Annotated in this window: 114 protein-coding genes, 1 tRNA gene, 1 pseudogene and 1 riboswitch (1 of these 117 cut by a window edge); of the genes and pseudogenes, 65 read left to right on the plus strand and 51 right to left on the minus strand. The window is 65.3% G+C overall.

Annotated features, from left to right (window positions below):
- Positions 1-748: alcohol dehydrogenase catalytic domain-containing protein (locus tag RFA01S_RS00005; protein WP_139278351.1), on the minus strand; the 748-nt coding region annotated here is incomplete at its 3' end.
- 37 nt (positions 749-785) lie between these two features.
- Positions 786-1,046, minus strand: a complete 261-nt coding sequence (locus RFA01S_RS00010) for a DUF3263 domain-containing protein (RefSeq protein WP_230074136.1) — start codon at positions 1,044-1,046, stop codon at positions 786-788.
- Positions 1,047-1,179: 133 nt separating this feature from the next.
- Here RFA01S_RS00010 and RFA01S_RS00020 point away from each other — a divergent pair, with 133 nt between their 5' ends.
- From RFA01S_RS00020 to RFA01S_RS00030, 3 genes are all read left to right on the plus strand, one after another.
- Positions 1,180-2,472: a helix-turn-helix transcriptional regulator gene (locus RFA01S_RS00020; RefSeq protein WP_032407853.1), complete on the plus strand. Its 1,293-nt coding sequence runs from the start codon at positions 1,180-1,182 to the stop codon at positions 2,470-2,472.
- Positions 2,469-3,482: a GlxA family transcriptional regulator gene (locus RFA01S_RS00025; RefSeq protein ID WP_255283962.1), complete on the plus strand. Its 1,014-nt coding sequence runs from the start codon at positions 2,469-2,471 to the stop codon at positions 3,480-3,482. Before RFA01S_RS00020 ends, RFA01S_RS00025 begins: the two co-directional genes overlap by 4 nt.
- A 109-nt stretch (positions 3,483-3,591) precedes the next feature.
- On the plus strand, positions 3,592-4,137 hold the full coding sequence (locus RFA01S_RS00030; protein WP_032407854.1) for an MmyB family transcriptional regulator: 546 nt from the start codon (positions 3,592-3,594) through the stop codon (positions 4,135-4,137).
- Here the strand turns inward: RFA01S_RS00030 and RFA01S_RS00035 are convergent.
- The 3 genes from RFA01S_RS00035 to RFA01S_RS00045 all read right to left on the minus strand — a co-directional run bounded on the left by RFA01S_RS00035 (position 4,083) and on the right by RFA01S_RS00045 (position 8,817).
- Positions 4,083-4,958: a helix-turn-helix transcriptional regulator gene (locus RFA01S_RS00035; protein ID WP_052060801.1), complete on the minus strand. Its 876-nt coding sequence runs from the start codon at positions 4,956-4,958 to the stop codon at positions 4,083-4,085. The genes RFA01S_RS00030 and RFA01S_RS00035 overlap by 55 nt on opposite strands.
- 81 nt (positions 4,959-5,039) lie before the next feature.
- On the minus strand, positions 5,040-6,230 hold the full coding sequence (locus RFA01S_RS00040) for an MFS transporter (RefSeq protein WP_052060802.1): 1,191 nt from the start codon (positions 6,228-6,230) through the stop codon (positions 5,040-5,042).
- A 115-nt stretch (positions 6,231-6,345) separates the two neighbouring features.
- Positions 6,346-8,817 (minus strand): LuxR C-terminal-related transcriptional regulator, encoded by a 2,472-nt coding sequence (locus RFA01S_RS00045; RefSeq protein WP_081371232.1) that lies wholly within the window; start codon positions 8,815-8,817, stop codon positions 6,346-6,348.
- A gap of 106 nt (positions 8,818-8,923) precedes the next feature.
- Between RFA01S_RS00045 and RFA01S_RS00050 the strand changes: the two genes are divergently transcribed.
- The 5 genes from RFA01S_RS00050 to RFA01S_RS00070 are packed head-to-tail and all read left to right on the plus strand — an operon-like array spanning position 8,924 to position 13,516.
- On the plus strand, positions 8,924-9,868 hold the full coding sequence (locus tag RFA01S_RS00050; RefSeq protein WP_032407857.1) for a DNA-3-methyladenine glycosylase family protein: 945 nt from the start codon (positions 8,924-8,926) through the stop codon (positions 9,866-9,868).
- A 50-nt stretch (positions 9,869-9,918) separates the two neighbouring features.
- Positions 9,919-10,863, plus strand: coding sequence for an aldo/keto reductase (locus RFA01S_RS00055; protein ID WP_032407858.1), 945 nt, complete (start codon positions 9,919-9,921; stop codon positions 10,861-10,863).
- Between the two features lie 33 nt (positions 10,864-10,896).
- A complete protein-coding gene (locus RFA01S_RS00060) occupies positions 10,897-12,195 on the plus strand; it encodes a multidrug effflux MFS transporter (RefSeq protein ID WP_081371233.1) in 1,299 nt (432 codons plus the stop codon).
- 54 nt (positions 12,196-12,249) lie between these two features.
- The gene (locus RFA01S_RS00065) at positions 12,250-12,774 is read left to right on the plus strand and encodes a DUF309 domain-containing protein (RefSeq protein ID WP_045841731.1); all 525 of its coding nucleotides are present in this window, start codon (positions 12,250-12,252) and stop codon (positions 12,772-12,774) included.
- A gap of 55 nt (positions 12,775-12,829) precedes the next feature.
- The gene (locus RFA01S_RS00070; RefSeq protein WP_139278352.1) at positions 12,830-13,516 is read left to right on the plus strand and encodes a condensation domain-containing protein; all 687 of its coding nucleotides are present in this window, start codon (positions 12,830-12,832) and stop codon (positions 13,514-13,516) included.
- Between the two features lie 12 nt (positions 13,517-13,528).
- Here the strand turns inward: RFA01S_RS00070 and RFA01S_RS00075 are convergent, their stop codons facing one another.
- Positions 13,529-14,293: a deoxyribonuclease IV gene (locus RFA01S_RS00075; RefSeq protein ID WP_027495204.1), complete on the minus strand. Its 765-nt coding sequence runs from the start codon at positions 14,291-14,293 to the stop codon at positions 13,529-13,531.
- A gap of 75 nt (positions 14,294-14,368) precedes the next feature.
- On the opposite strand from RFA01S_RS00075, the gene RFA01S_RS00080 reads away from it, so the two are divergent.
- The 5 genes from RFA01S_RS00080 (at position 14,369) to RFA01S_RS00100 (ending at position 22,124) form a co-directional block, all read left to right on the plus strand.
- Complete coding sequence (locus RFA01S_RS00080; RefSeq protein WP_032367760.1) at positions 14,369-15,103, plus strand: ABC transporter ATP-binding protein; 735 nt, start codon at positions 14,369-14,371, stop codon at positions 15,101-15,103.
- 68 nt (positions 15,104-15,171) lie between these two features.
- Complete coding sequence (locus tag RFA01S_RS00085) at positions 15,172-17,694, plus strand: ABC transporter permease (protein WP_027495202.1); 2,523 nt, start codon at positions 15,172-15,174, stop codon at positions 17,692-17,694.
- 182 nt (positions 17,695-17,876) lie between these two features.
- Positions 17,877-20,447: an alpha/beta fold hydrolase gene (locus tag RFA01S_RS00090; RefSeq protein ID WP_081371234.1), complete on the plus strand. Its 2,571-nt coding sequence runs from the start codon at positions 17,877-17,879 to the stop codon at positions 20,445-20,447.
- Between the two features lie 112 nt (positions 20,448-20,559).
- Positions 20,560-21,489, plus strand: coding sequence for an alpha/beta fold hydrolase (locus RFA01S_RS00095; RefSeq protein WP_032401005.1), 930 nt, complete (start codon positions 20,560-20,562; stop codon positions 21,487-21,489).
- A complete protein-coding gene (locus tag RFA01S_RS00100; RefSeq protein WP_032407859.1) occupies positions 21,486-22,124 on the plus strand; it encodes an LON peptidase substrate-binding domain-containing protein in 639 nt (212 codons plus the stop codon). Before RFA01S_RS00095 ends, RFA01S_RS00100 begins: the two co-directional genes overlap by 4 nt.
- A 72-nt stretch (positions 22,125-22,196) precedes the next feature.
- Here the strand turns inward: RFA01S_RS00100 and RFA01S_RS00105 are convergent.
- Positions 22,197-22,270 (minus strand) — tRNA-Met (locus RFA01S_RS00105).
- A 72-nt stretch (positions 22,271-22,342) separates the two neighbouring features.
- Between RFA01S_RS00105 and RFA01S_RS00110 the strand changes: the two genes are divergently transcribed.
- Positions 22,343-23,122 carry an enoyl-CoA hydratase/isomerase family protein gene (locus RFA01S_RS00110; protein ID WP_052060804.1) on the plus strand — a complete coding sequence of 260 codons (780 nt, stop codon included), beginning with the start codon at positions 22,343-22,345 and terminating at the stop codon, positions 23,120-23,122.
- On the opposite strand, the gene RFA01S_RS00115 is transcribed toward RFA01S_RS00110, so the two are convergent.
- Positions 23,105-23,722 carry a DUF998 domain-containing protein gene (locus RFA01S_RS00115; RefSeq protein ID WP_162182899.1) on the minus strand — a complete coding sequence of 206 codons (618 nt, stop codon included), beginning with the start codon at positions 23,720-23,722 and terminating at the stop codon, positions 23,105-23,107. The two genes, RFA01S_RS00110 and RFA01S_RS00115, sit on opposite strands and share 18 nt — an antisense overlap.
- Before the next feature lie 135 nt (positions 23,723-23,857).
- On the opposite strand from RFA01S_RS00115, the gene RFA01S_RS00120 reads away from it, so the two are divergent.
- Both RFA01S_RS00120 and RFA01S_RS00125 read left to right on the plus strand, forming a co-directional pair.
- Positions 23,858-24,421: a TetR/AcrR family transcriptional regulator gene (locus RFA01S_RS00120; RefSeq protein ID WP_045841613.1), complete on the plus strand. Its 564-nt coding sequence runs from the start codon at positions 23,858-23,860 to the stop codon at positions 24,419-24,421.
- Positions 24,418-25,773 carry an ABC1 kinase family protein gene (locus RFA01S_RS00125; protein ID WP_032407861.1) on the plus strand — a complete coding sequence of 452 codons (1,356 nt, stop codon included), beginning with the start codon at positions 24,418-24,420 and terminating at the stop codon, positions 25,771-25,773. The genes RFA01S_RS00120 and RFA01S_RS00125 overlap by 4 nt, the downstream gene beginning before the upstream one ends.
- Before the next feature lie 21 nt (positions 25,774-25,794).
- Here RFA01S_RS00125 and RFA01S_RS00130 read toward each other — a convergent pair whose 3' ends face one another.
- A complete protein-coding gene (locus tag RFA01S_RS00130; protein ID WP_032407862.1) occupies positions 25,795-26,772 on the minus strand; it encodes an NADPH:quinone oxidoreductase family protein in 978 nt (325 codons plus the stop codon).
- Positions 26,773-26,878: 106 nt separating this feature from the next.
- On the opposite strand from RFA01S_RS00130, the gene RFA01S_RS00135 reads away from it, so the two are divergent.
- A complete protein-coding gene (locus RFA01S_RS00135; RefSeq protein ID WP_048318810.1) occupies positions 26,879-27,565 on the plus strand; it encodes a dienelactone hydrolase family protein in 687 nt (228 codons plus the stop codon).
- Positions 27,552-28,460: an amidohydrolase family protein gene (locus RFA01S_RS00140; protein ID WP_081371235.1), complete on the plus strand. Its 909-nt coding sequence runs from the start codon at positions 27,552-27,554 to the stop codon at positions 28,458-28,460. The genes RFA01S_RS00135 and RFA01S_RS00140 overlap by 14 nt, the downstream gene beginning before the upstream one ends.
- A 16-nt stretch (positions 28,461-28,476) precedes the next feature.
- Here the strand turns inward: RFA01S_RS00140 and RFA01S_RS00145 are convergent, their stop codons facing one another.
- On the minus strand, positions 28,477-29,325 hold the full coding sequence (locus RFA01S_RS00145) for a patatin-like phospholipase family protein (RefSeq protein WP_032407863.1): 849 nt from the start codon (positions 29,323-29,325) through the stop codon (positions 28,477-28,479).
- A gap of 30 nt (positions 29,326-29,355) precedes the next feature.
- Positions 29,356-30,222, minus strand: a complete 867-nt coding sequence (locus tag RFA01S_RS00150) for an alpha/beta hydrolase (RefSeq protein WP_032407864.1) — start codon at positions 30,220-30,222, stop codon at positions 29,356-29,358.
- Between the two features lie 167 nt (positions 30,223-30,389).
- Here RFA01S_RS00150 and RFA01S_RS00155 point away from each other — a divergent pair, with 167 nt between their 5' ends.
- Positions 30,390-31,571: an alkane 1-monooxygenase gene (locus RFA01S_RS00155; RefSeq protein ID WP_052060806.1), complete on the plus strand. Its 1,182-nt coding sequence runs from the start codon at positions 30,390-30,392 to the stop codon at positions 31,569-31,571.
- A gap of 10 nt (positions 31,572-31,581) precedes the next feature.
- Here RFA01S_RS00155 and RFA01S_RS00160 read toward each other — a convergent pair whose 3' ends face one another.
- Entirely contained in the window at positions 31,582-32,784 is a 1,203-nt protein-coding gene (locus RFA01S_RS00160) for an ATP-binding protein (protein ID WP_032407865.1), read from the minus strand.
- Positions 32,785-33,013: 229 nt separating this feature from the next.
- On the opposite strand from RFA01S_RS00160, the gene RFA01S_RS00165 reads away from it, so the two are divergent.
- Positions 33,014-33,481, plus strand: a complete 468-nt coding sequence (locus RFA01S_RS00165; RefSeq protein WP_032407866.1) for a 2-isopropylmalate synthase — start codon at positions 33,014-33,016, stop codon at positions 33,479-33,481.
- 135 nt (positions 33,482-33,616) lie between these two features.
- On the opposite strand, the gene RFA01S_RS00170 is transcribed toward RFA01S_RS00165, so the two are convergent.
- Positions 33,617-34,132 (minus strand): hypothetical protein, encoded by a 516-nt coding sequence (locus RFA01S_RS00170; protein WP_052060807.1) that lies wholly within the window; start codon positions 34,130-34,132, stop codon positions 33,617-33,619.
- 114 nt (positions 34,133-34,246) lie between these two features.
- Between RFA01S_RS00170 and RFA01S_RS00175 the strand changes: the two genes are divergently transcribed.
- The 3 genes from RFA01S_RS00175 to RFA01S_RS00185 are packed head-to-tail and all read left to right on the plus strand — an operon-like array spanning position 34,247 to position 37,152.
- Positions 34,247-35,146, plus strand: coding sequence for a metal-dependent hydrolase (locus RFA01S_RS00175; RefSeq protein ID WP_027495186.1), 900 nt, complete (start codon positions 34,247-34,249; stop codon positions 35,144-35,146).
- Entirely contained in the window at positions 35,143-36,249 is a 1,107-nt protein-coding gene (locus RFA01S_RS00180; protein ID WP_032407868.1) for a PDR/VanB family oxidoreductase, read from the plus strand. The genes RFA01S_RS00175 and RFA01S_RS00180 overlap by 4 nt, the downstream gene beginning before the upstream one ends.
- A 12-nt stretch (positions 36,250-36,261) precedes the next feature.
- Positions 36,262-37,152 (plus strand): alpha/beta fold hydrolase, encoded by an 891-nt coding sequence (locus tag RFA01S_RS00185; RefSeq protein ID WP_032389356.1) that lies wholly within the window; start codon positions 36,262-36,264, stop codon positions 37,150-37,152.
- Positions 37,153-37,161: 9 nt separating this feature from the next.
- Here the strand turns inward: RFA01S_RS00185 and RFA01S_RS00190 are convergent, their stop codons facing one another.
- The 5 genes from RFA01S_RS00190 to RFA01S_RS00210 form a co-directional block, all read right to left on the minus strand.
- Positions 37,162-38,430 carry an LLM class flavin-dependent oxidoreductase gene (locus RFA01S_RS00190; protein ID WP_032407869.1) on the minus strand — a complete coding sequence of 423 codons (1,269 nt, stop codon included), beginning with the start codon at positions 38,428-38,430 and terminating at the stop codon, positions 37,162-37,164.
- A gap of 1 nt (position 38,431) precedes the next feature.
- Positions 38,432-39,199, minus strand: coding sequence for a 3-oxoacyl-ACP reductase (locus RFA01S_RS00195; RefSeq protein ID WP_032407870.1), 768 nt, complete (start codon positions 39,197-39,199; stop codon positions 38,432-38,434).
- Positions 39,200-39,242: 43 nt separating this feature from the next.
- Positions 39,243-39,335, minus strand: a riboswitch (TPP riboswitch).
- A gap of 73 nt (positions 39,336-39,408) precedes the next feature.
- Positions 39,409-40,704, minus strand: coding sequence for an alpha-amylase family glycosyl hydrolase (locus RFA01S_RS00200; RefSeq protein WP_032407871.1), 1,296 nt, complete (start codon positions 40,702-40,704; stop codon positions 39,409-39,411).
- A complete protein-coding gene (locus RFA01S_RS00205) occupies positions 40,704-41,882 on the minus strand; it encodes an alpha-hydroxy-acid oxidizing protein (RefSeq protein WP_032367745.1) in 1,179 nt (392 codons plus the stop codon). Before RFA01S_RS00205 ends, RFA01S_RS00200 begins: the two co-directional genes overlap by 1 nt.
- 9 nt (positions 41,883-41,891) lie before the next feature.
- Entirely contained in the window at positions 41,892-42,605 is a 714-nt protein-coding gene (locus tag RFA01S_RS00210; protein WP_032407872.1) for a type 1 glutamine amidotransferase, read from the minus strand.
- Between the two features lie 48 nt (positions 42,606-42,653).
- Between RFA01S_RS00210 and RFA01S_RS00215 the strand changes: the two genes are divergently transcribed.
- From RFA01S_RS00215 to RFA01S_RS00225, 3 genes are all read left to right on the plus strand, one after another.
- Complete coding sequence (locus RFA01S_RS00215) at positions 42,654-44,603, plus strand: helicase-related protein (RefSeq protein ID WP_032407873.1); 1,950 nt, start codon at positions 42,654-42,656, stop codon at positions 44,601-44,603.
- Between the two features lie 93 nt (positions 44,604-44,696).
- Positions 44,697-44,852, plus strand: a complete 156-nt coding sequence (locus RFA01S_RS27605; RefSeq protein ID WP_094611554.1) for a DUF6131 family protein — start codon at positions 44,697-44,699, stop codon at positions 44,850-44,852.
- A 422-nt stretch (positions 44,853-45,274) separates the two neighbouring features.
- Positions 45,275-46,021 (plus strand): GTP pyrophosphokinase, encoded by a 747-nt coding sequence (locus tag RFA01S_RS00225; protein ID WP_027495176.1) that lies wholly within the window; start codon positions 45,275-45,277, stop codon positions 46,019-46,021.
- 69 nt (positions 46,022-46,090) lie between these two features.
- On the opposite strand, the gene RFA01S_RS00230 is transcribed toward RFA01S_RS00225, so the two are convergent.
- The gene (locus RFA01S_RS00230) at positions 46,091-47,710 is read right to left on the minus strand and encodes an MFS transporter (protein ID WP_230591034.1); all 1,620 of its coding nucleotides are present in this window, start codon (positions 47,708-47,710) and stop codon (positions 46,091-46,093) included.
- An 81-nt stretch (positions 47,711-47,791) separates the two neighbouring features.
- Between RFA01S_RS00230 and RFA01S_RS00235 the strand changes: the two genes are divergently transcribed.
- Complete coding sequence (locus RFA01S_RS00235) at positions 47,792-48,358, plus strand: TetR family transcriptional regulator (protein ID WP_032407958.1); 567 nt, start codon at positions 47,792-47,794, stop codon at positions 48,356-48,358.
- A gap of 261 nt (positions 48,359-48,619) precedes the next feature.
- Here RFA01S_RS00235 and RFA01S_RS00240 read toward each other — a convergent pair whose 3' ends face one another.
- The 4 genes from RFA01S_RS00240 to RFA01S_RS00255 are packed head-to-tail and all read right to left on the minus strand — an operon-like array spanning position 48,620 to position 52,606.
- Positions 48,620-49,939 (minus strand): MFS transporter, encoded by a 1,320-nt coding sequence (locus tag RFA01S_RS00240; protein ID WP_032407875.1) that lies wholly within the window; start codon positions 49,937-49,939, stop codon positions 48,620-48,622.
- Positions 49,936-50,487 (minus strand): 3-isopropylmalate dehydratase small subunit, encoded by a 552-nt coding sequence (locus RFA01S_RS00245; RefSeq protein ID WP_032373495.1) that lies wholly within the window; start codon positions 50,485-50,487, stop codon positions 49,936-49,938. Before RFA01S_RS00245 ends, RFA01S_RS00240 begins: the two co-directional genes overlap by 4 nt.
- A complete protein-coding gene (locus RFA01S_RS00250; protein ID WP_371828224.1) occupies positions 50,484-51,749 on the minus strand; it encodes a 3-isopropylmalate dehydratase large subunit in 1,266 nt (421 codons plus the stop codon). The genes RFA01S_RS00245 and RFA01S_RS00250 overlap by 4 nt, the downstream gene beginning before the upstream one ends.
- Entirely contained in the window at positions 51,746-52,606 is an 861-nt protein-coding gene (locus RFA01S_RS00255) for an isocitrate lyase/PEP mutase family protein (RefSeq protein WP_027495170.1), read from the minus strand. Before RFA01S_RS00255 ends, RFA01S_RS00250 begins: the two co-directional genes overlap by 4 nt.
- Positions 52,607-52,755: 149 nt before the next feature.
- Here RFA01S_RS00255 and RFA01S_RS00260 point away from each other — a divergent pair, with 149 nt between their 5' ends.
- Positions 52,756-53,556, plus strand: coding sequence for an IclR family transcriptional regulator (locus RFA01S_RS00260; RefSeq protein WP_027495169.1), 801 nt, complete (start codon positions 52,756-52,758; stop codon positions 53,554-53,556).
- Positions 53,557-53,604: 48 nt separating this feature from the next.
- On the opposite strand, the gene RFA01S_RS00265 is transcribed toward RFA01S_RS00260, so the two are convergent.
- The gene (locus RFA01S_RS00265) at positions 53,605-54,438 is read right to left on the minus strand and encodes a DUF72 domain-containing protein (RefSeq protein ID WP_032367739.1); all 834 of its coding nucleotides are present in this window, start codon (positions 54,436-54,438) and stop codon (positions 53,605-53,607) included.
- A gap of 69 nt (positions 54,439-54,507) precedes the next feature.
- Here RFA01S_RS00265 and RFA01S_RS00270 point away from each other — a divergent pair, with 69 nt between their 5' ends.
- Complete coding sequence (locus tag RFA01S_RS00270; RefSeq protein WP_032407876.1) at positions 54,508-56,052, plus strand: metallophosphoesterase; 1,545 nt, start codon at positions 54,508-54,510, stop codon at positions 56,050-56,052.
- A gap of 38 nt (positions 56,053-56,090) precedes the next feature.
- Positions 56,091-57,215, plus strand: a complete 1,125-nt coding sequence (locus RFA01S_RS00275; protein ID WP_032407877.1) for a S1C family serine protease — start codon at positions 56,091-56,093, stop codon at positions 57,213-57,215.
- 10 nt (positions 57,216-57,225) lie between these two features.
- Here the strand turns inward: RFA01S_RS00275 and RFA01S_RS00280 are convergent, their stop codons facing one another.
- Positions 57,226-57,603, minus strand: a complete 378-nt coding sequence (locus RFA01S_RS00280) for a VOC family protein (RefSeq protein WP_032367736.1) — start codon at positions 57,601-57,603, stop codon at positions 57,226-57,228.
- Positions 57,604-57,662: 59 nt separating this feature from the next.
- On the opposite strand from RFA01S_RS00280, the gene RFA01S_RS00285 reads away from it, so the two are divergent.
- The 6 genes from RFA01S_RS00285 (at position 57,663) to RFA01S_RS00310 (ending at position 61,605) form a co-directional block, all read left to right on the plus strand.
- Positions 57,663-58,640, plus strand: a complete 978-nt coding sequence (locus RFA01S_RS00285; RefSeq protein WP_032368006.1) for an LLM class F420-dependent oxidoreductase — start codon at positions 57,663-57,665, stop codon at positions 58,638-58,640.
- Positions 58,641-58,705: 65 nt separating this feature from the next.
- Entirely contained in the window at positions 58,706-59,314 is a 609-nt protein-coding gene (locus RFA01S_RS00290) for an AIM24 family protein (protein ID WP_027495163.1), read from the plus strand.
- 1 nt (position 59,315) lies between these two features.
- Positions 59,316-59,993 (plus strand): AIM24 family protein, encoded by a 678-nt coding sequence (locus tag RFA01S_RS00295; protein WP_027495162.1) that lies wholly within the window; start codon positions 59,316-59,318, stop codon positions 59,991-59,993.
- Between the two features lie 9 nt (positions 59,994-60,002).
- Positions 60,003-60,746: an AIM24 family protein gene (locus RFA01S_RS00300; RefSeq protein WP_032407878.1), complete on the plus strand. Its 744-nt coding sequence runs from the start codon at positions 60,003-60,005 to the stop codon at positions 60,744-60,746.
- Between the two features lie 57 nt (positions 60,747-60,803).
- Positions 60,804-61,127, plus strand: a complete 324-nt coding sequence (locus tag RFA01S_RS00305) for an Rv0313 family protein (protein ID WP_027495160.1) — start codon at positions 60,804-60,806, stop codon at positions 61,125-61,127.
- Between the two features lie 19 nt (positions 61,128-61,146).
- Complete coding sequence (locus RFA01S_RS00310; protein ID WP_032407879.1) at positions 61,147-61,605, plus strand: hypothetical protein; 459 nt, start codon at positions 61,147-61,149, stop codon at positions 61,603-61,605.
- Here the strand turns inward: RFA01S_RS00310 and RFA01S_RS00315 are convergent.
- Positions 61,598-62,767: a macrolide family glycosyltransferase gene (locus RFA01S_RS00315; protein WP_032368005.1), complete on the minus strand. Its 1,170-nt coding sequence runs from the start codon at positions 62,765-62,767 to the stop codon at positions 61,598-61,600. The genes RFA01S_RS00310 and RFA01S_RS00315 overlap by 8 nt on opposite strands.
- A 34-nt stretch (positions 62,768-62,801) precedes the next feature.
- Positions 62,802-63,116 (minus strand): ArsR/SmtB family transcription factor, encoded by a 315-nt coding sequence (locus RFA01S_RS00320; RefSeq protein WP_027495157.1) that lies wholly within the window; start codon positions 63,114-63,116, stop codon positions 62,802-62,804.
- An 87-nt stretch (positions 63,117-63,203) separates the two neighbouring features.
- Here RFA01S_RS00320 and RFA01S_RS00325 point away from each other — a divergent pair, with 87 nt between their 5' ends.
- The 4 genes from RFA01S_RS00325 to RFA01S_RS00340 are packed head-to-tail and all read left to right on the plus strand — an operon-like array spanning position 63,204 to position 69,298.
- Positions 63,204-64,487, plus strand: a complete 1,284-nt coding sequence (locus tag RFA01S_RS00325) for an MFS transporter (protein ID WP_032407880.1) — start codon at positions 63,204-63,206, stop codon at positions 64,485-64,487.
- Positions 64,456-65,043 carry a GNAT family N-acetyltransferase gene (locus RFA01S_RS00330; protein ID WP_032367733.1) on the plus strand — a complete coding sequence of 196 codons (588 nt, stop codon included), beginning with the start codon at positions 64,456-64,458 and terminating at the stop codon, positions 65,041-65,043. Before RFA01S_RS00325 ends, RFA01S_RS00330 begins: the two co-directional genes overlap by 32 nt.
- Positions 65,044-65,052: 9 nt before the next feature.
- Positions 65,053-67,422, plus strand: coding sequence for a lysylphosphatidylglycerol synthase transmembrane domain-containing protein (locus RFA01S_RS00335; RefSeq protein ID WP_032407881.1), 2,370 nt, complete (start codon positions 65,053-65,055; stop codon positions 67,420-67,422).
- 55 nt (positions 67,423-67,477) lie between these two features.
- Positions 67,478-69,298: a bifunctional diguanylate cyclase/phosphodiesterase gene (locus RFA01S_RS00340; protein ID WP_238325146.1), complete on the plus strand. Its 1,821-nt coding sequence runs from the start codon at positions 67,478-67,480 to the stop codon at positions 69,296-69,298.
- Here the strand turns inward: RFA01S_RS00340 and RFA01S_RS00345 are convergent.
- Complete coding sequence (locus tag RFA01S_RS00345) at positions 69,276-69,572, minus strand: putative quinol monooxygenase (protein WP_032407882.1); 297 nt, start codon at positions 69,570-69,572, stop codon at positions 69,276-69,278. The genes RFA01S_RS00340 and RFA01S_RS00345 overlap by 23 nt on opposite strands.
- Positions 69,573-69,653: 81 nt before the next feature.
- Here RFA01S_RS00345 and RFA01S_RS00350 point away from each other — a divergent pair, with 81 nt between their 5' ends.
- Positions 69,654-71,006 (plus strand): 8-oxoguanine deaminase, encoded by a 1,353-nt coding sequence (locus RFA01S_RS00350; protein ID WP_174557184.1) that lies wholly within the window; start codon positions 69,654-69,656, stop codon positions 71,004-71,006.
- Positions 71,007-71,028: 22 nt separating this feature from the next.
- Here RFA01S_RS00350 and RFA01S_RS00355 read toward each other — a convergent pair whose 3' ends face one another.
- The 4 genes from RFA01S_RS00355 to RFA01S_RS00370 are packed head-to-tail and all read right to left on the minus strand — an operon-like array spanning position 71,029 to position 73,658.
- Positions 71,029-71,847 carry a spermidine synthase gene (locus RFA01S_RS00355; RefSeq protein WP_032407883.1) on the minus strand — a complete coding sequence of 273 codons (819 nt, stop codon included), beginning with the start codon at positions 71,845-71,847 and terminating at the stop codon, positions 71,029-71,031.
- Positions 71,840-72,280: a cupin domain-containing protein gene (locus tag RFA01S_RS00360; RefSeq protein ID WP_032407884.1), complete on the minus strand. Its 441-nt coding sequence runs from the start codon at positions 72,278-72,280 to the stop codon at positions 71,840-71,842. Before RFA01S_RS00360 ends, RFA01S_RS00355 begins: the two co-directional genes overlap by 8 nt.
- A gap of 14 nt (positions 72,281-72,294) precedes the next feature.
- Entirely contained in the window at positions 72,295-72,960 is a 666-nt protein-coding gene (locus RFA01S_RS00365; protein ID WP_032407885.1) for an SDR family NAD(P)-dependent oxidoreductase, read from the minus strand.
- On the minus strand, positions 72,957-73,658 hold the full coding sequence (locus RFA01S_RS00370; RefSeq protein ID WP_032369984.1) for a TetR/AcrR family transcriptional regulator: 702 nt from the start codon (positions 73,656-73,658) through the stop codon (positions 72,957-72,959). Before RFA01S_RS00370 ends, RFA01S_RS00365 begins: the two co-directional genes overlap by 4 nt.
- A 187-nt stretch (positions 73,659-73,845) precedes the next feature.
- Between RFA01S_RS00370 and RFA01S_RS00375 the strand changes: the two genes are divergently transcribed.
- The 7 genes from RFA01S_RS00375 to RFA01S_RS00405 are packed head-to-tail and all read left to right on the plus strand — an operon-like array spanning position 73,846 to position 81,614.
- On the plus strand, positions 73,846-75,393 hold the full coding sequence (locus RFA01S_RS00375; RefSeq protein ID WP_032407886.1) for an amino acid permease: 1,548 nt from the start codon (positions 73,846-73,848) through the stop codon (positions 75,391-75,393).
- A 6-nt stretch (positions 75,394-75,399) separates the two neighbouring features.
- The gene (locus RFA01S_RS00380) at positions 75,400-76,182 is read left to right on the plus strand and encodes an urea amidolyase associated protein UAAP1 (RefSeq protein ID WP_032407887.1); all 783 of its coding nucleotides are present in this window, start codon (positions 75,400-75,402) and stop codon (positions 76,180-76,182) included.
- A complete protein-coding gene (locus tag RFA01S_RS00385) occupies positions 76,179-76,805 on the plus strand; it encodes an urea amidolyase associated protein UAAP2 (RefSeq protein WP_032407888.1) in 627 nt (208 codons plus the stop codon). The genes RFA01S_RS00380 and RFA01S_RS00385 overlap by 4 nt, the downstream gene beginning before the upstream one ends.
- Positions 76,802-78,826, plus strand: a complete 2,025-nt coding sequence (locus RFA01S_RS00390) for a 5-oxoprolinase/urea amidolyase family protein (RefSeq protein ID WP_032407889.1) — start codon at positions 76,802-76,804, stop codon at positions 78,824-78,826. The genes RFA01S_RS00385 and RFA01S_RS00390 overlap by 4 nt, the downstream gene beginning before the upstream one ends.
- The gene (atzF, locus tag RFA01S_RS00395) at positions 78,816-80,519 is read left to right on the plus strand and encodes an allophanate hydrolase (RefSeq protein ID WP_032407890.1); all 1,704 of its coding nucleotides are present in this window, start codon (positions 78,816-78,818) and stop codon (positions 80,517-80,519) included. The genes RFA01S_RS00390 and atzF overlap by 11 nt, the downstream gene beginning before the upstream one ends.
- Before the next feature lie 46 nt (positions 80,520-80,565).
- The gene (locus RFA01S_RS00400) at positions 80,566-81,069 is read left to right on the plus strand and encodes a PaaI family thioesterase (protein WP_027495142.1); all 504 of its coding nucleotides are present in this window, start codon (positions 80,566-80,568) and stop codon (positions 81,067-81,069) included.
- 2 nt (positions 81,070-81,071) lie between these two features.
- A complete protein-coding gene (locus RFA01S_RS00405; RefSeq protein ID WP_072691965.1) occupies positions 81,072-81,614 on the plus strand; it encodes a winged helix-turn-helix transcriptional regulator in 543 nt (180 codons plus the stop codon).
- On the opposite strand, the gene RFA01S_RS00410 is transcribed toward RFA01S_RS00405, so the two are convergent.
- Together RFA01S_RS00410 and RFA01S_RS00415 are read right to left on the minus strand one after the other, a co-directional pair.
- The gene (locus RFA01S_RS00410) at positions 81,564-82,205 is read right to left on the minus strand and encodes a LysE family translocator (protein WP_032407891.1); all 642 of its coding nucleotides are present in this window, start codon (positions 82,203-82,205) and stop codon (positions 81,564-81,566) included. The two genes, RFA01S_RS00405 and RFA01S_RS00410, sit on opposite strands and share 51 nt — an antisense overlap.
- Positions 82,206-82,266: 61 nt before the next feature.
- Positions 82,267-83,154, minus strand: coding sequence for an SGNH/GDSL hydrolase family protein (locus RFA01S_RS00415; RefSeq protein ID WP_202902220.1), 888 nt, complete (start codon positions 83,152-83,154; stop codon positions 82,267-82,269).
- 252 nt (positions 83,155-83,406) lie between these two features.
- Here RFA01S_RS00415 and RFA01S_RS27610 point away from each other — a divergent pair, with 252 nt between their 5' ends.
- A complete protein-coding gene (locus tag RFA01S_RS27610) occupies positions 83,407-83,565 on the plus strand; it encodes a hypothetical protein (protein ID WP_169879401.1) in 159 nt (52 codons plus the stop codon).
- Here RFA01S_RS27610 and RFA01S_RS00425 read toward each other — a convergent pair.
- The gene (locus RFA01S_RS00425; protein ID WP_230595184.1) at positions 83,562-83,750 is read right to left on the minus strand and encodes a hypothetical protein; all 189 of its coding nucleotides are present in this window, start codon (positions 83,748-83,750) and stop codon (positions 83,562-83,564) included. The genes RFA01S_RS27610 and RFA01S_RS00425 overlap by 4 nt on opposite strands.
- A 291-nt stretch (positions 83,751-84,041) precedes the next feature.
- Between RFA01S_RS00425 and RFA01S_RS00430 the strand changes: the two genes are divergently transcribed.
- Entirely contained in the window at positions 84,042-85,031 is a 990-nt protein-coding gene (locus RFA01S_RS00430) for an NAD(P)/FAD-dependent oxidoreductase (RefSeq protein ID WP_052060824.1), read from the plus strand.
- A 9-nt stretch (positions 85,032-85,040) separates the two neighbouring features.
- Here RFA01S_RS00430 and RFA01S_RS00435 read toward each other — a convergent pair whose 3' ends face one another.
- Positions 85,041-85,751, minus strand: a complete 711-nt coding sequence (locus RFA01S_RS00435; protein WP_174557185.1) for a Clp protease N-terminal domain-containing protein — start codon at positions 85,749-85,751, stop codon at positions 85,041-85,043.
- Between the two features lie 199 nt (positions 85,752-85,950).
- Here RFA01S_RS00435 and RFA01S_RS00440 point away from each other — a divergent pair, with 199 nt between their 5' ends.
- Together RFA01S_RS00440 and RFA01S_RS00445 are read left to right on the plus strand one after the other, a co-directional pair.
- Complete coding sequence (locus RFA01S_RS00440) at positions 85,951-88,173, plus strand: putative bifunctional diguanylate cyclase/phosphodiesterase (RefSeq protein ID WP_032407894.1); 2,223 nt, start codon at positions 85,951-85,953, stop codon at positions 88,171-88,173.
- A gap of 36 nt (positions 88,174-88,209) precedes the next feature.
- A complete protein-coding gene (locus tag RFA01S_RS00445) occupies positions 88,210-90,132 on the plus strand; it encodes a gamma-glutamyltransferase family protein (RefSeq protein ID WP_032407895.1) in 1,923 nt (640 codons plus the stop codon).
- Between the two features lie 19 nt (positions 90,133-90,151).
- Here the strand turns inward: RFA01S_RS00445 and RFA01S_RS00450 are convergent, their stop codons facing one another.
- From RFA01S_RS00450 to RFA01S_RS00485, 8 genes are all read right to left on the minus strand, one after another.
- Positions 90,152-90,829 (minus strand): response regulator, encoded by a 678-nt coding sequence (locus tag RFA01S_RS00450; protein WP_032407896.1) that lies wholly within the window; start codon positions 90,827-90,829, stop codon positions 90,152-90,154.
- Entirely contained in the window at positions 90,826-93,279 is a 2,454-nt protein-coding gene (locus RFA01S_RS00455) for a sensor histidine kinase (RefSeq protein WP_052060808.1), read from the minus strand. Before RFA01S_RS00455 ends, RFA01S_RS00450 begins: the two co-directional genes overlap by 4 nt.
- Positions 93,263-93,919, minus strand: a complete 657-nt coding sequence (locus tag RFA01S_RS00460; protein ID WP_032407898.1) for a potassium-transporting ATPase subunit C — start codon at positions 93,917-93,919, stop codon at positions 93,263-93,265. Before RFA01S_RS00460 ends, RFA01S_RS00455 begins: the two co-directional genes overlap by 17 nt.
- A 2-nt stretch (positions 93,920-93,921) precedes the next feature.
- Positions 93,922-95,934: a potassium-transporting ATPase subunit KdpB gene (kdpB, locus tag RFA01S_RS00465; RefSeq protein ID WP_032407899.1), complete on the minus strand. Its 2,013-nt coding sequence runs from the start codon at positions 95,932-95,934 to the stop codon at positions 93,922-93,924.
- Positions 95,931-97,595 carry a potassium-transporting ATPase subunit KdpA gene (kdpA, locus tag RFA01S_RS00470; protein WP_032407900.1) on the minus strand — a complete coding sequence of 555 codons (1,665 nt, stop codon included), beginning with the start codon at positions 97,593-97,595 and terminating at the stop codon, positions 95,931-95,933. The genes kdpB and kdpA overlap by 4 nt, the downstream gene beginning before the upstream one ends.
- A 7-nt stretch (positions 97,596-97,602) precedes the next feature.
- Positions 97,603-97,686 (minus strand): potassium-transporting ATPase subunit F, encoded by an 84-nt coding sequence (locus tag RFA01S_RS28460; RefSeq protein WP_072691966.1) that lies wholly within the window; start codon positions 97,684-97,686, stop codon positions 97,603-97,605.
- A 98-nt stretch (positions 97,687-97,784) separates the two neighbouring features.
- Positions 97,785-98,243 (minus strand): hypothetical protein, encoded by a 459-nt coding sequence (locus RFA01S_RS00480; RefSeq protein ID WP_032407901.1) that lies wholly within the window; start codon positions 98,241-98,243, stop codon positions 97,785-97,787.
- On the minus strand, positions 98,228-98,785 hold the full coding sequence (locus tag RFA01S_RS00485) for an RNA polymerase sigma factor (protein WP_052060809.1): 558 nt from the start codon (positions 98,783-98,785) through the stop codon (positions 98,228-98,230). The genes RFA01S_RS00480 and RFA01S_RS00485 overlap by 16 nt, the downstream gene beginning before the upstream one ends.
- Before the next feature lie 120 nt (positions 98,786-98,905).
- On the opposite strand from RFA01S_RS00485, the gene RFA01S_RS00490 reads away from it, so the two are divergent.
- Genes RFA01S_RS00490 through RFA01S_RS00520 form a run of 7 tightly spaced genes read left to right on the plus strand, consistent with a single transcriptional unit; the run spans position 98,906 to position 101,762 of the window.
- The gene (locus RFA01S_RS00490; RefSeq protein WP_027495128.1) at positions 98,906-99,394 is read left to right on the plus strand and encodes an Asp23/Gls24 family envelope stress response protein; all 489 of its coding nucleotides are present in this window, start codon (positions 98,906-98,908) and stop codon (positions 99,392-99,394) included.
- Positions 99,391-99,681: an Asp23/Gls24 family envelope stress response protein gene (locus RFA01S_RS00495; protein ID WP_027495127.1), complete on the plus strand. Its 291-nt coding sequence runs from the start codon at positions 99,391-99,393 to the stop codon at positions 99,679-99,681. Before RFA01S_RS00490 ends, RFA01S_RS00495 begins: the two co-directional genes overlap by 4 nt.
- A gap of 19 nt (positions 99,682-99,700) precedes the next feature.
- Complete coding sequence (locus tag RFA01S_RS00500) at positions 99,701-99,985, plus strand: hypothetical protein (RefSeq protein ID WP_162182897.1); 285 nt, start codon at positions 99,701-99,703, stop codon at positions 99,983-99,985.
- 39 nt (positions 99,986-100,024) lie between these two features.
- Positions 100,025-100,204: a hypothetical protein gene (locus RFA01S_RS00505; RefSeq protein WP_027495126.1), complete on the plus strand. Its 180-nt coding sequence runs from the start codon at positions 100,025-100,027 to the stop codon at positions 100,202-100,204.
- Complete coding sequence (locus tag RFA01S_RS00510; RefSeq protein ID WP_032370065.1) at positions 100,197-100,610, plus strand: Asp23/Gls24 family envelope stress response protein; 414 nt, start codon at positions 100,197-100,199, stop codon at positions 100,608-100,610. Before RFA01S_RS00505 ends, RFA01S_RS00510 begins: the two co-directional genes overlap by 8 nt.
- Positions 100,607-101,149: a DUF6286 domain-containing protein gene (locus tag RFA01S_RS00515; RefSeq protein ID WP_052053617.1), complete on the plus strand. Its 543-nt coding sequence runs from the start codon at positions 100,607-100,609 to the stop codon at positions 101,147-101,149. Before RFA01S_RS00510 ends, RFA01S_RS00515 begins: the two co-directional genes overlap by 4 nt.
- Positions 101,150-101,162: 13 nt before the next feature.
- Positions 101,163-101,762 carry a hypothetical protein gene (locus tag RFA01S_RS00520; RefSeq protein WP_052060810.1) on the plus strand — a complete coding sequence of 200 codons (600 nt, stop codon included), beginning with the start codon at positions 101,163-101,165 and terminating at the stop codon, positions 101,760-101,762.
- On the opposite strand, the gene RFA01S_RS00525 is transcribed toward RFA01S_RS00520, so the two are convergent.
- Genes RFA01S_RS00525 through RFA01S_RS00535 form a run of 3 tightly spaced genes read right to left on the minus strand, consistent with a single transcriptional unit; the run spans position 101,755 to position 105,530 of the window.
- Positions 101,755-102,735 (minus strand): endonuclease/exonuclease/phosphatase family protein, encoded by a 981-nt coding sequence (locus RFA01S_RS00525; RefSeq protein WP_052060811.1) that lies wholly within the window; start codon positions 102,733-102,735, stop codon positions 101,755-101,757. The genes RFA01S_RS00520 and RFA01S_RS00525 overlap by 8 nt on opposite strands.
- Positions 102,736-102,749: 14 nt before the next feature.
- Positions 102,750-104,048, minus strand: coding sequence for a lipase family protein (locus RFA01S_RS00530; protein WP_032407903.1), 1,299 nt, complete (start codon positions 104,046-104,048; stop codon positions 102,750-102,752).
- Positions 104,049-104,108: 60 nt separating this feature from the next.
- Positions 104,109-105,530 carry an HNH endonuclease signature motif containing protein gene (locus RFA01S_RS00535; protein WP_162182901.1) on the minus strand — a complete coding sequence of 474 codons (1,422 nt, stop codon included), beginning with the start codon at positions 105,528-105,530 and terminating at the stop codon, positions 104,109-104,111.
- Between RFA01S_RS00535 and RFA01S_RS00540 the strand changes: the two genes are divergently transcribed.
- From RFA01S_RS00540 to lppU, 5 genes and pseudogenes are all read left to right on the plus strand, one after another.
- A complete protein-coding gene (locus RFA01S_RS00540; RefSeq protein WP_032407905.1) occupies positions 105,529-106,431 on the plus strand; it encodes a TIGR04222 domain-containing membrane protein in 903 nt (300 codons plus the stop codon). The genes RFA01S_RS00535 and RFA01S_RS00540 overlap by 2 nt on opposite strands.
- A 30-nt stretch (positions 106,432-106,461) precedes the next feature.
- The gene (locus RFA01S_RS00545) at positions 106,462-107,268 is read left to right on the plus strand and encodes an MbnB/TglH/ChrH family RiPP precursor modification enzyme (protein ID WP_032407906.1); all 807 of its coding nucleotides are present in this window, start codon (positions 106,462-106,464) and stop codon (positions 107,266-107,268) included.
- A pseudogene (locus RFA01S_RS28665) lies at positions 107,265-107,519 on the plus strand (SCO6045 C-terminal-like domain-containing protein); the annotation flags it as partial. The gene RFA01S_RS00545 and the pseudogene RFA01S_RS28665, both read left to right, overlap by 4 nt.
- Before the next feature lie 60 nt (positions 107,520-107,579).
- Positions 107,580-108,809 (plus strand): molybdopterin-dependent oxidoreductase, encoded by a 1,230-nt coding sequence (locus tag RFA01S_RS00550; RefSeq protein ID WP_052060825.1) that lies wholly within the window; start codon positions 107,580-107,582, stop codon positions 108,807-108,809.
- A 106-nt stretch (positions 108,810-108,915) separates the two neighbouring features.
- Positions 108,916-109,515, plus strand: coding sequence for an LppU family putative lipoprotein (lppU, locus tag RFA01S_RS00555; RefSeq protein WP_032367706.1), 600 nt, complete (start codon positions 108,916-108,918; stop codon positions 109,513-109,515).
- Here the strand turns inward: lppU and RFA01S_RS00560 are convergent.
- The 3 genes from RFA01S_RS00560 to RFA01S_RS00570 are packed head-to-tail and all read right to left on the minus strand — an operon-like array spanning position 109,512 to position 111,758.
- The gene (locus tag RFA01S_RS00560; protein ID WP_052060812.1) at positions 109,512-110,273 is read right to left on the minus strand and encodes a class I SAM-dependent methyltransferase; all 762 of its coding nucleotides are present in this window, start codon (positions 110,271-110,273) and stop codon (positions 109,512-109,514) included. The two genes, lppU and RFA01S_RS00560, sit on opposite strands and share 4 nt — an antisense overlap.
- Before the next feature lie 27 nt (positions 110,274-110,300).
- The gene (locus tag RFA01S_RS00565; RefSeq protein WP_032407907.1) at positions 110,301-110,750 is read right to left on the minus strand and encodes an SRPBCC family protein; all 450 of its coding nucleotides are present in this window, start codon (positions 110,748-110,750) and stop codon (positions 110,301-110,303) included.
- A gap of 54 nt (positions 110,751-110,804) precedes the next feature.
- Positions 110,805-111,758 carry a D-2-hydroxyacid dehydrogenase gene (locus tag RFA01S_RS00570; protein WP_052060813.1) on the minus strand — a complete coding sequence of 318 codons (954 nt, stop codon included), beginning with the start codon at positions 111,756-111,758 and terminating at the stop codon, positions 110,805-110,807.
- A 23-nt stretch (positions 111,759-111,781) separates the two neighbouring features.
- Here RFA01S_RS00570 and RFA01S_RS00575 point away from each other — a divergent pair, with 23 nt between their 5' ends.
- Positions 111,782-112,342 carry a sugar O-acetyltransferase gene (locus tag RFA01S_RS00575; RefSeq protein ID WP_032367702.1) on the plus strand — a complete coding sequence of 187 codons (561 nt, stop codon included), beginning with the start codon at positions 111,782-111,784 and terminating at the stop codon, positions 112,340-112,342.
- Here RFA01S_RS00575 and RFA01S_RS00580 read toward each other — a convergent pair.
- Positions 112,334-113,050 carry the 3' portion of a hypothetical protein gene (locus RFA01S_RS00580; protein WP_032407908.1) on the minus strand. The gene runs 867 nt beyond the window's last position, so only the last 717 of its 1,584 coding nucleotides appear in the window; its start codon lies beyond the right edge, outside the window; it ends in the stop codon at positions 112,334-112,336. The two genes, RFA01S_RS00575 and RFA01S_RS00580, sit on opposite strands and share 9 nt — an antisense overlap.

Below are 113,050 nucleotides of genomic sequence, written 5' to 3' on the forward strand. Positions count from 1 at the left end.
CGGCCCCGAACCCACCGGTGAGCTCCTGGATGGCCTCGACGGCATCGACCTGCGAGGCATCGACGGTGTGGGTGGCCCCGAGTTCGAGAGCCCAGTCGAGTTTTTTCTTGTCGCGGTCGACGGCGATGATCGTCGACGCCCCCGCCAGGCGGGCGCCGGCGATCGCAGCATCCCCGACACCGCCGCACCCGATCACGGCGACGGAATCCCCGCGGGAGACGTGGCCGGTGTTCATCGCCGCACCCAACCCGGCCATCACCCCGCACCCGAGCAACCCGACGACCGCCGGATCGGACTCCGGATCGACCTTGGTGCACTGTCCTTCGTGGACGAGGGTCTTGTCGGCGAACGCCCCGATCCCCAACGCCGGGGACAGTTCGGTGCCGTCGGCGAGAGTCATCTTCTTCGACGCATTGTGGGTGTCGAAGCAATACCAGGGGGTGCCCTTCTTGCAGGCTCGGCATTCCCCGCACACCGCCCGCCAGTTCAACACCACGAAATCGCCGACCTCGACATGAGTGACCGCGTCGCCGATGGTTTCGACGGTGCCTGCGGCTTCGTGGCCGAGCAGGAACGGGAACTCGTCGTTGATGCCGCCCTCGCGGTAATGCAGATCGGTATGACACACCCCGCACGCGGCGATGGTGACCACGACATCGTTCGGGCCGGGATCGGGAATGGTGATCGTCTCGATCGAGACGGGCTCACCCTTCGCCTTCGCGACGACGGCATGAACGGTTTGTGACACAAGCACTCCTGGGGTCAGGTGATGTACGGAGGACGATTCACTCGCCGAGCCAGAGCCTGCGGCGGCACACCTCGAGCAACGCGGACATCGTGTCGCGGTCGAGGGTCGATTCTGTGTCGGGTTCGCGAAGCACTGCGGCGAGTCTGGTGAAGTATTCGGTCGGGCTGATTCCGAACCCGACCAGAATGTCCTCGGCCGGCCCGCCGCCGTAGGGCATCCACCGGGTCGCGAAGTCGATCATGCGCTTCGTTTCCGGGCAGCCGAGAGTCGACGCGAGGGTTTCGGTGGTCGTCCTCAACGGTGTTCCCTTCGTCGATGAATCCGATGTCCAGGTTGTCGTCCTACCGCGAGAAAAGAACCACGCACAACGGCTAGCAATCACTGGCCGAACGGACATCACACGACGCCGCTCCGAGTACTAGGATGCGCACGTGAGCAGCCCTGCCCCGTCGACCCCCGCCAGGTCCGAACCGACCGACTCGCTCGCCGCGCTTCGGGAGGTCCTGACCGGTCCGCTGGTCGAGATAGCTGCTCGTTTTTCGTGGTGGTCGTCGCAGCGGTATCCGCACTCGGCGATGATCATTTTCACCAGGGAATGCACCGGCCGTCCGAGAAAAGTCAGTGGCGACGAGTCGATGACGAGCCGCGTGACGATCAAGGAGCTCGACGACCTCAAGCAGTCGGTGCAGCAGAGTGGGCGCCGAGCTCTGGACGGCCCGGGGCGCCTGGCCGGTGCACAGCGACGTCTCGCGACGCAACTCGACGACACCACCGACACCCTGCTGGTTCTGGTGCCCAAATCGACTGCGCCGCAGTTCGATCCGGATTCCGACGTCGGCGTTGCGTTCGGAATCGTAGCCACCTCCATACGCCATCAGGTGGTCCAGGCGAGTCCTGCGTATCTCGCCGAATCCCTGGCGGCCTCGAGCGAGCGTGCTCGGGTGATCTCCGAGATGGCCGACGCCCACGTCGATACCCTCACGTCCGTGCTGTCCACGCTGCGCTCGAAGGACCTCGATGACGCGCGAGCACGCGCAACCGCCAGCGATACCGCGTCGGCGGCACTGATCGAGCTTCGCTCCATCGAAGAAGCCAACCGTGAGCTGGGGCAGGAAGCAGTGACCACCGCCTTCGCCAGGCTGCAGGGGGAGCTCGCCACTGTGTTGGACCAGTCCTCGATCGACGTCGAATATGCCGCTCCCCCAGTCGACGGAAGACCGGTCCCCGGCGAAATCGCACGCGCGGCGCGAGCCGTGGTTCGGACCGTCGTACTCGCCTACGTGGCTCAGCCGGATGTTCGACGGGTACGTATCGCGTGGGATTGCGATGGAACCAACCTGCTGCTCGAAGTCCGCAACGACGGCCTGCACGCCTGCGACACCGAGACTCTGACCCAACAGCTCTCTGGACGCGTGCACACCCTCCGGGGATCGATCTCATTCGAATCCACCGCTGGGTGGGGATCACGCGTGAGCATCGCGATTCCTCTCGACCCGCCTCCCGCACGAGCCGACGAACAACTTCTCGCCGGCCTCAACCGTCGCGAGAGAGAAGTTCTCGGCTACCTCGCATACGGCAAGCGCAACAAGGACATTGCCGCGAGCCTCAACATCGGCGAGAGCACGGTGAAGTTCCACGTCGCAAGCATCCTGAAGAAACTCGAGGTCAAGACCCGCGGTGAAGCGGGTGCCGTGGGTATGAAGGCCGGAATCCGAGCATCGTGACGCGTTCGACCACTCGGGTGAACGACGACCCGTCTCGGCGTGGTCCGACCCAGCGTCGGCGCATCGGCATTCTGCTCTTCGACCAGGTCAAGATGCTCGACTTCGTCGGCCCGGCCGAGGTCTTCCTCGAAGCGAACCAACGAGTCGACGGCTACGACATCGTCTTCCTCTCGATCGACGGCGGTGACGTGGTGACCTCGATGGGAATGACGGTGTCGGTGAACGCCGCCGTCGCCGACAGCGGCGACTTCGACACCCTCATCGTTCCCGGTAGCGAATCGGCTCCGGCCGTCTTCGAGGACCCGGCGTTGCTCGACGCGGTGGCGCTGCTCGCGCCCCGAGCGCGGCGGGTGGCGTCGATCTGCAGTGGGGCGTTCGCGCTGGCGGGATCCGGTCTGCTCGACGGCAGGAGTGCGACCACTCACTGGAAGTTCACGTCGGCTCTGGCGGAATGCTTTCCCGACACGCGTGTCCAACCGGATTCGATCTTCGTTCGCGACGGCGACATCTACACCTCGGCCGGGGTCGCTGCCGGAATCGATCTGGCGTTGGCGTTGGTCGAAAGTGATCACGGTGCCCCGATAGCCAGAACGGTCGCGCAACTACTGCTGGTGTACATGCAGCGCTCCGGCGGCCAGTCGCAGTATTCGGTGTCGCTGAAGGGTCCGCCGCCGCGGACCCAGGTCTCTCGCGCTATCACCGACTACATCCATGCCGACCCGACACGACCCGCGAACCTGAGCGCTCTCGCGGCACACGCCAATGTCAGTGTGCGGCATCTCAATCGCATCGTGCGCGAGGAACTGGGCACGACGCCTCTCGATTACGTGACCGCGATGCGTCTCGATATCGCGGTGGCCGCACTCGAGTCCGGCTACTCGGTGGCCCGGGCCGCTGCCGACGCAGGATTCGGCACGCCCGCTGCTTTTCGGCGTGCGTTCGTCACCAAGTTCGGTGTGACACCGTCGGATTACCAGAGAAAGTTCCGCACGACCGATCCAGCCCAGTGATAGTCGGCCCCAACGCTTTCGTTCACCTCGGGAGGATCGAACACCGCCGGTCGAAGGTGGCCCTGGCAGGGTTACCGGACCGGCAACCGCCTGGATCTATGGTCGAATCATGCACAACGTGGAGGCGCTCGAGTCCTGGGCGTATTCGCCTGCAGTACTGCTGGATCGGCATCTGACCGTCGAATCGTCCACGATGCTCGCTCGCGCGGTGTCGCCGAGCTTCGCCGAGGGGGTCAATCTGGCCGTGTTCACATTCGTCGACGCCGGTTCGCTCTGCGGCGATCGAGACGATCCCGCCGACGACCCGCCTGCCGGGTGGGAATCGTCGGCGGATCAGGTGGTCGCCATGCTTCGTGAGTCGTTGGATCGGCACGAGCCCGACGACTCCTTTCGCCGCATCGTCGGCGAACTGTCCACCCGTAGTTCGGCATTCGTGCAGAAGTGGGCCGGTGAGACCAGCGCGAGAAGAACCGGAACCGTGACGATCGAACATGCCGTCGTCGGTCCGTTGATGCTCGACTACCTGTTGATGCCTGCCGCCGAGGACCACGTACTGATGGTGCTGCGGCCCCGAACAGCACAGTCGAGGGCAGCTCTACGTCAACTGGCCGACGCGGTCCGATCGTCCGAATCGGACCGTGGAACAACGAACTGAGTGTCGCGGCTGGGAACTCCGGCAACCAGATGCTGGATCGCCGATGCCGACCGACTACCGGGATCGGCGAAGTAGGTGGTGATGAACTGCCCACCCTCGCCGACGATCTCCAAAGTCTGCGAACGGAATTCGACCAGACCGAACGGCTCCACCGGGACGACGGAGATGCTCGACGACAACGGCCGTACGTCGTGTTTGGCCCACATCCTGCGAAAAGCGCGGCTCTCCACCGACAATCGGCCCACCAACTCCGTCAGTCGCGGGTGACCCGGTGCCGCGTGGAATCGCAGCGCCGACACCATTCGTTGCGCCGTGACGGCCCAGTCCTCCGGCGAGGCGGCACTGTGCTCGTGCGCGAACACATCGAGCATCAGGTTGGTACCCACTTTCAGGCCCGGCGTCATCAGCGCGGCCGGACCGTTGAGCGCAAGCAGATCGTGATGGCGGTCGGTGATGTACGCCGGCGTGTGGACCCACTGCTCCAGCACCCGGGCCGACGCCTCGGTCACTCGCGGCGGAAGCGCCTCGACCACGGCCGGGCCGGACTGCGCGCGCGCCACCCGGTGGAAGTACGCCCGCTCGTCCTCGTCCAAACGCAGAGCCCGACTCAGTGCAGCCAGAACCTGTTCGGAGGGTTGATGATTGCGCCCCTGCTCGAGCCTCAGGTAGTAGTCGGCGCTGATATCGGCGAGCCGGGCGATCTCTTCTCGTCGCAGTCCGCGCACTCGGCGGTTGCCGTCGCGCACCAGACCCACCTGCTCGGGTTGCAGCGATTCCCGGCGCACCCGAAGGAAGTCCGCAAGCAACGAGCGTTCGGCCATCGTCAGGACCTCCTGTCGACAACCATCATCTCCTACCCGCCGTCCCGAATCGAGTACGAATCCGGCCCACTGTCGACCGTTTCAGGACACGACAGCCCGAGACTTGCGCAGATCGATGGTCAACAGCGCGAACGCCACCGCCGCGAGCACCGCAATCACGACGGCGAACACCACTCCCGCCGTCACCAGGCCCCATCTGTTCGCCACGGCTCCGGCCCCGATCACCGGTACCGAGATCGCGATGTACAACACGACGAAGAAGGTCGAGGTGACCTCTGCCCGACGGTGCGGAGGTAGCTCGGCACCGATCGTGGACATGCCGTTGGCGAATGTCATGCCCTGACCGACGCCGCAGAGCAGCGCCGCTACCACCAGAACGGCCAACGAGGTCAGCAGCAGCGACGCGGCCAGGAACACCAGACCGAGCAGCAGCAGCGCGCATCCCCACCGCTGCGCCGACGCGGGATCGGCTGCGCGCAAAGCAATCTGGGCTGTCGCCGACGCAGCGAAGACCGTGAACACCACTACCCCGGTGACGGCGTGATTGTCGACTCCCAACACACTGCCGACGAATCCCGGCGAGACGGCAGTGAACAGGCCAAGTACGGCGAAGCCGGCGAAACCTCCGATCGAGGCGCGCACGAAGGTGCCGCGCACCTCCAGTGGAACGGACAGCCGCTGCATGTGCGGGCGTGCTCCGCCGTCCACCCGCACCGTCTCGGGTGCGAGGAACACCGCCACTGCTGCCGCAGCGAGCAGAACCATGTCGACGACGAACGTCAGGCGCAACGGTTGCGGTAGATACTCCGCGAGCACTCCGGCCACCAACGGTCCGAGGCCGAGGCCCCCGATGTTCGCTGCGGTAGCGATCGCGGATGCACGGTCACGCCATCGGTCGGGTACCAACTCGATCAACGTCACCGTCGCGGTACCGACGAAGATGCCGGCCGAGATTCCCGACAACACGCGGCCGATCACCAGGGCCGTCAGCGAGCCTGCGGTGACGAACACCACGGCGCTGATCAATCCGAATGCTATGGCCGCCAACAGCATCGGGCGTCGTCCCAATGAGTCGGACCAGCGGCCGAACGCCAACAGAGCTGCGAGCACACCGACGGCATACGCCGCGAACACGAGGGTGACGACGAAGACGGAGAAGTGGAACTCGACCTCGTAGAGCGCATAGAGCGGCGTCGGCATGGTGGTACCCATCATCGCCACCACGAACGCGAACGCAACTCCGACGAATGCCGTCGCACTCGACACCGACATGCGGGGCGACGACTTTTCGTCCGATCGGGTCACGCTGATCTCCTGTTCTGCAAGGGCCGTCCGTCCTGTGCCGTCGACAAGGAGATCGAACCAGAGCCGGCGAGTACGTGCTCACTCACCGTCCGCCGCCCTCGTAACGAAGGAGTGCGTCCCGCAGCGCGGACCGCGTGGTGATCTGCAATTTGGGAAACACTCGGTACAGATGACCGCCGACAGTACGAGCCGAGAGATACAGCTGTTCGCCGATCTCCTTGTTGGTCAGACCGGCGGCAGCAAGCGACGCGATGCGCAGTTCCTGCCCGGTCAACCCCGAGCCCGCATCACCCTCACGTGGGTGCGGACCGGCTCCTGCAGCCCGTAGTTCGTCCTCGGCTCGGCGCAGCCACGTGCGTGCACCCAGTTCTGCGAACAGATCCGCGGCGTACCTCAACCGGCCGCGGCTTTCGACCACCCGGTGGTGGCGGCGCAGCCACTCGCCGTAGACCAGCGCAACCCGCGGCGCATCGAAACACCATCCAGCGGTGCGTAGTTCATGCAGACTCGCCTCGAAGAGCGCCTCGGCTCCGGCCTCTGCCAGCATCGCTTCGGCTGCAGTCAGCAGCGCACTGTGGCGGGCTCCCCAGAAATCGGGCCGGGTTCGGCGCAGTCGGTCGAGATACGTGCGCGCCTCGTCCGACCGCCGCAGCCGTACACAGGATTCGACGTAATCCAGTATTTCGAGTGGTCCGTACGGAGTGATCGAACAGTGCTCCGCCGAGAGATCGCGGCGGCGCATCCGCTCGTAGGCGACGTCGAAGCGGCCCAGTGCCACCGATTCGGCTGCGGTACAGCTCTTCTCGCCACCAGCGACAGCTGCCACCGAGGATCTCAGCAGGCACTCCTGCTCGTCGAAAAGGCCATCCGGCAGTCCCGAGGAGACGGCCTCGGCGAACGCAGAGAACTGTCCGCGAGCGGCGAGTGCGGCGAGGTGCCGCAGCCGGGTCAGAGACTCGGCGGCCGGAAACCCACCTGCGACAGGGTCCACCACGTCCGACAGCCGACAACTGTCGTTCGGATCCCACAGCAAGGTGGGCAACGCCAGCTGCAGCAGTACCGGTTTCCACGGGTCTCCGGTGCGCAGCGAGGCTCGAACCGCGTTCAGCAGCGCCGGGCTGTCGAGTGCCCGCACGTGCACTCTCGAACCCGAGACGCCGAGAGACCGCGCGACGAGCACGTTGACCGGATCGAGATGCTGTTCGTATTTGACCGCCCATTGCAGGGCCTGGGCAACGAGTTCACTGTCACCGCTCAGTGCGCTGTACGCCAGAGCCGAACCGATCAACTGGTCGACGACGTCCGGGGCGACCGCATTCGGCAATCGATCGAGAGCCTGCACGACGACGCCGAACGCAGCACGGGGGTCGCCTCCCCGGGCCACGGCGGCAAAGGCCCGGGCCGGAACGGTCTCGGACAGGGCCGCATCGGGATGTCCCGACCGCATACGGTCCAAGATTGCTACCGCGAGATCGACGAAGCCGGCGAATGCCGCCATGGACGCCGCCCGCACCTCGAGGGCCTGGGCGCGTCCACGATCGGATTCGAGCGCTACTGCACGGCAGAGCAACGCCACCGCCCGGCGGTAGCGATGCTGCGACGCCAGGTCGTGCGCCCGCTCGTCGAGCGCAGCGACGAGGCGCGCGTCGGGCGCTCGGGCTGCGAGTGCTCGATGCACCAGACGCTCGTCGGGCGTCAGCCGTGTGTCGACAGCCGATTCGAGGTGAACGGAGATGCGCTCCTCGGCGGTCGAGGAGGCAAGAATCCACAGTTGTGCGACAGTGTCGCCATGTGGGTGGGCGGCCACGGAGTCGCCACCGTGCTCGCGAGAGACGATGTGTCGCAACGCATCGCCGAGAATTTGACGCCTGGACTCCTCGTCGAGCCCGGCGACCTCGAACGCGCCGATGTCGGCGAGCGTATCGGTGAGATGGGCGCGGTCGAGCATCGCGCCGCCGACGGATGGATCCCGGCCCCAGATCGGCGCAGCGCGAGCGAGTTCGGTCGCGACGAGAGGGTTTCCCTGCGACAGCTCGATGATCGATTGCCTTTGCGCCACTGACGTTTCCGTTCCGTTCAACAGATCGCGCACCGCGTCGTCGGGCAGGGGTCGCACACGATGGAAGGCAAACTCCCGCCACAACGGCGGCGGGACGGTGTCGACGGTCGTGGCGACACACCGGACATGCGGGCTACGTACCGCCGTCTTCACCGCACGAGCGAGTCGGTCACGCGAGCCCGCGGGCAACAGATGCAGGTCCTCGATTACCAGCAGCGTCGGCTTCACATCTACGTCGGCCGCCACCAGATCACTGAACAGCCCCTCGTCGAGTAGTCCCTCGCCACGCGCCCCCGCGGGTGAGTACGCGAGGCACGGCAGATCCACCACCCGGAAACCCAGCGCTGTCGCCTCGTCCGCGATGGTGTTGGCAACCGTGGACTTGCCGATGCCTCGTGCACCCGAGATCACCAGGATCCGCCGGTTCTCCGGCGAAGCGGACAAACATGAGCGGCCCTCACGCAGCACTGCGTCGCGATCCGGTGATGTGGGCATTCGTCCAATATATTTTCACCCGTGTCTGCGCAAGGGTGTTGAATATGGCCCTGGCAGGGACACACTGAACCGGCCGACCACGACTGCGACGGAGGTGACCCGAGCGATGACCGAGAACGCCTCCTCCGGCCCTACCGATCACGGCGTCACCCGCCTCGTCGACTTCGAGCAGCGCGTCGACATCCGAATGTCCCTGTCACCGCTGCGTCGGGGCCGCGGCGATCCCACCTACGAGTCCACGCCGGACGGTGCCGTGTGGCGGACGTCGCGCATGATTTCCGGCCCGGTCACGTACCGATTGGTGCAGGCCTCACCGAGCAGCGTCATGGTGCGCGCCTGGGGGCCCGGTGCCGACGAACTGCTCGACGCTGTCCCGGCTCTCCTCGGCCGGGACGACGACCCCTCGAGCTTCGCTCCCGACCATCCGATTCTGCGCGAGGCACACAGACAACTTCCGCACCTACGCCTCGGCCGGACCGGTCTGGTGCTCGAGGCGCTGATACCGGCGATCATCGAGCAACGCGTACACGGCATTTCGGCGTTCGGCTCGTGGCGGTACCTGGTGAGCAAGTTCGGCGACCCCGCACCGGGCCCGACCCCGAAGACGATGTTCGTGTTTCCCACGGCCGACGTGTGGCGACGCATCCCGTCGTGGGACTACCACCGCGCCAACGTCGACCCGGCCCGGTCGAAGACCATCGTCCGTGCCGCGCGCGCAGCCGGACGTCTGGAGGAGGCGTCGAACATGACGCCCGAGGATGCGCAACGCAGGCTGCGCGCGATCCCGGGCGTCGGCATCTGGACCGCGGCCGAGACCGCTCAGCGCGCCCTGGGGGATCCCGACGCGTTGTCGGTGGGCGATTACCACCTGGCCGCGGTGGTGGGGTGGTCGCTGTTGGGTAGACCGATCGACGACGCGGAGATGGTCGAGTATCTGCAGCCCTTGGCACCGCATCGTCATCGCGCGATTCGGCTCCTGTATCTCAGCGGCAAGGCGACCAAGCCGAAATTCGGGCCACGGACCGCGCTGGTGGACCACACCTGGCACTGATCCCGGCCTACTCGTACAGTCGAGTTGTTCGCCGACCTAAGGAGTAGTTCGTGGTTGCTATCGGCACGTCCGATCTGGACATCTTTCCGCTTGCCCTCGGCGGGAACACCTTCGGCTGGACCAGCGACGAGGACACGTCCTTCGACATCCTGGACGCGTTCACCGCAGGAGGTGGCAATTTCGTCGACACGGCCGATTCGTACTCTGCCTTCGCCGACGGCAACTCCGGCGGCGAATCCGAAACGATCATCGGCAAGTGGATGACGGCCCGCGGCAACCGCGACGACGTCGTTCTCGCGACCAAGGTGAGCCAGCATCCCGAGTTCCGAGGTCTGGCACCCGACAACATTCGGGCCGCAGCCGACGCCTCCCTGGCCAGGCTGCAGACCGATCACATCGACGTCTACTACGCGCACTACGACGACGACAAGACGCCGTTGGTCGAGTCCCTGGCCGCGTTCGACGACTTGGTCCGGGCAGGCAAAGTTCGGCACGTCGCCATCTCGAACTACTCCCCCGCGCGGGTCCGCGAGTGGCTGGGCCTGGCGAAAGAGAACGGTTTCGCGGCACCGATCGCACTGCAACCGCACTACAACCTCGTTGCCCGTCGCGACTACGAGGGTGAACTGCAAGCCCTCGCCGTCGACAACGGCCTCGGGGTGTTTCCGTACTTCTCTCTCGCCGCCGGCTTCCTGACGGGTAAGTACCGCACTCGGGAGGATCTGGCCGGTACCCAGCGCGAGCGACTGACGACGGGCTACTTCTCCGATGCAGGCCTGGCTGTGGTGCAGGGCCTGCAAGAGATCGCCGACTCCCGCTCGGCCGAGCTGTCGAGTGTGGCTCTCGCCTGGTTGCTCGCTCGACCGGGCATCACCGCACCGATCGCGAGCGCGAGCTCACTCGCTCAGGTACCGGCTCTGCTCGACGCGCCGACACTGCGTCTGACCAGCCACGAGGTGGACACACTCACCGGACTGTCCGACGCGGTGGCATAGGACACGAAAGTTGTAGTCAGCAACGGGAACAGAATCCGCTCCTGCGCTGCTGACCTTCGGGTGGCCCCAGCATCGAACACATCCGTAACCAGCGCGCAGGTGACCGATACGCGCGAGAGCAGCACGTCGGCTCCCACAACCGAGCCGACGTCACGCGAGCGCCTCCGGGTGATCCTCGTACTCGGCGCGCTCATCGCCCTCGGTCCACTGACCATCGACATGTACCTGCCGGCACTTCCTGCCATCGCCGAGGATCTGAACACCCCGTCGTCTGCAGTGCAGCTCACGCTCGCGGGTACGTTGGTCGGCCTCGCGCTCGGCCAGCTGGTCATCGGGCCGCTGTCGGACATCGTCGGCCGACGACTGCCCCTCATCGTGGGCACCGGAGTGCACATTCTGGCGTCGCTCGCCTGCATCGTTGCTCCCAACATCGCCGTACTCGGCGGCCTGCGTGTGATTCAGGGTCTCGGTGCCGCAGCTGCTGCCGTGGTCGCCATGGCCATCGTCCGAGATCTGTTCAGCGGACGCGCCGCCGCGACCGTTCTGTCTCGCCTGATGCTCGTCATGGGCGTCGCTCCGGTTCTGGCACCGTCGCTCGGCGGTGCGGTACTTCTCGTCGGTTCCTGGCGGCTCGTGTTCGCCGCGTTGGCGATCATGGGCGTGGCGTTGATGACGCTGGCAATCGTGTCGCTGCGCGAGTCCCTGCCGCCCGAGCGTCGTCGGGCCAGTGGCGTCATGCCCGTTCTACGGACCTACCGATCGCTGCTGCGGGACACGCAGTTCGTCGTCCTCGTCATGGTCGCTGCCCTGGCCATGTCGGCACTCTTCGCGTACGTCGCCGGTTCGTCGTTCGTCCTGCAGGAGGAGTTCGGCCTCGACGAGCAACAATTCGCCATCGTCTTCGCGGCCGGTGCGATATCTCTGATCGGCGCATCCCAGCTCAACGTCCTGCTGTTGGGACGCTTCGCACCGGTGCAGATCGTCCTGTCGGCGCTGTCCTTCGGCGTCGTCGCCGGCGCGATCATGGTCGTCCTGGCGGTCACCGAGGTCGGCGGCATGGCTGGGTTCGTCGTCCCGCTGTGGTTCGTACTCGGGGCCGTCGGGTTCGTCATGCCCAACGCGCCCGCGCTGGCGCTGTCCCGCCACGGTGAAGCGGCAGGCGGCGCAGCTGCACTACTCGGTGCCGCACAGTTCGGACTCGGGGCGATCGTCGCACCGATCGTCGGTGCACTGGGCAACGACGCGATCGCCGTCTCGACGACGATGGTCGCCACCTCGGCGGCAGCGCTGATCGCACTCGGGTCGGTGACCGTCCTGTCCGCACGTCGGTGACCTCACTCGCGTCATCGTGTGGGCCATGGCGGTCACCCCACTAGGGTGACCGCCATGGCCGAACGCGAGCGCGACCCGCAGGGCAAGCCCCTCAACGCCCGGCCGCGCGACGGCCTCGGCCGCCCGCTGGCCCGCGGCGGCACCGGAACACCCCGGGTTCCCGACGATCTCCGTCTTCCACCGGACGCCGCGCTCACCGAAGCGCAACGATTCTTGGACGCACGTATGCCGTTTCACGCCCACGAGGTACTCGAGGGCACGTGGAAGAGCTGCGTCCCGGACGAACGCGAGCTGTGGCAGGGCCTTGCACAACTGGCCGTCGGATTGACGCACCTGATGCGAGGAAACCGCGTAGGTGCCGCTTCGTTGCTTCGCCAAGGACACGACCGCCTGATCGGTTACGAGGTCGAGCCCCCACACCGGATCGACGTGACGGGTCTGCTCGGCTGGTCCGAGGACCTGCTCGAGGACCTGGAGACGGGAACGCTACCGACCTCACCAGGCGTTCCCGCACTGCGCCGGGCGGTGGAATCGGGATCGGACGGGGGCGTCCTGGCACACCGGCCGGACTCGAGCTAGCCTGAGGGAATTAGGTAGGCTAGGACAATCTTCACCGGAAGTGGGGTTCCTCGGCGTGACCGTGTTCGCACCGCTGAAACTCGCCCATCGCGAGACGATCAGCCCAGCTCAGCTCGGACGTACCTTCTGCACCGAGGTCGCCGAACAGGTTCCCTATTGGGTCGCTGTCCTGACCCCGGCCGAACGTCCGCTGCAGGTTACGCCGTCTCCGCTCCGTGAGCGCACCACGGTCACGCTGCCCGTTCCCGCGAACACCCACCGGCTCGACGCTCGGCTGCTCGCCGCGCTCGGATCTGCGGTGTCCACGTGGCAACGAGACAACCGCCGCGGCTCGTCGTCGGGCGTCCTGGTCGATATCGACGTCGACGACACCGGATTCGTCCATCCCGTCCGGCTCCCCGCCGTTCCGGTCGACGCCCTCACCGAATCCGCCCGCGCCTCGTACCTCGTCGACGACGTCTGCAGACGGCTGGACTCGGCACCTCACGGTGGCCGCGACTACCCGCTGACCCGGAACTACCCGGCGCTGGCCTGCCGCCCGGGAGCGCAGATTCTGTTCCGCCACGATATATCCGAAGCCGACGCCGGCCATGACGAGTACGCCATCGACATCGCGATCGGCGAGACGGAATCAGGGCTGGTGTCGGCCCGAATCACCTGGTCCACCGGCATCGAGGGAATGGACGAACTGGTCCGCCTGTGGGCCGCAGCGACCACCGAGCTGACGGCAGCGCCCTCGTAACCGCCGGATTCGCTACAGGCTTTTCAGCAGCCTCACGTCGTCGTCGATTCCCTCTGCCGGGGTTTCGAGGATCACCGGTGCATCGGCGGCGAGCGCGACGGCCGTCAGAATGTCCGCGTCGATGGTTCCGGTGCCCAGGTTCGCGTGCCGGTCGCGGGCAGAGTCGAACTCGTCGCGCGAATTGTTCAGATGCACCAGGTCGATTCGTCCGGTGATCGCCTTGATGCGATCGACCACGTCGATCAGGTCTTCGCCGCCGGCCCACGCATGACAGGTGTCGAGACAGAAACCGGCACCGAACTCCCCGATGGCGTCCCACAACCGCGCGATGTCGTCGAAGCGCCTCGCCATCGCCGAGTCACCGCCGGCAGTGTTCTCGACGAAGATCGGTACGCCGAAACCACCCTGCTCGGCCTGACGCTCGAACAGCTTGCGCCAGTTGTCGATTCCCTTGGCGGTGTCCTCGCCCTCTCGGACGTGACCGCCGTGCACCACCAAACCGATCGCACCGATCTCGGCAGCTGCTGCGGCCTGTTCGACGACCGCTTTGCGGGACGGGATTCGGATGCGATTGTTCAGGCTCGCCACGTTCAGAACATAGGACGAGTGCACCACCACATCGACGTCTCCGGTCAACAGAGCCTCACCTTGGGGGTGCGGGGTGAGCTTGTTCCACTTCTGCGGATCCGTCAGAAACATCTGGACCAGGTCGACGCCGAGCGTCTCGGCCGTGCCCAGAGGGTCGCTGCTGTCGCGGACATGTGCTCCGATGCGCATGACGCCCATCATAGGGGTCGAGTTCAGGGTCTCCCCTGATAGCGACCGGGCCCGAACACTGAAACACTGGCACCCATGAGCGACATTGCCGCACGTGCGGTCGACGTATCGAAGGTCTACGGTTCTGGCGACACCCAGGTGCACGCACTGTCCGGGGTGAACGTCGAGTTCGCCCGCGGAGAATTCACCGCCATCATGGGCCCGTCCGGCTCGGGCAAATCCACACTGATGCATTGCCTGGCCGGGTTGGACACCGCGTCCTCGGGCACGGTCACGATCGGTGACACCGAGCTGACGGCGCTGTCCGACAAGGAGATGACCGGGTTACGAAGGGACCGAATTGGTTTCGTGTTCCAGGCCTTCAATCTGGTGCCCACCCTGACCGCACTCGAGAACATCACTCTGCCGCTCGACATCGCCGGACGCACCCCGGATCAGGGCTGGCTCGATACCGTCGTCGACCGACTGGGCCTGCGCGACCGCCTGGGCCATCGCCCGAGCGAACTCTCGGGTGGGCAGCAACAGCGCGTGGCGTGCGCCCGCGCACTGGCCGGTCGACCCGACATCGTGTTCGGCGACGAGCCGACGGGCAACCTGGACTCTCGTTCGTCCGGTGAGGTGCTGTCGATTCTGCGCACGGCCGCAGACGAATTCGACCAGACCGTCGTCATCGTCACCCACGACCCACGAGCGGCCAGTTACGCCGATCGCGTCGTGTTCCTGGCCGACGGAGCTGTCATCGATCAACTGGCGTCGCCCACCGCCGACGCCGTCCTCGAGCGCATGAAGAAGCTGGAAACGGTCCACTGATGTCGCACTCGGTCGCCAAGAAATCGAATCCCGACAAGGCCCCGACGCGGGCCGCGTCGGGCAACCCCATGCGTAAGGTGTCGCTGCGAAACCTTGCCGCCCACAAGGTTCGGCTGGCACTGACGGTTCTGTCCGTCGTACTCGGAACCGCTTTCGTCGCAGGCTCGTTCGTCTTCACCGACACGCTGCAGCGCACGTTCTCGTCACTGTTCGCCGACACCGCACAGGGAGCCGACGTTCGAGTCGCCCCCGAGGATGCGCGATCGAGCGGAGTACCCAACGAGGACATCGCCGCCATCTCGGCGCTTCCCGGCGTGCGTGCTGTCTCCCCGTACGTGGGAGGACAACTCGTTCTGCTGGGTAAAGACGGTGCCGCAGTGCAATCCGGCGGTGCACCGACGATCGGTGAGTCCTACCTGCCGGACGAGCAGCGGCTCGGCGATCCGGCGACATTCGTCTCCGGCTCGGCCCCCACCGCACCCGGCCAGGTCGCGATCAACGCAGGTGGCGCCGATCGAGCGGGCCTGCAGGTGGGCGACGCGACCCAGGTACTCGTGCCGTCCAAGGGGATCACCGACATCACGATCTCCGGAATCTATTCCACTGCAACAGAATCCGGTGGTTTCATCGGGATTCAGTTTGTGCAGAGCCAGGCGAACGAGTTGTTCACCGACGGTGCGCACGTGCAGTACATCGACGTCGCGGGCAACGATCTCGCCGCACAGGGTAAGACGCAGAGCGACCTCAGGGACGAGATCGCCGCCGCGTTTCCGGATCTGAAAGTGCAGACCGCTGCCGACGTCCAGGCCGAAACCAAGGCCGAGGTCGAGTCGGCACTGTCGTTCATCACGTACTTCCTGCTCGCGTTCGGTGCCATTGCACTGCTCGTCGGCACGTTCATCATCTACAACACGTTCTCGATGATCGTCGCTCAGCGGGTACGCGAACTGGCGCTGCTTCGCGCCATCGGAGCCAGCCGCGGGCAGGTCAGTCGCTCGGTCGTACTCGAAGCGGTCGTCGTCGGCGTCATCGGAAGTGTGCTGGGCTTCGCCGGCGGTGTGGGACTTGCGTACGGATTGCGCGCTCTGCTCAATGCCTTCGACCTCGGGTTGCCGTCGGGCCCACTCGCCCTCGAACCACGCACCGTCGTCGTCGCCTTCGCGGTGGGCATCATCGTCACCGTCCTCAGCGCCTACGCACCGGCGCGGCGAGCAGCCAAGATTCCACCGGTGGCCGCAATGCGCGAGGAATTCGCGTCCGCCGGCGACACCCTGCGAACCCGGACGTTCGTCGGCGTCGGACTGGGAATCGCCGGAGCGGCAGCGATAGTCATCGGCGCTCAGTCGACCGGCGGCGCTGCCGCAGCAACCGTCGGCGTCGGCGCGGTGGCGGCGATCGTGGCCACGGCCCTGGCCGCACCGTCGTTGTCACGGCCCGTCGTGGGAGCCCTGGGGGCCGTCCTCACCCGGCCGTTCGGTGCCATCGGTCGCTTGGCCAGAACCAACTCGGTGCGCAATCCGCGCCGCACGGCAGCCACCGCATTCGCGTTGATGCTCGGCCTCATGCTCGTCACCGTCATCGGGGTACTCGGGTCGACGGCGAAGGCGAGTGTCGATTCACTCGTCGACACCGGCGTCGAAGCCGACTACATCCTGTCCGGTCCACAGTCGATCGGTGTCCCGGCCGGAGCCACGGCGGCCGCACAACAGGTCGACGGGGTGGAACGAACCGCTGTGCTGCATCCGGTGTTCGTCACGATCGCCGGAGAAGAAGAATTCGGCGCTGCCATCGACGGCTCCCCGGAAGGGCTGCTCGACCTGTCCATGGTTCGGGGCACCGCAGACCTCGAGAGCAACGGCTTCTCGGTGTCCGAGACCGAAGCGTCCACCAAGGGCTGGGACATCGGCACCCAGGTCGTGTTCGACTCCGTCGACGGAGCTTCGGTTCCCGTCACCGTCACCGGTGTGTTCACCGACAACCCACTGATCGGCAGTTGGATCGTCTCGGGCGACATCTACGAGAAGGTGACGCCATCCATTACGCGGTCGGATCTGCTGGTCCTCGTCAAAGCCGCGCCCGGAACCGACCTCGGTACGCTGCGCACCGACCTCGAGGCTGCGACCAAACCGTCCGTGGTGGTGCAGGTACAGGACGTCGAAGAATTCAAGGGCAGCCAAGGCCAGCAGATCGACACACTGCTCGCGGTGCTGTACGGACTTCTCGCCCTGGCCGTGGTCATCGCAGTGCTGGGCATCGTCAACACCCTCGCCCTGTCGGTCGTCGAACGCCGACGCGAGATCGGCATGCTCAGGGCGATAGGAATGCAGCGACCGCAGGTGCGTCGCATCATCTACCTCGAGTCGCTGCTCATCGCCCTGTTCGGTGCCATCGTCGGCGTCGCCCTCGGCATCGCCTTCGGGTGGGGGTTCGTCCAGACCCTGCGCGACGAGGGCCTGGGTGCCATGACGGTGCCCTGGGGGCAGGTCGTCGCAATGCTTCTCGGGTCCGCGGTGGTCGGAGTGCTGGCCGCTCTGTGGCCTGCCGTTCGGGCCGCGCGCACCAAACCGCTGGAGGCGATAGCCGACCTCTGAACAGGGTCGCCCCGACACCGGGCATTTCGTAACGACACCCGTTCGTTACGAAATGTCCGGTTTTCGGCTTGCGCGGAAAGACGGCACGCGTCTACTTTAGGGGTGGTAAAACAGTCTTCAAGTAGGTTTGTGTACCGCAAACGAACCTTTACCTCGCGGGTCGGGCTCGTGCAAGGAGAATCATGACGATTCAGGACGCGTACGCGCCGACCCGATCTGTGCCGACGGGGTCTGTGTCGAGTCGAGCTGTGCCGCCGCGATCCGCGCTCGCCCCACTGTGTCGTCCCGACGGCCGCGACACGCTGATGGCGCGCTACCGCGAGGTAGCCCACGCCATGCCGGATGCGGCCGCGTTGCACGCGGCGGGGACGTCACTGACTTTCGACCAGCTGCTGCATCGCGTGTACTCGCAGGCCCGCAAGATTGCTGCCCTGCGCCCGTCGGATCATCGGCCCCTTGCCGTCGAGGCGGACACGTCGGTCGACTCGATCGTCCTGATGCTGGCCGTCATCGCCGCAGGCCATCCGTTGGTTCCGCTGGATCCGCAACTACCCCCCGAGCGCCGCGACCGCATAGTCGAACAGGCGAGGGCCTCGATCCTGCACGCGGCGGCCGTCGACGCGGCGGTGGATTCCCGCGTACCGCTGCCGACGGTCTCGGGCGGCCACACCGCGGTGATCAACTACACGTCCGGATCCACGGGTACGCCCAAGGGCGTCGTACTCAGTCATCGCATGTGCCTGACCAAGGCGTACGAGGTGTCGACCGCGCTGGGGTTGGGCACCCATGATCGCGTCGGCGATGCCCTTCCCGTCAGTTTCGGCGCGGGCCTGAACACTTTGTTCGCCGGGCTGCTCAGCGGTGCCACCGTCCACTGCCGCGACCCTCGATCGGGCACGGTCGGCAGCATCGCAGAGTGGGTAGCGGAGCATTCGCTGACCACGCTGCACTGCTCGTCGTCGCTGCTACGCGCCGTCGCGGGCCAGGTCACCGTACCCACGCTGCGCGTCGTCACCACGTACGGAGAATCTCTGCACGCGGACGACGCGCGCCGCTTCCGCCTGGCTTCCGACAACCGAGCCACACTCGTGAATTGGTACGCGACCACCGAGGCCGGGGCCGTCGCGTTCAGCGAGTACCCCGTCGGCAGTGCGCTTCCGTCCGGCTTTCTACCCGCGGGCACTCCGGTCGCGGGAAAGCTCGTCGAGGTCGTCGCCGCCGACGGCTCCCCGTGCGAACCCGACGTCATCGGCGAGGTACGGGTCACGTCGGCCTGCTTGGCCGACGGCTATCTCGAGGATGTCGGCGTGGACTCGGAGAAATTCGCCGCCCTCGGCGACGGCCTGTTCCGCTACCGCACCGGCGACCTGGGCCGGTTCGATCAGGACGGAACATTGCAGCTCGCCGGGCGCATCGACGACGCAGTCAAGGTACGCGGCTACCTCGTCGAACCGGCCGAGGTGGAGGCAGCACTGCGCGCGCTGCCGAACATCGACGATGCCGTGGTGATCGGCAGGAGATCCGATGCCGATACCGACCTCGTCGCGTACATCTGCTCCGACCGCACCGTCCGGGCGAGCCAGGCCGACATCAGGGCAGCCCTGCGCCGAACCCTGCCGGAATGGATGGTGCCCACCCACATCGTTGCGCTCGACGCCATGCCCCGCAACGAACGCGGCAAGATCGACCGCAGAGCACTGCCCGAGCCGTCCGACCGACGCGTCGAACGCACCGCGGTCGGCCCCACCGAATACATCGTCGCGGAGGCCGCTCGCACTGCACTCGGACTGGACGCCATCGGGCGGGACGAGGATTTCCTCGAACTCGGTGGCAACTCGCTGACCATGACGGCGATGCTCGCCCACTTGCGCGAGAACCTGAAGATCGAACTCGATCCGCAGGACGTGTTCGCGTCGACCACCGTGCGAACGCTGGCGACCACCGTCGACGCTCGGCTTCGCGACACCGCCGCCGCACGTCGGCGCTCGTCCGGTGTCCACGACGTTCTGGTCCCGCTGCGCACCGGGGGTACCGGAGCTCCGATCTTCCTGATCGGTGGTGCCGGCGTGGGCGCGATGGCGTTTCTCGATCTGGTCAAGCACCTCGACGCAGACCGTCCCGTCTATGCCCTGCAGGCACACGGCCGAGGCACACGCGGGCGACCGGACCGGACCATCAGAGCCACCGCGGCGCGGTATGTCGACGCGATCCGCACGGTGGCCCCCGACGGCCCGTTCCATCTTGTCGGCCACTCGCTCGGCGGCTGGATCGCCATCGCGATGGCAGAGAAGATCAGAGATTCCGGCATCGGTACCCCGCATCTGCTACTTCTCGACACCCGGCTGTTCCGTCATCTCCTGGACCGGCTTCCCGGGGGTACGTCTGTCCCGGCAGCGCCGCCCGCACCGACCAGAGAAGACGCCGGCTTCCATCTGGGCCGTGTCGGTACGGCCGCGCTGTGGCTGCGTATGCAATTCGCTGGGCTGCTGCAGTATCCGACGACCATGGAATGGTTGGTGTTCGCCAGCATCGGGTACGTGGCGTTGAACAAGCATGTGCCGACTCCGTGGTCGGGGTCGATGACTGTGGTTCGCACCACCGAGAACGTCAAGGACCTCCGGTCGTGGCGAGCAGTCGCTCACGGCGAGCTGACGTTCGTCGATATCACCGGCCACCACGCGAACATGTTGCGCGGACCGATGGCGAAGGAACTGGCCGACATCATCGACGACACCGTCGACAACGCGCGCTGACTGGGAATATCACCCGCGACGGCCTGTCGCGGTGGCGGCACAGCTTGTACGTTTGTGCCGGACGGCTAATTAGCCGAGCCACCGGTCCCGAACCGAGACAGGGAGGTCGACCATGAGCGCATCGTACGAACTGCAGTCGGTGGAACTACACAAGGACGTCTTGCGGTACGTCGATATCGGCGACGGGCCGCCCGTGATTCTCGTCCACGGGCTGCTCGGATCGCACAAGTCCTGGGGCCCGCAGATCGAGCGACTGTCGGACCGGTATCGGGTCATCGCACCCGACCTGTTCGGGCACGGTGACTCCGACAAACCGTCCGGCGACTATTCGCTCAGTTCGCACGCGGCCACCATCCGCGACCTGATGGAGTACCTGAACATCGACTCGGCACCACTGGTCGGCCACTCGCTCGGCGGCGGCATCGTCATGCAGATGACGTACCTCTTTCCCGAACGGGTCGATCGCCTCGTGCTGGTCAGCAGCGGTGGACTCGGCCCGGAGGTGAGCCTGCTACTCAAAGCCGCGACGCTACCCGGCAGCGAACTGGTGCTTCCGATGTTGGCCTCGGATTGGTTCCGCAGGAACACCGAAGGTGTGCTGGCTCGACTGGGCAAGTGGGGGGTTCCGGTAGAGCCCGGCCCCAGCATGGCCGAGACGTGGCGCTCGTTCCGATCGGTCGCAGACCGGTCGACGCGGGAGGCGTTTCTGGCGTCGACGCGGGCCGTCGTGGGTCCTCGCGGCCAAACCGTCAGTGCCAAGCAGCATTTCGAGAAGTTCGAGTCCATTCCCTCGCTGCTGATCTGGGGCGGCAAGGACCGCATGATTCCCGCCAAGCATGCGGACAACATCCGACGCGAGGTACCCAACAGTCGCGTCGAGATCTTTCCCGACGCCGGCCACTTCCCGCAGCTCGACGAGCCGGACTTCTTCTTCCGGCTACTGGACGAGTTCTTGGCCGCCAACCACACCGACTCGAGCGACGCGGACACCGGCGCGCCGACGGAGATCACCCCGGCAGCCATGCCGCTGCAGCGCCCGTGAGCGTCATCCCGATGTTCCCGCTCGGCAGCGTGTTGCTGCCGGGCGAACGTCTCCCGTTGCACATCTTCGAGCCGCGATACCAGGCACTGGTACAGGACTGTCTGAAGATGGACGATCCCCGTTTCGGCGTCGTTCTCATTGCCCGGGGACACGAAGCAGGCGGCGGCGACGTCCGACACGACGTGGCGACGATCGCCCACATCATCGGTCACGAGGCCATCGGAGACGGCAGTTATCTGCTCGAATGCGTCGGAGGCGAACGGATCCGCATCGACGCGTGGCTCCCGGACGACCCCTACCCACTGGCCGACGTTCGCGCATGGCCCGACGCAGACGTCGATGCCGTCATCGCCGACACGCAATTCGCCGCCACCTGGGCCAAGGTCGAGGATCTGTACGAGCTGATCGGTCGGCTCGAATCCTCCGGGGACATCGTGACGCCGGGCGTTCCGGATTTTCTGAGCCTCCCGATTTCGGCCGCCGAGAAGATCTGGTCGCTGGCCTCGTTGATCCCGATGGGCCAGTCCGACCGACTCGACATCCTGTCGGCACCGGACGCCCCGTCGCGCTTGAAGGCACTCGACGACGCGATCGAAAACGTCACGGCCGTCGTGCAATTCAGACTTCAGCCCTGACCGGAGCCAGTCCGGCGAACCCAGAAAAGAAATCAGGTCCGGCACCATCGGTGCCGGACCTGATCTTCGTAGTAGCGGGGACAGGATTTGAACCTGCGACCTCTGGGTTATGAGCCCAGCGAGCTACCGAGCTGCTCCACCCCGCGTCGGGTGATACCCACGGTACATGCCGTCGTGGCAGACTCCCAATCGCCAGGTCAACGCTCTACGGTTCTTTCATGCCCACCGAGTCGTCACCCGTCCTGTCTTTTCCACACCAGGCGGTCGCACAGATCACGCTGAGCAACCCTCCGGTGAACGCCCTGACCCAGTCTGCGACGCGGCGTCTGCGGGCGATGCTTCGCGAGCTGGCCGAGAACTCCTCCGTCCGGGCCGTCGTGCTCACCGGCGACCGGGTGTTCAGTGCCGGTTCGGACATCTCCGAAATGCCCGCGATGCAGGGGGCAGGCGACGTCCTCGAACGCAAGAGCAATGTCGAGAACGCGACCCTCGAATTACTGGCCGACCTACCGCTTCCGACGGTCGCAGCCATCGACGGCTTCGCCCTGGGCGGTGGGCTCGAGATGGCGCTGTGCTGCGATCTCGTGGTTGCCGACGCGGGTGCCCGCCTCGGCTTGCCCGAGATCGATCTGGGGCTCGTCCCCAGCAGTGGCGGGACCATGCGTGCGTTGCGAAGGGTGGGTCAGTCGCGCGCAGCCGAACTGGTGTTGCTCGGCGAGCCCATCTCTGCCGAGACCGCTCTGGAATGGGGTCTGATCAACAGGGTGGCTCCCCGCGGTGGGTCCTTGTCGATGGCACTGGACCTGGCACACGTGCTGGCCGCGAAGTCCCGCTCGGCCGTGCACGCGAACAAACGAGCTCTCGCGCTCACGTTCGGGCAGTCACCACACGAACCGGCACGACGCGCACTGCCGGTGTTCGAGGAAGCCTTCGAGTCGGCCGACGGCCGAGAGGGCGTACGGGCCTTCCTCGCCAAGGAATCACCGAACTTTCGATAGCCGGGCCCGCGCGAGAAGTGCTGCACCGGTGACGATCTCCCATCCGATGATGGTGTAGACGGAAATCCGCTCGAACGCTCCACCGCCGAGGATGCCGGTATCGGCGAGAAACAATGCGAAACCGGCCAGCCCCGCGACACCGGCGACGGCGCTGGCCGCCGTGTACCACCGAGGTGCGCCGACGCGTCCGCCGTACCGGCCTGCAGCCAGCAGCACCAGGTTTCCACCGATGATCGCCATACCCGCGCCCGCTGCATGCGGAGTCGATGCTCCGTCGACCGAAGCATGCGCCAGCCCGACGACGATGCTGCCGACGCCGTGCACGACCGACGTGCCCAGCACGATCCAGCGCGCTCGCCCCTCGAACAACACCGACAATCCGAGGCCGGCAAGAGCGAAGAGAGCCCCGTCCACCACAAAGCCGGTGTTCATCACCGGGTGCCACGGTGAGATGTCCGGAATCCCGAGGTCACTGATGTTGTTGCGCGCGTAGCTGTACGGTCGGTCGGTCCAGCCCAGCGCCGAAAACGCTTCGGCAGCGAGGTAGGTCACCCCGCCGGCAAGAAAGGCTCCAGCGGCCAGGACGGTAGTTCTCTTCACGACTGCAGTATTCACCGCGCTCTACCCGATGGGTCATTCCGCAGGCTCCACTCCCGACAGCTGGGTCATTCCGCAGGCTCCACTCCCGGCGACCCCGATGCACCGGGCTTGTACCGATTGGTACAGTACCGGCTCATGAGCGATCGCCACGACGTGGTGCCGATACTCGCAGGAGTGTTCCGCGACCACGGGTTCGACGGGTCGTCCCTCGCGGTCATCAGCAGATGCACCGGACTCGGCAAAGGCAGTCTCTACCACTACTTTCCGCGGGGAAAGCAGGAAATGGCCGAGGCAGTCCTCGACGACGTCGAGCTGTGGTTCCACCACAACGTGTTCGAGCCGCTGCGGCACGGAGACGACGCGGCGTCGACGACCCACGACATGTTCGAGCAGACCGCCCGCTATTTTCGGTCCAATCGCCTGGTGTGCCTGTTCGGCGCGTTCACGCTCGGGCTCGAGCGTGCCACCTTCTCCAGCCGTGTCGCCGCGCATTTCACTCAGTGGATCGAGGCACTCACTCCGGTGTTGCAGCGGCTCGGTCACGGCGACTCGGCGGCCGAGCTGGCCGAAGAGATCGTGGCCGGAATTCAGGGGGCGTTGGTGCTGGCACGGGCTTTCGACGATGCCACACGATTCGACCGGGTGCTGGCCCGACTCGAAGCCTCGGCCGCACGCGTGTCGGCGGGAGTGCACGCATGACACCTGACGACACGACGCCGAAGCCGGCACCCGAGCTGAAGACCTTCGGGATACGAGAGTTGTTGCGACTCATCGTGATCGGATCGGTGCTGACGTACTTTCAGTTCATCGCCATCGGCCGCTGGGTTCGTGCGCCGCGGCGCGGCTGGCCGGTTCACGCCTCCAAGGCCGTCGTCGACGCGTTCTTCGTGCTCGGCCCCACCTTCGTCAAGGTGGGGCAACTGATGGGTTCGTCGCCCGGACTGTTTCCCAAGGTCCTCGCCGACACCTGTCTGCGATGCCTGGACGAGGTACCGCCGTTTCCCGGGTCGCAGGCCCGCGCGGTGATCGAGGCAGACCTGGGCCGGAGCGTCGAGGAGTTGTTCTCCTCGTTCGACGACGTACCTCTCTCGTCGGCGTCGGTCGCCCAGGTACACCTGTGTGTGCGCCGCGACGACGGCCGCGAGGTGGTCATGAAGGTGCAGCGGCGAGGCATCTACCACCGCATGAAGATCGACCTGCGAATCGCGTATCTCATCGCGCGCGGTCTCGAGAAGTTCATTCCGTTCTTCGCCACGGCCAACGCGTCGGCCATCATCGTCGACCTGCACGCCGCGACGTTCGCAGAACTCGACAGCGCAGTGGAAGCCAAGCGCCAGCACAGCTTTCGCAGTGCAATCGGGGCATTCGGCGACAACAAGCACGTCACCGCACCCGAGGTGTTTCTCGACTACTGCGGTGGACGCGTGATCTGCATGGAACGCATGCACGGCTCGCCGCTGGACCGGTACCGGCCCGGTGAGCAATCGGAGCTGATCGTCCGCCGTGCCGCCAAGGTCTGGATGGAGGCCCTGGTACTGCACGGCCTGTTCCACGGCGACGTGCACGCGGGAAACGTCTGGGTGCTCGACGACGGCAGAGTGGCCTTTCTGGACTTCGGCGTCATGGGCGAGGTGGACGAGCAGTGGCGCGCGTTGTTGCTCGACCTGTTCCACGCCACGGTCATCGACGGCGACTTCACCCGCCTCGCCGGTACCGTCAAACGTCTGGGAATCGTTGCCCCGCAGATGGGTTCGGACGCCGAAGTCGGCGCGATTCTGCAGTCGGTGTTCGCGCCGATGCTCTCGACCACCCTCGCCCACTTCAGCCTGGCGGACTTCATCCGGGCGTTGGTCGGCATGGGCAAGCAGTACAAGACGTCGAGCCCCGAGGAGCTGATCCTGGTGGCCAAGCAGCTCGGCTACTTCGAGAGGTATGCCATCGAACTCGCACCGAACTGGGCGTTGGGCACCGACCCGTTCGTGTTCAAGAACGTCTTTCCCGCCGAGATCGCGGCGCTGTCCGAGGCACGGGGCATCGAGCTGCCGGAGTGATCCGGCAGCCCGCGCACCCGATCACAGACTGAAGTCGAGTACCACTTTCCCTGCTGCCGTTCGGTTTTCGAGCGAGGCGATCGCTGCTGCCGCGTCGGAGACGGGAAAGACGGACGGCTCGGGAGCCACGAGCGAACCGTCCGCGAGCAGCGGCTCGATCTCGGCCCACTGAGTAGCCAGGTAGCCCGGGCGCGTCATCCACCATGCACCCCAGCCGACGCCGACGACATCGACGTTGTTCAGCAGCAAACGGTTGACCTTGACGGTCGGGATCTCGCCACCGGTGAAGCCCAACACCAGGATTCGGCCCGACGGCGCGAGCGAACGGATGCTGTCGGTGAACCGGTCACCGCCCACCGGATCGACGACCACGTCGACGCCACGGCCGCCGGTCAGCTCCTTGACCGCGTCCTTCCAGCCGTCGACCAGTACGACGTCGGTGGCTCCGGCGGCGCGCGCGATGTCTGCCTTTGCTTCCGAGCTCACCACTGCGATCACCCGTGCCGCCCCGAGTACCGGAGCCATTCGCAGAGCGGAGGTTCCGATCCCTCCGGCCGCGCCGTGCACCAGCACCGTCTCGCCCTGCGCCAAGCGGCCGCGCTCGCGCAACGCGAAGTGCACCGTCAGATCGTTGAACAGCAAGCCCGCGCCCGCAGTGAGCGACACGGACTCGGGCAACGCGAACACCGTGTCGGGCGAGACGACGGCGGCCTCGGCCATACCGTCGCTGAGCCCCGTCAACGCTGCCACGCGGTCTCCGGCCGAGAAGCCGGAATCGGCCGGAGCCGACCGCACGATGCCGGCGATCTCGCTGCCCGGAACGAACGGCAACTCGGGCTTGTACTGGTACAGCCCACGGGTGAGCAACGCGTCGGGAAACGCGACGCCCGCGGCCCTGACCTCGATGACCACCGACCCATCACGCGCGGTGGGTTCGTCGATATCGGCAACGGTCACCGAATCGGGTCCGTCGAGACTGGAGATCTGTACCGCGCGCATGAAGTGTCCTCTCGGTCGGGATCGTTCCCTGCCTGCCACGGTACAAAACTGCTGTACTCACCGCCGCTACCGGCATCCACTCCTGGTGATGTGCTCCAATCGAGGGGTGAACACCACTCCCCTCACCGTCGTCTCGCCCGACGGCACCGCCCGCGGCGGCGTCATCGTCATCCAAGAAGCCTTCGGGGTCACCGACCACATCGTCGACGTCTGCAATCGGGTCGCGGCCGCAGGCTGGGTAGCCGTGGCTCCGCATCTGTTCCACCGGCAGGAGGGTGTGAGCGTGCTCGACTACTCGGACATGGATTCCGCCATGGCGGCCATTGGGAAACTCGAGGCGGACGAGGTGGACTCCGACGTGGACGCGGCGGCGAGTGCGCTGGCCGAACTGGGGTTCGAGCCCTCGTCCATCGCAATCGTCGGTTTCTGCATGGGCGGGACCGTGGCCTTCCACACCGCGGTTCGACGGCAACTCGGTGCGGCCGCCACGTTCTACGGTGGCGGAATCACGAAGGGCCGCTTCGGTTATCCCGCGATGGCCTCGGTGGGCGACGCCCTCCAGACACCGTGGCACGGCTTCTTCGGAGATCTGGACGAGGGCATTCCGTTCCAGGACGTCGAGACACTGCGGGAGATCACCGCCACGGCACCGGTCGGCACCGAGATCACCCGATACCCCCACGGCAAGCACGGCTTTCACTGCGACGACCGCCCTGCCGTGTTCGATGCCGCAGCCGCAGGCGACGCGTGGACCAAGACCCTCGAGTGGTTCGACGCGCATGTCGCACGCTGAGCACCCTCGCTCCGACGCCGAACTGGCGGAGGAGACCGAACGCATCGTCGCGTTCTGGACCGAGCTCGCGCTGCCCGGCCTGATCGACGTCCACACGCACTTCATGCCGAAGAACGTGATGGACAAGGTATGGAGTTACTTCGACAGCGCAGGCCCGCTGACGGGCAGCGTCTGGCCCATCTCGTACCGCTTCGCCGAAGACCGACGGCTGCAGGTGATTCGAGGGTTCGGCGTGCGGCGATTCACGTCGATGATCTACCCGCACAAACCTGCGATGGCGGCCTGGCTGAACTCCTGGGGTGCCGACTTCGCGGCTCGCACCCCCGATTGCCTGCAGACTGCGACGTTCTATCCCGAGGACGGAGCCACGCAGTACGTCGAGCAGGCGGTGACGAACGGAACCCGAATCTTCAAGTCGCACATCCAGGTCGGGAACTACTCGCCCAACGACCCGCTGCTCGACGGCGTCTGGGGCACCATTTCGGATGCGCAGATTCCGGTGGTCATCCACTGCGGCTCCGGACCGGCACCCGGCTCCTATACCGGCCCCGAGCCGATCGCCGCTCTGCTGCAGCGGTTTCCGACGCTACCGCTGATCGTCGCGCACATGGGCATGCCCGAGTACGTCGACTTTCTCGATCTGGCCGATCGATACGAGAACGTACGTCTGGACACCACCATGGCCTTCACGGATTTCTCCGAAGCCGCTGCGCCGTTTCCCCGGCACGAGATGCCGCGCCTGCTGGACCTCCAGGATCGCATTCTGTTCGGGAGCGACTTCCCGAATATCCCGTACCCCTACCTGGACGCGCTGCAGGCGGTGAGCCGTCTCGGACTCGGTGACGAGTGGGTCCGCGCCGTGTGCTGGAGCAACGGCACGGCCCTGTTCGGCTGAGTCCCGTTCGCGGGTCTCAGCCCACCCAGAATTCGGCGATACGCTCGGCGATGGCGGTGCCCTGCGCCCGGCCCGCTATTGCCGCCGCTGCGCGCACGGCGATGTCGGTGGGGTCGGGTCCGATCGCAGCCGACGAATCCGCGTCGGGAACGATCACTTCCACCTTCGAGCCGCCCTTGACCAATTTTCCCCGTTCGACCTCGAAGGGGTCGCCTTCCAGGTCGAGTGCGCCGACCTTGAGCACCAGCACCTTCTCGAAACCCACCGCCAGATCGGCGTTCTCGCTCGCACGGATACCGCCATCGACGTAGCGGTGATCGCCGATCGTCACCGGCGGCCACATGCCCGGGATCGCGCAACTCGCGGCCACGGCATCGATCAGCTCGACGCCCGATCCCCGGTCCAGTACTCGATGGCGCCCCGTCAGGGCGTCCACGGTGACGATCCGCAGATCACGGTCGGGCCACGAGTGCGTCGTCAGTCGACGGGCGATGATGGCTCGTCGTTCCCGTTCGCTGATCGTCGCTGTCGCCAGAGCTTCGGCACCGATGCGCCTGCGGGTGTCCAGCGCACTGCCGTCCGAGTTCTGGGCTGCTCGGGCCAACATGGTGACGAGCTCGTCGATGGTGGCCTCGGCGTGTGGCTCGTTGTCCTGCTTCGACTCGTCCGCCTGACGCTCGAAGAACTCCGACACCGGGGTGCCGCTCGAGATCTGAGCGGCCACCGAAGAACCGGCCGACGTTCCGAGCAACATCTCGGCGTCGCTGACATCGGCCCCGGCCTCGGCCAGTCCCAGAAGGACGCCTGTCTGCCACGCAATGCCCGCTACACCGCCGCCGCCCAATACGAGCGCTCGTCTGGCCATGGTCGTAACCCCGTTCTTCCGCTGGACCCGTCAGGAACTTACAGCCCCGCCGCCGACCCGCGGACGTAACCACGTGATCAGGTCGTCGAGCACGCGTTCCTGCTCCGGCTCGTTGAAGACTTCGTGGAACAGCCCGTCGTAGGTTTTCAAGGTCAGGTCCTCGGATCCCGCCAGCTCGGCGATCAGTTCGCTGCCCGAGACGTCGGCCAAGCGGTCCGCGGTTCCGTGCTGCAGCAACACCGGAATGGTCAGCGACGGCAATCTGGCGGGATACGTACGACTCTCCTGCAACAGTGCTGCCGCGAGACCGGCCGTGACGCTGCCGTGATAGCCCAGCGGATCGGCGACATAGGCGTCGACGACGGCCTTGTCGCGGGAGACGTCGTTGGGGTCGAGTTTCAGAACCGGCAGCGACGGCAGGAACCTGCCGAGTACTGCACCCACCGCGACCAACGCTTTCGGCTGGCCCACGGACGGGTTGACCGCAGGCCCGGACAGCATCAGTGCGTCCAGATCACCCTGATGGTCCAGGGCGTAGGACAGTGCGATGGCACCGCCCATGCTGTGTCCGAGGAGGAAGGTGCGGCTGCCGGGGTGCTCGTCAGCCGCGATCGAGAACAGTGTGTGCAAGTCGTCGGTGAAGTCCGACCATTTCGCCAAAGAGACTCGCTTGCCGCCGGATCGCCCGTGCCCGCGGTGGTCGGGTGCGTAGACGACGAGGCCGAGCGAGCCGAGCCGCTCGATCACGTGTCGGTACCGTCCTGCGTGCTCGGCCAGGCCGTGGGCCAGCACCAGAACGCCGGTAGGCGGATTATCGGCGGCGACGTCCGGGGTCCAGACGTCGTAGACGATACGAGTTCCGTGTACCCCGGCGAACGACGACTCGACATGCTGCATTCGGTCACCGTACAAGGACCGCGACGCCTTCGACGGCCCATCGCTCGAACCCCACAGATTCGTCTAGGTAACTATCCTCAGAGGCGTGGCGATGTACTTGTGACAGACCACCACCGCACCCCCTCGTACCGCGTGGGCAGCCTCGAAGATCAGGAGTGAGTTCACGCATGCCCGACAACCACGCCGCAGGGGCCTCGCCGACGTGGCGCGATCCCAAGCGTTATCTCTGGCCGCTCGGCCTGACGATTCCGCTGAGCCCGTTCCTGGCGTGGGGCTTGGTGACACTCCTCGGACCCGGCGCATTCTGGGCACTCGGGCTGATGATCATGGGCATCGCGCTGCCGTTGGTCGACAAGTTCGCGGGCGTCGATCGCAGCAATCCACCCGACGAGGCTCTCGCAGCACTCGACAAGGACAAGTACTACCGGTGGTGCGTCTACCTCTTCCTCCCGCTGCAGTACGCCGGACTCGTGGCCGCGTGTTACCTGTGGGCCCACGGCCCACTCGGCACACCGGAGAGGATCGGTCTGGCCGTCACCGTGGGCGTGGTCGGCGGCGTCGGCATCAATGCCGCGCACGAACTGGGGCACAAGCGCGAGAACGTCGAGCGGTGGCTCTCCAAAGTCACTCTGGCGCAGACGCTGTACGGCCACTTCTACGTCGAGCACAACCACGGCCACCATCTGCGCGTCGCCACCCCCGAGGATCCGGCGTCGGCGAAATTCGGTGAATCGTTCTGGAAGTTTCTGCCACGCACGATGATCCACGGTCTGCATTCGGCCTGGGATCTCGAAACCCGTCGACTCGCGCGGTCGGGCTCGTCACTGTGGACGCTGCGCAACAACCTTTTCAATGCGGCCGCGATGAGCATCGTTCTGTTCGGGGCACTGATCGCAGTGTTCGGTTGGATCGTGTTGCCGTACCTACTGATTCAAGCCGCCATCGCCATCGTCCTGTACGAGGCAGCGAACTACCTCGAGCACTACGGCCTGATGCGCACCAAGCGTCCGGACGGGCGCTACGCCAAACCCTCGCACCGGGACAGCTGGAACAGCGATCACCTGTGGAGCAACCTGTTTCTCTACCACCTGCAACGTCACAGCGACCATCACGCCAATCCGGTGCGCCGCTACCAAGCACTACGAACCGTCGACGAGTCCCCGCAACTCCCGGCCGGATACGCGGTGATGATCTTCTGCGCGATGGTTCCGCCCTTGTGGCGCAAGGTGATGGATCAGCGCCTGATGGACTTCTACGACGGCGACCCGAGCCTCGTCAACGTCGACCGCGCCGATCGCACAGCGGTCCGCCGCCTCGAGAAGCTGACCGGGGCGCGAGCGCAGTCGTAGGGTCGACGCCTCAGACCGCGGCGGGCTCGTCGGTTTGCGCTCTCAGGTAGCGCCCGAAATGCGGCACGGTGAACGCGATCGTGCCGCGCTCGGCCGAGTAGATCAGGCCCTTCTTGATCAAGCCGTCGCGGGCAGGCGACAGCGATGCCGGCTTGCGTTTGAGCTCGGTGGCCACGGCCGAGGTCGGTACCGAACCGTCGTCCACCGACAGTTCGGCCATCGCGCGCATGTATTCGCGTTCGGCGGGCGTCGCGCGTTCGTAGCGCGAACCGAAGAATCCGACGGCCAGTTCCTCCTCAGCCGTCGGAGCGGCAACGCGCACATCCTCGGCGGAAATCGGGCTGTCGGCGGCGAGATCCCAGGTCGCTTTGCCGTAGGCCTGCACGAAGTAGGGGTAGCCGTCGGCGGCTGCGTACAACGCGTCGAGTGCCTCGGGGGTGAATTCGACGTCCTCGCGGTCGGCCGGCGCGATCAACGCGAGATCTGCTGCGGCTCGCTCGAGCCTGCCGATTCGGTGGTAGCTGAACAGGCGCTCGGAGTAACTCTTGGATGCCGACAACACGGCCGGTAGGTGCGGTAGTCCGGCCCCGACGATGATCAGCGGCGCGGTGTCCTGACTGAGTTCGTGGCAGGCCGCGCACAGTGCGGAGATGTCTACGGGACCGAGGTCCTGCATCTCGTCGATGAAGATGGCGATACCCACACCCACGTCCCCGGCCAGAGCGGAAGCGTCGAGCAGCAGTTCGACGAGGTCGATCTCGATGTCGCCGGAGTCGGCGCGGCCGGTCTTCGCCGGGACGTCGATGCCCGGTTGCCACCGCTCGCGCATCCCCTTGTCCGCGGTGGCGCGCAGCGCGAAGGCCTTGAGGACGCCGAGAAACTCGTCGACGCGTTCGGGGTCTCGATGCGAGGCCGCAATGCCGCGTACCGCCATGTGCAGCGCCGACGACAGGGGCCGGCGCAGTTCCTGGTCGGGGCGAGCCTCGATCTTGCCGGTGCCCCAACCGCGCGCGATGGCCGCGGATCGGAGGTGATTGAGCAGCACCGTCTTGCCGACGCCGCGCAGCCCAGTGAGCACGACGCTGCGTTCCGGCCTGCCGCGGGTGATGCGTTCGAGTACGACGTCGAAGGCGTCGAGCTGCTTCTTTCGACCGGCGAGCTCGGGTGGGCGCTGGCCTGCGCCGGGAGCGTAAGGGTTACGCACGGGGTCCATGGGGCCAAAGTTACAACGAATCGTGCGATATATGCGGACATCTAGCTCGTGTCCTAGAGATCCGTATTCGTTCGATACTTGCGGGACGCCCGAGGCCGGGGCTACTGTCGGCTCCGTGAAGCGCATTCTCGTAGTACGCCGCCGTAGCGGGGTCTGATTCGGACCGACCCCTCGCTGCGGGTCGTCGTGCTCTCTCGGTCCTCCCTTCACATTCGCCAGGACCACCCTCATGAATTCACTTGCTTCCACTTTCGCCACAGATCCGTTCCATGCCCGCTTCGGCTGCGCCCTGCCGCGCACGATGCGCGACGAGATCTCCGGGCAACACCTGTCGTGGACGGCCTTCGTCGACCGCTTCTCGCCCACCACCGGGCCTCTCCGGCTGGGCTCCTGGTCCGGCACTGGGTCCACCGGGGGCAAGATGACGTTCGACGCCACCTTCGGAATCGGTGACACCATCTTCGCTTGTGCCGCAACAACATACGGACCGATCGAGGCGTTGACGTCGATGCTCCACGACGCCGGATTCCGCATCGAGATCCTCTCGTTCCACCAACAGCGCATCGGCGACGAGACCGCCACCTTCGTCCTGGCCGAGCACGACGGTCGCCGCGAATGGTCGATGTCCATCGAGCTCGACGCCACCCTGTCGTCGATCCGGGCCATCATCGCCGGGGCCAATCTGCTGCATCGATAGCTGCCGCCGACGCCGCGAACTCGAAGTTGGGGACGAAAATCCGTCGGAATGTGTCCATAACGTCGAGTTCGTCGTCGGTGTCGGTAGCGCAATCTTCGCCTCTCTAGTATCGGCACAAGAGAGGGGAATATCTTGCTAGGGCATCTCCACCGTCTGCGCGCGGTGAATCTCGGCGAGTGCGCGGCGCACATACGTCTCGGCGCGGCTTCGCCGAACTGCGAGCAGATCCGCCACCACCAACAGGGCATGCGCAGGCCGCGGCCGCGAACGTGATTGTTCGTCGACGTCCGTCACACCCAGCGCGCCGGTGAGCACTTCGACGAATCCGGCGATGTCCACGCTCGGAAGCCAGTCGGCTCCGCGGACGGTTCGGCCGAGTACTTCCTGGACGTTCTCCCCCGTCAAGCCATCGCTGTATACCTCTTCGAGCAAACTCCGTACCATCTCCGCATGCACGTTCCCGGCCTTGGCCGCGTCCGAGCGGTCCAACAGTTCGACGGCCTCGTCGAACGCGATCGGATCCTGCGCCACGACAGCAGCAAGGGCATCGACTGTGGCGTCCGCGATTCGACGCACATCGACGGGCCACTCGGTGGGCCAGGCCACGGGCGCCCTGCTCGGGGGAACAGCCGCTGGGGAGGGGTCGGTCATCGCACAAGTCTCTCACTGTCTACCGACATGGTTCCTTTTACATGTAACCGGTGTTTATACTAAGTCGCGCACTGTGGCATCGGCCACATCGTGGACGTGGAGGAGGTCGACTCGATGAACGAGCGCAACGCCGTCGCATCGGATCCGGGCGAAGTGATGCTTCAGGCCAGGAACGTCAAGTTCGACTGGAGCGATCTGCCGATGCACTGGGTGCCCGGCGATCCGTACACCACGCACGTCCTCAACGTGCTGCATCTACTACTCCCGGCCGGCGAGCACTGGTTCGTCGACACGTTCAAAGAGGCCCTGCCCTACATCGACGACGAGAAGCTGCGCGACGACGTCATCGGCTTCATCGGGCAGGAAGCCGTACACGCCGAGGCTCACACCGGCGTCCTCGTGCATCTGCAGAACAACGGACTCGACCCCACTCCGTTCACCGATCAGATGGAATGGGCCTTCGGCAAGGTCCTCGGATCGGATTCGGTGACGAGTCTGCGATCGAAGAACAACCTCGTCGAGCGGCTGGCCCTCATCGCGGCCATCGAGCACGTGACGGCGTTCCTCGGTGATTGGGTACTCAATGCCGACGGTCTCGACCGCGCCGGCATCCATCCGACGATGCTCGATCTGCTGCGGTGGCACGGTGCCGAGGAAGTGGAACACCGCTCGGTCGCGTACGACACCCTTCGTTACTTCGACAAGCGCGAGGTACGTCGCCTGCGCACGTTCGTCGTGGTCGTTCCGTTGATGGGCTACATCTGGATGCGCGGCATCATCTTCCTGATGAAGAACGACCCCGAGCTGCAGAGTGCCCCGAAGTCGGTCCGCAAGCCCCGTTCTGCCCTGTGGCGCAAGTCGGTTCGCCGCGGCACTCTGCCGGCGCTGACGCACGTCGGCCGCAGTATGTCTCGCTACCTGAAGAAGTCGTATCACCCGAGCCAGGAAGGCTCGACAGCTCAGGCCGTGCGCTACCTGGCATCGTCCCCGGCCGCGCAGGCTGCGGCGCGGTGAAGCTCTCGACGGGTCGCGTTCCGCGACTGTTACCCAAGGACGCGCCACCGGATCTGCGCGGACGCCCCCGCGCCGATCGCTCGATGCAGATGCTCGGAACGTTCCTCAACGGCTACATGCACGCGACTGCCGGCAAGGAGTACGACGACGCGGTAGCCGGCCACAATCCCGATTCCGCGCTGCGGCTGGTGGTCGTCGACCGCGAGATCATCGCCGAGGACGAGAACGTCGCCGCTCTGACCCTCGCCTCGCCGACGGGGGAGCAGCTGCCGATCTGGCATCCCGGCTGCCACCTCGATCTACATCTGCCGTCGGGTCGCCGTCGGCAGTACTCGCTGTGCGGCGATCCGTCCGACCGCAGTTGCTACCGGATCGCCGTGCGCCGAATCCCCACCGGCGCAGGTGGATCCATCGAGATGCATGCACTCGAGCCCGGAACCGAGGTCACCGTACGTGGCCCACGGAACGGCTTTCCCTTCGTCGCCGAGGGCAGCGCGCTGTTCGTCGCCGGCGGCATCGGCATCACCCCCATCATCGCGATGGTCCGTGCCGCACGGATTCTCGGGATGGATTGGCAGTTCGTGTACTGCGGTCGCTCCCGGGACACGATGCCTTTTCTCGACGAGATCGAGAGCTGGGAATCGGATCGCGTGTTCGTCCGGACCGACGACGTGCACGGGTACCCCACCGAGGGTGAATTGCTCGAGCGCGCACCCGCAGGCGGTGCCGTCTACTGCTGCGGTCCTACCCCCATGCTCGATGCCGTTCGCCGCGACTTCGGCCAGTGCCCCGCCACCGCACTGCATTTCGAACGCTTCGGCCCGCCGCCGATCCTCGACGGCACACCGTTCGAGGTGCAGCTGATCAGCACGGGCGCTGTGCTCGACGTCGCCGCCGACACCTCCGTGCTCACGGCCGTCAAGCAGCAGAAGCCCAATATCGCGTACTCGTGCCAACAGGGCTTCTGCGGTACCTGCAAGGTGCGGGTGCTCGCCGGCGAGCCCGAACACCTGGAGTCGCGATTGACCCCGGAGGAGCAGCGCGATCACATGCTCATCTGCGTCTCGCGCGCTCGAAGTGCCCGTCTCGTACTCGATCTATAGAACGGAAAGACAGTGAGCAGCAACGCAGTTCGTACGACGGTCGTCAACGAGGGCATTCGGTTGGCGGTGTTCGAGAGCGGAAACCCCGACGGCGAACCCATCGTCCTCGTTCACGGGTGGCCCGATACTCACGAACTGTGGAGCCACATCGTGCCGCAACTCGAAGACCGTTTTCGGGTGATCAGCTACGACTCGCGTGGAGCCGGCGAGAGCACCGTCCCCGTCGAGCAGTCGGCGTACAAGTTGGCCCGGTTGGCGGCGGACTTCTATGCCGTGGCAGATGCGGTCAGTCCCGACGCTCCCGTTCACGTGCTCGCTCACGACTGGGGTGCCGTGGAGGTCTGGGAAGCCGCAGCCCAGCCCCAGGCGAAGGATCGAATCCGTTCGTACACATCGATTTCGGGACCTAACCTCGATCACCTCGGTAAGTGGTCGCAGTCGCGGCTACGTCGTCCCACTCTTGCCGGCATCAAGCAGGTTCTCGCGCAGACCCGAGCGTCCTGGTACACCGTCACCTTCCACATCCCCGGCCTGTCGACGTTGCGCATCAAGCGACAGTTCGCCAAGGGCTGGCCGGCATTCCTCCAGGAGTTCTCGGGCGTCGATCCGAAGCTCGTCACCCAGAACCCCACGCTGTGGTCGGACGCAACCAACGGCACCAACCTGTACCGCGCCAACATCATTCCAATTCTGGCCAATCCGCGCGATCGGTACATCGACATCCCGGTGCACCTCATCGTCAACACCGAGGACGTCGCGGTGCGGCCGTACCACTACGACGACACCGGCAAGTGGGTGAAGAACCTCACGCGCAACGACATTCCGGCAGGACACTGGTCGCCGATCTCGCATGCGGACGACATCGCACGATTGACGACAGAATTCATCGACTCGCTGGACTGAACATTCAGGTCATCCGGTCAGGTGACCGCGCAGCGTGGACGACGTGTATTCGGATCGAAAGAGGCCGCGCTGCTGCAGGATCGGGACCACGTGTTCGACGAAGTCGGCGAGTGAGTTCGGGTAGCGCGGGCACATCAGGTTGAAGCCGTCGGCACCGCGGCCGATCCACGATTCCATCTCGTCGGCGATGGAATCCGGTGTGCCGATCATCGTGGCGTGCCCGCCACCGGCCGCGAGGGTGCCCAGCAACTGACGCACGGTGGGCCGGTCCTTCTCGATGATGCGCAGAATGGTCTCGTACCGACCCTGCGGTCCCGTGAACTCGGCCGCAGGTGGTAGGGACGGCACCGGAGCATCGAGTTCCCATGCGGCACATTCCTGTCCGGTGAAGGTGGACAGCATCGCCAGCGACTGGTCGGTGGGCAGCAGCAGATCCAGCTCTGCCTTCTTGCGACGAGCCTCCTCCATCGTCGATCCGACGTACGTCACCAAACCCGGCATGATGCCCACTGCCGCACTGTCACGAGCGGCTCGATCGATTCTCGCCTTCACGTCGTCGTAATAGCTCTGCGCGGCAACGAGATCGTAGGCGACGGCGTAGATCGCCTCGGCGTACTTCGCCGCCAGGTCGCGGCCCGGGCCCGACGCCCCGGCTTGGAACAACACAGGCCTGCCCTGCGGCGACCGCGGTACCGTCAGCGGGCCGTCGACTCGAAAGTGCTTGCCGTCGTGATCGATCGAGTGCACCTTGGCCGGGTCGGCGTACATCCCGGTGCGATCGATAGTCAGGGCATCGGCATCCCACGAATCCCACAGCGCCAGTGCAGTATCGACGAACTCTTCGGCGCGGGCATAGCGCTCCTCGCGAGCCGGGATGGCGTCCATTCCGTGATTACGCGCCTCGGCGTCGAACATGGACGTGACGACGTTCCAGCCGGCCCGTCCGCCGCTGATGTGGTCCAACGACGCCAGCATGCGCGCGGCATGGAACGGTGTGTAGAACGTCGACGACACAGTCGTGACCAGACCGATGTGGGTGGTCGCTCTGGCCATGGCCGACAGCGCCGTGATCGGTTCGAGAAACCAGGTTCCTGCGCCGGCCGGGTCGCGAACGGAATGCCCGTCGGCAAAGAACACCGCGTCGAACTTTCCCCGTTCGGCCAGCTGCGCAAGTTCCTCGTAGTACGAGATATCGCCCAGGTCCTCCACGCGCGAATCGGGATGACGCCACGCGGCGCTGTGGTGGCCGCAGCCGTAGAGAAACGCGTTGAGGTGCATGTCAGTCCTTGACCAGGCCGCCGTCGACCACCAGATTCTGACCGGTCACCGACCGCGCCCACGGCGAAGCGAAGAACAGCAGAGCGTCGGCGAATTCCTCGGGGGTGGTGACGCGTTGCAGCGGGGTCGAGGCCGCGATGAAGTCGAACACCGCGGCCGGGGTGGCGGCACTGGCGTCGGTGGTGCGCAGCAGTCCACCCGAGACCATGTTGACGGTGATGTTGTCTACGCCGAGGTCCGCCGACAGAGTGCGGGTCAGCGAGAGCAGTGCGGCCTTGGAGGCGGTGTAGTCGTGGTACGGCACCACCGGATTCTGGAACAAATTGGTGCCCACGTTGATGATTCGGCCGAAGCCCGCCTCACGCATTCCCGGCAGGGCCGCCTGCGTGGTGAGCAGTGCCGCGCGAACGCTGCCTCGTAGCTGAGCGTCGAACCGATCCCAGGTGATGGTGTCGGCCTTGGGGCGGGCATCTCCGTCGAAGGAGAAGTCGGCCAATGCGTTGTTGACGACTGTGGTGATCGGAGTGCCGAAATGCGCACGGGCCGAGTCGAACACCGAGGCCACCGCGCTCTCGTCGGTCACGTCGCCCTGAACAGCAAATGCACGGTCGCCGAGCCTGTCCGCCAACGCCTCCGCTGCCTCTTTGCTGGTGCGGTAGTCGATCACCACACGCGCGCCCTCACCGGCGAACGCCGCGGCAATCGCTGCTCCCAGTCCGCGGCCGCCGCCGGTGATCAACACTGTCTGCTCGTCGATCTTCACGTGCATCGCCTCTCGTTCGAGGTCGGGACCGCCGCGAGGGACAGGAAATACCGAAACGTCACGACATTCCCTTCGCTGGTCCTAACCAGATCAGGTTCGACGGGTGTGATCTCAGCCCTGACGGGCACCCCGTGTCGCGGTCGACTGTACCTGTAGGTCTCTCTACTGCTTTCTTGCGCTCGACGTAGACAGCCGAACACAACCGTATGCAGCGATCAGCCGATGACAGCCCAGCCGTGGGGAGGAACGCTTACCCGTCCGTCGTTCAGGTGCGCCTCACCGGCCAGTACTTCGCTGCCCCGGGCCGGGTAGTCGATGGCCTCGTCGCCGAGGTTGAGCGCCACCGTCATGGAATTGTCGTCCGCGTACACGCGGTAGAGCAGCGCGGTGTTGGTGAGCTCGAGTGTCTCGGTGCGTGCGGAGTACAACCACGGATTGCGACGCCGAACTGCGATCAGCTCCTGATGCACTCGGTAGACCGGCCAGCCGTACGGGGCGAGATCCTCGGACGTGTCGGGGTATTCGGGACGCACCTCGTCATCACCGCCGACGCGATCTTCCTTGATACCGCGGAATGCCTGCTCGTCGCCGTAGTAGATCATCGGCATCCCGCCCACGGTGAACAGAACCACCAACGCGTGCAGCAGATGTCGCTCGTCCTCGATGACGCTGGCGATGCGATTGACGTCATGATTTCCCACGAACGTGGCGGGCACGAAGGCGTCGAGCCAACCGTTGTGACGCTCGAGGGCATGCGAGAGCTCGAAGAAATTCTTCTCGCTCAGCCCACTCCAGATCGCCTTCCACAGTTCGTACTGCGTCACCGAGTCCAACGTGGAGGCCGAGACGATCCGGTCGTAGTCACCGTGAATGACTTCGCCCAGAAAGTATGCCTCCGAATGCTTTTCGCGAACCTTCGGCAGCACCGCGGCCCAGAAGCGCGGCGGAACCGCGTAGGCCGCGTCGAGTCGCCAGGCGTCGACGCCGCGGTCCAGCCAATGCGACAGTACGTCCACGACGTACTGCTGCACGTGCGGGCTCTCGTGGTTGAGTGCGACCAATTCGTCGTAGCCCTCGAAGTTGCGGTGCGTCGGCTCGTCCCCGGACCAGTCGAGGTGAAACCACCCCGCGGCCTCGGAGTCCGGGCCCTCGGCCAGAGCCTCACGGAACTTCGGGAAGCTCTGCGCGACATGGTTGAAGACGCCGTCGAACATCACCTTCAAGCCGCGGGAATGCGCCGCAGCGATCAGCGAATCGATATCCTCGTCGGTGCCGAGCCGACCGTCGACGTGGTAGTAGTCGACAGTGTCGTAGCCGTGCTTCTCCGACTCGAAGATCGGACCGAGGGCGATGCCCGACGCGCCGAGTTCGAGGGCGTAGTCGAGCCACTTCTCGATTCTGGTCAGCCGATGCAGATCCGCTTGCGACTCACCGTCCCAGCCGTGCACCGGCGCACCGGTGAAGCCGAGTGGGTACAGGTGCCACCAGATGGCGTGTTTCGTCCACTCCATCAGGACGCCTCGATCGAGTCGCGACCGAGCTCGCCCGCGCCGGTATGGCCGGACAGGCTGGTCACCAAGTCGAATTCGGCCAGCAGGCAACGTAGTACGTGTGCAACACCTTCCTGCCCGCCGAGGGCGAGACCGTACAGGAACGGGCGGCCGAGAAGAACCGCATCGGCACCGAGCGCCAGCGCCTTGGCCATGTCGGCACCGGTGCGCACACCGGAGTCGAACAGGATCGTCAGTTCGTCACCGACGGCCTCGACGATGGACGGCAACGCGTCGAGAGACGGCCTGGCACCGTCGATCTGACGTCCACCGTGGTTGGAGACGACGATGCCGTCGACTCCGTGGGCGGCCGCTTGTCGGGCGTCGCCGACGGTGCAGATGCCCTTGAGCACGATCGGGCCGTCCCAATGCTCGCGCAGGAACGCCAGGTTCTTCCACGACAGGCCGGGATTGGGGAACATCTGCGCCCAATGCATCGCGGCCGCAACGGGATTCTCCTCGACGGGCTGAGCGAGTCCGGCTTGGAACGCCGGATCGCTCAGATAGTTCTCGATACCGAGGTTCGCCAAGAACGGGAGGTACCCGCGGTCGAGATCGGCGGGCCGCCAGCCCAGCAACGTCGTGTCGAGCGTCAGCACCAACGTGGTGAATCCGGTGTCCTTCGCGCGCTGCAGGAAGCTCAGCAGTACCGATTCGTCCGTCGGCCAGTACAACTGATACCAGCGCGGCGCATCTCCGCCCGCCTCGGCGATCTGCTCGAAGGAATGCGATGCCTGCGTCGAATGTATGTACGGCACACCGAGTTCCGCAGCCGCGCGAACCGTCGCGAGTTCACCGTCGGGATGGGCGAGAGTCTGAATACCCACCGGAGCGATCAGCAGCGGTGCAGGCATGTCGGTGCCGAGCACGGTGCACGCATGATCACGCGAGGCCGAGCTGCGCAGCATCCGCGGCGTGATGGCCCACCTGTCGAAGGCGGCCCGGTTCGCACGCGCCGTCGAGCCACTGCCCGCACTGGCGACGATGTAACCAAGAGCCTCGGGCGAGAGCTTCTCGGCAGCCTGGTCCTCCAGCCGCGCCAGGTTGGTGGTGATCGATGGTGTCTGCTGAGCGAACATCCCCGCGGCGTAGATGCCGAGTTGGTGATCGCTGAAGTTGCTGGGCCTGGCCTCGGTCATCGTTCGACCCTACCGGGGCACCGCCGAGGATCGGGCGAGAAATGCGTCCAGCAGCGCCGAGCACCGCTCACGAGCTGCAGCTTCGGAGTCGGCAATGTCTTGCCTGATCTGGTGCACGTCCACCGCGTGTTCGACGCCGTCGCGGTCCCACGCGGCCGCCCATGCATCGTAGGTGTCGAGGTCGATCTCGGGGTGGAACTGTAACCCGAGGTGCGGGCCGCAGACGAAGGCCTGCTGCGCTGCCTCGTTGCGGGCGATGACCGTGGCCTCCGGCGGAGCGAAGAACGTGTCGCCGTGGAATTCCATCCACGGGCCCGAGGCGATGAGCTCGGGATCGGACGTCTCGACCTCGACGAATCCGTATTCGGGATGCTCGGACTTGCGGACCGATCCACCGAGCACCCGGGCGAGCAACTGGCCGCCGAAGCAGACGCCGAGGATCGGAACACCTGTGTCGATCGCGTCCCGCACATACGCGGTCTCCGGCGCGAGCCACGTCAGCGTGTCGTCGTACGCAGCGTCGGGTGAGCCCATGACCACCACCAACTGCGCGTCGGACAGCGTCGGTGGTGCGACGTCGGGACTGTGGTCGAAGGAATGCACGTCCAACCGGAAACCCCTGGTGCGCAATTCGGCGGCGAGGGTGCCGATGTCGCGACGCGCCAGGGACGGGTCCCGGTCGTGGACGAGTATCACGGCGCGCGGGTCGTTCGGGTATGTCACAGGGCTCCTTTACGGTGTTCGTGCACACCGTACGACAGACTGGATCCGATGCCACCTCGTAAACGCACTGCCCGATCCACCACTGCCCGCACCGTCAAGGCCGGGCAGAGCAGCGCTGCGCGAAAGTTCGCGGCTGCGAAGAACGGTGAGCCTGCAGCGAAGAAAGCTGCCCCGAAGAAGGCCGCACCTCGCAAGAGAGCAGCCCCGCGCAAGACCTCGCCCCGCAAGTCCGCCGCCCCCGATCTTCGGGTGCCCGATCCCGGCGAGCGCGTGTGGGTGTTGGACGTGCCGTTCGAGGATCGGTCCGCGGCGGGCGCAGCGGGAGCGCGCTGGTACCCCGGACCGCGCGTGTTCGCGTATTACGGAACCGAACTGCCCGAGTACCTGCAGCCGTACGAGTCGATGCCGTACAGCCTGCAGCGGTGGCTCGAGGACGACGCGAACGACAGTTGGCGCGACGAAGAGGTGCGCGAGCGGGCGATGCAGCCTCGCGACACCCAACTCGAATCGGTCCGACGCCATCTGGCCGCGCTCGAGGCCGGCTTCCCGTACTTCGCGCAGATGGATTCGACGGGTCTGGGTAAGACGTTGGCCGTGTGCGAGGCCGTGCGGCAGATGTCGGCCGCCGAGATCGGCACGGTTCTGGTGGTGGCACCCAAGGGTGCGCTGCCGGGGTGGCGTCGCACCATTGCAGACAGCGAGGCCGACATCGAACCGTCCGACCGCAAGCGTTGGTTGCTGATCACCTATCAGTCCACCAAGAAACTGCTGTCGGTTCCCCCCGAGACCGATCTGGGCAAACGTAAACGGACGCAGAACAAGCGGACCATCTCGCTGGGAGAGCTGCGGTTCGACATCGACGTGGTGATCGCCGACGAATCGCATGCGTTGATGAACATCGAGTCGCAGCAGTCGCAGATCCTCTGGCGGTATCAGGAGGCGGCCCGATCCGTCGTGTGGATGTCTGCCACTCCCGGCTATCAGCCGCTGCATTTCGCGTACATGGCCCGCGCCGTCGAACGCAGCCGCGGCGTCGAGATCCTCGGCGACGACGAGTATCTCGGGTATGCCGTGACGATGAAGTGGGCGGAGTTCCTCATCGAGTCCGGGTTCGCCGTCAAGGCAGGGAAGGCGACGACGGGGTTGACCACGTGGCGGTGGGAGCCCGAGGACGCGACGAAGCGAGCCCGCGACATCGCGTCTGTGCACGGCTGGTTGTCGGGAGGCGCTGTGCCGTGGTCTATTTCGCGGCCGTCCCCACCGACGCCGCGGGAGCCCCTCGGTCAGGAACTCACGGCCGCGCAGAAGCGGCTGTACAACTCGGCGTGGGTGGACTACCGCAAGGAAGTCGGCCTGCCGATCTGGAAGGCCGTCGGCGGAAAGCGAGTGCTGCAGAAGAATCCGAGTACCCGTGCGGCGACGCTGCGATTTCGCCAGAAGTGCTCGTACCTGCGCATTCCCGCGTCTGCGGATCAAGTCCGGACGTGGGTCAAGGCAGGCAATCAGGTGTTCGTCTCGATGTTCTACCGCGAGTCGGTCGCTGCTCTGGCCAAGACACTTCGAGACGAGGGGCTCGAGGTCGCCGTGGTCGACGGGAGCATGAGCAGTCCCGAGCAGGAGGCGTCGATCCGCCGTTTTCAGACCGGCGACGCGTCGGTCATCGTCTCGACCACCACGAGCGCGATCAACCTGCACACCAACGAGTTACTGCTCCCGGAGGGGACGGTCTCCACACTCGCACCGCGCGTGACGCTGATTCACGATCCTCGGTGGACACCCATCGACATCAGGCAGATCGAGGGCCGCGCCAACCGCATCGACAAGGACCACAACCACACCACGTCGACCTGCTACTACGGCTACGCCGAGGGCACCGTCGAGGAGGAGATGGTGCTCACCGGGATCGAGCGCATCGCGGATCTGGGATCGATCGTGGGGCAGGCGGATCTGATCGATCCGGAGGCTTTCCTCGCGGCGAAAGTGGATGCCGGAAAATAGCGACAATTGTGAGCAATCGTCCACGCGCCCGAGTAGGTTCGGTCCCATCGACAATTCGTCGATAGTGGGCTCACTTTGGCACCAGGAGTAGTCATGATCGTTCTCGGAATCATCCTCGCCCTCATCGGCTATTTCGCCGGCATTTCAATTTTGACGACTATCGGCATCATTCTGGTGGTCGTCGGCGCGGTTCTGACGTTGCTCGGTTCGATGGGGCGCGCAGTCGGTGGCCGCAAGACGTGGTTTTGACATCCGCGTTAGAACATACGTTCGATTTCTGTTAGTCTGAGCGGGCCCCCGGAGTTGGCGATGCGGCCAGCGGAGCCACTTCGGGCGGTCCAAATCGGGCGGTAGACAGTGTCGAAGGCGGTTGCGCGCGATGGCATCCGACGAGCGCGACACCGATCCGGTTGCCGGCTCGCTCTACCGCGTCGGCGATCGGTGGGCAGAACGAGCACCTACTCACTGCACCAACGGCCATCAGCTTGTCGCCGGTTCGGTACTGGTGGGTTCGCGTGCTTGCTCGTGTGAGCGGGGGCATCACCGTACCCATCAGTGCCAGAGGTGCAATCTCGTGCGGTTCACCCCAGAACTCGGTGCCACGTGCAGCGACGCCAGCTTCGATTCTCGCGCGGCGCGGTCACGTCCGGCGATCGTGGACAATCGGGGGCATGAGCAACAGTGAAGCCGTCGTCGACCTGGTGCAGCTGAGGCACGATTTCACCCGCTTCATGATGAGTTACAAGTTCGGAATCGACGAACTGATCACCAAGATCAACATCCTGAAGCAGGAATTCACTCACATCCACCGCTACAGCCCCATCGAGCATGTCTCGTCGCGACTCAAGACGCCCGAGAGCATCGTCGACAAGGCTCAGCGCAAGAAGTGCGCACTGACGCTCGACGCCATTCGCGAGAACATCTTCGACGTCGCAGGTGTCCGCATCACGTGCAGCTTCATCTCCGACACCTACCGCATCGCGGACATGCTCAGTAGTCAGACCGACGTTCGAGTCGTCGAGGTCAAGGACTACATCGCGAACCCGAAAGCCAACGGCTACAAGAGTTTGCACCTCATCGTCGAAATTCCGGTGTTCATGTCCGATCGCGTCCAACCGGTCTTGGTCGAACTCCAGATCCGCACGATTGCCATGGATTTCTGGGCGAGCCTCGAGCACAAGATCTTCTACAAGTACCGCGGCCAGATTCCGCCCACCCTGTTGGCGGAACTGACCGAGGCCGCCGAGACGGCCAACACACTGGACGAGAAGATGGAAAGCCTGCACGACGAGGTGGAGGAACTGAACGGCGATTCCGACAACTCCATCACTCTCGGCGCGATGCCTCCGATGGCATTGCCTCCCGAGCTGCTGCACATGTTGCTCACCGCGCAGGCCGAAGCGATCGACCCGGACTGACGATGCCTTCGAAGAGCAGAACCCCGCTGCTCGACGGCTGAGCAGCGGGGTCCTCGGTTCTTGCCTGCGTTATCCGATGTGTACCGGGGTGTCGCCGACGGGCAGGTCGTCTTTCTTCGCGCGGACGAGCAGCAACACGACCGGGCTCACCAGCGCGACGAGGATCGCGGCGGTACCGAATGCCCAGGCGTAGCCGGAGACCTCAGCCGAGAACGCGTGGTCGATGGTCGCGAGCACGAAGTTGCGGATCGGCTCCGGCAGCGCGGCCAACATCTCGTCGCTGGGCACTTCCTGGCCGGCGAGAGCTTCCGCGGGAACTCCGGCGGGCGGAGTCGGTGCCGGATTCTCGGCCAGGTACGAGGTCTTCGACGAGGTGTAGACGGTGGTGAACACCGCAGCACCGAGTGCACCACCGACCTGCAGGGTCGCGTTGATCAGCGCAGATGCGGCACCTGCGTCGTGGTCGGGAACGCCGATCAGTGCGACGTTCTGCATCGGGACCATCAGCAGACCGAGGCCGAGGCCGAGCAGCACGACGCCCGGCAGGACGTGCGTGAAGTACGAGGTGTCGACGCCGATCTGGGTCAGCAGCAGCAGGCCGACTGCGGACACGACCGGACCGACGGCCATCAGCGGCTTGGGTCCGATCTTCGGCACGAGCGCAGAAGCGAGCGCGGCCGTGATCAGGATGCCGCCGGTCATCGGCAGCGACGCGACGCCGGCGATGACCGGGCTCATCTCCAGCACGATCTGGAAGTAGAACGTGAGGTACAACGTGCCACCGAGCAGGGCAGCGCCGATGACGGCCGAGCCGATGTACGCGGCACCGCGGTCACGGTCGAGCAACACACTCAAGGGCAGCAGCGGGTTGGCGGACTTGGACTCGACGACGACGAACGCGGCCAGCAGAGCGAGGCCGAGCGCGATGAACGAGATGGTGGGTACCGTCGCCCAGCCGTCTTCGGCCTCGGTGAAGCCGTAGACCAGCGAGGCCAGACCGAGAGCGACGAGGATCGCGCCGGGCAGGTCGTAGCGGGTGTCTCCGTGAGCCTTGCTCTCCTTCACCAGCGGCACCGCTGCGGCGATGGCGAACACTGCGACCGGGATGTTGACCAGCAGGCACCAGCGCCAGTTCGCGTATTCGGTGAGCACTCCGCCGAGGAGTAGGCCGACCGCTGCGCCGCCACCGGCAATGGCGCCGAAGACGCCGAACGCTTTGGCGCGTTCCTTGGTGTCGGTGAACGTCACCGTCAGGATGGCCAGTGCTGCCGGGGCGAGCAGTGCAGCGAACACACCCTGGCCGGCGCGCGCGATGAACAGCTGCCAGCCTTCTTGGGCGAGTCCGCCGATAGCGGAGGCAACGGCGAAGCCTGCCATGCCGACGATGAACGAGCGCTTGCGTCCCCAGTAGTCGGCGATGCGTCCGCCGAGCAGCAGCAGTGCGCCGAACGACAACGCGTAGGCGGTGATGACCCAGGCGCGGCTGCTGTCGCTGATGCCCAGGTCCAGCTGAGCCTGCGGCAGCGCAATGTTGACGATCGTGCCGTCGAGCACGATCGTGAGCTGCGTGATGGCGACGATGCACAGCACCAGCCATCGGCGCTCGTAGTTCGGATTCAGATCCGGCGCTTCGCGCTCGGAGAGCTGCGACATGTTTCTACCCCACTCGTACTCGTTGATTCTGGGCACGAAAAATGTCCCGAGCAAAAAGGTAGGCGACCCAGAACCAATAGTCAAACGAACTAGTTGGTTGGGGGTATGGTGACCGCCATGAAACCTGACGCCAGTGCGACCCGCGCCCGCATCGTCGTCGCCGCCCGGGACGAGTTCTCGGTACACGGGCTGGCCGGGGCCCGCGTCGATCGGATCGCGGCCGCGGCCAAGGCCAGCAAGGAACGTCTGTACGCCTACTTCGGCGACAAAGAAGCCCTGTTCCGGGCCGTCGTCGAGGACGGGTTCGCGAGGTTCATCGAAGAGGTGCCCTTCGCAGTGGACGACCTCGGCGGATACGCCGCACGCGAATACCTGCACCTCGCTGCGCATCCCGAGGAACACCGCCTGCTGCTGTGGACCCAGCTGCAGGGCGGTATGGCGACCTCGGGCACCGACGACATCCACTCTGTCATCGCCGAGCGACACAGGGCCATGGCCGACGCCCAGCGAGACGGACTGATCTCCGACGCCTTCACCGTCGAGGATCTGATCACCATGATGTTCGGCATCACCTCGGCGTGGATGACCGCGCCGAGCCTGCACTGCGAGCCTGCCGATGACGCCGAAATTCAGCGTCGGGCGTCGAAAATCGAAGCCGCCGTGCGTCGCCTCTGCGCTCCGTAGCGCTGTCTATCCATATCTAGCTTTGACGCAAGAGTGCGGAATACTGGGGTAGCGGCCCCCATTTCCGCAAACGCGCGCGCGTTTGCCAGACGCGCACAAAGTAGACACCGATCACGTCGCTATTCTGCGCGCATCTGGCAAGTGCGCTCGCGTTTGTCACCCCGGTCGGCGCGTCCTCGACCGCACACACGCGGGACGCCCCACCACGCCGAGTGCACGTGGTGGGGCGAGTCTCGAACTATGGACGGCATCTACGCCGCACTACACCGGGAGTTTCTCGCGTCCGGTTTCCTTGATGGTCAGCACCGTGAGCACGCCGATCACGCAGACACCCATGACCCAGTAGGCGGGTGACATGGCGTTGCCGGTCGACTCCACCAGTTGAGCGGCGACGTACGGTGCTGTACCGCCTGCGGCGATGGTGCCGATGTTGAAGCCCAACGACACTCCGGTGTATCGAACTGCCCGGGGGAACAGCTCGGTGAACAGTGGGAACGCAGGTACCTGCACGACTCCGTTGAGAACCATGTAGACGAAGTACACACAGCCCACCACGATGATCGACGACGTCGCGCCGAGGATCATGAACACCGGCAACGCAATGACGACATACGCAACGTAGCCGCTGAGCAGTACCGGTTTGCGCCCGAATCTGTCGGTGAGCATGCCGCTGAGCGGGAAGGTTGCACAGGCCAACGCAATTGCGATCGCGGATGTCCAGTAGACCGAGTCCTTGGAGAATCCGAGGTCGTTGATCAGGTACACGCTGAAGTACGTCAGACCGATGTAACCGGATCCGTTCATAGCGATCGCAATTCCGACGACACGTAGCACCGACCACGGCTGCTTCTTCACGACATCGCTGAGCGGGCTTTTCGCAACCTCGTTCTTGGCTGCCATTTCCTCGAACTCGGGGCTGTCTTCGAGCTTCAGCCGCACTCGCAGACAGACCAGAGCGAGGGGAAGTGCAAGCAGAAACGGAATGCGCCATCCCCACGACGACATCTGGTCGTCGGTGGTGATGAGGGCGACCACTCCGACAACGGCTGCGGCGACCGCGAATCCGAGGGTGGAACCGACCGGCGTGAACGACCCGAAGAAGCCGCGACGGTTCGGCGGTGCAGACTCTGCGATATAGGTTGCTGCACCACCGATTTCACCTCCTGCAGAGAACCCTTGGGCGAGTCGGATGATGACGAGCAGAATCGGTGCCAGCACGCCCACACTCGAGTGTGTGGGCAGCATTCCCAGGACTCCGCACGCGATGCCCATGCAGACCACCGTCACGACCAGAGCCTGTCGACGACCCTTTCTGTCGCCGAGGCGTCCGAAGAAGATTCCTCCGAGCGGACGTGCGACGTATGCGACTCCGAATACCGCCAGGGTCGCGAGGATGGACACGCCGGGGCTCGTGGACGGAAAGAACAGTGGCGCAATGACTACGGCGAGAAAACCGTAGACGGCGAAGTCGTAGTACTCGATGAGCGTGCCGACGCCACCGGCGAGCGCGGCACGGCGCGCGGTGGTGGTGTCGGCTTTCGGTGCGCTGGTGACCGCAGAAGGCTGGTCGACGTTCGTCATCGCGCTGTTCCCTGTCCTGTGAGTGGTTGCTTGCTTCGGTGTTCGGCCAGCAGTAGTTCGTACGATCCGCCGGCCTCGATGACTGCGACAGTACGAGGGCTGGGCGCACTACCCACCAGGGATCGACCATCGGCAGTGGTCAATGCTGCTCGTCGCCAATCGAGTTCGACGGTATCACCGGTGACGACCGCGCCGGAGACTTCCGGAATGGTGATGAGGGGTACTCCGTTGAATGTCTCTCCGCGCCAGAACCCCGGCGAGAACGACTCGGCCACGATGGCCTGGATACCGGCGTTGCGCAGAGCCACCATCGGCGGATAGTGCGGGTGACCGTACCCGAAGTTGCGGCCGCCGACGATGATGTCGCCCGGCCGAACGCGATCGACGAAACCCGGATCGTATGCGGTCATGCAGACCGACCTCAGATGCTCGGGATCGTACGACTTGATATTCGCAACGCCGACAACGAGATCGATGTCGAAGTCGTCGCCGAAGACCCAGGCGACTCGGCCGGAGATGACGTCGGGCGGGGGTGGGTAGGCGCTCACGAGCCCACCTGCTGGATCGTGCCGGCCAGCGCGCTGGCGGCGACGGTGTACGGAGAACCCATGTAGATGTTGGCGTCCGAGCTACCCATCCGGCCGGAGATGTTGAGCACGCCGGTCGATATGCAATTCTCGCCCGCCGCCAACGGCTTCTGATAGCCGAAACAGAAGTCGCAGCTCGACACTGCAATGTGCGCACCAGCCGCGCGCAGTACGTCGAGCAGCCCCTCTCGCTCTGCCTGATCGTGCACCTTCTGCGACGTGGGCACGACATTGAGCTCCACACCGGGAGCCACGGTGCGTCCGTCGAGCACGAGTGCCGCGGCCCGCAGATCCTCGATTCGTCCACTGGCACATGATCCGATGAACGCCTTGGTGATCGGAGTGCCGGCGAGTTCGGCTGCAGTGTGGGTGTTGGCTGCACGCGCCGAGCCGGGCTGCACGACCTGCGGCACGATCTGGGCGAGGTCGATGGTGTGCCGAGCTGCGTAGGTCGCATCGGAGTCTGGGTGGACCGGCGTGAACGACTGTCGCGCAACATCGTTGGCGTAGGCGAGTGAGGTTTCGTCCGGTTCGAATATCGCGGACACGGCTCCGGTGAACATCGCCATGCCGCACAATCCCTGCCGGTGATCGATTTTCATCGACCGGGCACCGGGGCCACCGAATTCCATCACCTGGTGTGCGCACCCGTCGGCCCCGACGAGGTCGATGATGGTGTGCACCAGATCGCGACTGTCCACTCCCGGCGCGAATTCTCCGTACAGGTCGAACCGCGTCGTCGCTGGGATATCCACGTAGAGTTGGCCGGTCACCCATGCCTCGATCAGATCTCGGCGGATACCCCAGCCCAACGCACCGAACGCCCCGATTCCGCTGATGTGGCCGTCGAAGTGGACGAGGAAGTCACCGGGGATGGCCAGGCCGAGTTCGGCGGTGAGTTGGTGCCCGATGCCGCGGCCCTCGTGCAGCTCGATTCCGTAGTACTCGCACCACTCTCGGGTGACCTGGTGTACTTCTTGTTCCCGGTCGTTGCGCTTGGTCAACATGTGATCGATGAAGACGACGTACCGAGACGGGTCCTCGAGTGAGGTGATACCGAAGTCGTCGCGCATCTGCCGGAACATCACATCGGTGTACCCGGGAAAGTCGTACGCGATCATCCGCGCCGGTCGTACCGCATGGTTCTCACCGGCACGCACTGGGTCACCGCCACAGGTCCGACCGAGGATCTTCTCGACCATCGTGAACGCGGCCGATGTCATCGGTTCGCCTCTGCAGGAAGGTACTTACGCTGCTGCGCTTCGACTTCGGGAAAACCGATGAGGTCCACGAACTCGTGGTGCTGCAGCGCGTCGGCACTGACGTCGGCGGGAGCTTCGCCTGCGGCCAGGCGACGCAGAGTCTCGCGTGCGGCACCGGTTGCGGCCATCAGCACCTGAGTGGGCAGCAGGGCCAGCCGCACTCCGATCTGTGCCAGAACCTCCGGAGTGAACTCCCGCTCGGTCCAGGTCGACGCGGTGAGCGTGGCCATCAGCGGAACCCCGACCGCTCGGTGACAGTTCTCCCACTGCTCGACGGTCTCGAACGTCTTCGTCACCGGCATGATCATGTCGGCTCCGGCGTCGACGTAGGCCTGTGCGCGCATGATCGCCTCGTCGCCACGTGCGTCGGTGCGTGCGATGAGCAGAACGTCGTCCGGCATGGAATCACGCACCGCCCGAACCTTGCCCGACGCCTCCTCGACGGAGATCAAGTCCACCGGCTCGCCGACGCAGATCGGGCATTTCTTCGGCGACAGCTGGTCCTCCATGAACACGCCCTGGACGCCGGCCTCGGCGAACCGCGTCGCGGTGCGCGCGGCGTTGACGGCGTTTCCGTAGCCGGTGTCGATGTCCGCGACGAGGGGCAGAGACGATGCCTCGCGAATGGTCCGGACGGCCTGCAGGTTCTCGGTCATGGTGTACAGCTCGGCGTCGGGCAGTCCGAGCGCAGCCGATACGGCGAAGCCGGACGCGCACAGCGCCGAGAAGCCCGCCTGCTCGGCCAGCTTGGCCGTCAACCCGTCCCAGACGCCGGGCGCATACACCAGGCCTTGTTCGGTCAGGCCTCTCAAAGTCATCGTCACGAGCACTCTCCGTTTCGTATTGCGGAACGCCTTCCGAATTTAGAGTGGCTCGGATCACAAGTCAATACCCGTGGATCGATAGCGCATCGCGCGTCGGTTCGTAGGATGGCGACGACGCTCCACCCGACCGGAAGGAACAACTCGTGGCAGTTCCCACCGAGTCCGACGCCCAGGCCGGCCGCGACATCGTCGGTGCCGTCGTGAAGGCATGCGCTCTGCTCGACCATTTCGACACGACGCATCCTGTGTGGACGCTCAACGACCTGACGACGGCGAGTCGAATGAACAAGACGACCGTGCATCGTCTGATGACGACGTTGATCCATGCCGGCTGGGTGGACAGAACAGCGGAGGGTTCGTACCGGATCGCCATGCCGGTGTTCGAGATCGGATCGTCCGCGTTGACACAGCTCGACATCCGCGGTGCCGCCCAGCCGTATCTGTCGGACATCGCCCAAAAGTTCGGCGACACCGCCTATCTGATGGTTCCCGCTGACGAGGGCGCGGTGTGCATCGACCGCCACGAGGGCAGCAATCCCCTTGTGGTAGCCGGCATTTCGATTGGATCCGTTCTTCCGTATCACGCGACGGCCGGGCCGATGGCGATGCTCGCGTTCTCCGCTCGCATTCGCGACCGCTGGCTCGGCGGAGAGCTTGCTGCATACACGAGCCGAACGCTGACGTCACCCGACCAGTTGATGGATCATCTCGACCGGATCCGAACGCAGGGATACGCGCTGAGCAACTCCGACTACCTGGCCGGCGTAGCGGCAGTCGGCGCACCGATTCTCGGACGCGACGGGGTGGTCGTCGCGTCGATCAGCGTCGGTGGCCGCGTGGAGACGTTCGAGGGCGACGCCTTGGCGGACAAGGTGGAGACAATTCTCGCGGCGGCGCGCAGCCTTTCACGTGTCGCAGAGGCTCTACCTGCATCGAGTCAGTAGCTACACGAGTATTCGCTCCTCTAGCTTCGATCCTAGAGAGACGAATACTCAGCTACCGACGCGCTCGATGAGTTTCATGGCATCGAAGGGTGCGTAGCCCTTGATGTCGTTGTCGAAGTACACGAAGACGTCCCGGCCCGCCGACGTCCACTCGGAGATCTTGGTGGCCCATCGATCGAGAGCGTCGTCGGTGTAGCCGCTGGCGTACAACTCTTCGTCTCCGTGCAGTCGGGCATACATGAAATCCGCTGTGGGGGTGTCGATGTACGGGTACTTTCCGGCGGTGTCGGCAACCACGATCGCAATATCGTTCTCGCGCAACAGTTCCACTGCCTCGTCGGAGGCGAAGCTTGCATGCCTGGCTTCGATACAGTGCCGCAGTGGCCGAGACGACGCAGCCGGCAACAGCACTCGATCCTCGGCCAGTTTGTCGTCCCGCGACTCCGCCAGAGTCACTGCAGCAGAAACAGTTCTGGGCAACAGGGCGCAGAAGTCCGTCATCTTCTGCGCGTCGAACTCGAGATTGGGCGGGAGCTGCCACAAGAATGGCCCCAGCTTGTCACCGAGGGTGAGGACCCCGGTGGCGAAGAAGTTCGCCAATGCCGACTCGACGCCGACGAGCCGCTTGATGTGCGTGACGTACCGCCCACCCTTGATGGAGAACACGAAGTCATCCGGAGTTTCGTCATGCCACTTGGTGAAGCTCGACGGCTTCTGCATCGCATAGAACGTGCCGTTGATCTCGATCGACGTCAGGTGCTCGGACGCGTACCCGAGCTCCTTGCGATGCGCGAGACCGCTCGGATAGAAATCCCCTCGCCACGGCGCGTACGTCCAGCCGGAGATACCGATCAGAACCCGAGGGCGATGCTGCGCGGACATGAGCCGACTGTAGCCGGGCAGCCCTGCGGTTTCCGCGGCTCTGGCGCTGGCATCGGTAACCTCGATGGCATGAAGCGCCCATCGGCATTCGGCTCCCTGGCGCTGACCTGTGTGCTGCTCGCCCTCACCGGTGCCGATGCGGCTGCCGAGCGCCGCGACCAGCCGACGCCTCGTCAGGCGGCTGCGGTACCGGGGATCGGTTTGACGACGGTGCCCGCGGCGATCACCACGTCCATGGTCGCGGGTGTCGCAGACGCGCCGAATCCGCCGACTCACGAGGTCGGTGTCGAGTCGTCGACGACGGAGATGCGTACCTCGGGGTGGGACGAATACCCCTACCTCCGCTACACCGCGACGTTCGCGCCGGGTACGGACACGGCGACGCTGACGTGGTCCGGCAGATCGGTGAACACCAACGATCTGGCGTTGCATGTATGGGACCAGTCGGGCAACACGTGGGGCCCGGCCATTGCCACGGCGGACCCGGTTGCGCCCGGCGGTCAGGTGGAATTGAGTGCCGAGATCTCCACCGACAGAGGCACTGTTGAAGTACTGGTCATCGACAACCCGCGTGCAGATCGTTCTTTCGCCGAAACCAACGCGCGCCCCGACAGCAGCTTCGCCGATCCGAGCACGTACGATTTCGCGCTCCAGCACATCACGGACACGCAGTACATAGCCCGCGACGATCCCGGTGTGTATTCGGAGATGACGCAGTGGACCGCCGACAACGCCGACGAGCTGAAGATCGACTACAGCATGCACACCGGCGACCTGATTCAGAGCTGGATCAGCCCGGGGCGGCCGGATACTCAGGCGCGCAAGGAGTTCGAGGCCGCCAGCGAATCGATGCAGATCCTCGAGGATGCCGGCATCGCCCACGGCGTTCTGCCCGGTAACCACGACAACATCTGGAACGTCGCGGGCAAATTGGTCCCTGGGGAGCACGAGAAGAACCACGCGCTCTACAACGAGTACTTCGGCCCTCAGCGTTATCGGGATCAACCCTATTGGGGCGGTTCGTTCACCGACGAGGACAATTCGGCGCACTACGACCTTGTCGACATCGCGGGTGCCAAATTCTTGATGCTGTACATCGGCTACAACCCGCCGGAAAAGGTCATGCAGTGGGCCGAACGAGTTCTCGACGAGAACCCCGACCGCAATGTCGTCATCGGCACGCACTACTACCTCGACGAACTCGGCGAGAAGAAACTGATGGGGTTCGGCGACATCGGGTCGAGCTCCGGCCAGCAGATCTGGAATCGACTGGTCGTTCCACACGAGACCGTCTTCCTCGTCCTGTCCGGGCACGTCGACGGCCAGGTCGCGGTCGTGGACGAGCACGTGGGAGAGACCGACCGCTCCGTCGTGCAGCTGCTGGCCGACTATCAGTACTTCGAGGTCGACGGCGAACGCAGCACCGGCTTCCAACGCCTGCTCCAGTTCGACGTCGACGGTGGCTCGATGGCCGTCACCACCCATTCGCCGTCACTCGACGCGTTCGACGTCGAGAGCTACGACATCAAGAATCGATACGGCCCCGAGGACGGCGAATTCGTCACCGACTTCACACTGCGCGCCGACGTTCCCCGAGCCGTGATCGCAGACTGACTGGCACGGTGCTCGGCATCGGACCATAATCGATTTTCATGCAGTCGGGTGGGCGAGCGTGGGTACTGACGCTGGTCGCCGCCGGTGTCTGGTTCCTCGCCACGCCGCTGAGTCCCGGAGTGCTGAGTCCCGGAATTGTAGGCACCGACGTCCAGCTGCAGGCCCCCGAGGTCACGTCCATCCCCGTCGTCGAGCCGCCCCCGCTCACTCTCGAGGACCTCTCGGCGCGAGTGAACCCCACCGTCGTCACGATCTCCGCCACCGCCGGCTACTCCGGCGTCGCAGGTACCGGCTTCGTCGTCGCCCCGGACGGCCTGGTGCTCACCAACTTCCACGTCGTCGAAAACGCGACCGAGATCAGCGCGGTGCACATGGGCAACGGACTGATCTACGACGCCACCGTGCTCGGTTACGACAAATCTCGTGATCTGGCGGTCATGCAGTTGATTTCCGCGGCCGACCTGCCGGTGGTCGAGTTCGCTCCGGACTCACCTCCCGAGGTGGGGGATGCGGTCACTGCCGTCGGGAATGCTGCTGGCGCAGGCGTTCTGGTGCCTGCCCCGGGTGCGGTGACGGCTCTGGATCAGCAGGTGCGTACCCGTAGTTCGGTGGACGGTTCGCGGAACACTCTGGATCGGATGATTCGAGTCGATGCCGATGTGCGAGCGGGTGATTCGGGTGGCCCACTGTTCGATGCCTGGGGTCGTGTGGTGGGCGTCAATACAGCGGGGCTTTCGGACGAGGCGCGCACCGGCTCCGAGAGCAGGCCTCCGCAGGCCCCCGAGGCGTATGCGGTTCCGATCGCGGAGGCTGCTGCCGTACTCGATCAGGTCGTCGCGGGGCAGTCCGGCGGGACGGTTCATGTGGGCCCGACCCCGTACTTCGGGGTGTCGGTGCGAGATGTGTCCGTGTTCGACAACAAGCCGGCGATGGGTGCCGAGGTGGTGACGGTGGCTACCGATTCTCCGGCCTCGGCAATCGGACTGTCCGGCGACGATGTGATCGTCGCCTTCGACGGTGCCGGTGTCGGTTCGTCGTCGGATCTGGCCCAGGCCCTCATCGGACGTCACCCCGGTGATGTCGCCGTCGTCGAGTGGGTCGATCCTCAGGGCGTACGACGTTCCGCGACAACGGCTTTGACGGAAGGAACCCCGGCTGCCTGAGCGGTCGAGTTCAGTCCTGCAGCACCGACAACACGTTGCCCGCCGGATCGGTGAACCAGGCGATGAGCGGTCCGCCGTGCCGGAAGATCCCCTTCTCGTCGGTGCCCATGTCCGGATACTGTTGGAACACCACCCCTTTGGCGATCAATGCATCGACTGCGGCCTCGATGTCGGTCACCGGGAAATTGAGGATGGTGTACTGCGCCGGCACGTGACCGGGACGAGGATAGATGAGTACCGTCGCCGCTCCGAGGTGGAGTTCGAGCATCCCCATCTCGTTCTCGGTCACCTCGAGACCGAGGGTGTCCGCGTAGAACGCGCGAGCTGCCGGCAGGTCGTCGACGGCAAATCCGGAGAACGGCGCTCGGGCCAGATCGATGGTGGTCATGGACGAATTATCGCGCTCTCCCACGTGCTGTGGGCCGATATCCGAGTAGCGTGGCAGCCGTGACTATTCGCCTCGGTTACCAGATGCCCAACTTCAGCTACGACGGTTCGGTCGCGGAACTCTTTCCCCAGGTCATCGCGCAGGCGCGCGAGGCCGAAGCGGCCGGGTTCGACACTGCGTTCGTGATGGATCACTTCTACCAACTCCCCGGAATCGGAAAGCCCGACGAGCCGATGCTCGAGGCCTACTCCGCCCTGTCGGCGCTCGCGACGGCCACCGACACCATCCAGCTCTCCGCCTTGGTCACCGGCAACACGTATCGCAACCCGGCGATCCTGGCCAAGACCGTCACCACGCTCGACGTCGTCAGCGGCGGCCGGGCCATTCTCGGTATCGGTGCCGGCTGGTACGAACTCGAGCATCAGAGCTTCGGACTCGAATTCGGTACGTTCACCGACCGATTCGAGCGCCTCGACGAGGCCCTGCAGATCATCGAACCCATGCTCCGCGGCCAGCGTCCCACGTTCGACGGCCTGTGGTACCAGGTCGAGAACGCGATGAACGAGCCCCGCATCCGCGACGATCTGCCGATCATGCTCGGCGGTGGCGGCGAGAAGAAGACCTTCGGCCTGGCCGCACAGTTCGCCGATCACCTCAACATCATCTGCGACGCAAACGAACTGCCCCGCAAGATGGCGGCCGTTCAGGCCCGGTGCGAGGAAGTCGACCGCGATCCGAAGGATCTCGAGACGAGCTTCCTCGCCTTCGTCATCATCGACGAGGACGGCGACAAGGCCAAGGAGTTGCAGCGCGAGTTCGTGCTGAAGCAGGGCCTCGATCTGACGAACCTGTCCGAGGAGGACGCAGCGAAGGCCACCGATCGCCACTTCTGCGGAACGCCCGACGATGTCGCCGAGCAGGTGCAGAAGCGCGTCCTCGATCAGGGCATCGACGGCGTCATCATCAACCTGATCACCAACGGACACCAGCCCGGTGCCGTCGAATTGGCGGGCAAGGCTCTGAAGCCGCTCGTCTAGATTTTCTCCAGCAGTAGCCGCGGGGGTGCGAGCGGTGGCATAGTTCCCCCGTGGCTCAGCTGAGGATGAACGGGCACCGTGTCTTGGTCGCAGACCTGACCGGTGACTCTCTGCGCGCGATGTCGGGTTCGATGGTTGCCTACGAAGGCGATGTCGCCTTCAAGAGCGCAGGCATGGGCGGTGGCGGCGGTTTTCGCGCCGCGCTCAAACAAAAGGTGACCGGCGAGTCGTTGTCGCTGATGGACGTGTCCGGCAAAGGCACCGTGTACTTCGCGGTCGACGCCCAGGACATCACTCTGGTCGAGGTGCAAGGCGACAACCTGCACGTCGAATCGTCTCAATTGCTTGCTCTCACAGGTCAATTGAAGACGGACGTGAAGTTCTCCGGCCTTCGTGGTGCGACGTCGGGGCAGGGACTGTTCACCACAGTCGTCAGCGGCTCCGGGACGGTGGCGCTGCTGTCGAAGGGTGGGCCGATCATCGCGCTCGCCGTCGATCCGCAGTATCCGCTCGTCGTCGACCCCGACGCCTTCGTCGCCCATCGCGGACAGCTCAACCAGAGTTTCGTCACCGACGTCACGTGGCGCTCCGCCATCGGCGGCGGCAGTGGCGAGGCGTTCTCCCTCCGCTTCGACGGCCAGGGCGTCGTCTACATCCAACCCGAGGAGCGCTGACGTGCCGCTCGAACTCGTCAACAGCAAAGTCGTCAAATCCGTTCTGGCACCGAATCAGAGCGTGCTCGCTCGACGCGGATCGATGCTCTACTACACCGGCGACGTCCGGTTCGTCCCGCATTCCATGGGCGGCGGCGCGGGTGCCATGCCCGGCATGAGCGGTGTCGCGGGCATGGCCGGCCGCATGATGGCAGGCGAGCACGTGGCGATGATGGCCGCCGAGGGGCAAGGCGAAGTCTTCTACGGCCACGCCGGGCTGTACGTCGAAGTGATTCATCTCGACGGCTCGTCCATGCTCACCGTCGAAGCCGATCGCCTGCTGGTGCACGACGGATACCTGCAGAGTTCCATCGTTGCCCTCACCTCCCAGGGCGGCGTCCGCGGAGCAGTGCGCGGGGCAATGACCGGGCAGGGTCTGTTCACGACGCAACTCACTGGGCAGGGCAGCGTCGCGGTCCTGTCGCACGGCGGCGCGACTCCGCTGCAGGTCGGGCCCAACAACCCCATGGTCGTGGTCGATCCGCAGGCGTACGTGTGCCACATCGGCAACATCAACGTCGACATCTCCGCCAACGTGGGGTGGCGTGACGCCGTGGGTAAGGGCAGCGGAGAGGCGATCCAGTTGAAGATGACGGGCATGGGCACCGTGTGGGTCCAGGCGTCCGAGCAGAAGTTCTAGGGAGCGGCAATGAGTTTGGACATTCACACCCCGTACACCCTGCCGGGCAACGACAACGTGCCCGGTAACGACTACGCGTTCTGCGTCGAACTCGCAGGTCAGCCGTGGTTCACCTCCAAAGGCGCGATGATCGCGTACTACGGCAACGTCCGATTCGAACCACTCGGGCAGACGTCCATGCCCGCCATCGTCGCCGCGCGGTTCTCGTCGCCGATGTACTCGAACGACTGGGTGCTGGCGCAGGGGCAGGGCAAGCTGATCCTCGGGGATCGCGGCTTCAACATCAACAGCTACGACCTCGACGACGGCAACCTGACGATCCGAGCCGCGAATCTGCTGGCCTTCGAGCCGACTCTGGACCTCAAGCAGTCCATCGTGCCCGGCTTCCTGACCCTGCTCGGTACCGGCAAGTTCTTGGCCTCGTCCAACGGCACGGTCATGTTCGCCGAGCCGCCACTACGCATCGACCCGGAAGCGCTTGTCGGATGGGCAGATTGCCCGTCACCGTCGCATCACTTCGATGCCGCCTGGATGCAGAACTTCCTCGGCGCCGCGCGCGGATTCCTCGGGGCCAACAGCGGGGAAGAGCGTCAGTTCGATTTCACCGGCGCCGGCACCGTGCTGATCCAGTCGAGCGAGAAGGTTTTGAACGACACCCACCTGTTGCGACACATCGAATCTCAGACGGTCTCGCTCGGCCAGAACTCACTGCGGGCTCTGCACAACACCATCGGGGCCCGACTGCAGCAGTAGCTGCTCGCCCATTCGGAGAAAACGCGCATACTGGAGTTTCACTCAGGAGGTAGCGCCATGGCCAACCAGGGACCCTTCGGATTCGGATCCGACGACTTCGACAAGTTCGCGCGTGAAGCAACCGAGGGCCTGCGCGAGGTCGTCGGCTCGCTGTTCGCCAACACGGGAGCACCCAAGGCCCCGCCGGAGCCGGAAACCACAGGCCAGAAGGGTGATGGCGTCTGGGCGATCTACAGCGTCGACGATGCCGGCTCGGCGCAGGTCGATCAGCTCTACGCCACCGAACTCGATGCGCTGCGGGCACACAAGGACAACACCGACCCGCGTCGACGGGTTCGTTTCCTGCCCTACGGCGTGAGCGTCAGCGTTCTGGAGGACTGAATCGGTACCTTTGATTCTCGTGACTACACAGCAGGATGCAATCTCGATTCCGTTGGGCCGACCCGTGTTCGTTCAGGCGCTGAGGTACACCGCACTGTTCGATCAGAAGCCGTTCGCCGAGGCGTTGTTGATCTACACCGACAACGGCGCGTACAAGATCATGTCTCCGGGAGAAGACCATTACGGAAGCTACGTCTCGTACACCGACCCCGCCGAGAGTCCTCGGCACGTGATCTTCCTGTCGTGGCCGTCGGACGATTGGGGCCGCAACGTCGCCTCGCACACTCTGACGTTCAATCCTGACTCTGCAGCGTTCACGCAGGTACTCGTTCTGCCCGGTAGCCCGGTGCCGCGCTCGCAGTACGGCTATGCGCTGCCGATCGCCGGTCCGGAGAGTGTGGACATGACGGCTTCCTGGGATCAGGTCCGAGACACGTACGCCGAGACGTTCGAGGAGTTGGCGACGCTGGCTACGTAGCCGCGCCGCCGGCATCGACACCGAATGCCTCGATCGCATTCGCGGCCTGGTCGACGCCGCCGTGCGCGCGCACCTCTGCGCTGATCTCACGTGCGCGCGGCGCGAGTCCCCGGGCTTGTTCGACGGCGTCGCGTAGTCCTGTCGCCGTCATCCCGTCGAAGTCGATGTGCACTCCTGCGCCGAGTTCGGCGAGCATCGCCGCGTTGCCGAATTGGTCGACTGCCTGCGGTAGGGCAACTGTCGGTACGCCGAACCACAGGGCTTCGGTGCACCCACCCATTCCGGCGTGGGTGACGAACACGGTGGCGGCGTCGAGCACCGCGAGCTGCGGAACGTGTTCGTGGACTTCGACATTCGCGGGTAGTTCCCCAAGTACGGCGGGGTCGACGCGTCGGCCGATGGAGATCACCACGTGCCAGTCCGTGTTCGCGAACGTCTCGATGCACAGCCGGTAGAAGTCGGGGCGTTCGTTGTACCCGGTGCCGAACGATACGTAGAGAACGGGCCCCTCGGGCGCGGACCACGATCGGTCGTGCAGTCGCACCGGATCGAGACACGGGCCGACGAACTGCACCGAGCTGGGGACTCGATCGGCGTTCGGCTGCATCACTTTCGGGATCAACGACAGGCAGTGCTCCGGGTACGTGATCCAGTCCCACGGGTCGGCATCGATGTCGTTCTCTCGCAACCAGGTCGCATAGGTTTCGCGATACGCAACGCCGGTTGTCGACTCGCGGATAGAGGTCATCCCGTCACCGAGATCCTCGACGTAGCCGTCCCAGGCGACATACGTAGGGGAGAGCTGCACGGCCGTCACCCCGTACCGGACGCCGAGGATCGGGGCGGTCAGGCCGCCGATGTCGTAGAGGATCACATCCGGCTGATCGTCGTCGTAGAACGCGGTGAGCACGGGAAAGGACGCAATCGCTTCGTCGAGGAACACCTGCATCGCCGAGGCCGGGTCGTCCGGCCAAGAGCCCTCACCGTCGGGAAGTATCGAGGGGAACGCCACCACCTCGACGCCGGCCGGTTCCACCAAGTGCCGCAACGACTCGCCGACGGCGTAGGTGACGCGATGCCCGCGGCGGACCAATTCGGCGACGACGGCCAGCGAGGGGTAGATGTGACTCGGTGCCGTCGTGCCGATCATCGCGAAGTGCATGCCGCCCACCGTAGGACGCGGAGAGGGTGCGGGGCTACCGGTTTTCGTTGGCGATCAGATCGAGCAGACCGGGGAATCGCTCCTCGAGCTCGTGGCGGCGCAGCGTCACTTTGCGACTGTTTCCGCGATCGACCTGGAACACGAGGCCTGCCTCGCGTAGCACTCGAAAATGGTGCGTCAGAGTCGATTTGGTGACACCGAGCTCGAACGACATACACGTCCGCTCGGCTCCGTCGTCGTCGCCGACGAGTTCGGTGACCACCTGGCGACGCAACGGATCGGCCAACGCGGACATCACCGCACCCAGTTGCATTTCCTCGGGCTCGGGATGCCCGTCCTTGTCCGCCATGCGCTCCTCCTACAAGGTATGACTTGCGCCGTACCTTGAATCCTGGTCTAGTACGACAACCATCGTACCTACGGTTCAGGGGGACACATGAAGGCAGTGCTACCGGTCGTACTCGCGGCTCAATTCGTCGTACCGATGTCCATCTCGGGTACTGCACTCGCCCTCCCGGTCATCGCCGGCGACCTCGGCACCGATCCGACGCCTCTGCAGTGGGTCGTCAACGGCTTCAACATCGCGTTCGCGCTGTTCACCGTCGTCTGGGGCGCGGTGTCGGATCGAATCGGTCACCGCACGTCGTTCCGCATCGGGGTGGTGCTGACGGCCGTCGCGAGTGCGGTCAGCGCCGTCGCGCCGTCGTTGTACCTACTCGATGTCGCGCGGGTGTTCGCGGGCATCGGAGCCGCAGCGGTTCTGGTGGGCTCCACTTCCATTCTCTCGCTTCACTTCCACGGCACGGCCAGAGCAACCGCGTTCGCACTGTTCGGCACCGTGAACGGTCTCGGTCTGGCACTCGGGCCCACCATCTCCGGGCTGCTCGTCGCGGCGTTCGAGTGGCGGGGCGTGTTCGCCGCCCAGGCGGTCGTCCTGGCTGCGGCGGCCATCGGAACTGTCGCTCTGCCGACTCTGCGAACCGAATCGACGGCGCACCGCCTGCTTGATTTCTCGCTATTGCGCAACCGGAGATTCCTGGCCCTGTGCCTCGTTCCGGTGGCCGGGGCCATCGGATTCGTCACGCTGCTCACGTATCTGCCCGCTGCGCTGAGCGCTGTCGCGTCGCTGACGCCGGGGCTCGCCGGAGTGTTCATGCTGGCCATGACCATCCCCGTTCTGCTCGCTCCGCTGACCGTTGCCCGCCTGAGCCGCATGTTCGACGCCGTCACCCCCACTCGCGTCGTGCTGGTCAGCCTCGGCTGCCTCGTACTCGGCAATCTGGGCATGCTGGCGCTGCAACCAGGTGTCCCGCTCGGTGCCGTCGTGGTCCCGATGATCGCATTGGGGCTCGGATTCGGACTCCCGATCGGCTTGGTGGACGGCGAGGCACTGGCTGCAGTGCCGCCGCACAGCAGCGGTACCGCGGCGGGCGTGCTGAACCTGTTTCGCATCGGCAGCGAGGCCCTGATGGTGGCCGGATATGCCTGGTTGGTGACCGTCCTGGTCCGCGGCGAGCTACCCGACCGAGCCGACGCCGATGCCGCGGCAGCCGGACGCCCTGGGTTTGCCGACGCCTACGCGCACGCCTACACCGAGGTCGTGTCGATCGTCGTCGTAGCTCTCGTCGTGACCGCGGCGGTGATCTTCTCGCTGTTGCGAACGCCACGCCGGGACGTATCGTCGGCCAATGTCCTTTCTGCAACCGGTGACCCTCACTGACGACCTCGTGACCCTCGAGCCGCTGAGCCGCGACCACCTCGAGGGGCTGTGCGATGCCGCCCGCGACGGCGAGCTCTGGAACCTCTGGTACACGAGCGTTCCGAAACCGGAAGACATGGCCGCAGAGATAGATCGCCGGCTGGGACTGCTCGACGCGGGAACCATGCTTCCATTCACTTTGCGGCGCAACGATACCGGGCAGATTCTCGGCGCGACGACCTTCTGCAACGTCGACGCGAACAACCGCCGCGTCGAAATCGGATACACCTGGAATGCGCGCTCCGCCCACGGAACCGGTACCAACGCGTCGAGCAAACTGCTGTTGCTGACGCACGCTTTCGAGGAACTCGGTTGTATCGCGGTGGAATTCCGCACCCACTGGATGAACCTCCAATCGCGGACGGCCATCGCGAAACTCGGAGCCAAGCAGGACGGCATTCTGCGCAATCACCAACGCATGGCCGACGGTTCACTGCGCGACACCGTCGTGTTCTCGATCATCGAATCCGAATGGCCCGCCGTGCGCAACGAACTCCGTCGACGTACCGCACGGTAAGTTGAGCCCATGCGCGTGGATGGGCGGGACGTTCCCGTAGCGGGAAACCTGCTGCAGCCGCTGGTGAGAAGAACCAGTGACATCATTCGGGTCGTTGCCGCCTCGGTGTTCTTGAGCTTGGTCATCGCCGGCTCGCTCATCACCCGAAATCAGTGGGACGCACTCGAACAATCGGTGTCCAACATCGTCGGCGTGCTCAGCCCCGATCAGTCCAACGCCGTCTACATCGTGTACGGCGTCGCGATCCTCGCCCTCCCGTTCGGAGTGTTGATCGGGCTGATCGCCGGACGTAAATGGAAACTGTTGGCCGGGTACGCGGCCGCAGCTCTGATCGCTGCGCTGGCTCTGTCCATCACCGGTACCGGAATCTCGACTCCGACGTGGGACCTGGACGTGCCCGAGCGACTCGACACGTTCCTGTCGCAATTCCTCGACGATTCGCGCTGGATCGCCATGCTCGCCGCGGCACTCACGGTGTCGGGACCGGGCCTGCCCGCGCGGTGGCGTCGAGCATGGTGGGCACTGCTGCTCGCCTTCGTACCGATACACCTGGTGGTGTCCACGGTGGTCCCGGCCCGTTCGCTGCTCGGGCTGGCCGTCGGTTGGCTCGTCGGTGCGATCATCGTGCTGCTGGTCGGCACCCCGGCACTGGAGGTTCCACTCGACGCGGCCGTGCGCCTGTTCCGCAGCCGGGGCGTCGACGTCCGCAGCTTCACCGTCGTGCGCCCCGCAGGCCCGGGCCCGTTGGTGTTGAACGCACACACCCCGGACGCCGATGTGGTGGTCGAGCTCTACGGGCAGAACCAGCGCAGTGGCGGTGCGCTACGCCAGTTCTGGCGATGGATCACCCGCCGCGGCAGCGAGACAGCGCCGTTGCATGCGTCCATGCGCCGCGCCGTCGAGCATCGCGCGTTGATGGGCCTGGCCATCAAGAGTATGAATGCCGCAGGCAGCCACCCGTTGGCGGTAGCAGCACTCGACCGCGGCTGGACGTTGTACGCGCACAGCCAGCCCATCGGCGACCCCATCGAGGCCGAGCTCGACGATGCCGCGCTCCGAGCTCTCTGGTCGGCTCTGAACACGTTGCACGAGAATCAGATCTCGCACGGTGACCTGCATCGGGGTGAACTGCGGCTCCACGACGGCGCGGCACTGTTCTGCGGGTTCGGGCACGCAGAACTCGGCGCGTCGGACGCCCAGATGCAATCCGACGTCGCACAGCTGTTACTCACCACCGCAGACCTTTTCGGCTCCCATCGCGCCGTGGCCACGGCCGTCGAGGTACTGGGAATCGACGTCGTGATCGCGGCGTCCGGTCGATTGACCAAGTCCGCCATCCCTCTTCGGGTGCGTCAGTCGGTTGCCGATGCAGGAAAGACGATGAAGTCCGTCCGGCTCGAAGTGCTCGAACAGACCGGTGCCGCGAGGATCGAGGCCGAGCAGGTCACTCGATTCAGTCGCAACCAGATCATCTCGCTCGTGTTGCTGATCGGATTGGTCTACGTCGCATACCCGTTCATCAGTGCAGTTCCCGCGTTCGTCGTCGAATTGGGTTCGGTCGACTGGTGGTGGGCACTGCTCGGTCTGGCCGTCTCCGCACTGACCTACATCGGTGCGGGTGCCGCATTGTGGGCCTGCGCATTCGGCAAGGTCAGCTTCAGGAATCTGACGATCATGCAGGTAGCGAATACTTTTGCCGCGACCACGACACCTGCGGGCGTCGGTGGCCTGGCCCTGAGCGTTCGCTTTCTGCAAAAGGGTGGATTGGGTACCGTCCGCGCGACGGCCGCTGTGGCACTGCAACAGTCGGTTCAGGTGATCACCCATGTCAGCCTGTTGATCTTCTTCAGCGTCGTCGCCGGAACGTCGTCGGGGCTGTCCAACATGGTGCCGGGCAACACCGTGCTGTACCTCATCGCCGGCGTCGCATTCGGAGTCGTCGGGACCTTCATGTTCGTGCCCAAGCTGCGACTGTGGTTGAAAGTGGCCGTCCGGCCCCAGGTTGCCGAAGTGCTCACCGAGCTCGGCGAACTCGCCCGCGACCCGAAACGGTTCTCGATCATCATCTTGGGTTGCGCCGCAACCACTTTGGGTGCTGCGCTCGCCCTGTGGGCGAGTGTCGAGGCGTTCGGCGGCGGAACGACGTTCGTGACGGTGACAGTGGTGACGATGATCGGTGGCACACTGGCCTCGGCCGCCCCGACGCCGGGCGGTGTGGGGGCCGTGGAAGCAGCCCTCATCGGTGGGCTTGCCGCGTTCGGTCTCCCCGCCTCCATCGCAGTCCCGTCCGTGCTGCTCTACCGCGTACTGACCTGCTGGTTACCGGTGTTTCTCGGCTGGCCGACGTTGCGCTGGCTCACCAAGCACGACATGGTCTGAACGACTGCATCCCCACTACGGCACCAGTTGTGGGTGCTAGCGTTCACGCAGGTTAGTGGCTGGTTCTACGGAGGGCGTCACCATTTCCGAACCGGGAGACTTCGCACCCACCGCGGAGGAACGATGGGTGCGGCTGTTCATCAGCGGAATGACGCTCACATTCGGCCTCGCCGGGGCCCTGATGGTCCCCGCCGGTCAGTTCTCCGACCCCATGTCGATCGCCGTGCTCCTGGCGTCCGTCACCACGGTGCCGGTGGCGATTGCCTGGTACCTCCGGCCGTGGGCGTCCCCGAGGATGGCGATCGTCTACATCCTCTACGCCGACGTCGGCATCGTGACCGTTCTGTTCGCCTTCCAAACCCACTTCGACGCGATGCCCGGCTGCGCGATGTTCTCGATCGTCGCAGCGTTCATCGTCGTCGCGAGCTCGCACCGTGTCATGTTGATTCACTTGGCAATCGGCGCACTCACCCTCGCTGGCCTCGCCGCTCTGGCTGTCTCGGAGGGCGCCGATCCATGGTCCACCACTTCTCGGATGGTCACCATCGGGTCCCTCTACGCCGCACCCTTCATGATCAAGTCGTACATCGGTCAGCTGCGAACGAGCGCGGCGAGGGCATTGCGAGATCCGTTGACCGGCCTGTGGAACCGACGTGGGCTACTCGATACCGTCGACTCGTTGCGCCTGTCCCCGGCAGAGGATCGCGCACAGCAAGCGGTCGGAGTGACCGTCCTCGACATCGATCGGTTCAAGCACATCAACGACAGGTTCGGCCATCCCTCCGGTGACGCAGTGCTCGTCGAAGTCGCCCGTCGCCTGTCCTGTGCGGTGGGAGACAAGTCCGCGGTCGCACGACTCGGCGGCGACGAGTTCGTGGTCGTCAGCGTCGGAACCAGAGAGTCGATCGCCGAATCGGACAACAGGATTCGCGCATCGCTGGAGGAATCGTTCGACGGCCCGCCGTTCACCACCAGTGTGGGCTCGGCCGTGGAGACGCCACCCGCCGACACCGACCTACACGTACTGGTCCGACGGTTGATCGCTCTCGCCGACATCGAGATGTATCGCTTCAAAGCACGGACCTCGGGAAAGTTTCCGGAGACGGGACTGTCCGCAGCGGACGCCCGCGAACAGGCCAGGCAGAGAATCGATGCGCTCATCGCATCCGGCGGTCCCGACATCTTTTTTCAGCCCATCTGCGACACGGTCACCGGTTCGACCGTCGGCTACGAGGCACTGTCGCGGTTCCCGTTCGGCCACGGATCGCCCCTGTCGTGGTACCGCGACGCAGCCGAGGCCGGCGTCGGTCCACGGCTCGAACGCGCCGCACTGGAACGGGCACTAGCGGATGTTCACCTGCTGCCACCGGGGCCGTTCGTGTCGCTCAATGCGTCGGCCGACACCATCCGCACCACCGACCTACTCGACCGGTTGCGTCCGCATCTGGCAACCCGAACCTTCCACCTCGAGATCACCGAGCACGAACGCGTCGACGACTACCGTGCGGTGACCCGCGCCATCGAGGGTCTGCGCGACGCGGGGGTCCAAATCTCCATCGACGACGTCGGAGCCGGATTCGCCGGTATGCGCCACATCGTCGAGCTCAGGCCCGACACCCTCAAAATCGATTACGCACTCGTGCACGGAATCGATCGGGACTCGTTCCGTCGCGCCGCGGCCACGGCGATCATCGACTTCGCCCGACAGATCGGTGCCGGCGTCATCATGGAGGGTGTCGAGACCGACGCGGAATTGCGGGTGGCGGCCGATCTCGGTGCCGACATGGTGCAGGGGTTCCTCACCGGTCGACCACAACCGGCCACCGTGGCCGGTGGCCGGATCGACGAATCCGCTACACCGAGGAATCGACGGTGAATTTCGTCAACGACGGTGCTACGGCGAGCAGCGGCGGCAATTCGACGATTTTGCCCGGTCCTGCGCGGAACTCGCGGTACTTCGCGTCGGCCTCCGCCGACTCCCACGTCTCGTGCGCGACGACGTGCGCTTCGTTCTCTTCGTCGACCCACACCTCGACGCCGAGGCACCCCTCGAACGCGCGGGTGTCCGCGAGAACGGTCCGCAGCAGCGCCCGTGCTTCGGCGAGGGATTCGGGCTTGAACGTCAGATCCAACTGTGCAATGAGAGCCATACCGTCACCCTAGACCCGCTCCGCTGCGCCGACGCTCCGGCGGGCTTACGATGTCGCAGCAACTCGAAAGGCCGACGACACATGACCACCGTGATCTCCAATGCGTATATCGCCCCCATTGTCGGCGACGAGATTCCCTCCGGCTATCTCGTGATCGAAGGAACGAAGATCACCGCCGTGGGATCCGGCTCGGCACCGGTCCTCGCCGGGGCAGAGAACATCGACGCGTCCGGCTGCCTCGTCACGCCTGGACTGGTGAACACCCATCACCACCTCTATCAGTGGGCCTCTCAAGGTCTCGCCAAGGACAACACGCTCTTCGAATGGCTTGTGGCGCTGTACAAGCCATGGTCGAAGATGGATGCCGAGGTCGTCGGTGGCGCAGCTGCTGCCGGCCTCGGTTGGCTGGCGAAATCGGGATGCACGACGAGCACCGATCATCACTACATCTTCCCCAAGGGCCGGGGCGACCTGTTCGCCGCCGAGATCGACGCGGCTCAGCGCATCGGCGTCCGATTTCAGCCGTGCCGCGGCTCGATGGACCGGGGTGTCTCCGACGGCGGTCTGCCGCCCGACGAGGTGGTCGAAACGCTCGACGACATCCTCACCGCTACCGCCGAGGCCATCGACACCTATCACGACGCCTCCTTCGGCTCTATGCTCCGCATCGCCGTCGCGCCGTGCTCCCCGTTCTCGATCAGCAAGCAACTGCTCGTCGAGTCCGCACAACTCGCCCGCGCAAAAGGTGTTCGGCTGCACACCCATCTGGCCGAGACTCTGGACGAGGAGGAGCATTGCATCGCTCAGATGAACTGCACCCCGGTCGAATACATGGAGCAGGTCGGCTGGCTCGGCGACGACGTGTGGTTCGCCCATGCGGTACACCTGCACGACTCCGACATCGCGAAGATGGCGGCCACCGGCACCGGCATTGCGCACTGCCCGAGTTCCAATGCACGTCTGGGCGCAGGCATCGCGCGAATCTCGGACCTGCTCGCGGCCGGCGCACCCGTCGGCCTCGGTGTGGACGGTTCCGCTTCGGCCGAGATGGTGCCGCTTGCCGGCGAGGTCCGCCAGGCGATGTACATGCAGCGAGCCAAGTACGGTCCGACAGCACTGACCGCGCGTCAGGCACTCGAGTTCGGAACCCTGGGCGGTGCAAAGGTACTGGGACGGCAGAGCAAGATCGGTTCGCTCGAGGTCGGCAAGCTGGCCGACATCGCCATCTGGCGCACCGATGGTTTCTACTCGGCCGTGGACGACCCTGTGGTCGCGTTCGCCTACGGGCAGACGCCACCGCTTGCTCGCTTGATGGTGGGCGGTCGAACGATCGTCGAGAACGACGTCCTGATCAGCGCACCGCAGGACGAAATAGGCCGCGCCGGAGCCGATGCGCACCGTCGCCTGATGACACTCGCGCAGGACGTGCTGTGAGCGGGTCTTGGAACCCAGTACTTCAATCCCGCAACATCTTTGCATCACGCGCGAAAGTCGTGACCTCGTCGGTCAACCACACATGCGCCGGAACTGCTCCGCCGAGAAGCTCCCGCGCCAGAGCCGGGGAGTCTCCGATCGGGACGTCACTGCCGGCGATGATGATGTTGCCGTAGCGCCTGCCCTTGAGCATCGCCGGATCGGCGACGATCGCCGTGTGCGGAAATATACTTCCGATGGTCGACGCCTCCTGCTTCGCGAGCGAGAGATCGCGTCGATCACCGCAGTTGACGACATACATGCCGCCGGGCGAGAGAACGCGTCGAACATGCTCGGTGAACTCGACGGTGAGCAGCGGGGTCGGAGTTGTGGCTCCGGAGAACACATCTCGCACGATCAGGTCTCGGCTGTTCTCGCTCAGCGTCTCGGTGACGGCCCGTGCCTCGCCGACGCGGATACGCAGCAGCGGTGCCCGAGGGAGGTCGAACCATTCACGAACCAGCTCCGAGAGCTTCCCGTCGAGCTCCACGACCACCTGACGTGCACCGGGGAACTCGGCGGTGAACGAGCGCGCCAGCGTGCAGGCCCCGCCCCCGAGATGCAGCGCCCGCAGCGGGAAGGTCGAATCCCACTGCGCACGAACCAGTCCCGAGATCCACCGCATGTACTCGAACTCGAGCACCGTGGGGTCGTTCATGTCGATGTGCGAACTGGGAACATCGTTGACGTTGACGACCCAGCCGTCGTCCGAGAAGGTGTCGCGGACCAGTTCACAGGTGCCCGAGTCGATTTCGAACAGGCCGGGCTTCAGCCCTCCAGCGGACTCACGCTTCCTACCCATGGGAGTCCTCGAGCCGGAAGTCCTCGAAATCGAATCCCGGGGTGACGGTGCAGCTGACCAAGCTCGGCTCGTCGCCCATCGGACGCGCCCGCTGCCACACCGACGGTGGCACGATCTGCTGCGGAGACTCGGGCGCAACCAGCAGCGTGGTCACCTCGCCCGGCTGGGTTCCATCACTGCCCAGGTCGAGTTGCACCGGACTGCCCCGGTGATACAGCCACATCTCGGTGCCGCGGACGGTGTGCCAGGCCGACTGCTGACCGGGCATGAGCAGGAACAGAATTGCCGTCCCTGCCGCGCGGGGACCGGGATAACCGTCGGGCAGAGCTGCCTGTGGAATCGTGACCTCGCTGCGCCAGGTCTCCTTGAACCATCCACCCTCCGGGTGGGGTGCCAGGTCCAGGCTCTGAGCCCAGTCGGGCAACGATGTCATGCCGGCAAGCCTAGTCAGTCCGTGGCGACCTGAACCCGGAACCTGTCGCGCCCGGTGTGCAGGCTCCACAGCTGCTCGGCGAGAGCCTCCGGGCTCTTCTTCGGATCGCTACCGTCGATGGCACCACCGATGATCAACTGCGACACCTGGATTCCCTCTTCGGCCAACTCCTCGTTGAGCAGCTGCGCATAGGCGGCCTGGCCTGCGAACGCGATGGATGTGCCGGTGACCGTACGACCGGGCTTCACGGCAGAGCCGCCGTTGACGAACAAGATCGTGCCCTTGTTCTTGCCGAGGAATCGCATTCCCGGCAGCACCTGATGAACGGCGGCGATGGGTCCGTAGATGGAGAACTCGACCGGTCCGACCATGTCGGCCGGGGTGGTCTCGAGCACGGGCCGCATGAAGTCCTTTTGCGGAAGCGGGCTGTACTGCAGCACCTCGATGGGGCCGAGCGTTTCGGTGACCTGCTCGAGCGCTGCGGCGATGGAGGCCGGATCGCGCACATCGGCGACGAATCCCTTGGCGGATACACCCTCGGCAGCGAGCTGATCAGCGAGTGCGTCGACACGGGACCGGTTGCGGGATATCAGGCCGACCGAGAAGCCCTCCGCGCCGAACTTACGCGCCACTGCTGCTCCGAGACCTGCACCTGCTCCGACTATTGCTATCGATGTCATGTCGAATGCAAGGAGCGAGAATCCTCGACTATTCCGACGACCGCCTCGAGCAGGGCTTCCGCACTCTCGTGCAACGCGCTGACATCCGCGGTCCAGCCGAGCACCCGCAGGGCGGCCTCGGCAATCCCCGCCGCATCCACCGTCGGGTCGCGCCGTCCGTTCTCGCGGTCAGCACGCGCGTTCACCACGGTCTCCACCAGGCGAAACGGCAGGTCCTCGGTGCCCGGCCGACGCTCGGAACCGAGTTCAACCAGCGTGTCCGACGCGATGGCGGCATACAGGCTCATCAATGTGTAGCGGTGGTCTCGAAAGGCCTCGAAACGCTCACTGCGCAGCTCGGGCAGCAGATAGAGCGCACCCAGATTCCAGGTGGACGCGGCCAGCTGCCCGGCGTCGAAGTAGGCGAGGGCGTACATCTGGGTCGGGGCCTCGGCTCCGGAATCGCGGATTCGCTGCGCAACGGCCAACGGCGCGTCGACGGTGCCGCTGAGAAGTGCGTCGAGGATGTCGTCCTTGGTGGCGAAGTGGTGATAGAGCGAGGCCTGACGCAGTCCGACGGCGTCGGCGATGACGCGGGTCGAGGTGTTGGTGAATCCGCGAGTGGTGAACAGCTCGGCCGAAGCGTCGAGTATTTCCTCGCGAGCGGTGTCTCCTGCCCGCTTCTTCGTGCTCAGCCGTGGTCTGCCTGCGCCGGTCATGACTGCATCTTGTCAGGTCCACGTGACGGTGAGATTTCTGTCATCTGATCGAAATAGACGAAACGAGCTTGTTTCACGACGGACACCGCCCGGGAACGGCGGTGCCGAAAACTATCAACTGACAGAAACCCGCCTCGGCGATGCAGCGGGCGGTCACTCACCACCCACCTCGCCCGTAGGAGTGAACATGAGCTCGACAACATTGCCGGCCCCCGGCGCGGGATCGGAACCGGTTCGTACGACGGACCATTCGGATCTTGCTGCCCTCGGGTACGACCAGCAGCTGCACCGTAGCCTCGGCAAGTACGCGTCGTTCGCCGCCGGCTTCTCGTTCGTCTCGATCCTGACCACCATCTTCCAGCTCTTCGGCCTCGGCTTCAGCTTCGGCGGCCCGGCCTTCTTCCTGACCTGGCCGTTGGTGTTCCTCGGCCAGTTCATGGTCGCCTTGAACTTCGCCGAACTCGCCGCGCGCTATCCCATCTCGGGGGCCATCTACCACTGGTCCCGGCGCATGGGCGGTGAACTGGTCGGCTGGTTCGCCGGGTGGTTCATGATCATCGCGCAGATCGTCACCGCCTCCGCCGCCGCGATCGCGTTGCAGGTGGTGCTGCCCAGCATCTGGGGCGGATTCCAGTTCATCGGTGAGGACACCGCGCTGACCTCGTCGAGCGGAGCAGCCAATGCCGTTGTGCTGGGATCGATTCTGCTGGTACTCACGACCACCATCAACTGCATCGGCGTGAACTGGATGTCGCGCATCAACAGCATCGGCGTCACCTGCGAGATCGTCGGCGTCATCGCTCTGGTGCTGGTGTTCTTCACCCACGCCGAGCGCGGCCCGCAGGTGGTCTTCGACACCGGGAGTGCCGGAGCAGATCCCGGCTACATCGGGGCCTGGATCGTCTCGGGTCTGATGGCCGCCTACGTCATGGTCGGCTTCGGGTCGGCGGGCGAGCTCGCCGAGGAAACCCGCAATCCCCGACGCGTCGCACCGCGCACCATTCGCCTCGCGCTCTCGGCATCGGCACTCGGCGGTGGCCTGATGATCGTCGGCGCACTGATGGCCGCACCCAGTCTCACCGACGGTCAGCTTGCGACGCAGGGACTTCCGTACGTCATCGATTCGATTCTCACCTCGCCGTGGGGCAAGGTCCTGCTCGTCGACGTCGCCATCGCCGTGTTCATCTGCACCCTCGCCATCCAGACCGCAGCCTCCCGATTGATGTTCTCCATGGCCCGCGACGGACGACTGCCGGCATCCGCTGCACTGGCCAAGGTCAACTCGCGCACCGGAACTCCCATCGCACCCTCGGTGCTGATCGGCCTGGCCTGCGTGGCCATCCTCGCCGTGAACGTCGGGAACTCCGCGATCTTCACGACGCTGTCGAGCGTCTGCATCGTGCTCATCTACCTCGCCTACATGATGGTGACCGTCCCGCTGCTGATCCAGCGACTCAAAGGCTGGCCGCACGGCGGAGCGCAGAAGGACAGCGACGGCGAGAAGCTCTTCACCCTCGGCCGCCTCGGCCTGCCGGTCAACATCGCCGCAGTTCTCTACGGCGGGCTCATGGTGGTCAACCTCTCGTGGCCACGAGCCGAAATCTTCGACCCCACCGGCGAATTCCCACTGCTGCGCTGGGCCGCACCCCTGACCGTCCTCGCAGTGATCGTCGTGGGCATCGCCTGCCTGCCCCGCGGCAAAGCCCACCCGAAGCCCGTCACGATCGGAGCCTGAACCACCATGAGCACAGCAACCACCCATTCGGCCAAGGAACACGCGCGGTCCCAGGCGACCCTCGCCCCGGCCCCCGCAGCACCGGAGGGCGTGTCGGAACTGACGTGGGCAGAATCGGTGCCTGGCGGCAGCTACACCACGAAGGTTCTGGCTCGCGGAACCCGCTTGCGCCTCGTCGACGTCGACGGCGCCGCCTGCGCCAACCTGCTGCTCTATCGCGTCGACGCACCGTGGGAGCGCCTCAACACCGCCGACACCGTCAAGGTTCCGTGGCAGGCGTACCTGAGCGCGGGCCACCCCCTGCTCTCGGACCAGGGCCGCGTGCTCGCGACCATCGTCGCCGACACCTCCGGTCACCACGACGCGCTGTGCGGTACTACGTCCACGGCGACGAACATCGCCAAATACGGAGTGAGCGGACCGCATTCGTCCGCTCCGGCCGGACGCGAGCTGTTCTCCCTTGCCGCGGCCAAGCACGGACTCGAGCCGCGTGACGTCGGACCATCGCTGTCGTTCTTCCACGGCGTCACCGTCGACGCGGACGGGAGCCTCGTCAGCACCGGCTCTGCCGGACCGGGCCGCTCGGTGGATCTGCTCATCCACCTGCCGGTGATCGTGTTGCTCGCCAACACCGCTCACCCACTGAACCCCAGTCCCGAGTACGACACGACGACACTCGACGTACTGGCCTGGCGCGCACCGGAGGAGCTGCTCACACTCGACAACACCGAGCCGGAATACCAGCGAGCAGTGCAGAACACCGAGAACGCATGGAAGGCAGCGCAATGACTACCAGCACAGTGAACACGGTGACAGTGAGAGACGAGATCGCTCCCGCGTTCGGCCCCTGGTCGGCAATCGTCGAGGCCGGCGACGTCCTGACCATCGTCGACCTCTACGGCAATCAGGCCGTGGACACCCTGCTGTACGCCGCACACGATCACTCACTGCGATACTCCGCGGCCGCGACCGTCACCGCGCAACAGAACCTGTTCCTGACCACCGGAACCGTTCTCCGCAGCGATGATTCGACACCGCTGATGACGATCATCGACGATGAGGTCGGCAACCACGACACCGTCGGCGGTGCGTGCTCCAAGGAATCGAACACCCTGCGCTACGGCCATCACACCCAGCACCAGCACGCGTGCGTCGAGAATTTCCTCATCGAGGGTTCCAAGTGGGAACTCGGCAAGCGAGATCTGGCCCCCAACATCAACTTCTTCATGAACGTCCCCGTCGACGCCGACGGCACCCTCGGCATCGTCGACGGTCTGTCGGCCCCCGGTAAGACGCTCTCGCTGCGCGCAGAGATCGACACCCTGGTGTTGGTCTCGAACTGCCCGCAGATCAACAACCCCTGCAACGGGTTCGAGCCCACCGCAGTGCAGATGATCGTGACGCGATCATGACCGCTGTGAACAGTAAGGCCGCCAAGATGACCGTGCAGCGGCCCGGCATGATCACGACCGTGCAGGACTGGCCGGGACGCGTCGGATATTGGAAGGTGGGCGTGCCGCCGTCGGGACCGATGGACGATCTGTCGTTCCGGCTCGGCAACACCGCGCTCGGCAATCCCGAGGGCGCACCCGGCCTCGAATCGACCATGGCCGGACCGGCATTGACGTTCGACGCCGACACCTACGTCTGCGTCACCGGTGCAGCAGTGCCGGTGCGCATCGACGGCCGACCGGCCCCGCAGTGGCGACCGGTTCTGGTACCTGCCGGAGCAACACTGGACGTGGGCACCACCACCGGACACGGTCTGCGGGTGTATGTCCTGATCCAGGGCGGCCTCGACGTCGACGACTACCTCGGCAGCGCAGCGACATTCACGCTCGGTAAGTTCGGCGGACATCGCGGCGGCATCCTGGGCGAGGGAGACATCATCGGACTGGCCGGCCGCTCCGACAACTCAGCCGTCCTCGGACCGATCCCGATGGAACACCTGCCGGTGCTGACGTCCAACTGGGACATCGCCGTCACCGAAGGCCCACACGGAGCACCCGAGTTCTTCACCCGCGACGACATCGACACCCTCTACGCCACCCGCTACGAGGTCCACTTCAACTCCGATCGCACCGGAGTTCGGCTGATCGGACCCAAGCCGCAGTGGGCTCGCGCCGACGGCGGCGAGGCCGGATTGCACCCGTCGAACATCCACGACAACGCCTACAGCGTCGGGGCATTGGACTTCACCGGCGACACCCCGATCCTGCTCGGCCCCGACGGCCCGAGTCTCGGCGGATTCGTCTGTCCTGTCACCGTTGTCGCGGCCGAACGCTGGAAGCTCGGCCAGCTTCGGCCCGGTGACACCATCCGATTCGTGCCGGTCCGGGCTGCAGCCACCGCGCCGCTGGGATCGCTCGGCCTCGCTCGGCGCGCATCACTACCCGCGGTCTTCTCCGCCGGCGGTGACGGGGACGACGGCGTCATCGCTCGGCGTGACGCCGATACCTGCGTCACCTACCGGCGATCTGGGGACGACAACGTGCTGGTCGAATACGGCGACATGAAACTCGACCTCACCCTGCGAGCACGGGTGCACGCGCTGCATCAGCGTGTCGAAGCCATCGCGCCCCGAGGCCTGTTGGATCTGACCCCCGGCATCCGCTCACTGCAGGTCAAGGTGAATCCCGATGTGCTGTCGATCGATTCGCTGATGGGTCTGCTCGCCGAGGTCGAGGATGATCTTCCTGCCGCCTCGGAACTCGTGGTCCCCAGCCGTCAGGTTCGGCTCCCGCTCTCGTGGGACGACCCGTCGACCCGCGAAGCAATTCAGCGGTACATGCACGGCGTGCGTGCGGACGCCCCGTGGTGTCCCTGGAACATCGAATTCATCAGGCGGATGAACGGACTCGGTTCCGTCGCAGACGTTTTCGATACCGTTTTCGCGGCGGACTACATGGTGCTCGGGCTCGGTGACGTGTACCTCGGTGCCCCGGTGGCGACTCCGCTGGATCCGCGTCACCGCCTGGTGACGACGAAGTACAACCCGGCACGCACGTGGACGCCGGAGAATGCCGTCGGCATCGGCGGGGCATACCTCTGCATCTACGGCATGGAGGGTCCCGGCGGATACCAGTTCGTCGGCCGAACCACGCAGGTGTGGAACCACAGTGCCACGTACAGCGGAGGCCCGTTCGAGGAAGGAACCCCGTGGCTGTTGCGGTTCTTCGACCGAATCTCCTGGTACTCGGTCGAACCCGAGGAGCTGATGGACCTGCGCGCGGATCTCGCGGCAGGCCGAGGCGGTGGAGTCGAGATCACCGACGGTGAGTTCTCGCTCGCCGAGCACGAGAACTTCCTCGAGTCCAACGCCGAATCCATCGCGGAGTTCCGCGCGACTCAGGCCGTGGCCTTCGGGGCCGAGCGGGACGCGTGGTCGGCAGCCGGAGAATTCGACAAGAGAGGCAAGATCGATGCTGCCTGAGGTACGAGAACGAGTTCTGCAGGCGTACAAGCGAATCGCGGAGGTCGACCGACCCGAGGTGTGGATCACCCTGCGCGACGAGGACGACGTACTGGCCGAGGCGGTGGCGCTCGAACGCGCACTGGAGGCAGGTGCAGATCTGCCGCTCGCCGGCGTGCTGGTTGCGGTCAAGGACAACATCGACGTCGCCGGTCTGCCCACTACTGCGGCGTGCCCCGAATTCGCCTACACACCAGCAGTCTCCGCCGTCGCCATCGAGCGATTGACGAGCCAGGGCGCTCTGATACTCGGCAAGACCAACCTGGACCAATTCGCCACCGGACTGGTCGGCACCCGCAGCCCCTACGGAGCAGTGCGCTGCGCCTGGGACCCCACGCTGGTCTCGGGCGGGTCCAGTTCCGGCTCGGCAGTGGCGGTGGCACTGGGGATCGCGGACATCGGAATCGGCACCGACACAGCCGGATCCGGGCGAGTTCCCGCCGCGTTCCACGGACTCGTCGGCATCAAGGCGACACTGGGGATCGTGCCGAACACCGGCGTCGTTCCCGCCTGCGCCGACTACGACTGCGTCACCGTTCTGGCCCACGATCTCGACAGTGCCACGGCAGCAATCAAAGTGATGACCGGTCCGACCACCACCGATCCACGCAGCCGGGCCTGGCCCGCCGACGTACGACTGGCCGCGTCGCCGGAACCCCGGGTCGCCGTTCCGCGTGCCACGGATCTGGTATCGCTGAGCCCGGCATACCGTCGGGCATTCGAGGAGACGGTCGCAGGCCTGGCCGAGAAGGGCTTCACCCACATCGAGGTCGATATCTCGGGGCTGCTCGATGCGGCGACACTGCTGTACGACGGAGCCATTGTGGCGCAGCGCTATTCGGCCGTCGGGCAATTTCTCGACACCGCTCCGGACGGTGCCGATCCCACGGTCGCTGCCATCGTCCGCTCTGCAGCCGGCCCGTCCGCGCACCGGTACGTGGACGATCTGGGCACGCTCACCCAGGCCAAGACGGCTGCCCGCGAAATGCTACGAGACGTCGACGGTCTGCTGCTGCCCACCACCACCGAACATCCGAGTATCGCTGCAGTGCAGGCGGATCCGATCGGTATCAACCGACGCCTCGGCACGTTCACGAACTTCTGCAACCTGCTCGACATGGCTGCGGTGGCCGTTCCCGGCGCCCCGACGCCCGACGGCACTCCATTCGGAGTGATGTTCGTCGTGCCTGCATTCGAGGATCAGATCGCCGTCGACCTCGCTGCTCGGCTGAGCGAAGCGCCGTCACCCTCGTTGATCGACGACGGCATCGAGGTGCTGGCCGTCGGGGCACACCTGCGCGGGTTCCCGGTGCACAGCCAACTGACCGATCGGGGCGCACGGTTCAGCGGCGAGGTGACCACGTCTGCGGACTATCGACTCGTGGATCTGCACACCACACCGCCCAAGCCCGGTCTGGTGCGGCGGGAAGGGGACGGCGCACCCATAGCCGGAGAGCTGTACCGGATGTCCGCCGCCGCGCTCGGCACCTTCCTCGCCGGGTTGCCCGCGCCGATGGGCCTCGGTCCCGTCGAGTTGTCGGACGGACGTTGGGTCACCGGGTTCTGCTGCGCCCACGACGCGGCCGAGAAGGGCACCGACATCACCGAGCACGGCGGTTGGCGCGCCTACCGCGATCAGGGGTTACTATCCTGAGCAGCTGACTATCATGGTGATAGTTACTCGAGGACAGGCGAGACACATGATCACTGATGAGCAACGACGATCGCAGACCTTCTCGTGGGTCGACCCCGCCGAGGTGCTGAAGACTGCGTCCACCATGAGCGGTCTCGACGCCATGCGTGCGCTGGTCAGTGGCGAGCTGCCACCTCCGCCCATCGCCGCCCTCATGCAGTTCTCCCCGGTCTTGGTCGAGACCGGCAAAGTGGTGTTCGAGTGCGAACCGTCCGAGGCGCACTACAACCCGATCGGCATGGTGCACGGCGGTCTGGTGTGCACGCTTCTCGACACAGTCCTCGGTTGCGCGGCCCACACCACGCTCCCGGCAGGCACCGGGTACACCTCCATCGACATCAACGTCAGCTACCAACGCCCGGTGCACTCTCACAGCGGACCTTTGACGGCCACGGGGACCGTGGTCAAGAGCGGCTCGCGAGTGATCTTCACCGAGGGTTCGGTGGTCGACAACACCGGCAGGGTCGTCGCGACCGGGACGAGTTCCTTGCTCGTCATCCCTGGAAAGTAGCAATGCAACGCCGTAGTTTCGCGGACATGGAGTGCCCCATCGCCGGGGCGCTCGAGCAGGTCGGCGAATGGTGGACGCTGCTGATCCTGCGGGATGTGCTCGACGGCTTCTCTCGCTTCGACGAGCTGGAGTCCAATCTCGGTATTGCTCCGAACATGTTGGCGCGCAGACTCAAAGGCCTGGTCGACGGCGGGATGCTGACCAAGGTGCAATACAGTGAGCACCCCCCGCGCCACGAGTACGTACCGACGGCGCGGGCCCGTGAACTCAGCACGGTCATCGTCGCTCTGTATGCATGGGGAAACAAGCATGTGCCGCAACGGGATCGGCGGGTGGTGCTGGTGGACGGAGATGGCCGACCGATCGATCCGGTCCTCGTCGACCCCGAGACAGGAAGGACTCTGCGCGAGAGCCACGCGCAGTTCCTTCCGGGGCCGGCTGCATCCGAAGGCATACGGCGACGGTTGGATCCGGATCTGCGTGCCACGCGTCGATCACGCCGGGAGCGGTCGCCCGCCGTCGGTAGCGACACGGACCGCCAGTAACCCGAGCACTGTGCCCATCAGGTAACGCTGCACCTTCAGCCACGTCGGCCGGACGGCGAGAAATCGGGCGATCGATCCGGCCAGCACCACGATGGCCAGGTTGATCACAACCGCTACAGCTATCTGCACGCCGCCGAGTGCGAAACCCTGCAGCAGAACGGGTCCGGCAGCAGGATCGACGAACTGCGGAATGACCGAGATGTACATGATGGCGATCTTCGGGTTCAGCAGGTTGGTCACCAGCCCCATCATGAACAGCCTGCGGTTCGAATCCTGCTGCAGCGCAGTCGGCTCGAAGGCGGAGACTGTTCCGCGTAGGGCCTGCACCGCAAGCCAACCGAGGTAGGCGGCACCGGCAAGCTTGACCGCGATGTACAACGCCGGCACGGCCGTGAACACCGCTGCCAGGCCGAGATTGGTGGCCGTCAGATAGACCAGAAAGCCGACAGCCACACCTACGAGGGACACCATCCCCGCCCGCCTGCCTTGCGAAATGCTGCGCGAGACGAGGTAGATCATGTTGGGACCCGGTGTCAGAACCAACACGAGGGCGACGGCGAACACGCCGAATACTGCGGACCACGAGACCATACGGTCGACACTTCCCGATAGTCGAACGCCCGGGTAGAGCCAGTTACCTTCCCGTGGACACCTATTCGCTTCGCGCGATCGAGGCGATCTCGTCACCGATGGCGGCCATGCCGGCTGCCGTCGGGTGCAGTGGCGCAGCGGGGTTCTCCGGGATGACGCCCTCGAAGTACCGCTGATCGACTGCCGCACAGACATCGTGGCCGACGCTGAGTGCCTCGGTGTCGACGAACTCGGCCCCGTGCTCCTCGGCCTGTGTCTTCAGCGCCTGGTTCATGGCGGTGATGCTGCTCTGGATGTAGTCGGCGTCCTCGGGGAGAACCGGCTGAGTGGGGAAGCAGCCGCCGTCGGGGAGATACGTTCCGTATCCGACGACGAGGATCCGCGCGTCGGGCGCACGCTCGGCCACCGCGTCGAGCATCGCGCCCCAGCCCGGAGCCTTGTCCGCGATGGCGGCGGCGACGGTGTCGACGCCGCCGGCGGTGAGCCGGTCCTTGCAGACGTTGCCTGTCGAGGAATTCGCGAACGTCAGGCAGCCCACCGCGGTCGAGACGAGCCCGATGTCGTTGCCACCGATCGTCACCGTCACCAGCTCGGTCTCGGGCGTCACCGCGTCGAGTTGGACGGGCTGATCCCCGCTGGAGGTGCTCTGCGGCGTCGAGACGAGGTTCTCGGTCACGGCCCCGCCGCACGTGACGTCGACGAACGACGCGACCTCGAGCTGAGCCGCGACGACGTGCGGGTAGTTCGAGTCGGACTGCTCACAACCCGGTACGCCCACCTGCTCCGGGATACGTGGCCCCGACGCCGCCGAATCACCCAGCGCCACATAGTTCAGTGGGGCCGAGGCCGGGGCGTCCGGGACGTCGGCGTCGGGTGCACTGGGCGAAGAACACGCCGCAAGCAGACTCACGGCAACAGCAATCCCGACGTAGATCCCAGGGTTCCTCACAGGCTCGACGCTACCGCGGCCGGTAACCTCGACCGGGTTGTCCCACGAGTACGTCTACACATCGAAGGAAAGGAACATCGCATGATCACCAACTTCATCAACGCGATCCTGGCCGGCTTCGGCTCCATTTCTGCTGGTAGCAGCGGCTTCGAGCTGGCACCGGGAACGCTGCCCTTCGGACTGTAGGACCGGCAGTTCGCCATCCGTGCGGTGCCGACGGTTCGTCCGGCACCGCACGGGTACACCGCACACATGACTGATCCGAAGCACGACGAGAACCCTGCCCCCGACGCCGATAAGGACGTGCAGTCCGACCCGGCTGCGGACGCAGACACCAACGACTGGTCCAGCGAGGGTGGGGCCATCGAAACCGGCCCAGCCACCGACGACGAGCGAACCGACGGCAGCTAGCCGAACAAGCGGCGAGGCGCTGACCGCACCGTCCGGACGTCACCGTCGGCCACGATGTGCTCCACCGCTTCTCCGCGCCCTCGCATCGACGGGTCGGCGGTGAAGTCCACTCGGGCGTCGCCGAGCCAGTCGATGCCTACGACGATCCCCACGGTTCCCTTGGGAATGCCGCTTCGCCAACGCACGCGTCCCAGATTTCTGACTGCGACGACCGTATCCCCGATTTCGAAATGCCCCATTGCGCCCCCAATTTGTTCCTGCCGATCAGTAGACCGCACCCGAACGGCCTGTTCAAGCGGTAGATCCGCGCTTACTGCCACCGATGGCAACCGTCGGCTCGGCCGACGCGGGGACAAACAGGGCAGCTACCTCGTTTTGTGTGCGCGAGTCGGAGCAGCGGTATTTTCGTCTTCGACAAGTTGCTGTTCTAGCAATATTTCTTGCCAACCATGCAGCCCTGTCCGCACACTGCAGACATGACTTCAGACAACGCATACCCAGCGCCCACCGAGAATGTCCGCGTCGATGCGATCATCGTCGGCGGCGGAGTCGCGGGGCTCAGCGCAGCCGTGGCCCTCGGACGCTCCCGCCGATCCGTGGCGATCGTCGACGCCGGCGATCCGCGCAACGCTCCGGCCGCCCATTCGCACAACTACCTGACGCGCGACGGCGAATCTCCGCTCGAGCTCGTTCGTCTCGGCCGCATCGAGGCCGAGCACTACGGCGTCCGCATCGTCGACGGCAGCGCGACCTCGGCTGCGCGGACCGACTCCGGGTTCGAGGTGTCCCTCGCCGACGGGACCGTCGTTCGAGGCCGTCGCCTCCTGGTCACCACCGGTCTCACCGACATTCTTCCCAGCATCCCCGGGCTCGCCGAGCGCTGGGGCCGCGACGTACTGCACTGCCCGTACTGCCACGGATGGGAAGTCCGAGACCGGGCGATCGGCATCATCGGCAGCGTCATGTCCGGACATCAGGCCCAGATGTGGCGTCAACTGTCCGAGAATGTCACCGTATTCACCCACACCGCAACGGAATTGAGCCCCGAGGAGCTGACGCGGATGCGCGCCCGCGGGATCGTCGTGGTCGAAGAAGAGATCACGCGAGTCGACGTCGAGAACGACGCCATCGTCGGCGTCACGTTGGCGAACGGCGTCGCCGTCGCGCTCGACGCCGTCGTCATCGGCCCCAACTTCACCTCCCGCGCAGACGTTCTCGAGTCATTGGGACTCGAGACGACCGAGATGATGATGAACGGTCACGTCTTGGGCACCTACATCGAGGCCGACCCGGTCGGGGCGACGTCCGTGCCGGGGGTGTGGGTGGCCGGCAACGTGGCGGCACCCATGGACACCGTCGTCGCGGCCTCGGCGGCAGGCGTGAAGGCCGGTGCCGCGATCAACGGTGACCTTATCGAGGAGGACGTTCGGTTCGCCGTGGAACGGGCCGAAGCAATGGCCGGCTGACGTCGGACATCAGCTTCCCAGCGCGGTTGCCAATCCGCTCTCGATGGCGTCTTTGCGGACCCCGAGTTCGGCCAGGGTGGCATCCTCGTTCTCGAGCAACGCCAACAGGATGTGCTCGGTGCCGATGTAGTTGTGCCCCAACCGAAGCGCCTCACGGAAGGTCAGTTCCAGTGCCTTCTGGGCACCGGCGTCGAAGGGGATCAGCGCCGGCAGGGGATCGGCCGGTTCGGGCAGCGTCGCCGTCACCGCGGTACGGATCTGCTCGTCGGTGAGCCCCTGCGCACCCAGTAGCTTCGCGGCGAAGCCGTCGGGCTCACCGAGCAGGCCGAGGATCAGATGGCCGGTGGTGATGTGATCGTTGCTCGTCGCCCGGGCCTCGTTCTGCGCCCCCACCACCACATTTCGTGCGCGTGGAGTGAAGCGCGAGAAGCCCTGACTGGCGTCGAGTTCGGCCGGGTCGTCGCCGCCCTTGGCCACGAACCGCTTCTGTACCGCCTGCTTGCTGACGCCCATGGACGCGCCGATGGCGGTCCAGGACGCACCGGACCGACGCGCACGATCGACGAAGTGGCCGATCAGATGGTCGGCGATGTCGCCGAGCGCATCGGCGGCGATCACCGCGTCGGAGAGTTGATCGAGCGCGTCGGTGTGCACCTTCTCGATGGCGGCGATCAGGTCGTCGAGTCGGACTGGGTTGGTGATCTTCGTCGATTGGGTCATGCGTCAACTCTAGGTTGACGCCAGTCCGTCGTCAACCCTCGGTTGACGACTCTGTGCCGAGGGTCGCTGGAGTCGAAGTTTGTTCGGGGGCAAATAGTGACCCTGATCACCGTTTGTGCTGGCAAAGACGTATATTCACCGATGAAGGCGTCAGTCGGGACGGTGCGAGTCCGCACGCGAGGGGAAGTGGGGTCCTTCGATGAATGCGAAGGCCGCTGCACCTTTCGCCGTGCCGTCGGTGCGGACCGCGTTCTTGGCTGCGGTGGCCGTCGTCGCGGTGACGGTGTTCGTCCAGGGCAGTGCCGACGTGCGTGCCGGCGTTCTGGCTGTCGTCGCCGTCGGATCGGTCGTGGCGATCAGTGCGGCAATTCGTCGCTACCGTCCGACCGACGCCCGCTGCTGGTGGGCTCTGTTCGGAGCCTCGGTGCTGTTCATGTTCGGAGTCTCCTTTCGCAGTGACCCGAACGCACTGGATCGATCGTTCTCGCTGCTCCCGGATCTGTTCACTCTCACCGGGTACGCCCTGGTGGGATACGCCCTGTCTCGGTGGATCCGAGACCGCCGGTCGATCGACGACATCACCCCACTCGTCGATGCAGGCCTGATCTTTCTCGGCACGCTGTTCCTGTCGTGGTTGCTGCTGATCTCCCCGGCCCTCGCCCTGCCGCGTTCGCCCGTGTCGACGGTGGTGAACGGGATCTATCCGGCGATCGACGCGGCGCTGATCACGTTGACGACATATCTGCTCTTCTCCTCCAAACCCCGCTCCGCCGCGTTGTTCTGGGCGCTGCTCGCCCTGGTGGCTACGTTCGTCGGCGACGTGTCCTACGCCTTCGCGGCGACGACCGACGACGCTCCGTCCTCGGGGTTGCTCGACGGCATCTACCTGTTCGCGTACCTGTCGTTGGCGATGGCAGCGCTCGATCCGTCGATGCGCACGGTGTCGCACCGGCAGACCCCCGCGCCCGCCCACAGCAGCCGTCGGGTGGTCTTCGTGGTGCTGTTGTTCGTGGTCTGCGCGACCGTGCCGCTGCTCGGTTCGGCGGTCTCCACCGGCGACCTGATCGTCCGCTCGCTTTTGCTCGCCTCGATCCTGGTCGGTGCTTTCCTCCGCGGCGAACGCGCCCTGGCCCGAGTGCAGACCGGCGAGGAGCATGCCCGCTACCTCGCGGCACACGATCTGCTCACCGGCCTGCCGAACCGCACGACGCTCGACGCGGAATACGCCCGACACGAACGCGATCGACGCCCCGGACGCACCTGCACGCTGTTCGTCGACCTCGACAACTTCAAGATGGTCAACGATTCGTACGGCCACCGCGTCGGAGACGAATTGATCGTCGCCGCAGCACGTCGCATCCGCGCGGCCGTCGGTGCTGCCGATACCGTCGTTCGGTATGCCGGCGACGAATTCGTGGTGCTCACCCGCCGCGACCGTTCGGGTTCGGAACTGTTGGCGCGCCGCATCATCGAGCGACTGAGCGAGCCGTTCCCGCTCAGTGCTGCCACCGCCTACGTCTCGGCCTCGGTGGGCATCGCCGACGCCGAACGACTGAACGACGCCATCCGCGAGGCCGACACCGCGATGTATCACGCGAAATCTCTCGGGGCGTCTCGCTACGCGTTCTTCGACGAGTCCTTGCGTGCGCGAGCAACATCGGCGATCGAGACCGCCACCGCGCTCCGCGGCGCGATCCGGCGCGGGGAACTCGAGGTCTACTACCAACCGATCGTCGCGACGAAGTCCCGCAAGACCGTTGTCTACGAGGCGCTCGTGCGCTGGAACTGGCAGGGCCGAGTACGGACGCCGAACGAGTTCATCCCGATCGCCGAATCGACCAATCTCATCGAGGAGATCGGTGAGTGGGTACTGCGCACCGCGATCTCCGATCTGGTGACACTGCGCGCGAACGGGCAGGACGTCACCATGTCGGTCAACGTCTCGCCGATGCAGTTGCGCGACGACTCGTTGCCGGGCATCGTCCAACGGGTGCTCGATACCTTCGGCGTCACCGGTGCGGACCTGGCGCTCGAGATCACCGAAAGTGTTCTGATCGACGACATCGGCGCAGCGAAGACCGTGCTCGATCGGCTCGCCGCCATGGGCGTACTCATCGTGCTCGACGATTTCGGTATCGGCTACTCCTCGCTGAACCGGTTGCGCAAGATGCCGATTGCGCTGCTCAAGATCGACAAGTCCTTCGTCCACGAGATCGGCGTCTCCGATTCCGACGTCCAGCTGATTCGCGCCATCACGGCCATGGCGTCTGCGCTTCCCGTGGCGACCGTCGCCGAGGGGGTCGAGACCGAGGAACAGGCCGCGATCATCGAGCAACTCGACTGCCGTTACGCGCAGGGCTATCTGTACGGCAGGCCCGCCCCCATCGCGCATTGGCTTCTCGAATCAGCGCATCAACGGTAAGCACGGTGTTAGCGTCGAGCGGTGTCTGCAACCGGAATGCGCCCTGTTCGCTACACCGCCCTCGCCTGTGCTCTCCTGCTGGTGCCGCTGGTTGCGTGCAGCAGTAGCGACGACGCCGGTACCGAGACCGCCGCAGCGGACAGTTGCGTACTCGGTGCCAGTGGCGGCACCCCGGTAGGAAAGGCCCCGAGCACCGGCTCGGGTGACATCTCCACCAATCCGGAAGTGGCGACCGGATATCGGTCGAACATGACTCCAGTGGAGACGCCGTCGTACTCGGTCTCCACCGCCAACCCGGTCTCCACGGAGGCCGCATGCGAGGTACTACGCGACGGCGGCACCGCGGCCGACGCCCTCATCGTGGCGCAGACCGTGCTCGGGCTCGTCGAACCCCAGTCGTCGGGAATCGGCGGCGGAGCGTTTCTGATGTACTACGACGCCGCGTCGGGGGAGGTGCAGAGTTACGACGGTCGCGAGACCGCGCCGATGAGTGCCAACGGCGACTACCTGCGCTACATCGACGACGTCAACCGCACTGTGCCGCAACCGGATGCGCGGTCCAGTGGCCGATCGATCGGTGTGCCGGGCGTTGTGCGCATGCTCGAGCAGGCCCACGAGGATCACGGCGACAAGCCGTGGGGGGATCTGTTCCGACCCGCGATCGAGCTCGCAGACAACGGAATCGAGATCAGCCCGCGCATGGCCTCGTCCATCGCGGACTCGGCACCGAAGCTCGCACTCGACCCGGCGTCCAAGGACTACTTCTTGCAGCCCGACGGAACCGGTAAGCCTGCCGGCACGGTGCTGAACAATCCCGCGATGTCGAAGACGTTGTCCACCATCGCAACCGACGGTGCCGATGCCTTCTACACCGGCGACATCGCCCAGGCGATCGTCGACGCGGCAGCAGATACCACCGCCGGCCGTACCCCGGGGCAGATCACGGTGGACGATCTCGCCGGCTACGAGCCGAAGACCCGTACCGCAGTGTGCACGCCGTACCGCGATCACGACATCTGCGGAATGCCGGGGCCGTCCTCCGGTGGAATCGCGGTGGCGTCGACGATGGGCATTCTGTCGAATTTCGATCTGGCGCAGTACGCCCCGACGGACATGGACGCCAACGGCGGCAAGCCGACCGCCGAGGCCGTGCACCTGATCTCCGAGGCCGAGCGTCTGGCCTACGCCGATCGCGACAAGTATGTCGCGGATCCGGACTTCGTACCCCTACCCGGCGGCTCGCCCGACACCCTGCTCGATCCCGAGTACCTCAGCAGCAGAGCAGGACTGATCGACGAAGGCACGTCGATGGGCACCGCGAAACCGGGCGACTTCGGGCCGGTACAGTTCGCCTCGTCCACCGATCCCGAGCACGGCACCAGCCACATCTCGATCGTCGACGGAAACGGCAACGCAGCCTCGATGACGACGACCGTCGAGTCGGCCTTCGGCTCGTTCCACATGGTCGACGGCTTTCTGCTCAACAATCAGCTGACCGACTTCGCGGCCGCGCCGGTGGCCGAGGACGGAACTCCCATGGCCAACCGTGTCGAGCCAGGCAAGCGCCCGCGCAGTTCGATGGCCCCGACCCTGGTGTTCGACCGCAGCGACGACGGCACACGCGGAGATCTCGTTCTCGTCGCAGGCTCACCCGGCGGATCGGTGATCATCCAGTTCGTCGTGAAAACACTGGTAGGACTTCTCGATTGGGGAATGGACCCGCAGCAGGCGGTGTCGATGGTCGACTTCGGAGCGGCCAACACCCCGTCCACCAACTACGGCGGCGAACATCCCAACGTGTCCGGAGAGAACGATCCGGTCGTGGTGAAGCTGCGCGAGATGGGCCATCAGGTCTCGGTTGCCGACCAGTCGAGCGGGCTGAGCGCGTTGCAACGCACCGATGGTGGCTGGATCGGCGGAGCGGACCCGCGCCGCGAAGGTGAGGTACTGGGTGGATAGGTGCGGGCGCGGGTAGCGCTCAGCTCACGAATCGATAGCCCATGCCGGTTTCGGTGATCAGATGTACCGGTGCCGCTGGGTCTCGTTCCAACTTCTGGCGTAGTTGGCCGAGATAGATTCGCAGATAATGCGTTTCGCGTTCGTGCCCGGGTCCCCACACGGTACGCAGAATGTCTTTCTGCGACACCAGCTTTCCTTCGTTACGGACGAGCAGCTCCAACACTCCCCACTCGGTGCGGGTCAGGTGCACGTTCTCGCCCTGTCGAACAACGGTTTTGGCAGCGAGGTCGACGGTGAAGTCCGCGGTCTCGACGATGGGGTCCGGCACCGATTGCGGGCCGCGGCGCAGGGCCGCGCGTAGCCGCGCCAGCAGCTCGTCCATGCCGAACGGCTTGGTCACGAAGTCGTCCGCTCCGGCATCGAGCGCCTCGACGGTGTCGGCCGAGTCGGTGCGCGCCGAGAGCACCAGAATCGGCACATCGGTCCATCCGCGCAGACCTGCTATGACGTCGATCCCGTCGATGTCGGGCAGACCGAGGTCCAGAATCACGATGTCCGGATGAAAGTTCGCGGCCACCCGCAGTGCTTCCCCACCCGTAGCCGCACTGACGACCTCGAATCCGCGGACGTTCAGATTGATCCGCAGCGCCCGCACGATCTGTGGTTCGTCGTCGACGACGAGCGCCCGTACCTTCACCTGCTCGCCGCCTTCAACTCGACCGTCATCGTCAGCCCTCCGCCGACGGTGTCCGACGCCGTGACGGTACCGCCCATGGCCCGCACGAATCCTCGCACCACCGACAAGCCGAGTCCGACGCCCACCGAATTGTCGCGATCGCCGAGGCGTTGGAACGCGTCGAACATCGTCGCCTCGGCCCCGACGGTGATACCGGGGCCGTGGTCGACGACGGAGATGGCGGCGAGATCACCGTGCACTGCGGCACGCACGGTGATCTCGCCGGTAGGGGCGTAGCGGGCACTGTTGGCCACCAGGTTCGCGAGCACTCGTTCGAGCAGTCCCGGATCGGCGAGCACTTCGACGTCGCCCACCTCGACCCGTACCCGCTCGTCGGCTCCCACCAGCGCGCCTGCCAGTACGTCGTCGACGAAGACGGGACGCAGACTCGGTTGCACCACACCGGCTTGCAGCCGCGACGAGTCGAGCAGATTGGTCACCAGTGCCGTCAACTGGTCGGCCGACTCGTCGATGGTGGCGAGCAGTTCGTCGGTGTCCTCGGGCGAGAACTGAACGTCGGTGCTGCGCAGCGACGACGACGCTGCCTTGACCGCCGACAGCGGCGTCCGCAGATCGTGGCTGACGGCCGAGAGCAATGCTCGACGCAACGCATCGGCCTCGGCGAGTGCGTTGGCGCGGCTGGCTTCCTCGGCGAGCCGGGCTTGGCGCACCATGCCCGCGGCTTGGTTGGCCACGGCTGCGAGGACGCGGCGATCGTGGGCGCGGGTACGTTCGCCGACGAGCAGCAGCGTGAAATCGCCCGCGTCGATTTCGGTGTCGGCCCCGTTGCGATCGGTCGGCGGGTGCTCGCCCGAGCTGCCGACGATGGATCGGGACTGGTTGTCCCACAGTGCGACGCCGGACTGGCGATACGTCTCCCGTGCGCGCTCGAGCAGCGCGCCCAGATCGGCACCGCGAAGGACGGACCCTGCGAACAGGGTCAACAGTTCGGCTTCCTGCGTCGCGCGCCGTGCCTGACGCGTCCGCCGAGCAGCCGCATCCACCAAGGCCGCGACCGCGACAGCGACCAACAGCAGCACGACGGTCACGACGAAGTTGTCCGGCTCGGCGATCGTCAGGCTGTATCTGGGTGTGGTGAAGAAATAGTTGAGCAGAAATCCTGCGATCAGCGCCGAGAGTGCTGCCGGGGCAACACCTCCCAGCAGCGCCACACACAGCACCACCATGAAGAACAGGGCGCTCTCACCGCTGGAATCGAAATCGGGACCGACCGTGCTCAGCACCGCCGCGGCAAGGCAGGGCACCAGCACCGCGGCGAGCCAGGCGATCACCCGTCGACGACCCGAATCGACCTGCAGACTCCGCCGACGGGCCTGCTCGGCGTGAGTGACCATGTGCACGTCGATCTTTCCGGAGTTCTGCACGACGGCCGCGCCGATACCCTCGTCGAGAATGCGGGCGGCGCGTGACCGTCTCGAGGTACCGATCACCAACTGGGTGGCGTTCACTCCGCGGGCGAAATCGAGCAGAGTGGTGGGCACGTCGTCCCCGACGACGCTGTGCACACTCGCACCGAGGCCGGCGGCGAGCTTGCGCACGGAACCCATCTGCGGTGCGGACACGCCCATGAGGCCGTCTCCGCGAACGATGTGCAGCACCATCAGTTCGGCACTCGACTTCGAGGCGATCCGGCTCGCCCGCCGCAGCAGGGTTTCCGACTCGGGGCCGCCCGTCACCGCGACCACCACCCGCTCGCGCGCCTCCCAGGTGTCGGTGATGCGATTGTCTTTGCGGTACTTCACCAATGCGGCGTCGACCTGGTCGGCGATCCACAGCAGTGCGAGCTCACGCAGAGCCGTCAGATTGCCGCCGCGGAAGTAGTTGCTCAGCGCGGCGTCCACCTTGTCGGCGGCGTAGACGTTGCCGTGCCGCAGCCTGCTCCGCAGCGCCTCGGGTGTGATGTCGACCAGCTCGACTTCGTCGGCCGCCCGAACCACGCTGTCGGGAACCGTCTCTCGCTGCGGAACACCGGTGATCTGCTGCACCACGTCGTTCAGAGATTCGAGGTGCTGCACATTGAGGGTGGAGATGACATCGATGCCCGCGTCGAGCAGCACTTCGACGTCCTGCCAACGCTTGTCGTGGACGCTGCCCGGAGTGTTGGTGTGCGCCAGCTCGTCGACGAGCACCACCTCGGGACGACGCGTCAGGACCGCGTCGAGATCGAGTTCCTGCGCCGAGGCTCCTCGGTAACGGACGGTGGCCATCGGCAGGACTTCGATTCCCTCGAGCGCCTCGATGGTTCGCGCCCGCCCGTGGGTTTCGACGACGGCCGCGACCACGTCACGTCCGCGATCCTGCAGCCGACGAGCTTCGCCGAGCATGGCGAAAGTCTTACCGACGCCGGGTGCGGCACCGAGGTAGATCCGCAGCTCACCCCTGTCCGCCACAGCCTGTCTCCTCACCCGGCCGGTATGCGTCCCGCAGTGCCAGGTTCAACTCCGGGACATTCACCGCTTCGGCACCGAGTACACCGTACTGCGGGCCGCGGGTGTACTGGTCGACCAGAGCCTCCACCTCGCTCACCGGCGCGCCGTTGACCTGCGCCACCCGGGCGACCTGGAGCGCCGCGTAGGCGGGACTGATGTCGGGATCGATACCGGATCCGGAGCCGGTGACGGCGTCGGCCGGAATCACGGACGGGTCGACGTTCTCCCGGGCGGCGATCGCGGCCCGGCGCTGCTCGACGAACGACGCGAGTACCTCGCTCGACGGGCCCTGATTGGTCGGCAGTGCGGCGGCCGGATCACCGGGAGCGAACGCATCGTCGTCCGATACCGAGCCCGTAACGCGGGTGTGGAAGAACGGATCCGGCTCTCCCGGAGCAACCTGCGGATCGACGCCGATCAACGAGCTTCCGACGACGCAGCCCTGTGCGTCACGCAGCGGCGACCCCTCGGCGGAGTCGGTGCCGATGCGGCTGATGCCCCAGACCACAGCCGGATAGGCGATGCCGAGGATCACGGTGAGCGCCAGCAGCACTGCGAAGCCGGCGACGACCTGACGGAGAAATCCCTGTACGAAACGCATGGTCAGCCAATCCCTGGAATGAGTCGAACGAGCAGGTCGATGAGCCAGATACCGACGAACGGACTGATGACGCCGCCGACGCCGTAGACGAGCAGGTTCCGCCGCAGCAACGCAGCTGCGGACGCCGGGGTGTATCGAACCCCTTTGAGTGCCAACGGAATCAGCGCCACGATGACGAGCGCATTGAAGATCACCGCGGACAGGATCGCCGATTCCGGGGTCGCCAGGTGCATGATGTTGAGCCCGCCCAGCTGGGGGTAGACGGTGGAGAACATCGCCGGCAGAATCGCGAAGTACTTCGCCAGGTCGTTGGCCAACGAAAACGTCGTCAGAGCACCGCGAGTGATGAGCAACTGCTTACCGATCTCGACGATCTCGATCAGTTTGGTCGGGTCGGAATCGAGGTCCACCATGTTGCCGGCTTCCTTGGCGGCCGAGGTACCGGTGTTCATCGCGACGCCGACGTCGGCCTGCGCGAGAGCCGGGGCGTCGTTGGTGCCGTCGCCGGTCATCGCAACGAGCCTGCCGCCTTCCTGCTCCTGTCGGATGAGCGTGAGCTTGTCCTCCGGGGTGGCCTCGGCCAGGTAGTCGTCGACACCTGCCTCGGCGGCAATGGCTTTGGCGGTCAACGGATTGTCGCCGGTCACCATCACGGTTCGGATGCCCATGGCCCGCAGCTGAGCGAACCGTTCGGCAATGCCGGGCTTGACGACGTCCGAGAGCTCGACGACACCGAGAGCGCGAGCTGCAGAACCGGTTTCACGTACCGCAACCACCAGCGGAGTGCCGCCGTTCTGGGCGATCTCGTGCACGGTACCGTCCAGATCCGCGGTGCCGCCGCCGTCGCGAATCCAGCTGTAGACCGAATCCGCTGCACCCTTGCGGATCTCCATGCCCGGTAGATCCAATCCGCTCATCCGAGTTTGCGCCGTGAACGCCACGAACTCGCCGCGCTCGGATTCGCCTTCTGCCGTGACGGAGTCGAAGTCTCGCTCGACCAGTTCGACGATGCTGCGTCCCTCGGGGGTGCCGTCGGCCAGCGACGAGAGCCGAGCCGCACGAGCCAATTCGGCGGCGTCGATGCCCGTCGCCGGATGCAGGCCGGTGGCGCGACGGTTACCGAAGGTGATGGTGCCGGTCTTGTCCATCAGCAGGGTGTCGATGTCGCCCGCCGCCTCCACGGCCCGGCCGGACATCGCGAGGACGTTGCGCTGCACCAACCGGTCCATGCCCGCGATACCGATGGCCGAGAGCAGTGCCCCGATGGTCGTGGGGATCAGACAGACGAGCAGGGCAATCAGCTGGATTGGATCCTGTTGCTGTCCCGAGTAATTCGACATAGGACCGATGGCGACGACAGCGAAGAGAAACACGATGGTCAGCGACGCGAGCAGGATGTTCAGGGCGATCTCGTTCGGAGTCTTCTGCCGCGCGGCACCCTCGACGAGTGCGATCATTCGATCGACGAACGTCTCGCCCTGTGCTGCAGTGATTTTCACGACGATCTCGTCGGACAGCACGATCGTACCGCCGGTGACGGCCGACCGGTCGCCTCCGGATTCACGGACCACGGGAGCCGACTCACCGGTGATGGCCGATTCGTCGACGGTCGCAATCCCTTCGATGACGTCGCCGTCGCCGGGAATGACCTCACCGGCCGAGACGACGACCTCGTCACCGACCTTCAATTCGGCACCGGCCACCTCGGTGATCACGAACTCGGTTCCCGACGCCGTGCGTCGTCGAGCAGTAGTGTCTTGCTTCACCTTTCGCAGGCTGGCTGCCTGCGCCTTTCCGCGGCCTTCGGCGACGGATTCGGCGAGGTTCGCGAACAGCACCGTGAACCACAGCCAGCCGGTGACGAACCAGGCGAACACCGACGGCTGAGCGATCGACAGAATCGTCGTGACGATCGAACCGAGGAAGACGACGAACATGACCGGGTTTCGGGCGAGGTGGCGCGGATCGAGTTTGCGGAACGCGCCGGGTAGAGCGGTGTTCAGTGACAGGTTCATTGCACGGCCTCTGCTATGGGTCCGAGAGCAAGTGCGGGGAAGAAGGTGAGGGCCGCGACCAGGATCGAGGTACCGATCAGCAGCGTGCCGAACAACGGTCCATCGGTGGGCAGGGTGCCGGCGTTGGGCGCGCTGCGTTTGGTCGTCGCCAGCGAACCGGCCAGGGCCAGTACGAAGACGATCGGCAGAAAGCGGCCGAGCAGCATCGCGATACCGAGGGAGATCTGGAACCAGTCGCTCGTCACCGTCAGGCCGCCGAAAGCGCTGCCGTTGTTGTTCGATGCCGATGCGTAGGCGTAGAGCACCTCGGTGAATCCGTGGATGCCGGGGTTGCCCTGGTAGCTCGTCGTCGATTCGAGTATCACCGTGATCGACGTGCCGACGAGCACGAGGATCGGCATCACGAGAACCGAGAGCGCGGCCATCGTGATCGCCCGTCGGCCCAGCTTCTTACCGAGGAATTCCGGAGTTCGGCCGACGAGCAGACCACCGACGAAGACGGCGATGACCGCGAGCACCAGCAATCCGTACAGGCCGGTGCCGACGCCACCGGGTGCGATCTCGCCGAACAACATGTTCAGCAACACGGCTCCGCCGCCCAGCGCAGACATACTGTCGTGCGCCGAATTGACTGCACCGGTGGATGTTCCGGTGGTGGAGACCGCGAACAGTGCCGACGCCGGGATGCCGAAGCGAACTTCCTTGCCTTCCATCATCGCGCCCGCGGCTGTTGCTGCGACTCCACGGGTACCGGATTCGGCGAACAACGTCACCGCCAACAGCGTGGCCCACAGCGTTGCCATCACCGCCAACAGAGTCAGTCCCTGCTTACGGTTACCGATCATCGTGCCGAACGTACGAGTGAGGGCCACTGGGATCAGCAGCAACGAGATGATCTGCACGATATTGGTCAGTGGTGTCGGGTTCTCGAACGGATGCGCCGAGTTGGCCGCCAGAATGCCACCACCGTTGGTGCCGATCTCCTTGATCGCCTCCTGCGAGGCAACGGGCGCAAGCGCATTGGTGACCGTCTGCCCATCGAGGCCGGTGGAGGTGAAGCCGGTCGAGAACGACATGACCGTGCCCTGAGCCAGCATGATCACCGCGACGAGAACGGAGAGCGGCAGCAGAATGCGGAGCGTCCCACGTGTGAGGTCGACCCAGAAATTGCCGAGCTCACCGCCCGTCGACACCCGAACGAAGCCGCGCACGACGGCAATCGCCACCGCGAGACCGACTGCAGCAGAGACGAAGTTCTGCACCGCGAGCCCCAGCGGCTGCGTCAGATTCGACAGCGTGGTCTCGGGAACGTACGACTGCCAGTTGGTGTTGGTGACGAACGACGCCGCAGTGTTGAACGCCATCGCCGGACTCACCCCCGACAGGCCGCCGTTCAGCGGAAGCACACCCTGAATTCGCTGCAGTACGAACAGGAATACGACCCCGGCGAACGAGAACCCCAGCAGGCTGGTGGAATAGCCGACCCAGGTCTGCTCCGACGACGAGTTCACCCGGGCCACCCGATAGAGCAGACTCTCGACTCGAGTGTCGTGGGTCGAACCGAACACCCGGGCCATGTAGTCACCGAGCGGCACGTACGCCGCCGCCAACACGACGATGACCACAGCGATCTGAAGACCGGCTAGAAGAGCAGGATTCATGGCGGCGTCAGAACCTCTCCGGATCGAGAAGAGCGACGAACAGGTAGACCGCGACGAACGCAGCCACCGTGAGACAGAGCAATTCGGTCATTGCTCGATCTTGAATCCCACCAGCGAACGAAAACGCGTTCCTTACGCTTTCCTACGCCCACGACCTGCGGTCATGACGGAGTTTTTACGCCGACCCCGCTAGCGCTCCTCGATGTCGTCGACGCGGATTTCGACCGCATCCCTGTCGAGGGTGACGCCGAGCAGGTCCGCAACCACGTCGATGGCGATAGATGCCAGTTCTTCGCCCGCCGCCTGCAGATCGTCGCCGTACACGCCGATCACCGCGACGAACAGACCTGTGCAGGCGTGATCGTCGAGATCGAGGTCGATCTCGGTGGGCTGCGCCCCGTGTACGCCTGCGAGAGCACGGCGCAGCGTCGTCTTGACGATGTGATCGCTGATCCGCAGCGAGTCCCGTGGATCGGCGGGTGAGCCGACCGGGAAGGCGCTGTCTATCGGCCAGGTGCGACGCGTCGTATTGCGCACCTTCGCAAGGATGGACGAGCTGATGTCCACCCAGTTCGGTTCCTGCGGTGCCTCCCGAAGCTCGGTGGCAGCACGCGCGAGAACCGCATTCGGTTCTACCGGGTTCGCCATGTCGCCAACCTTTCGCTCAATGTTGCTCGTGCTCTGGTCAATTGACCTCGTACTGCTCCTGCGGACAACGTCATGATCGCGCCGATCTCCGGATGGGTCAGGCCCTCGACCTCCCGAAGCAACCAGCAAGCCCGCTGCCGATAGGGCAACTCCGCCAGTGCCAAACCCAATTCGGCCATGAAGCTGTCTGCTTCGACGTCCGCCTCGGGATCACTGCCCGCGCCCGTGCTCTTGCGCTCGAATACCCAGTCTTCCGCAGGAGGAACGCTGCGACGCCGGCGATGATCTATCACTTTGTGCGAGACCAACGAGAACAGCCAGGTGCGCAGAGCCGAATCGCCCCGGAAGTTGTCGAGCCCCTTCCACGCTGCGACGAACGCGTCCTGCACCACCTCCTCTGCTGCACCCTGATCGGACAGCATGTTTCGGGCGTACCGAAACATCTCCGGTCCGTATCGGCCCACGATCTCCTCGAACGCATCCGTCTCGCCGAGCGCGGCTGCGCCGACGAGTACGCGGTCCGACGCATCTCTCCACTCCATCGGGCCCCCAGACGTAATCTATGACGTAGGTCACTTTATTTGTACGTGCGTTTCGGTGATCGAGCTACGACCAACTCCTGACACACACTGTGCACCACTACTCAGCGAAGAGAGGCAGTCATGAGCTCCACGACGGACACCAAGGCAACCGTATCCGCAGCAGGCGAAGGCAAGACCGACATCACCACGAAGTCGGATTCCGTGCTCGTCAGCTCGCAGGGCCGCACCACCATTGCCGATACCGTCGTCTCGAAGATCGCCGGCATCGCCACCCGTGAGGTCCAGGGCGTACATGCCGTCGGCGGCGGAGCGAGCCGCGCCATCGGTGCCCTGCGCGAGCGTATCCCGGGTGCCCGCGTCAACCAGTCGCAGGGCGTCTCGGTCGAGGTCGGCGAGCGTCAGGCAGCGGTCGACATCGACATCGTCGCCGATTACGGCGTCTCGATCGCAGACCTCGCAGCAGGCATTCGTCGCAACGTCATCAACGCCGTCGAGCGCATGACGGGCCTCGAGGTCACCGAGGTCAACATCGTCGTTCACGACATCTACCTGGACGACGGCTCGGACGAAGAGGAGACCACCGAGACCGCCTCCACCCGAGTGCAGTGACCGACCCGAACCCGACGGACCGTGACAAGTCCGAGGACATCGCAGACGCCGTACAGGCGATCGACGGTGTCGTCGGGCTGCACGGCGGCATGTTCGGCGAGGCTGCGACCTATCTACCCGGACGCCGCGTCGCCGGCATCCGGATCGCAGACGACGGCACCGAGGTACACGTCACTCTCCAGTTCGGCTACGCCGTACGGGAGACCGCCGAGGCAGTGCGTAGCACCGTCGCGGCAATGGTCGACGGGCCCGTGCACGTCACAGTCGAGGATGTCGTGCGGGTCTGAATTGTGCGAGTCTGACCAGGTGAACGAGCATTCAGCGCGCGACCGGGCCGCCGCGTACAAGGCGGCCCGGCGCGCTGTGGCCCGAGAACACCACCCCGACATCGGTGGTGATCCCGCCCGGTACATGGCAGAGCTCGCGGAAGTCGACCGCCGGTTCGCCGTACTTCCGTCGACTCCGATCAACACTGCCAGCGCACCGACAGCGTTCCGCTCGTCCTCGGTACCGACGCCACTGCGCACACTGCCGAAACGCATCGCCCGGCTCCGCAAACGCGTCACTCGACGCAACTACTTCGACATCTGAACCCTCGACATCCGAACACTCTGACTGGAGATCAAGACCATGACCACTGCAACCATCGGTTTGTTCGTGGGACTTTTGCTGGCCATCGCCGCAGCAGCCGGCGGCTTCACCGGCTTCCTCATCGCCATCGTCCTCGGCGGACTCGGTTTCTTCGTCGGCCGCTACATCGACGGTGAACTGGATCTGAACTCGATCATGCGTGGTCGCGGTCGTGACTGACACAGCAGCAGCCCCCACGACCCCCGGGACACCGGCAGCAACCCCGGGGTCACTCGCGGACCCCGGCGATCGCGGTTCCCTGGAGATCAAGCACAAGGCAGTCGAACGCCTGGCCGTTCTGGCGGCCCGCGGTACCGACTCCGTCACCGACCGCCAGCCCGGACTGCACCTCCTCGGTGGGCGTGATCTGCCGAAGGCCGATGTGACGATCACCGGCGAGCGCGTGCGAGCAAAGGTCTCCGTCGGAGTCACCTGGCCCTCACCGTTGGCGAAAGTGGCTGCGAACGTTCGCGCCGCCGTGGCCAGAGACCTGTCCGAACTCGGTATCTACACCGTCGACCGAGTCGACGTGACCGTCGAATGCATACCGGCCGAGCCCACCAGCGAAGAAGGGAGAGTGCAGTGACAGAGCAAGCAAGCAAGAAGCCGGTGGCCAACCCCACCGCAGCTGTTCCGGCCGTCCTGTTCGCTCTCGTTCTCATCGCCGCCGGAGTCGTACTCGGCCGCGAGGCGCTGCTGAAGCTGGGCGCTCTCGACGGCTCCGAGTGGGTCGGCCCGGCCGCGTCGAACCTCGACGGGCTCACCGCTCAGCAGTGGATGCTGCCCGCAGGTATCGCCGCCGTCGTCATCGGATTCGTTCTCGTGTTCGTGGCAATTCGCCCACGTCGTCGCACCCACCGTGCTCTCACCGAGCAGGGCGTCTGGCTTCGTAAGGGCGACGTCGCTGCCGTCGCGCGATCTGCCGCCCTGGACAGTGTGGGCGTCGACACCGCGTCCGCCAAGGCAGGCAACAAGAAGGTGACCGTCGCCGTCTCCACCGTGGCCGGTACCGACACCTCGGCTCTGAAGTCCGCGGTCGTGACGTCCGTGGACGACGCCCTCCGCCCACTCGCGTCGGCACCCAAGGTGCGCACCCGAGTGCGAACGACAGGACAGGCCTCATGAAAGGACAGCAGCTGTGAAACGTGCAACCGCATCGCTCGACCGCACCGGCACAGCCGTCGTCGGGCTGGCTCTGATCGCTCTCGGCGGCGGAGCTATCGCGTGGGAACGTGGCGAGCTTCCCGGCCGCGAGCGGCTGGACGCCGCGTTTGTCGACACCGCCGTCGACGCCGGTTGGTGGCCCTGGGCTCTCGGCGTAGCCGCTGTCGTGCTGATCCTGCTGGGTCTGTGGTGGTTGCTCGCGCACCTGCCGCGCCGATCGGTCGGGACCGTGGCCTTCGGATCCACGTCGGCCGAGGTCACGAACGTGGACGGTACCCATGTCGACGGCAGGCTCAGCGTCGACCTGGGCACCGCGGCCCGTAGTGCAGCCAAGTCGCTGGCAGGTCACGACGGAATCGTCTCGGCCTCCGGTCGCTCGGTCTCGGACAGGGGACAGCGCGTGGTCGAGATCGTCGCGACGCTCGACCCAGCCGTCACGTCCCTCGAGCAGGTGTCGGGCGCCGCAGCACGGACCCGTGACGACATCGCGACCTCACTCGACGGAACTCCAGCCAAGGTGCGAATTCTGTTGCAGTGCGGCAAGTCTCGTAAGCAGTCGGCGCGCGTCAGCTGACTCCGGAGAACTCGATCTCCCCGATCAGACCGTGGTGGTCCGATCCCGGGAGGTCGATTCTTTCCAGTGATCGGGCGTGCCCGGAATTGGTGAGAATGTGGTCGATGCCGACGACGGCCGGAGTGCCCTTGTCCGTGGGATAGGTCGGGATCAGCCCCATCCCCAATTGTGCTGCAGCGTCGGTATATCCGGCATCGAGTAGGTTCCTGAACTTCTTGTGCGAATACGTGGTGTTGAAATCACCACTGACGATGACGGGACCGCTTGCCGACACCGCCTCGAGATCGCTACGGAGCGTGTCCAATTCGGCGGTCCAGATATCGGCCGGGGTGACGTATGCCGGGCCGGGATGGACGGCCAGCAGCGTCACTGGCTCCGATCCGGGAACGTCGACGGAGGTGGCCAGGTTCACGGGCCCGTAGCCGGCGAGTTCGCGGTTGTCGGACAGCGGTGTGCGACTGTAGATTCCGGCACCTCCGCCACCCGTCGGCAACGCTCGCAGGTAGCTGTACGGAAAGAGTTGCTCCATGCCGGCATCCCGTAGCCCGAGCACCGACGCATCGGTCAGCTCTTGGATCGTCACGACGTCGACGGCGTTGTCGCGTGCCGATCCGACGACGACCGACGGATCGGCGCTGCCCACCATCAGGTTGGCCTGCATCACCCGCAGCCGGACGGCATCGCCGCTCGCCTCGTCCTGGGATGCCGCGTCGGCCACGTACAGAGGTGCGTACGCCACTGCGGCTGCTGCCAACACGACCGCGGACACCGCCGCCAGAATCCATTGCCTACCGATCAGCGCGACGACGGCACCGACCACGACAGCAACGAGCATCAGGGGAACGAACGATGCCAGCGCGATCAGAACGTTGATGCGGGTGTCGGTGTAGTACGCCCCCATCGCTACCAGTCCGGTGACGATGCCCAGCGTCGCGATCGTTCCGGTGAGAATCCGTACCCAGGTTCGCTGCATCGCACCGAGAGTAGCTACGCCCTGACGCCGACGGTCAATGCTCGGACGGTTGTCCAGGTCAGAGACATCAAGCCCCGTACAGCCGCGAACGAGAACGCCGTCGACCACACCGTTCTGGTCGCCGGTTCGGCAACAGGAAGGCCGGCAAAGCGATCGGCCAGCCAGTCGAGGGTCAGGGGCGCACTGAGCGGATGCAGCGACAGGTGCTCGCTCAGCCGATCTCGCAGGTAGGTGACGTGTGCGCCGGCTTCGAGATACCGATCGACCTGGCCGTCGACGTCGTCGACGGCAATGATCTGGTCGTGCACGGCCTGCACGACCAGCAGCGGCACCGACGGCGCAGTGCGACCGGGCTGGATGTCCTGGAACACCTGCACGATCTCGGGTAGGGCGAGCAGGTCGGCAAGCGGAATGTCGATGTAGTTGTCGAGATCGTGCCGAGCCAGCCGCCTGACGGCGCGAACGGTCGTCATCGATTCGACGGAATCGAGAATGCGCATTCCGTCCTCGCTGACGTACTGACGCACCACACGATCGAGATCGGGGTAGGTGCGTCGCAGTCCCGCGACAACAAGCGTCGGCAGAGCCGCGTGCAGCGTCGCGTTGAGCCTGGTGAACGCAGAACCCGGATCGCCGACGGGGGAGCCGAGGGCGGCACCGACGAGCTCGAGCTCCGGCGCGTATTCGGGGGCCATCTCCGCGGCCCACGACGTCGCCAGCCCGCCGCCCGAATATCCCCACAATGCGACGGGTGTGCTCTCGTGCAGCTCCAACGACTCGAACGACAGCGCCGCGCGGATCGCGTCGAGTGTGCAGAATCCTGGCTCCTGCGGCGACCCCCAATGTCCGTCCGGTCCCTCGTGGTCGGGGATCGAGATGGTCCATCCGCGGCGCAGGGCATGCAGAACCAGCAGAAACTCGAACTGGGGAACTGCGCCGAGGGCCTTCGAGCCCCGTCGAAGCGCGTAGGACGGGAAGCACGAGGACGCAACGCCGTCGATGGCGCACTGGTACGAGAGCAACACCGGTTCGGCATTCTGCGGCCGCAGCACCGTCGTCACACTGGCCTGCGGTACACCGCCCAGATCGGCGGTTCGGTACAGCAGCTGCCATGCGTCGACTCGCTGTCGCACGTGGCCGAACATCGCGACCTCGACCGGCCTCACCTTGAGGATCGTCCCCGGTAGAGCTGCTTCGTAGCCCTCGGGCGCGGCGTAGAACGGGTCGTTCTCCGGCCTGGTCGCGTCCTCACAGCTCGGCCATTTTTCCACCGGCCAGGACTGTTCGTCCGCCATCGATCTGTCGACGCTCATATCCCACCGCTTCTTGTCCGAGTCTCTTCGTCACACTAACTTGCCCTGAACGGCCCCTTTTCATGCAGCCTGCTGCCAGTTGGTGATCAGAACGTCGGTCGCGTAGCTCAGGTCGAGGCCTTCCCCGCCCCAGTTCGGGACAATGGCGTCGGGTTCGATGTGCTGATATTGCCGCCGGAGGACCTCCGCGTCTCCGGACAGCGCCGGCGCATGAACCATCTCTGCTCCCGATGGGTGCCGGAACGTGAATCGTTGGTTGCCGAGGGATTCGATGAGGAAGTAGCCGTCGTGCAGTGCTCGATGGTGTTCGCCGCACAGGAGAACCAGGTTGTCGAGCGACGTCGCACCTCCCCGCGAGCGGTAGGTGACGTGGTGAGCATGCAGAAACCGGGTGCGCCCGCACCCGGGCACCGAGCAGCATCGATCGCGAATGATCAACTGACGCAACTGGGTTCGACTCGGAGCTTTGGCCGTGGTACTCCACCGCACAGTTTTTCCCAGCCGGCCGTGACCGACGACTCGCATGACCGATGAACACAACACCTGGGCGAGAGTTTCGTCGTCCAGACCAGGTCCGTCGTCGAAATGAGCATGATCGCACCCTGCTTCGCTGCTGTCTCCGAGGTGTACCAACACTTCCGCGGCAGGTGAGACGACCGGCGAATCGATGGCGTCACACACCATCTCCGCCATTGCGACGAGCGCAGGGACGGGGTTCGGCGGTGCCGGGGCCGACCGGTCACCCTCGGATTCCACCTCCGTGCGAGTGCGCTCGTACTCGGCCCTGGTCACCGCAGCCAGAAATCGCTTGCCGTCCTCGGGCCGAAAGCGCGCCGTCACCACGAGCGAGCCGTCCTCGTCGTCCCAGCGCCACCGTCCCACACACGGATCGAGGTCGACACCGTTGCCCCTGGTCGGCCTCATCGCCTTCTTCAGACCACGGCAGAGACGTTCGATGTGCGCGGCGGGTGCATCGAGCGCCTTCTGCAACAGTGACGCTTCGTTGTCGGCTGTTGCGACACGGGTCATCGCGCGCACCTTCGAGTACGACACCGTGCCGCTCAGGTACGCAGAGGTGATCAGCGGCAGCTCTCGCATCGCCTTGGCCACCCGTACCTGCTCACGGGCAGTGTGCAGATCGACTCCCGCGCGCCAGGACAACCAGTGCGCACAGGACCTCGTCTCCCACGCGGCCCACCCACGTCGATCATCGAACTCACCGACCAGGATCAGATACTGCGCAGATGCAGCCGCGATCTGGCCCGCCAGCGCGCATATCTCCGTCTCGATGTCTGCAGTCTTGACCATGAATGCCCCCACTCGTCGAATGTATGTTCGACGAGAGTACGACGGGGCGCCGACAAGAACGGCGAGAAACCGACGCACCCGTCCCCGCGGGGACGTCGTCGGGGTTGCTTTCTCGCCCGCGGGCCCGATACTGAGCATCAGATGCTGGATCCGACGGAAAGTGGGTGTGGCCATGAGCGGTTCGGACACCTGGGGCATCCCCAGCTCGGACTTTCTCCGCTGGTACCTGCTCGCGGCCGTTCTCGCGATACTCCTGACGATGGCGGAGAACTGGATAGCCGCTCACCGATCGACCCCGGTGACGTCGGCAGGCCGCGTGCTCACACCACCCGAAGTAGGTGTGCTCACCAGCGACTCCCAGGCAGTGATGGCGTCGTTGGCCATACTTCGCGATGCCGAGATCATCGACTCGCAAGGAAGAAAGCGCCGCGAGCTGAGCGCCATCGAGCGCTCACAGCTGGACTGGTTCACCCGCACCGTTCTCGAACGCCTCGGTAGCGGTAAAGCACCCCTGGTTCGCTCCAGGCTGGTGGCGAACATGTCGGGCACCTGCGCGCAACTGCGGAGCACTCTCGTCGACGAGGGTCTGCTGCACGGCGCTCGCGGCTCCGCTGTCACACGGGCATTCCCGGTGCTCTTCGTCATCGCTGTCGGGATTGCCCGCATCGTCGCCGGCACCGCGAACGGCAAGCCCGTCTGGTTTCTCGTCGCGATCGTGTTCGTCCTGTTCGCGGCCGTGCCGGTTCTGCTTCGTCGACGCCGTCGGACAGCCGCGGGAGATACCGAACTACGCCGGCTCCGCGCCGAGAACGATTACCTCTCACCCCGCGCGCGACCGTCCTTCACCGCATACGGGCCGACTCGCGCTGGAATGTCGGCAGCCATCTTCGGAGCAGGCGCCCTGCTGATGCTCGATCCAGCGATGGCCGGTGCGCTCAGCTACGGCACCGCTCAGGCCGGTGGGGCCGCGTCGTTCGGCTTCGGCGGCGACAGCGGTGGCAGCGGAGGCGACGGCGGCAGCAGCAGTTGCGGTGGCGGCGGTGGGGGATGCGGCGGCGGAGGTTGTGGAGGTTGAACGTCGACGCAGTGCCCGTGGGGGCTCGGAATCGGTTGGCGCTCGGAGATATCCGGCATCGTCTCGGAACTGCCGGGGCTGGCGTTCTGCGAGGTCATCGCCGAATCGATCGGTGAGCAGGCACCCGATCGCCTCGTCGCATTGGGAGTTCCCGTCGTCGCGCACGGAATCTCGTTGTCGTTGGGCGGTGCGGAGCCGGTGGAGCAGCACCGTATCGACCGACTGGCACGAGTCGCCTCGATGCTCGGATCCCCACTGGTGAGCGAGCACATCGCCTTCGTCCGCGCCGACGGCATCGAGGCCGGTCATCTGCTTCCGGTGCCGCGCACCCACGAAGCCCTGACGGCGCTCGCGCGAAACATCGCACGAACGCAGGATGTTGTGCCGGTTCCACTGGCGGTGGAAAACATTGCAGCCCTGTTCGATTGGCCGGAAGACCAGTTGACCGAGAGTGAGTTCCTGGCAGAACTCGTCGAGCGGACCGGCGTGAGCCTGGTGCTCGACATCGCCAACGTGTACGCGAACGCACTCAATCGGGGCCGCGACCCGTGGACCGAACTCGAACGCCTGCCGCTGGATCGAATTGCTTACTGCCACATCGCCGGTGGCACGGTCCGCGGCGGCATCTATCACGACACCCACACTGAGCCGGTGCCCGACGAAGTCCTCGAACTACTACGAACCTTTGCGACGGCTGGGCATCGCACGCCCCTGATGCTCGAACGCGACGGTCACTATCCACCCGAGGCCGAGCTTCTCGCAGAACTGGATTCGATCGCGGATGCCGCGGGACTCGATCGCATCACCGGGGTACGGACGTCCGGGTACACGAGGTGAACGACGACCTGGCGCGCCGTCAAGAAGAGTTGGTACGCGCTCTCGTGGCAGGTGGGCCACTGCCCGCCGAATTCGATTCTGCGACAGTGGACACTGTCCGGGCGGCGTTGCTGAACAAACGAGCGGCCGAGATCGCGGCACGCTATCCGGCACTGCCCTTGGCGTTGGGCGACCGATGCGAAATGTTGTTCCGCCGATGGGCGTCGAGCCGCCCCAAGGTGTCGACGGCCGAGGATGCCGAGGCCTTCTACCGAGCCATGGAACAGGAAGGGGAACTCGCCGCCACACATCCGGGACGGGTCGGGCAGCGAATGCCATACATGGCCGACGCACCCAACCCGCTCGCGCGCTTTCGCAGTCCGCTGCGCAGCACGTGGTTGACGTCGGTGTTCGGCGCGGTGCTGCTCGTTGCGCTGCCGATCGTGATTCTGACAGGCCTACTGTCCTACAGCGCGTACGGGCCGCAGTTCGGCCAGGCCAAACCAGGTGCCGTCGGGTGGTTGCGCTTACCGTTCTTCGACTGGCCGACGAACCCGGCCTGGCTGTACCAGCTGACGCAGGGCCTGCACGTCGGGTTGGGCCTGATCATCGTCCCGCTCGTCATCGCCAAGCTCTGGTCGGTGATGCCCAAGCTCGTCGAACTGCCACCGGTCCGGTCGCCCGCACATGCACTCGAACGACTGTCGCTGCTGGCACTCGTCGGTGGCCTGCTGTTCGAGATCGTCACCGGCGTGCTGAACATCCAGTACGACTACGTGTTCGGCTTCGATTTCTACGCCGCTCACTACTTCGGTGCCTGGGTGTTCATCTCCGGATTCCTGGTGCACCTCGGTCTCAAAGTGCCGCTGATGTGGCGGACCCTTCGATCGGAATCGTTGATGGACGTCCTGCGCGCCCGCAACGAAGCGCCGAGCCGGCCACACGAAACCATGAGCCGACGAGGTGCGATCGGATTGGTCGCCGCCGGAATGGGTTTCGTGGCCGTGTTGACGGTGGGGCAGACCGTTGGCGGCGTCCTACGCAAGGCAGCAATTCTCCTTCCGCGGGGACGGTCGTACGGCGACGGGCCCAACGACTTTCAGATCAATCGCACTGCCGAGGCGGCCGGGGTCACCGAAGAACAGACGGGCGCAGACTGGACACTGTCCGTCGAAAGTACTTCGGAGAACATGGAACCGGTGGTTCTCTCCCGCGGCAGGCTGCTGTCGATGACTCCGCACACCGCCGAACTTCCCATCGCCTGTGTCGAAGGATGGTCGACCACGCAGAGTTGGACGGGCGTTCCGTTGGCCGAACTCGCAGCATTGGCAGGTGTACCCGCACCCAGGTCCGCGGAAGTCATCTCGATAGAACAGGGTGGCCCATTCGGTCGTGCTGTGCTGCAGGGTAATCAAGTGCTCCATCCCGATTCACTGTTGGCATTGAAAGTCAACGGCGTCGATATCTCGCTCGATCACGGCTACCCGGCACGTGTCATCGTTCCCGCGCTTCCCGGTGTGCACAACACCAAGTGGGTGGCGCGCATCGTGTTCCGTTCGTGACTTTGCAAAACCGCCCGGATGGTCGAGAATCTTTCATCGGTGGCCCGCGGGGCTGCCGACGAAGGAATGCTCCTTCGCCTGGACGAGTCCAAAAGGTCATGCCACGATGCACGCACTATCTCGAGGCCTTCTCGCCGCGGGTGCAGCCCTCACGCTGATGCTCGCCGCGGGCTGTTCGTCGTCCGACGCCGGCACCGCCGTTGCCGCAGACACCACCGCCTCCAGCAGCTCCGCAGCCCCCACCACCACCGACAACGTGTCCGGCCAGGAAGGCATCGACGCCGGTGGCTCCACCGACATCGACGTCGAGATCGGCCAGTGCGTCAAGCTCGGTGGCACGATGACGGCCGCCGAAATCGACAACGCCGAATGCGGCAGCATGGAGTCCAACTACAAGGTCATCGCCAAAGCCGCAGAGAACGAGCAGTGCCCCACCGACGTCAATCAGACGTACTACGAGACTCTGAACGGTGTCGAGCAGGGCGCACTGTGCCTCGACGTCGACTGGGTGATCGACGGCTGCATGAGCGTGCCGAGTACCGGAATGGACGAGCCCGCCCGCGTCGATTGCGCAGACCCCAGCGCGACGAGCGTCGAGAAGGTCACCGAGATCAAGACCGGTACCGCGGACCCCAACGACTGCCCCGAAGGCGGATTCGCCTACGAAGCACGGCAATTCGTCGTCTGCACCACGACGGTGGCCTAGCCTCGAGTCGCCGTCATCATCTGCGTGACGTACTGATAATCCAGGTGGCCGTGGCTGTCGATAGCCGCATGAACCGCTCGGAGCACTTCCTGCCGACGTGTGTCGGTGAGAATCAGGTGACTCGAATATGTCGCGGCCATCGCGCAGAATTCGTCCGCGGAGTAACGCTGAACCCACTCGTACGTCGACGTGGACCAGGGGCCGAAGCCGGCCGCGCGGGGTACCGCGGTCTCGGATTGCACGCCGAGGGAGTGCGCCAACAGCGGTGCGGCGTCGGGCTCGGTGGCGATGTACGCAGCCCGTACCGACTCCCACACCGGTCCGTCGAGCTGACCGGGCATGTTCCACCACAACCGAAGTGATCCCCCGGGGACCAACGCACGAGCCGCCACCGCGGCTCCTCGATCGGGGTCCACCCAGTGCCACGCTTGAGCGGCCACGACGACATCGAACGATGACGGCGCGCAGACGAAATCCTCGAACCGGGAGACCTGAACATCGACGTCCATGTTCTCGGTGCGGCGTCGGATCACCTCGGCCATACCCGAATCCGGCTCGACGGCAACCACCGAAGCGCCGCGTTCGGCCAACGCGACGGTGGCTTTTCCGGTGCCGGCTCCCGCTTCCAACACGCGGGTCGCACCGCCGGCAAGAACATCCGTGTACAGCGCCGCCGGGTAACCAGGGCGAGCCCGGTCGTACTCCTCGGCGACTCTGCCGAAGCTCAGTCCGCGGGGTCGTTCCGGCTCGTCCGTCACGTTAGCCAGAGTACCGATTATTCGTGATTACCGATGTTCGGCCGATTCCAGCTGCGACCGCAATGTGGACTCGGTGTGCCGAATCGCCTGCCCGACGACGGGCTCCACGACGGCCCCGAGAACTTTACCGGCGATGCCCCCGGGCAGGCTGTAACGGAAGATGACATCGAGGCGGGTCCGGCCCTCATCCAGGTCCATGAAAGACCAGGTCGAGGAGTTCGACAGGCCTTCGACCGATTCGAGCGTGAGTCGCTCGTTCTCGACCCATTCGGTGACGCGGACGATCGAATTCAACGATTTGGGGCCGATCTGCATGGTTGCGTCGTATGTCGCCCCGAGACCGGAGGTGGTCTCACTCCTCGGCTCGAACCGCGTGATCCCGAACATCCACCGCGGGACGTTTCGATAGTCGTCGAGGTAGGCGAAAGCCGCATCGCGGGGTGTCGACGCGACCGCCGAATGGTTTATCTCACGCATTCCACCGACACTAATACACGCGACGGCGTGTTACACATAGATTGACGTCGGCTTCTACCGGCGGACGTAGCCCGCCTGCTTGTCCACCACATTGACCAGGGACTCGTTCCGCCGGTACCTATCGAGATTGTCCTCGAACAGCGTCCACAGCCGATCGGCGAAGTCGTCGGCGTCACCGGCCAGATGCGCCGTCAGAATCACGTTGTCGAGCTCCCACAGCGGACTCGACGCCGGAAGTGGCTCGACCTCGAAGACATCCAACACAGCCCATCCGATCGCCCCGGAATCCAACGCCTCACACAAGGCCTGTTCGTCGACAACGGGACCACGGGCGATGTTGACCAGCCCCGCGTCGTGACGCATCGCCCCGAGCACCTCTGCATTCACGAGCCCGCGAGTCTTCTCGGTCAGCGGCGCGGACAGCACCACCACGTCGTATTCACCTGCGTAGGACGGTAACTCGTCCACCGAACGAATTCTCTCGAACTCCGCATCTCCCGGCCGCTCGGATGTACCGGCCGCGTCGACACGCATGCCGAGTGCACCGAGAACGCGACCGATGGCGCGGCCGATCGAACCCGGACCGACGACCAGCACCCTCCGATTGTGGATTCCACTGGTGAGGCGATGCTCCCAAACCCGTTCACGTTGTCGCCGAAGCGCTTCGGGCAGCTTCTTCATCGACGCCAGAACGCCCGCAGCGACGTATTCGGCGATCGCACGGTCGAGAATGCCGCCGGAGTTGGTCAGCACCCACGGACTGTCCCGCAGCACCGGATCCAGCACCCGATCGACCCCGGCGCTCGACACATGAATCCAGCGAAGCTTGTCGGCGTGCGGCCACACATCCTGCAGGTCGACTGCCTCGAACGTGCGAAACAGTAGAACCTCCGCCCACGACACCGCATCGACGAGTTCGGGGATCGTGCAACTGCGGAAGTGGACTCCGCCGATCGACGGGAAGGCCTTTCGGTCCGAATCACTCTCGACCACGAGCACATTGATCACGGGACAAAGATAGCCTCTGGTCCATGAGCGAGAATCGAGACCGGATGTTGCGCGGCGAACTCTACCGAGACAGTGATCCCGACCTGGTGGCGTCTCGGGTGTCGTGTGGAAAGCTGCTCGACAGATTCAACGCAACCGAGGCGGACCAGGACGCAGAAAGACGTGAACTGCTCGGCGAACTACTTGGTTCCATCGGAGCAGACTCGTGGATCATGCCGCGCTTCCAATGCGACTACGGCACATACATTTCCATCGGGTCCAACAGCTTTCTGAACTACGACGCAATCCTGTTGGACTGTGCTCCGATCACGATCGGGAACGATGTCTCGATCGGTCCACGTGCGCAACTACTGACTGCGCTGCATCCCATGGAAGACCATGACGCTCGTCGATCTCGTTGGGAGAGCGCCCTTCCCATCACTATCGGAGACAATGTCTGGCTCGGCGGAGGCGTCATCGTCTGTCCCGGAGTCACGATCGGAGAGAACTCGGTGATCGGAGCCGGAAGTGTCGTCACCCGCGACGTACCGCCGCATACGTTCGCTGCAGGGAACCCGTGTCGGGCGATCCGCGCACTACCGTGAGATCACCGAGTTCAGGATTCTGTCGGAGTCACGAACCAGCGTGCCGACTGCCATTCGCGCGCCCCACCACATCCCCAGCCAGCCGATCGCTACGGCCACCAGGATGGACAGATACGCCCACGCTCCCGGAAGGAGCAGTGCGAGAAGCAGTGCGGGCACGACCGACACGGCCAGGACCACTATCCCGAGGATGAGGAGTACGAATGCATTTCCGGTGAACGACCCCCGTGTGTTCATCGAGAACGACTTCGTAGCTTCGGGCACCGGGTAGGCACCGCGTACGGAGTTCACGGCGGTCAGACCGGCGCTGACTCCGAGCATCGAGATCGTCACGGCGACAGGGATCTCCAGTCGGTCGAGCCCGAGATCTCCGAACACTCGAACCACCACGACCGGCACGATCGCGAAGGGGGTCGCGACCAGCAACCAGGCGATCTGCCGACCACGGATGTCGTCGGGGAGAGCCTGCGGAATCATCACCAGGTGCCACATCGAACCGCCGTCGAGACCGTACGAATTCGATCCCGCACCCATCGCCATGAAGATCGCGATCCAGGCGCCCCAGGCTGCGCTGAACGGAATCGAGTCGGTCACCAGCGGGCCGATGCCGGCCAGCACTGCGAAAATCAGCACCGACAGCAGCTGACTCCGACGACGCATGTCACCGCGCCACAGAGACAGCTCTCGCGTCACTACCGCGCCGACGCG

This window comes from Rhodococcoides fascians NBRC 12155 = LMG 3623, from assembly GCF_001894785.1.
Classification (GTDB): Bacteria; Actinomycetota; Actinomycetes; order Mycobacteriales; family Mycobacteriaceae; genus Rhodococcoides; species Rhodococcoides fascians.

Excerpts from the sequence above, each read along its gene's own strand:
- RFA01S_RS00275 (WP_032407877.1), top strand. The coding sequence starts at position 56,091 with ATGCAGTCGGGTGGGCGAGCGTGGGTACTGACGCTGGTCGCCGCCGGT.
- RFA01S_RS00160 (WP_032407865.1), bottom strand. The coding sequence starts at position 32,784 with ATGGACCCCGTGCGTAACCCTTACGCTCCCGGCGCAGGCCAGCGCCCA.
- RFA01S_RS00540 (WP_032407905.1), top strand. The coding sequence starts at position 105,529 with ATGAGCGGTTCGGACACCTGGGGCATCCCCAGCTCGGACTTTCTCCGC.
- RFA01S_RS00270 (WP_032407876.1), top strand. The coding sequence starts at position 54,508 with ATGAAGCGCCCATCGGCATTCGGCTCCCTGGCGCTGACCTGTGTGCTG.
- RFA01S_RS00175 (WP_027495186.1), top strand. The coding sequence starts at position 34,247 with ATGAACGAGCGCAACGCCGTCGCATCGGATCCGGGCGAAGTGATGCTT.
- RFA01S_RS00325 (WP_032407880.1), top strand. The coding sequence starts at position 63,204 with ATGAAGGCAGTGCTACCGGTCGTACTCGCGGCTCAATTCGTCGTACCG.
- RFA01S_RS00460 (WP_032407898.1), bottom strand. The coding sequence starts at position 93,919 with ATGCGTTTCGTACAGGGATTTCTCCGTCAGGTCGTCGCCGGCTTCGCA.
- RFA01S_RS00300 (WP_032407878.1), top strand. The coding sequence starts at position 60,003 with ATGAGTTTGGACATTCACACCCCGTACACCCTGCCGGGCAACGACAAC.
- RFA01S_RS00445 (WP_032407895.1), top strand. The coding sequence starts at position 88,210 with ATGCGCCCTGTTCGCTACACCGCCCTCGCCTGTGCTCTCCTGCTGGTG.
- RFA01S_RS00335 (WP_032407881.1), top strand. The coding sequence starts at position 65,053 with ATGCGCGTGGATGGGCGGGACGTTCCCGTAGCGGGAAACCTGCTGCAG.
- RFA01S_RS00240 (WP_032407875.1), bottom strand. The coding sequence starts at position 49,939 with ATGACGAACGTCGACCAGCCTTCTGCGGTCACCAGCGCACCGAAAGCC.
- RFA01S_RS00535 (WP_162182901.1), bottom strand. The coding sequence starts at position 105,530 with ATGGCCACACCCACTTTCCGTCGGATCCAGCATCTGATGCTCAGTATC.
- RFA01S_RS00435 (WP_174557185.1), bottom strand. The coding sequence starts at position 85,751 with ATGACCCAATCGACGAAGATCACCAACCCAGTCCGACTCGACGACCTG.
- RFA01S_RS00385 (WP_032407888.1), top strand. The coding sequence starts at position 76,179 with ATGACTACCAGCACAGTGAACACGGTGACAGTGAGAGACGAGATCGCT.
- RFA01S_RS00440 (WP_032407894.1), top strand. The coding sequence starts at position 85,951 with ATGAATGCGAAGGCCGCTGCACCTTTCGCCGTGCCGTCGGTGCGGACC.
- RFA01S_RS00130 (WP_032407862.1), bottom strand. The coding sequence starts at position 26,772 with ATGCGCGCGGTACAGATCTCCAGTCTCGACGGACCCGATTCGGTGACC.
- lppU (WP_032367706.1), top strand. The coding sequence starts at position 108,916 with ATGCACGCACTATCTCGAGGCCTTCTCGCCGCGGGTGCAGCCCTCACG.
- RFA01S_RS00280 (WP_032367736.1), bottom strand. The coding sequence starts at position 57,603 with ATGACCACCATCGATCTGGCCCGAGCGCCGTTCTCCGGATTTGCCGTC.
- RFA01S_RS00360 (WP_032407884.1), bottom strand. The coding sequence starts at position 72,280 with ATGACATCGTTGCCCGACTGGGCTCAGAGCCTGGACCTGGCACCCCAC.
- RFA01S_RS00265 (WP_032367739.1), bottom strand. The coding sequence starts at position 54,438 with ATGTCCGCGCAGCATCGCCCTCGGGTTCTGATCGGTATCTCCGGCTGG.
- RFA01S_RS00480 (WP_032407901.1), bottom strand. The coding sequence starts at position 98,243 with ATGGCGAACCCGGTAGAACCGAATGCGGTTCTCGCGCGTGCTGCCACC.
- RFA01S_RS00550 (WP_052060825.1), top strand. The coding sequence starts at position 107,580 with ATGCCATACATGGCCGACGCACCCAACCCGCTCGCGCGCTTTCGCAGT.
- RFA01S_RS00165 (WP_032407866.1), top strand. The coding sequence starts at position 33,014 with ATGAATTCACTTGCTTCCACTTTCGCCACAGATCCGTTCCATGCCCGC.
- RFA01S_RS00200 (WP_032407871.1), bottom strand. The coding sequence starts at position 40,704 with ATGGAGTGGACGAAACACGCCATCTGGTGGCACCTGTACCCACTCGGC.
- RFA01S_RS00430 (WP_052060824.1), top strand. The coding sequence starts at position 84,042 with ATGACTTCAGACAACGCATACCCAGCGCCCACCGAGAATGTCCGCGTC.
- RFA01S_RS00505 (WP_027495126.1), top strand. The coding sequence starts at position 100,025 with ATGACCACTGCAACCATCGGTTTGTTCGTGGGACTTTTGCTGGCCATC.
- RFA01S_RS00040 (WP_052060802.1), bottom strand. The coding sequence starts at position 6,230 with ATGTCGGTGTCGAGTGCGACGGCATTCGTCGGAGTTGCGTTCGCGTTC.
- RFA01S_RS00350 (WP_174557184.1), top strand. The coding sequence starts at position 69,654 with ATGACCACCGTGATCTCCAATGCGTATATCGCCCCCATTGTCGGCGAC.
- RFA01S_RS00125 (WP_032407861.1), top strand. The coding sequence starts at position 24,418 with ATGACACCTGACGACACGACGCCGAAGCCGGCACCCGAGCTGAAGACC.
- RFA01S_RS00565 (WP_032407907.1), bottom strand. The coding sequence starts at position 110,750 with ATGCGTGAGATAAACCATTCGGCGGTCGCGTCGACACCCCGCGATGCG.
- RFA01S_RS00305 (WP_027495160.1), top strand. The coding sequence starts at position 60,804 with ATGGCCAACCAGGGACCCTTCGGATTCGGATCCGACGACTTCGACAAG.
- RFA01S_RS00290 (WP_027495163.1), top strand. The coding sequence starts at position 58,706 with ATGAACGGGCACCGTGTCTTGGTCGCAGACCTGACCGGTGACTCTCTG.
- RFA01S_RS00235 (WP_032407958.1), top strand. The coding sequence starts at position 47,792 with ATGAAACCTGACGCCAGTGCGACCCGCGCCCGCATCGTCGTCGCCGCC.
- kdpA (WP_032407900.1), bottom strand. The coding sequence starts at position 97,595 with ATGAATCCTGCTCTTCTAGCCGGTCTTCAGATCGCTGTGGTCATCGTC.
- RFA01S_RS00400 (WP_027495142.1), top strand. The coding sequence starts at position 80,566 with ATGATCACTGATGAGCAACGACGATCGCAGACCTTCTCGTGGGTCGAC.
- RFA01S_RS00390 (WP_032407889.1), top strand. The coding sequence starts at position 76,802 with ATGACCGCTGTGAACAGTAAGGCCGCCAAGATGACCGTGCAGCGGCCC.
- RFA01S_RS00190 (WP_032407869.1), bottom strand. The coding sequence starts at position 38,430 with ATGCACCTCAACGCGTTTCTCTACGGCTGCGGCCACCACAGCGCCGCG.
- RFA01S_RS00110 (WP_052060804.1), top strand. The coding sequence starts at position 22,343 with ATGCCCACCGAGTCGTCACCCGTCCTGTCTTTTCCACACCAGGCGGTC.
- RFA01S_RS27610 (WP_169879401.1), top strand. The coding sequence starts at position 83,407 with ATGACTGATCCGAAGCACGACGAGAACCCTGCCCCCGACGCCGATAAG.
- RFA01S_RS00140 (WP_081371235.1), top strand. The coding sequence starts at position 27,552 with ATGTCGCACGCTGAGCACCCTCGCTCCGACGCCGAACTGGCGGAGGAG.
- RFA01S_RS00490 (WP_027495128.1), top strand. The coding sequence starts at position 98,906 with ATGAGCTCCACGACGGACACCAAGGCAACCGTATCCGCAGCAGGCGAA.
- RFA01S_RS00250 (WP_371828224.1), bottom strand. The coding sequence starts at position 51,749 with ATGACATCGGCCGCGTTCACGATGGTCGAGAAGATCCTCGGTCGGACC.
- RFA01S_RS00030 (WP_032407854.1), top strand. The coding sequence starts at position 3,592 with ATGCACAACGTGGAGGCGCTCGAGTCCTGGGCGTATTCGCCTGCAGTA.
- RFA01S_RS00410 (WP_032407891.1), bottom strand. The coding sequence starts at position 82,205 with ATGGTCTCGTGGTCCGCAGTATTCGGCGTGTTCGCCGTCGCCCTCGTG.
- RFA01S_RS00065 (WP_045841731.1), top strand. The coding sequence starts at position 12,250 with ATGGCCGAACGCGAGCGCGACCCGCAGGGCAAGCCCCTCAACGCCCGG.
- RFA01S_RS00205 (WP_032367745.1), bottom strand. The coding sequence starts at position 41,882 with ATGACCGAGGCCAGGCCCAGCAACTTCAGCGATCACCAACTCGGCATC.
- RFA01S_RS00050 (WP_032407857.1), top strand. The coding sequence starts at position 8,924 with ATGACCGAGAACGCCTCCTCCGGCCCTACCGATCACGGCGTCACCCGC.
- RFA01S_RS00320 (WP_027495157.1), bottom strand. The coding sequence starts at position 63,116 with ATGGCGGACAAGGACGGGCATCCCGAGCCCGAGGAAATGCAACTGGGT.
- RFA01S_RS27605 (WP_094611554.1), top strand. The coding sequence starts at position 44,697 with ATGATCGTTCTCGGAATCATCCTCGCCCTCATCGGCTATTTCGCCGGC.
- RFA01S_RS00145 (WP_032407863.1), bottom strand. The coding sequence starts at position 29,325 with ATGGCCAGACGAGCGCTCGTATTGGGCGGCGGCGGTGTAGCGGGCATT.
- RFA01S_RS00345 (WP_032407882.1), bottom strand. The coding sequence starts at position 69,572 with ATGGCTCTCATTGCACAGTTGGATCTGACGTTCAAGCCCGAATCCCTC.
- RFA01S_RS00150 (WP_032407864.1), bottom strand. The coding sequence starts at position 30,222 with ATGCAGCATGTCGAGTCGTCGTTCGCCGGGGTACACGGAACTCGTATC.
- RFA01S_RS00355 (WP_032407883.1), bottom strand. The coding sequence starts at position 71,847 with ATGGGTAGGAAGCGTGAGTCCGCTGGAGGGCTGAAGCCCGGCCTGTTC.
- RFA01S_RS00370 (WP_032369984.1), bottom strand. The coding sequence starts at position 73,658 with ATGACCGGCGCAGGCAGACCACGGCTGAGCACGAAGAAGCGGGCAGGA.
- RFA01S_RS00195 (WP_032407870.1), bottom strand. The coding sequence starts at position 39,199 with ATGCACGTGAAGATCGACGAGCAGACAGTGTTGATCACCGGCGGCGGC.
- RFA01S_RS00575 (WP_032367702.1), top strand. The coding sequence starts at position 111,782 with ATGAGCGAGAATCGAGACCGGATGTTGCGCGGCGAACTCTACCGAGAC.
- RFA01S_RS00485 (WP_052060809.1), bottom strand. The coding sequence starts at position 98,785 with ATGGAGTGGAGAGATGCGTCGGACCGCGTACTCGTCGGCGCAGCCGCG.
- atzF (WP_032407890.1), top strand. The coding sequence starts at position 78,816 with ATGCTGCCTGAGGTACGAGAACGAGTTCTGCAGGCGTACAAGCGAATC.
- RFA01S_RS00045 (WP_081371232.1), bottom strand. The coding sequence starts at position 8,817 with ATGCCCACATCACCGGATCGCGACGCAGTGCTGCGTGAGGGCCGCTCA.
- RFA01S_RS00525 (WP_052060811.1), bottom strand. The coding sequence starts at position 102,735 with ATGCAGCGAACCTGGGTACGGATTCTCACCGGAACGATCGCGACGCTG.
- RFA01S_RS00035 (WP_052060801.1), bottom strand. The coding sequence starts at position 4,958 with ATGGCCGAACGCTCGTTGCTTGCGGACTTCCTTCGGGTGCGCCGGGAA.
- RFA01S_RS00215 (WP_032407873.1), top strand. The coding sequence starts at position 42,654 with ATGCCACCTCGTAAACGCACTGCCCGATCCACCACTGCCCGCACCGTC.
- RFA01S_RS00380 (WP_032407887.1), top strand. The coding sequence starts at position 75,400 with ATGAGCACAGCAACCACCCATTCGGCCAAGGAACACGCGCGGTCCCAG.
- RFA01S_RS00080 (WP_032367760.1), top strand. The coding sequence starts at position 14,369 with ATGAGCGACATTGCCGCACGTGCGGTCGACGTATCGAAGGTCTACGGT.
- RFA01S_RS28460 (WP_072691966.1), bottom strand. The coding sequence starts at position 97,686 with ATGACCGAATTGCTCTGTCTCACGGTGGCTGCGTTCGTCGCGGTCTAC.
- RFA01S_RS00120 (WP_045841613.1), top strand. The coding sequence starts at position 23,858 with ATGAGCGATCGCCACGACGTGGTGCCGATACTCGCAGGAGTGTTCCGC.
- RFA01S_RS00155 (WP_052060806.1), top strand. The coding sequence starts at position 30,390 with ATGCCCGACAACCACGCCGCAGGGGCCTCGCCGACGTGGCGCGATCCC.
- RFA01S_RS00225 (WP_027495176.1), top strand. The coding sequence starts at position 45,275 with ATGAGCAACAGTGAAGCCGTCGTCGACCTGGTGCAGCTGAGGCACGAT.
- RFA01S_RS00530 (WP_032407903.1), bottom strand. The coding sequence starts at position 104,048 with ATGAGCGTCGACAGATCGATGGCGGACGAACAGTCCTGGCCGGTGGAA.
- kdpB (WP_032407899.1), bottom strand. The coding sequence starts at position 95,934 with ATGAACCTGTCACTGAACACCGCTCTACCCGGCGCGTTCCGCAAACTC.
- RFA01S_RS00375 (WP_032407886.1), top strand. The coding sequence starts at position 73,846 with ATGAGCTCGACAACATTGCCGGCCCCCGGCGCGGGATCGGAACCGGTT.
- RFA01S_RS00090 (WP_081371234.1), top strand. The coding sequence starts at position 17,877 with ATGACGATTCAGGACGCGTACGCGCCGACCCGATCTGTGCCGACGGGG.
- RFA01S_RS00075 (WP_027495204.1), bottom strand. The coding sequence starts at position 14,293 with ATGCGCATCGGAGCACATGTCCGCGACAGCAGCGACCCTCTGGGCACG.
- RFA01S_RS00365 (WP_032407885.1), bottom strand. The coding sequence starts at position 72,960 with ATGACATCGATAGCAATAGTCGGAGCAGGTGCAGGTCTCGGAGCAGCA.
- RFA01S_RS00255 (WP_027495170.1), bottom strand. The coding sequence starts at position 52,606 with ATGACTTTGAGAGGCCTGACCGAACAAGGCCTGGTGTATGCGCCCGGC.
- RFA01S_RS00315 (WP_032368005.1), bottom strand. The coding sequence starts at position 62,767 with ATGCACTTCGCGATGATCGGCACGACGGCACCGAGTCACATCTACCCC.
- RFA01S_RS00085 (WP_027495202.1), top strand. The coding sequence starts at position 15,172 with ATGCGTAAGGTGTCGCTGCGAAACCTTGCCGCCCACAAGGTTCGGCTG.
- RFA01S_RS00095 (WP_032401005.1), top strand. The coding sequence starts at position 20,560 with ATGAGCGCATCGTACGAACTGCAGTCGGTGGAACTACACAAGGACGTC.
- RFA01S_RS00405 (WP_072691965.1), top strand. The coding sequence starts at position 81,072 with ATGCAACGCCGTAGTTTCGCGGACATGGAGTGCCCCATCGCCGGGGCG.
- RFA01S_RS00330 (WP_032367733.1), top strand. The coding sequence starts at position 64,456 with ATGTCCTTTCTGCAACCGGTGACCCTCACTGACGACCTCGTGACCCTC.
- RFA01S_RS00170 (WP_052060807.1), bottom strand. The coding sequence starts at position 34,132 with ATGACCGACCCCTCCCCAGCGGCTGTTCCCCCGAGCAGGGCGCCCGTG.